Origin of the sequence: Bacillus sp. FJAT-49711 (assembly GCF_018343715.1) — a bacterium.
Lineage (GTDB): Bacteria > Bacillota > Bacilli > Bacillales > Bacillaceae_C > Lederbergia.
This window is the reverse complement of record NZ_JAGYPL010000001.1, coordinates 173,015-288,357: the sequence shown is the minus strand read 5'-3', so window position 1 is coordinate 288,357 and position 115,343 is coordinate 173,015. Positions and strand designations below refer to the sequence as shown.

Genomic DNA, 115,343 nt, shown 5'->3' with positions numbered 1-115,343 from the left:
ATACTGGGTTGTGATCTCCTAAGTGGAATTCAAGATTATTATTAATAGCTACAAATAACGGCATATCATGAATTTGCAAAAGATTAGCTGGAATAAATTGACCTTCCAACTTTAACTTTTTTACATTTACGTTTTTTTCAATTTTATTTTCACGTAATACATTCAGCACAATCGTTTTTAGAAATGGATGAGTAGTATCGTCTGCAAGCATATTAATTAATGAATCCAAATAAGGATGAATATTTTTATCAACAAGACTACCTAATTGGATTGTTTGCTCATATAAGTCATTACTATTAAAAATACCTTGATCTATTGAAAATTCACCTGAAAAATCATGTTCGCTATTTTCAACAACTTTTTTACTTAATTGTAAAAGGGTTAAAAAATGCTCCGCTTTATGTGCTGGCACTTCTTTTTCGTCAAACAGAGCCTCGATTGTATCAATAACGTATTGATGTTCATTTAATTGAATGAGAATCATTAAATATACATCAATGATTTCATAATAATTACCAATACCTTCGCGCAGGACTTCTTCTGCAACTAATCTTGCTTCTGGATAGTCTCCGTTTTCGTATAAAGCTGCTAGAAAAGCTGAATTGATATGAGGATCTGTTTCACTCATTTCCTTTGCCTGACGGAGTAATTGTACAGCTTCATCAAAATTATGCGCTTCTAAACAAGCAATTCCTTTTTCAAAATATCTTTGTTTCAAACCTGGAAATGGTATTATTTTACCTGTATCTTGTTCACCTTGGTCTCGTTTCATGATAGTACCGCCCATCATAAATAATTGAAAATAGTTTAACAAATACAGGAAAAGAAAACAAATTCCTTCTTTTTTTAATTTTTCTATTGACTTTATTTCGCATCCTTCCTATAATGAAAAATGTCTTAATTAATTGTCCCAGTAGCTCAGCAGGATAGAGCAACAGCCTTCTAAGCTGTGGGTCGGGAGTTCGAATCTCTCCTGGGACGTACATAACAAACGCCAAACCTATTGATATTTATATAGGCTTGGCGTTTTTCTTTTATTTCATAACCATCTTATAAATTGTTTATGGGGCCGGATTGATTTTCTAAGAGAATTGATGGTTCCCACTCTTGAAGCTTTATCGCTATATTTTTGGAGCATTATTTCTAGATATTTCATCCTATTGTACTCATCATTATTCAATCGTGAACCACCTTACATATTTTTAAAATTATTGTTAACAATTTTAAAAAGAAGGGGTGAAAATAATGTTAAGTTTTTTGATTAGAATATTATTGTTTTCTTCGTGGTTAACTATTTTTTTTACTTCAAAAAAATCAGTGAAACGATACTTACCCGTTTCCATATTATCCTCTTTACTTACAATGATAATCGTTTTTGTTGGTAGCCATTTTAAGTTTTGGAAAATAAGAGGCGGTAAGAAAGCAGCGATTTCCACCTTACTATCTATCGTTTTGGGTGCCTTCCCGGTTGGGACAATATGGATTTTCAAATATACATATGGAAGGTTTTTGTTATATTTCTTTAGTAATTTTATAGTAAATTTTATCTATGCTTTTCCTATTATTTCACTTTTCAAAAAAGTAAATTTCATCAAATATATGAAATTTTCTCGTATTCACCATTTCATAGTAGCAATGATAATTTCTATTATCTTATACGGTTATCAATCATTTATCGGCAGTTCAAATTTATCAAATAAACATTCATGATTTTTTTTACTCTTGTTTTTAGACTAATTGTAACAACAGGAAAGGAGATATTTCCGTGAATAGGTGAAAGTAGTAAAGTGCACTTCCTTTGATATAATCCATACTGACAAATTATTTTTATATATCTTTTATGGCTCTGAAAGCATTTATACTTGCCGTAAAAGTGCTTTTTGCTTTTGAGGAGAGCAAAAGACTCTTTTAGTCTAATCACATGACCGGAATCCCGAAATTTGACTCCATTTCCGTACTTCTATTTCCATTTATTTTCTTGATTTTCTTGTATTTTGCGATAGATATTTCGAATCATACCCTCTACGTCTCCTGATACGTGGGTTCATCATCGATCGTGATTTATCTTTTCATTCTGGGCAGCTCCAAAGCTTTATCCGTTATCCACTGATTCTTTCTAAGCTTCAAAAACTAGTTCTTCTGATAGATCATCATGCTTAGCAATGAAAGTAGTGGGGCGGGAGTTCGATTTTCTCCTGGGACACAAAAAGAAAATCGCGGATAATTGTTGATCAACATTTATCCGCGATTTTTTAATTAAAAATAGAATTTAATATTGCTTTAGGCTTGCATCCAACTATCAGTTTCGTTCCATCTGAATATCCTTCTTCTCTTTCTTCAAGCTCTTTAATTAATTTTTTTCTTAGAAAAGTGATTTTTTCCTTATTTCTTTCATCATTAATTAAATTATTCAATTCCTTCGGATCCTCTTCAAGATTAAAATATTGCTCTTCACCTGTTTGAGAATACCAAATATATTTTTCTTTTCCATTTACGATAAAATGATGTGATAAATCGCCATATGTATGTTCTCCATGTAAATATTCTCTCCAGTAAGTATCTTTTTCCTTAGCTAAAGGAATCACACTTTTTCCTTCTACTGTTTCAGGAATTTTTATTTCTGCTGCATCGAGTAAGGTTGGCATAATATCTCTAAGTTCAACAACTTTGTCACAAGTGGTACCTTTTTTTATTCCTAAAAGATCACCAGGATCAGAAAGAATGAAAGGTATTTTAGCACTGCCTTCATATGCAAGAGATTTTGCTAAAAAGTTATGGTCTCCAAGAAGTTCACCATGATCCGAAACAAATAAAATGACAGTATTATGATAAAGTTGGTATTCAATTAAGGACTGCATAAATCTACCTACTTGATCATCAATATGAGAAATTAATGCATAATAAGCCGCTCTAGCCCTTTTAAGCCGTTGTTTTGGTATGTTCCTCTTCTTGATGTTGGAAGCAATCCTTCCCCGCTATCTTCGCTATTAGCCCAATTTCCTATAACCGGCTCGTCTATTTCCATATTCATATAATAATCAAAATAAGACTGTGGAGGATCAAAAGGTGGATGAGGTCGGACGAATGACATTTTTAAGAAAAATGGCTTCCCTAGATCACGGCGCCTTAAAAAGTCAATAGATTGAGTGACTACCCAATTTGTCGGGTGGTATTCTTCCGGTAAATGCCATGGACGACTCATGGCCGATGCATTACAATCCAATCCAATATCTGTTAAATCTCTATGCCCGCCAAGACGCTCCCTTAACCATGGCAAATAATCATCGGTCTGTTCAAAAGACTCCTGATACGATGTGTTTTTAAAACGGCTGTGATGTAAATATCCATCGTGAAGTACAACATTATGGAACCCGCATAAATTCCGAGAAGGATAGACATGCATTTTCCCCACACATTGTGTATGGTACCCAGCTTTACTCATTTCCTCAGGAAGCATATGTGGGTAACTCCATGAAACTTGATCCTGATAACCAACCCTTCCGTGTAATTTTTGAGACATTCCCGTTAATACTGCTGCACGTGCTGGAATACAGGTTGGTGTAGCAGAGTAAGCGTTTGTAAATCTTACACCTTCATAAGCCAGCTGATCTAGATTAGGTGTTTCTACAATTGGATGTTGTGCTGCACTCAAACAATCAAACCGCATTTGGTCTACCATAATCATTAAAATATTTGGTTTCATTCTATTCTCCTTATCTCATTTTCTATTATTATAATACTTTTTACCAAAATGGACAAAAGTATGATAGTATTAAATTAATGACATTAAACTAAGGTGATAGATATATGAGTCCAAATTGGAAGTTAATCTTGCAAATCTTTTTGACATTTTTAAAAATAGGACCCATTACTTTCGGTGGTGGTTATGCAATGATTCCAATGATCGAGAGAGAGGTTGTCTCTAAAAAAAAGTGGTTACAAAGCAATGATGTCGCGGATATATTTGCCATTGCAGGCTCAGCTCCGGGAGCAATTGCTATTAATGCAGCTGTATTTATCGGTTATCGCATCGCAAAAATAAAAGGAGCTTTTTCGGCACTTTTAGGAATTCTACTTCCCACCTTTACGATTGTTATAATATTAAGCATTGCCTTTATTTATGTTAGAGGGAATCCAGTTATAGATGCAGCCTTTCAAGGAATTCGTCCTGCCATCGTAGCATTAATAGCCTTTGCGGCTTATAAAATCGGAAAAACCGCTCTTTATGACAAAACAACTATTCTCGCAGCAATCTTAACTCTTGCTGCCTTGTTTTACCTAAATATCCATCCAGCAATTATCATATTAAATGGTCTTGTGACAGGCATTGTTCTCGTAAAAGTAAAAAGTAAATTAGGATTTACGACAAAATTAGAAAAAGAAGAAAAGGTAAAAACTAAGAAAATTTTCCTACCTAAATAACTCCAGGCGGTGACATCATTGATCCTAATAGATTTATTTTTAACATTTTTGAAGATTGGTTTAGTCTCTTTTGGGGGAGGATATGCAATGATTCCCGTTATAGAGGCAGAAGTTGTCAATAAACATGGATGGATGACAACACAGGAATTTACAGATGTAATTGCTGTCGCTAGCATGTCCCCGGGACCAATCGCAACGAATAGTGCTATATTCGTCGGATATAACACAGCGGGATTAGCTGGGGCTATTATTTCTACTTCAGGCTCTGTGCTTCCCTCAATCATTATCATTTTAATAATAGCCATGTTTTTCTATCAATTGCACGAACATAAATTAGTGAAATCAGCTTTTTATGGACTGCGTCCTATCATTACCGGGCTTATTTTATATGCTGCAATTCGGTTTGCAATTTCAAACAACATCATTGGTGCTATTTCAGTTCATACGATCACTCTTTTTGCGATTTTCAGTATATCTCTATTTGCGTTAATTCGACTAAAAATGAATCCAATTCTTGTTATTTTTTTCTCTGGAATTGCTGGTATTATATTCTTTACTTAACCTATTAATTGAAGGTGATACTTTTGCACATGAAAGATTTTCTTGAGGAAGATTCGACAAAATCTCATACTCTTAAAAAATTATATTATCTTATTTATGCGCACGGTCCTATAAGTAAAGCAGATTTACAAATGATGACCAATCTTAGGCATACGACATTGGTCAGAATGATTGACGAACTATTATCAAATCATTTTATTTATGAAAGTGGACGGGGAATATCAAGTGGCGGAAGGCCTCCGGTTTTATATGAAATCGTACACAATCGCGCCTTTCTTATTGGAATTGATCTTTCACGAACTCATACCACGATTGCATTGCTTGATTTAAAATTATCAATGATAGAAAAAGTTTCATTTCCTATGACTCAATCACATTCCCCCGAAATTATCATAGAGAAAATGATTAATACAATAAAACAGTTTATACATATCCATAAATTAAAAAATGATGATTTAATTGGAATTGGCATCGGTTCTGTAGGACCCTTAGATCGGAAACAAGGTATAATCTTAAATCCAGATTCTTTTCCAAGTAGTGGCTGGAATCGAATACCAATCACCCGTACATTAGAAAACGAATTTAATGTAAAGGTTATACTAGAGAACGGAGCAAATACGGCGGCTTTCGGAGAAAACAAATATTTATCTGTTCAAGACCAAGATATTTTATATTGTATAAGTGGTGTTGGATTACGTTGCGGAATGCTTGTCAATGGGCATGCAGTACAAAATAAAACAGGTGTCGCAAGTTCCTTTGGCCATATGATTGTTGATATTGATGGCAGAGAATGTATATGCGGTAAAAAAGGTTGTTTACTTGCATATACTTCTCTTGAATCTATGAAAAAACAAATAAATGAACGAATCTCTGCGGGAGAGAATTCGACATTATTACAATCAGAAAATCTTACTTTTAAACATTTGATTCACGCTGTAGAATTAGGCAATAAAGTAGTTGAAGGCGTTATAATGGATTCCGCTTATTATTACGGAATTGGTGTGGCAAATATGATCAATTTTATGAATCCGGATCATGTTCTGTTCAATGGCCCCCTCATATATGCGTATCCGCCTTATTATGAAAAAATAATAAGGACAGCAAAAAAGTACATGTTTAATGCGTATGAAAATACGGTTTCCTTTAGCAAAGGGGTTTTAAAGGAGGATGCCGTTCCAGTTGGAGCAGCAGCGCTTCTCTTCAACTCATTTTTTTCAGATAACTAATTTTATCACTGGAGGAGAATTTTTATGAAATCCTGCTGTTCCGTATCAAGAGGATCAAATATAAGCGAACTGCAAACTGAGAGTATAGAAAAGGTGAATTCCTCTTTTTCTAAGAAAGATATGGTCCTAATTAAAGGTGGAGAATTTCTGATGGGAACGAATGATTCCGATGGATTTCCAGCGGATGGAGAAGGTCCTATTAGAAAAGTAACAGTTGATTCTTTTTATATGGATAAATACGCAGTTACGAATGAACAGTTTATGCAATTTGTAAATGATACAAATTATATAACCGAGGCGGAACGTTTTGGCTGGTCTTTCGTATTTCATCTTTTCTGTTCAAAAGAAACATTGAAAAATAATCCACAGCGAGTAGCAGGAGTACCATGGTGGGTTGCTGTCAAGGGAGCTTATTGGAAACAACCGGAAGGTCCTGGCTCTAACATTAAGGATCGCTTAAACCACCCAGTCATTCATGTTAGTTGGAATGATGCAATTGCTTTTTGTAATTGGAGTGGAAAACGTCTGCCTACAGAAGCAGAATGGGAATATGCTGCACGCGGTGGATTAGAGCAAAAGAAATACGCATGGGGAGACGACTTAATTGTCAGTGGAAAGCACCAATGCAATATTTGGCAAGGGGAATTCCCAATAAAAAATACGAAACGTGATGGATATATCGGGACATGCCCAGTTAAAACATATCTCCCAAATGGATTTGGACTATACAATGTTGCCGGAAATGTTTGGGAATGGTGTGAAGATTGGTTTAGCCCTAATTATCATAAAAGCGATGTGACGGTTAATCCAACTGGACCAAAAACGGGAACGAATAAATCAGTACGAGGCGGATCTTATTTATGCCATAAATCATATTGCAATCGTTATCGAGTTGCAGCAAGAAGTTCGAATACTCCTGATAGCTCCACAGGAAATATGGGTTTTCGCTGCGTTGCGGATATTTGATTGAATTAATAAGGAGATATGCAAAATTCATGCATATCTCCTTTTTATTATTTATAAATTGTCTTAAGTTGTGTTAATTCTTGATGCTGATCGTCGAAATATTGAATTGTGATGCCTGACTCATCTTTTGTGATGATTGCATACGTTTTTTCGTTGCCGCCGCGAGGAAGTAAAATACTTCCTGGATTCAAATATAATGTTTCATCGATCATTTCCACTCCAAGCAAGTGAGAGTGGCCAAAAAAAACAAAATCGGCTTCAACTTCTTTTGCTCGATAAGAAATCGGTAGTAATGAAGATTTAATTTGGTGCAAATGTCCATGTACAACTAAAACGATAGCCTTATTAAGCCTTAAAATTAGTTCATTAGGTAACTTAGAATCCATATCGCAATTACCTCGTACTACTGAAAACCCTTCAAGAACAGGATCACTAGCAGAAAGCTCTGAATCTCCACAATGAATCATCGCATCGACCTGGCCTGTATATGTAGCTTTCAAATTTTTTAAAATTGCCCTATTCCCATGGCTATCACTAACAGCAAGTAATTTCACCAAGGTCCTCTCCTTTTAAAATAACTCTTCAATAACAGGTTTTAAATTTCGTAAAGCTGCTGCTCGGTGGCTCATCTTATTTTTCTCATTGGATGACATCTCTGCCATTGACTTACCGGAATCTTCTACATAAAATATTGGATCGTAGCCAAATCCATTTTCCCCTTGTCTCTCGTTTAAAATTATACCTTCACATTTTCCATTAACAACAACCGTTTCCATACTTGGTCCCGAAATAGCCAATGCACAGAAAAACCGTGCGGTCCTCTTTTCTTCTGGAACATCCTTCATTTCAAATAAAACCTTATCAATATTTGCTTCATCATTTTTATCTTCCCCTGCATATCTGGCTGAAAAAATGCCTGGTCTGCCATCTAGTTCATCAATAACCAACCCGGAATCGTCTGCGATGACTATCTTCCCCGTCATATTAGATATGGCTTCAGCTTTAATGATTGCATTCTCGTCGAAAGTATTTCCGGTCTCTTCAACATCTGGAGCATGCTGAAGATCAAGCAAAGTTAATATTTCAAAATCTAAAGTTGAAAATAAAGTTTCAAATTCCTTGGCTTTTCCTCTATTTTTCGTAGCAATGATCACTTGCTTTTTCATTTTACTTGACTCCCTGCTTCACTCTTGATTAAAGCCGCGATATCCCCAAGTGCTAATCGCTGGATATTCATAAGTTCTTTCATGCCTGTTTCAGCAACGGCTAACATTTCCTGGAGCTGGGATGAGGTGAAAGTAGCTTCCTCACCGGTACCTTGTAACTCTACAAATTCACCAGAGCCTGTCATAACTATATTCATATCAACCATTGCCGTACTGTCTTCCGCATAATTCAAGTCCAAAATGACACCTTCATCCGCATGAATTCCCACACTTGTAGCCGCCAGATAATCATGAATAGGCAGTTCTGGAAGTTTTTTCTCTATTTTTAATTTATTCAAGGCTATCGCTACGGCAACAAAAGCCCCTGTAATGGAAGCAGTGCGCGTTCCACCGTCAGCCTGTATGACATCACAATCTACCCAAACGGTCCTTTCACCGATTGCATCAAGATTAACAACAGATCGCAGCGCTCTGCCGATGAGACGTTGTATTTCCATTGTCCGACCTGAAACTTTTCCTTTTGAAGACTCACGAATATTCCTAGTCCCAGTTGCTCGTGGCAGCATTGAATACTCGGCGGTGATCCAGCCTTTACCTTCACCACGCATAAATGGCGGCACTCGTTCCTCAATACTCGCTGTACAAATTACTTTTGTGTCTCCTACCGAAATCAATACAGATCCTTCGGGATGTATAAGATAATCAGTTTCAATTTTTATGTTTCTTAGTTGATTAGAACTACGTCCATCTGTTCGCAAAAGAGTTCCTCCTTTTATTACAAAAAAATACGGCTGATGTATATGATACTTTTGAAAAAAATAACAAAAGAGGTGGCTAATTGGCCAACCTCTACTTTTTATTATATAGTATATCAAATTTTCCCTTTTAAAACCTACCTGTGTTAACTTTTTCTGGTCGTGTCACTGGTTCCGTAAGTGCTTCACCTTGTTCATTCATGATATCACTGCTTCCATTTACCATCACTTTCACACTTTTTATGCCAGTTTGTTCAGTTAGTGAAAGTACAATCGAACTTAAAGTTTCATTCGTAATCGTTTTATTTTCACTATTACCAAGTATTGCCTCATTAAAATTAAGTGTGACAACATCATCTTCAATTTTCGGCTCATCCATAAGCTTTACATTATCTACTAATCCTGTTTCGAGTGCTGATAACATTCCAGGGCCTTCAACAAGCTGATTAATGACAGCAGTCACATCATCTTTTTCTTTATTCGATACTCTGCGGGTGACTGGGACATAATAGAAATCCTCACTGACTTGAGTTAAATAATACACTGTAACTGGTCGTGTGTTTGTAATATCGGCAACATTCGTAAATTCAGTATTAATCCCATCTGCTCGAGATAAACCTTCACTGCTGATTGGTGTACCGTTGGCTGGCATTTCCGTTAAAGGATAGCTATTTACTCGAAGCTCAACTTTATCGACACTGTCAAATTGAGTCAATGTCCACGTAATAGCTTGTAATATTCTTTTCTCATCGTCCGGATTATACGTTGTGAATTCTTCGGAAAAATCAACGGTCGCCTTCCCTTCATGTATATCTAAACCAAATTCAGTTCCAGCTGGGAGGACCGTCCGAAAACCATTAGGTAAAATATCAGCTACTTCACCATCTGCAACTAGATACTCAAGAGCTTGTTTTGCAACACTTTCCGTTTTGGGAAGCGGCAATGATTGTGCGACAACGAACCCATTTTTGTCAATCAAGTAAATATCCCTCATCACTACATCTTCTTTTTCCTCCGTGGCCGTCTCTGCATCAGGAGAAGCATCAAGAGCTTCACCTTCTTTTAATTGCGTTACTTCTTTTGGCGGATCAAGACTTTCTTTCTTTTTTCCGATGAGACCGCAGCCGGATAGAAATATACTTACCGCCATTATTGCAGCTGTTGTTAAGGCTAATTTCGCCCTTATTGACATTGAGTAACCCCTCCTAAGACAGTTTGTACATATATACGAGCTATGTCTCAGGAATAGACCGCTTGGCCAAAAGTTTTATTCGATTAAAAAAAGAAGGTGGGAATATGATCCCACCTTCTTTCCTTCGAATCTATTAGTTTACTACGCGTCGAACATGTCCTTTAAATGCATTTTTCCAATACGTATTACTCAATGAATCTACTGATACACCATGAGAACTATTACTATTTAAAAATGTCCCATTGCCTAAATAGATTCCAACATGTCCATTTGTTTTATACGTATTAAAGAAGATTAAATCTCCCCTTTTCATCTCGGAGACACTGACTTTCTTCCCTTGACCAGCTAACACACTCGTAGAACGTCCAATATTTACACCAGCTGAAGAATATGCCCAGTGAACAAAACCTGAACAGTCAAATCTTCTGTTTTTGACATCTATAGCTCCCCAACCATATGAAGATCTCCCCACCATGGTTGACCCTACTTGAATAGCCATTTCTATAGCTGAAGAATTATGACTGACAACTGGTTTAGAAGGAGTGGTTGGAGCTGCTTTTTCTTCTGTTTTCCCTTTTTCTGGAGCAGCTAATTCTTTTCGCTTCTCTGTTTTCCCATTATTTTTAATAGGTTTATCTGCATCCGATTCAACTGTTTTCACTTCTTGAGCTTCTTCAATTGCTCTTCTTCTTTCCTCAGCCTTCGCTTGCTCTATTAAAATAGCTTTTTGATTTTTTAAGTCTTTTAGTTGCCGGCTTGCTTCATTTCGTTGTTCTTCCATAGACGCCAGCATACTATTCTTATCATTGATTTGATATGTAAGTTGGACTTTTAATTCTTCCACTTCTTTTAATTCACTTTGCACTTTATCAAGTTTTGCTTTCAAATCTGTCTCCGACTTTTCAAGCGCAGCTTTGTCTTCTTCCTGTTCTTCCAAGATGTTTTTATCAGCGGAAAAAATAGTATTTAAAATAAAAGCACGATCGACAAAATCTCTGAAGCTTTCGGCATTTAAGAGGACATCCAAATAACTCGTAGCTCCTCCACTAGTCTGAATGCTGCGGGCACGTTTTTTCAAAAGCTCCAAACGCGCTTCCATTCGCTTCTCTAATTCAGTAATATCTTCTTCTAGTTGTTTAGCTTCTTTTTTCGATTTTGATATATCTTTTTTAGTTGCCGCAATCTTCTCATTTGTTTGTTTTACTTGAGCATCTAATTGATTTAGCGTCTCTTTCATTTCTCTTTCTTGCTGTCCTATGGAATTAATTTCTTGCTGCTTTAGCTGTATCTCTTGATCTATATTTTCATCAGCAAAAACTTTTACATTTGGAAAAGAACTAAATAACAAACCAGTACTAAGCACAACTCCAAAAAAAGGAGCTATAAATCTCTTTTTCACTTATCGTTTCCCCCTGTAATCATTAAATATTTTTCTAGTATTGATAGAATAATTATGTAATATAGTTATTTAGTAAAACTTATAATATCTTATGTCTATATAAATTATAGCAACAATTTTCGTCAATTAGACATTACAATCTTCTACCAATATTGTTTCAGAATGATTACAAAATGTGATATAGTTCCTGTTTTTTCACAAAAGATAAAATTTCACCCTGGGATAAACGCCCTAAACTATTACATTACAATTAGTTAAAAAGACATAAATAGATGTTTTACAAACTTTCATATAAAAAAAGCATCCTCTCTATTTATTGATTCATTTTTGTTTTATTAAAAAACTGTTGAATTGGTATAAATAGACCAACCTTTCCATAATCCTTATGCTTCATCGTGGCAAACACGACACCAATTACTTGACCATCTTCATTAAGAACCGGACTTCCACTATTCCCTTTATATACAGGTGCTTGCATCATCACCACCTCATCATCCCAATCTCTCAGTTGCGTGTAGTCAATAATTGTGCCCTCATTTACAATTCCGCTAAAACGAAGAGGGTTGCCAATAAACCGAACCGGTTCATTTTCATAGATTTCTGGATTTTCTGCAAGCTGTAAGTATGGAAGGTTTTTCCCTTTGATTTTTAATAAAGCAAGGTCAACCTCAGGATATGTATCAACAACATCAGCTATAAACATTCCTTCATCTGGAAATGCGATAGTAACCTGAGCATTTCCATCTATTACATGGTAATTGGTTAGTATACTTCCATCACTGGATATTGAAAAACCAGTCCCTTTACTGTCTGTTGTTGTAATCGTAACGACTGATTTTTTATATAATTGGATATCTTTATCTACCGATAATCTTGCAGAAGTTTTTAAAAATTCGATAGCTGGAATTGAATAAATTTCAAAGAAAAACGAGAAAGAACTAAATAAGAAAATAACTGCAATAAGCCAGAACACCCATTTTGGCATAATGCGTTTTGACTGCGGGTTCTCTCTTTCTTGTAAAGCTTTTTCAAGTGCCTCTCGCTGGGCTTCTTTGACAAGCTTATACATTTCCTCATCATCAAGGTCCTCTGTTAAATCGCTATCAACTTCAGTATGTTTATTTTCTTTAAAATCTTCCATATACTACCACCTCCACGTTTGAGAATTGGCTATAAAAAAACAGCTCAACTAGAGAGCTGTTTTAATATATTTCTTTTTCCTGGTTAGCGAGTTTGGCAAATTCAATTTGTAAGTCTTCTGCATTTAGCCAATCACATGCAATTCGCTTAAAGATTTTTCTTGAACCTGTAGTGAAAAAACAATGATTAGGTTTTTCTGGTGAGGTATTTAAAAGATTTTTATAATCTAATATTGTGCTTACTTCTTGAGCTGTCTCTTCGCCAGAACTAATTACTTTTACATCAGGGCCCATTACATTTTCTATGATTGGACCAAGAAGTGGATAATGTGTACACCCGAGAACGAGTGTATCAATACCGCTTCCCACTAATGGTGTCAAAGTCTCTGCTACAACTCTTTTTGCTACGCTGCTTTGATATTCAAAGCTTTCTACAATTGGGACAAATTTAGGGCAAGCTAGCTGGAGCACTTCTACTCGGTGGTTGATCATTTTCAATTCCCGGGCATACGCTTCACTTTTAATTGTTCCAATTGTTCCAAGAATACCTATTTTATTATTTTCCGTTACCTTTAATGCTGCTCTAGAGCCAGGTGCTATAACACCAACAACAGGAATATCAAGCATTTCTTTTAATTCTTCCAATACAACTGCAGTAGCTGTGTTGCAGGCAATAACGAGCATTTTAATATCACGTTTCATTAAAAACCCTGCCATTTGCAAGGTGAATTTCCTGACTTCATCCACAGGGCGCGGGCCATATGGGCACCGTGCTGTATCCCCTACGTAATAAATAATCTCATTTGGCATTTGCCTCATTATTTCTTTTGCGACGGTTAGGCCGCCTACTCCAGAATCTATAACTCCTATTGCCTGTTCCAAATTTCCCGCCTCTTCTAGTAGTTAGGTTTAATCTTTCCGCATTACTTTGTGTAACCGAGATAAATTGTCTTTTAACGTCAATACTTCATCTGCAGTAAAATCATTTAATACATCTTGCAAATATACTTGGCGTTTTTTAATCACTTCATCAATAATTTTTTCGCCTTTATCTAATAAATGTATTCTTACAACCCTACGATCTTTCGGATCTCTTACACGCATGACTAATTCTTTTTTCTCCATTCTATCAATTAAATCGGTAGTCGTGCTACATGCAAGAAACATTTTATTTGATAAATCTCCAATCGTCATGTCGCCCTCTTCAAAAAGCCATTGAAGAGCAACAAACTGAGGTGGAGTAATAGAAAAGTCTGTTAGTAATTCACGGCCCTTTTGTTTAATGATAGCCGAAATGTAACGGAGATCTTTTTCTAACTCCGCAACAATTTTTTCATTATGCTGCAGGAGCTGTTTTTCATCCATCATTATCAGCAACTCCCTATATCCTTTTATTGCATTGTCTCCTTTTTCCGGCAAAATTTCAACATATTTTGCGAATAAGAGCTCATTATTAGATTAAAAAAGAGGCTGCTCACCATGAACGGCCTCATCTTTTTCAAATATTATTGTAAATCAGCTGCAGCATATACTTTCGCATAAGCTTTACCTGACTTTTCAGCTAAAGTTTTGGCAGATTCCACCAGTGGGTCTTTCGTTAATATTTCTTGTGCAACTGGCCCCTTATATCCTATTTGCTGCAAAGCCTTTAAAAAGCCTGCCAAATCAATGACGCCTTCTCCTGGATATAAACGATCATTATCCAATACATCTTCAACAGGGACGTCTTTGGCATCGTTTAAATGGACATGAGTAATTTGCTCTGGACGTAAAGCGGCCAAATCCTCGAGTGTACCACCAATTGTGTACCAATGGTAACTATCCAATAATAAACCAACATTAGACTCACCGATTGCATCAATCCAGTCAAGCGTATCTTGCATGTCCCATATAAAAGGATTCTTCCAAGTTGTTCTTAAATGATGTGGACCTACAAATTCCAATCCTAGGTTAATACCATACTCTTTTAATATTTGCGCGCATAATCTTAAGCGCTTTGTTGCTAAAGCCATAAAATGCGCAGCATTATAATCCGTCGCGGGAAGAACATATGTACAACATCTTGTGCAGCCAAATTCAGCAGCAATTTTTGCATCCTCTAGTAGATTGCTTAACCCTTCTTTAAACTGAGCATCTGATTGTCTCCATTCTAAAGGCAAGCCGATTGAACCAATCATCACATTATGATCTTTCAAAAACGCTTTCGCATTATCCAATCCTTTTTCTTCTGCAAAATTTCGCAATTCTTGTCCAGATGTATCGACTGAACCAAATCCATTTTTAGAAGCTAAAATAATTAGTTCCTCTAAATTTTTCACTTGCCCTAAACCTGCGGTGCTTAAACCTTTAATCATTGCCAAATTCCTCCTCTATTAATCTACCAATATTATATCAAAATTGAACATAAGACCTGACATGGAAACAATGTCAGGTCGCATATGCTTTAGGATACTACCTTATCATCTTCGCCTAATGGACTGTAACCTGCTGCCTTATAGATCATTTCAGTAAGTTTTACAACTTCTTTCGCAAATTGACCCGGAACTAACACTTCATGTTTGCCAAGTATTGCGTCAATGAAGCTTTTATCCTGATTCGTCGTTTGCTCAGGAAGTTGTGGAGTAATTGGTTCTTCTCCTAAGCGGCGAATCGTGATCTTGCCATTATCGTAAAAGATTCCACCATTATCTCCACAGAATACATATGTCTCGTGCCAACATGGAGCAAAACCAACAATATTTAAACCAGCAACTACACCGTTTTCAAAACGAATTGACGTAAATGAATCCAATTCAACGGGTGACTGATGCTTTTGCATGTTGGTTGAAACTTCTACAGGAGAAAGACCTGTCGTCCAAAGAAGGACGTCAACGATATGACTTCCAGAATCCATTAACATCCCCCCTCCTGAAAGGGCAGGATTTTGCCTCCAGCTGCCGACTGTACCTTGTCCCCATTCTTGATAGAGTGAAGCGGTTACAGATGTCAGGTTACCAATTTCCCCATTTGCGATTAGGTCACGGATAAATAAAAATTCAGGTTGAAAATGTCGCTGATACGATACTTGAAGAACTTTTCCCAATTTTTCAGCAGCCTCTATCAATTGCTCTGCTTCTTTTAGTGAACAAGCCATCGGTTTTTCAATTAACACATGGCAGCCGCTATTCATTGCATCCATCGCTTGTTGAAAATGGAGAGTATGCGGTGAACAAATGACTACTGCATCCAACTCTGAATTCACTAGCATTTCCAAGTGATCCGTAAATTCAATTACCCCATCCAATTTGTGCTCTGAGATAATTCTTTCCCTATTTTGTGGACTCGGATCTGTAATCGAAACAATCATCACTTCATCTAATTCTTTAAGTTGTCTAGCATGCCAATGAGCAATACCACCTGTCCCAATCATTCCAACTCGAATTTTTCCCATTTCATCGCATCCTTTTCAAAAAAAGTTATATAATTATTTTAAAAATTTTATACAAACTGGTTCGGATACTTGTATCGTCTTGATTGGTTCTGTTAGTTGACCAGTTTTATCATCAATACGAAATAAAACAATAGAATCAGAGTTTTGATTTGCAGCAAACAAATACTTTCCATTCGGTGATATCGCAAAATTACGTGGTGTCTTTCCATATGTTGATGAATATCCAATTCGTGTTAAAGAACCGTTTTGTTGATTGATTTGGAAAATAGTGATACTATCCTTCCCTCTATTAGAAGCATACAAAAACTTCCCATTCGGATGTATATGTATATCGGCGCCACTATCTTCTTGCAAGTTATTTTCTATTAAAGTTGGAACGGTCTGTTGCGTCGTTAATGTTCCATCTTTTTCAACTGAAAAGACACAAATTGTACAATCAAGTTCATTGATAACATATGCATATGGAAGGAAGGAATGAAAAACAATATGCCTTGGGCCTGCACCTGGATGTACGTTTATTTCCCTATATGCAACAAATGTACGTTTAACTTGATCCAATTTGTATATAAACACTTTATCCAACCCGAGATCTGGTACATAAGCGAACGTATTAGACGAATCCAATATTATTGAATGAGGATGTGACCCTTCCTGTCGATCAGGACGGATACTATTTCCTTTATGTTGAACGATATCATCTAAAGATTTTATATGACCAGCCTTATCGATAGAGAAGCGACAAATGTTTCCTCCACTGTAATTAACTACGTATACATTTTCCCCACCATTTTCCACACTTAAGTGACATGGTGCACCACCGTTCGTAAGCTGTGCACTTAAATAAGATAACGTCCCAGTTTCTTCATCTATTTTATATGAAAAAACCTGGCCGCCTTCTTTTCCATCTGTCATAGCTGTTTCACTAACAGCAAATAAGTGGTTATTCGTTTCGTCAATACTAATAAAAGAGGGATTTTCGATTTCACAGACACTGTCTATATGGGTTATGGATCCATCACTTTCATTAAATGTAAATATATTAATTCCATTTGGGCTTTTATTTGTGTAGGAACCAACATAGACGAACAATTTTTTTCACCCCCATGATAACTTTTTAAAACAAGTAACACTTACTAATTCGATTTATACAGGAAAAGTCCTCTTTTTAGTGAAAGAAATTCACCTTTCAATGTGAATTTCTTTATTTAATATAGCTCGGACCTCTTCCCAAGTAGGAAGACCTTCCCAATCCCCCTCACTTTGAATGACAAGAGCACCTACCATATTAGCTAAACGGATGGATTCTTGGTGGCTGAATCCTTTTAACAATCCAGCTACAAATCCAGCACAAAAGCCGTCTCCCGCTCCAACTGAGTCTATGACTTTCTCAACAGGCATATAAGGGAAGGATGTCACTTCTCCATTTTCAACTAAAAGCGTTTCATCATTTCCTCCCTTTACAACTGAAACTGCTTTTAATTCCTTTAGCTTTGAAAAAATTTCTTCTGAATCATTGATTTCATATAGTTGTTTAAGTTCGTCTAATCCCGGTAAAAAATAATCTGCCTCATTAGCTAATGGTAATAGAACTTCCCTTGCTTCTTCGATTGTCCAAAGCTTTAGTCTAAGATTTGGGTCAAAACATATTTTCACCCCGTGTTTCCTTGCTATTCGGACTGCATCGTATACTGCATTTCGGGCAGATTGGCTTATAGCGCATGTAATACCTGTAATATGTAATATTTTTGCATTCTTAATATAGTCTTCATCTAAATGCTCAGGGCTTAGCTTGCTTGCTGCCGATCCTCTTCTATAATAATAGACCGAAGTTTTCCCCGCGACATTTTCTCGCAGCATAAAGCCAGTCGGGGCCTCATCAGTTAAAACAACTCTCGAAACATCTACTCCTTCCCCTCTTACTCCTTTCAAAATATTTCTTCCAAAAGGATCCTTTCCTAGGCGGCTAAACCAGCCTGCTTCTTGTCCAAGTCGAGTAACAGCAATCGCGAAATTACTCTCTGCTCCTCCAAATGATTTGACAAATTCACTATTGTATTCTATTCCTTTCGTATTCACGGGAGTCATCAAAACCATAGATTCTCCAAATGTAACGACTTCAGGAAATCGCTTGTCCATATTTTTCACCTCTGAATAAGTCATTTATTAAATCTCTTTCCACCAAGCTTTTGCTCTTCTTAAACTTTCTTTTACATCTTCTGTAGGGTCATAATGGTGTGGTTCATGTTCGATTGTAATAGTTCCCTCATAATTGATTTCTTTTAATACAGAAAGAACATCTTTAATATTAACAATTCCATCGCCGAGCGTACATGATTCATGTGCACCAGCCGCTTTAATGTCTTTAAGATGTACATGGACTAGATAGTCCTTCAATTCTCGAAATGCTTTTACGTTATCGTACCCATGCGTGCCAAAAAAGCCTGTATCAACTGCCGCGCCAATCCACGGAGAGAATGGCTCTACCTTGTCTATTACTTCTTGAGGTGTTTTTTCAGGGTGATTTTCTAATCCCACACGGATTCCATATTTTTCTGCTAACGGCATAACGACTGGACCGTTATCCGGATGAAATCCTTGGGCTAAAACAGGTGTACCAATGGCTTTTGAAGTTGCAAAAATTTTCGCGGCTTCCTCTGTTGTAATTCCTGGGGAAGCAAAGCCTGCCGTGTAGGAAGCTACAGTCATATCATATTGTTTTAATATATGTAAGGCTTGTTCAATCATTTCAGGAGTAGCGTAAAGTGGATCTAGATGAGCCACCCATAATTCGATTGCATCAAACCCCATCTCCTTGGCCATCGAGATAATTTCTTCAAATTTTGACGAAAATTGTGGTCCATGAAACGCCTCAAATGTTGCTTGATGGCATTTACCCCAGTCATCGCTATTTTGATAATTTAATTCCTTTGCTACAAAATTTGCAGTCATAAATGCCCATTTCATATTATTTTCCTCCGACCTTAATAATAGACTCTCTACATTCACCGAGTTACATAGTACAAGGTTTTCTTGTTCTATTTTTTGATTTCTCCTCCATATTTAATAGGGGGATGGGATGTTTACTTTTTTATAGGCAAATTGCCCATTCTACAAACAGCATGAGAGCCAGTCACCGATGATTTCCGTTCCAGGCGGACTCTTTCAGGGGGCGTGCGATGAGCCTCCTCAGTCGCTTCGCGCCCTGCGGGGTCTCACCTTATGCTTATCCCCTAGGAGTCGCCGCCTTCCACTCCATTCAACTAAGATATTCTTTCGCTCATTGGAATCAAGTCGGCATCAGTCTACTAAGATGTGGTACATACTTACATCCGCTACTGTGATGTGTCAGCACATTGGCGCTTGGTATGCTCCTCAATAAGAAGTACTGTTCCTCCTTAAAGGTCATAGTCCATCTTCAATGACAAAATATTTTTAAAGGATTTTATCCAAGGGTTTATGGCTTTCAAAACAAAATCTGTTGAAGGTTGACTGTAGCAAAAGTACGAGACTCCTAGTCGGATAAAGACGGACACGTCCTGTAGCTTACGCCGATACTAGGACGTCCTGTCCGTCGCGTTGGATCGGCGAGACCCCACAGGCGTTTACGCCGAGGAGACTCATGGAAATGCGTAAGCGCCTTGACGAGCCCCGACAATCATAAGACAAATTACGCAGTGGGCGGCCTTTTAGCTACGTAGTAATATGACTTATGACCTCGAGAGGCTAGGCGCTGCTGCTAGACAAACCGCCAGCCCCGCGGAAAGCGAGCTACTGTAGCGAAAATCAACCAATAACTATCTTGGTAAGCAACAATGGATACAAATGAACCTTAAAAAAATAAAGATATGATGCTTTTTTGGCATGTCTTTCAGCATATTTTCTCCTCGTAATTCAGAGATTCTATTATAAATTTTTGACGATACCCTTTATATGATCGATTGATTGTCTTGAATAATCATCGAATACACTTGATTCACCACGATGTTCTGACACTATATAAGGATTCGATACAGATGGCAGAAATTCCATACTTACGTAACCAGAATAATTCATATTCTTTAAAAACGACATAATTGGTTCAAAATCAGTTTGTCCTAAACCAGCAGCTTCCCTAGTATTATCAGCAATATGTACATGAACGAGATGCTCTAATATGTTTGTTAAAGCTTCACTCATATTCCGTTCTTCTAAATTCATATGAAAGAAATCGGCCATAATTTTCACATTTTCTGACGCCACCTCTTCAATAAATCGTTTTGCGGTATGCAGATTCGTAACTAAATAAGTTTCATAACGATTAATGGCTTCTATTGCAAGAGTAATATTATGTTGATTGGCGTAATCACCCAATTCTCGAACACTAGCTATCGCATAGTTCCATTCTTCATTTGTTTCGGCCTTCAATTTACCAACATATGTAGGAACAACAATAACAATTCGAGCACCTAATGCTTTTGCCATGTCTATGCATTTTTTAACATAATCGATTGCATTGTTTCTAATTTCTTCGTTCGAAGAGGAAAGATCTCTATCCTCATTGTAAATACCGCATATGGAACTGCACTCCATACCATATTTCTTTAAAAGCTCCTTTGTTTCGTGCACATTTATTAAATCCGGTTCCCCTGCTAACTCCACTCCCTGATATTCATATTTTTTTAATCTTTTAAGACTTTTTTCCAATCTTTCATTACCGAAAATCCATTGGGTTAAGCTGTAATTGAACATTTAGTGAACTCCTTAAAAATAATTACGTGCCTATTTTCTAAAACTCCTATTTATTTCATTTAAAAAAGGAAGGCGGAATTAATCCGCCGCTAATACCTTATCTATAACGCTATTCCAATGAAATCTTCTTTTTTAAATCCTCTCTTTCTATCACTGAATCATGTCGTATATAGTGGCACACATAAGAGCGGCGCCATCTGTCGCTAGTCCGGTTTTTCCCAGAAGAGTGAATGAGTAAATTATGAAAGAACACAATATCCCCTTTTTCCATGATGACAGGGATTTGTTTTGATAAATCCGCCCCTTCTGTTTCATCTGTCCAAGATTCATGCTCACTCGTATCTTTTACTTTACCATGAGGTAGAAGTCCGTCTTTATGACTGCCTGGAATTACCCATAAACATCCATTTTCTTCATCTACATCCTCCATAGCAATCCAGGCTGCTGTTAAAGTATTTGGCTCATTATTGATATAATAATAATCTTGGTGAGCCGCCTGGCCAGGTGAGCCTGGAGACTTATAGAAATACATACTTTGTACTCCTACTGCTTCATCGCCGAGTAGTTGTGCTAATGTCCCACGTACAATAGGAAGCTTCATCAGCTGCAAAGAAAATCCATCGTGAAGATGTGGATTAAAGAGGCGCAGAGAAAAACGATCTTTCTCAGATAAAATTTTTCCAATATGAGGATTTGCCCAGTCCTCTATCTTTTCAGCAGAACGAATAGTGTAAATATAGGAGTTGTAAGCATCAACTAAATCTTGGCTACAACCATTTTTTAGAACTAAATAACCATTTCTCTCGTATTGAGAAACTTGATCTTCAGTAAGTGGAGCTAGACGATTTTCTTTTACAGGTGCTTGCATAAAAAAACCTCCTCTTATTTCAAATTTATTGATGAAATAAATGTGTGCATCTTACTAATCTATATTTCTTACATCTATCCTTTTTCCAACTTTTGCCCACGGTATCTTTCTTTCACTTGGCAATTTCCACTGTTTATAACATTCGATCAATGTATCGCTTAATCCTTCTACCCAAATCACATCCCTATCTTTATCTAATTTGATAAGGTTTTCTGGAAATAATGCAATTTTTGAGACTGATTCATGCATTGCTGCGATTGCTTGTACATGTGGTGTCGCTGCCTCTGGTCCACAATGAATATCTTGACTGCCGTTTACTATTGCCTCAATACAAATGATTAATTTATGCAAATGATCCTTTTCCGGGTCAGGATAAACTTTTTCTGTTCCGTCTTTAAATCGTGCTACCACTTGATTGCCATTCTCACCTTCTGATCTATAAACGTTCGCTTGCTCAAATTCATAGTAAAATTGCGGTCCAAATGAATCTTTAACAGCGTGTGTGGCATAATAAAGAATCTCCACGTCATCTTCTGTTGTCACTTTCACTGCACAAGTATCAAAGCTTTCAATTGGATTAGCTCGATACAATTCCGACGTTACATCTTTTAATCTAGCACTTTCATCTGATGTTGGACCCAATAAATAAAACATATGATGGAGATAATGTGCGGTTGCATTGTTTGCGACACTGTCCAAAATAGGAGCACCATCATCACTATACAATCGTCCCGCCCAATTATTCCGATTGTAGTAGGCAGCGTCGCGCGGCCAATTTACTATCGTTTTAAGTCGCTTAGGTTTTCCAAAAGTCCCCTCCAATATATCCTGTTTCATGTTTTGAACAGATGGACTAAAAGACCAGTTAAACCCTATTGCCACAAATTTCCCAGTATGATTTCTCGTTTCTATTAACTTTTTGGCCTCTTCTATTGATGCACACATTGGTTTTTCACATAGTATGTTACTGCCATTAAGAAGTGCGTAACAAGCTTGTGTTGCATGCAGATGGATAGGAGTTGAAAAGACGGCAAGATCTGCTTTATTATTAGCGTAAAATTCTTCTATCATTGAAAAGATAGGAATGTTCAATTGTTTTATTCTTCCATAATTCCTACTTCTTTCAGGATTAGGATCCACGATTCCCACAATACTGGCATTTAGTTCCACTCCGTCAGCTAGAAACTTGTCAATGTACATATTTCCGTAACCACCGATTCCAACAAGTACAACTTTTACATCATTTTTCATTATTGCTTTTCCACCTCATCAAAATAATTAAGCAAACATTTATGATCAATATTACTTGCGCTCGAATAAAAGAAATTTTCCCCATTTGGTAACTTTAATGTCAGCGGGATATGTTTGGGACCATCAATCTTAATTTTAAATTCATCACCGGCTACCTCCCAATTTATATAAACTAGGCCGTGTGGAGTGGCTGCCGATCCTTTTGCATATGAAAGATTCCCAAGCTGAGGTTGAACCAAAATTCTCCCATATCCAGGTAAATCTGGCTGCACTCCTAGTATTTCAGATGTAAATTCATATAATGGCGCTGCACCCCATGCATGACAATCACTTCTTTCGCCAACGGGATCCTCGACCCAAGTGGTCAAATTTAGCTTTAGCATATTACGCCAAGTATCCCATTGATCAAAGGATTGAAGATACAGTCCCGTTTTAGATAATGCCCGAAAAAGGAAAAATGCCATAGCATAAGAAACTTTGGAAAGTGTATGATCTTTGAGTACTTTTTCCATTACTTCCTTTGCTTTTTCCCCTTCAACTACACCTAAGAGAACACTCCAAATTTGGACATGTTGGCTATATTCTTCAACATTTGGACCATCACGAAATAGCCCCTCTTTTTCGGACCAACAATAAGAAAGAATAGCCTTCTTTAGCTTTTCGGCTCGTTCTCGATATTCCTTTGCAACATCAGGGCGTCCTGTCCATTCATTTAATTCTGCCCCTCTCAGTAAAGCAACCGCATACATTAAATTATAAATAGTCAATGGCCCTTTCGAGACCGCCCCTGGAATTCCATTATGCCACTCTGCTACCCAATCAACAAAATTCCAATATGAACTAGTAAGATTATCAACAAGTCCATCAGTTCCTATCTTTCTATCGAACCAATCCAAGACAGCATCAACCGTTGGCCGGTAACGTTTCACTAAATCAACGTCCCCAAAATACTGATAATGGTCATGCACCATAAGAATCCAGTAAATAGAAAAGCCTGGAATGACCTGGGGCAAAACGGATGGATATCTGCTTTGTAACATGCCCGAAGGCAATAGTGAACTATGGTAATCGAATATCGCTTTACGTGCTAAACGATCATCACCGCTTATAGAATATGTAAATAAAATTTGCAGCCTCGTATCCATTGCATATTGTAATTGCTCATAGTACGGACAATCTTCATATGTTTCATGCATACAACGTTTTAATGTTCGAACACTTACATCCCATAAAGGCGTCATCGTGGCGTCAGAACTTTGAAAATTAGTCTTTACTTCTAAAGGATATCCTGTTTCCCGATATGTAAAAGAATGGATCGTAATTGGTTCATCACTAACTTCGATTTTCAGTCTCACAAAACGAAAAGTTCTCCACCAAAATGGCTCATAAACCTCTAGTGTCTCCGGCGTTCCGTATCCTCCTACGATATATATATCAGAATCGCCTAACAACTTGCTTCCTTCTGATATTTCATCCCTTATCCCTTTTATTCGTCTCCCGGTTTTTGGATCTTCTTTTTCGTAACATTCAGAAGGCAAAATACTAATTTTTGCACCTTTTCCTCCTGAAACCTTAATATTCAAGTAACCAGTTGTCAGCTCGCCCGCATCAAGTTCAACAATAAATTGAGTTCCTTGTGCAATAGTTTTAGTGAAAATGTTTCTTGAAGAAATATCATCTTCCTGAATACGCATGATTTTTGTAAATAATTTTTCCTCTTCATATAAAAAAGGAATCGTTCGTCGCGTTAATTGCCAGGGTGTCAGCAGCCCATGATCTAGTTGGGGTTCAAGAAACGGAACTGCCTCTTTCCAATGATCGTCACTGTATTCAACTAATTCCCATCCATGAGGAAGTTTAGCTCCCTCTACTCTTTCTACTCCACCTAGCCATATAGATGAAATCCATGATTCAGCTTCATAATGAATTGCATGATCTACGAAACATTTCCATTTATTATTTGTATCAAGCGTTTCGGCTATATTTCCACTAGCAGTTTGTAAACTCCCCTCCAAAAGGAAACCGCCTTTTGGTGAATGCCAAATTGATTCCGGACTCGGCTCTGAACTATGAGAGGAATAATGAACGACTTTAGCTGCCAATACATTTTTCCCTAGTTTTAAGTATGGTGAAAGATTAACAGTTTCATAATAATGAGTGCGACTATCCCCTTTTAGAGGCCCAACACAAATGGACTGACCGTTAAGAAATAGACGATATCTGCTGTCAGCACTTACATTAACGACTAATTGACAATTCTTATCCTCTACATGAAACGTTCTTCTAAAATAAACAATTTCATGAACATCAATGGATATATTTTTTGACCAAATCCACTTCGCCAGCCATTTCTTATTTTCTTCCATTTTATACTCTCCCTATTTCATTAAGTAAGAATGATAAAGCATCTTTTTTTGAATACAAATTCATCGCTGATTGCATTTCTTTTCTTTTATCAAAAACCAGTTCTAAATTGGCCATTAATGCTTTTGAAGTAAGCAGTTCTTCTTCTAATGTTACGGAAAAACCTTTTTCCGCAAACAATTTTGCATTTAATATTTGATCGCCTCTACTTTGTTGTAAGGTTAACGGTATGATGATCATTGGTATTTTTAGTGCGAGAAACTCAAAAATAGAGTTTGAACCTCCACGTGTAACCACAATAGTCGTCGCAGCCAAAATATCCGCGAGTTCATCATGTATGTATTCAAATTGCTTATATCCCCGGATGTTATACATATCGTGATCAATATTATTTTTACCGCAAATATGCACCACTTGATATTTCTTTGTCAGTTGCTTGATTACATCGCGAACCGTTTCATTAATTTTTTTTGCACCTAAGCTACCACCCATAATCGTCAAGATCGGGAGATTGCTATTAAAATTAAGATATTCCGTTCCTTTCTTAGCATTTCCTTGAAAAATTTCCCCTCTAATAGGTGATCCAATATATGTTGTTTTATTTTCAGGAAAATATTTTACCGTTTCTTCAAAAGAAGTAAAAATCCTAGTTGCAAATTTTTTCGAAATTTTATTCGCAAGTCCCGGTGTTAAATCACTTTCATGAATAAATATAGGAATTTTTAATAGTCTAGCTGCCACGATAACAGGGACAGAAACAAATCCACCTTTTGAGAAAACAATATGCGGCTTTATCTTTTGCAAGATTTTCTTTGCTTCTAAACATCCTTTAAGCACTCTAAATACATCAATGACATTTTCAAAATTTATATATCTTCTCAACTTTCCACTACTAATAGCATAATAGGGTATATGTATTTTTTCGACTAAGTCCTTTTCAATCCCTTTTTTTGATCCTATATAAAAAATATCCCATTCCTCTTTATGTAATTCCCGAATAATAGCGATATTGGGTGTTACATGTCCAGCTGATCCCCCGCCAGTAAAGACAATTCTCTTTTTTTTCATAAAGCCTCCTGAAAATTACGACGATTTCAACATTATTATATGGTATTTATGTCGTTAGTTGCTAATAATTAAAATATTAATTTTGACTTTAAAAAGGAATTTTAAAAAAATAGTAGAATAATGATAGTAAGTTGATTATTTGATTTTTCATTAAGGAGTGGTCTTTATGTCATATTTATCATTAAGCACTTGGAGCTTGCATCGGAATCTCGGTCCCTTGAACTGGACTATCTGGGACGAAGATCAAAATAAACATTCCATTCGAGCTGAGCCTCAACCTGAAACGATTACTCTTCTTGAGTTGCCAGCAATTCTCTCATCAAAAGGGTATAGGGCAATTGAAATATGCCATTTCAATTTTCCTTCTACTGATTCAGATTACTTAAAAAAACTGAAATCAGCTTGCGAGGAAGCGAATATCATGTTTAATACTTTATTATTAGATTATGGAGATATTACAACTGATGATGAAATCCGAAGACATGCTGATATTAGTTTAATAAAAAATTGGATTGACATAGCGAGTGAATGCGGAGCAAAACAAATTCGGATTATAGCGGGTGATGCTTCCCCAGAAAATGAGGCAGCATTAGTACGTTCATCAGAAGTTTTAAACGATCTTATAAAATACGCTAATAATCTAGGAGTGCGAATTATTACTGAAAATTTTCATTCGCTCACTGCGACCGCGGACAATTGTATTCGATTAGTTAATAATTGTAATGAAGAATTGGGCCTTATCGCTGATTTTGGCAACTTTAAAGGTGAAAATAAATATGAGGAGATAGAAAAGATACTACCTTTTAGCCAATCTGTTCACGCAAAGCCAGATATGGATTCAGATGGTATTCCTGATGAAGAGGAATTCCGTAGATGTTTAGATCAGTTAGTTGCAGCCAACTACAATGGACCGATTAATTTAATATATGACGGTCCTGGAGATATGTGGGAAGGAATTGAGAGAGTTAGAAAAGTAGTAGATTCCTATTTATAAAAACAACGGTCTCATCGATTGGATGAGACCGTTATTTGGCTAATTAATTTCCAGCCATTTTTGCTTTGTTATCTTGCCATTTTTGAGTCTTGAACTCAAGTAATTTATCATAACCTACAGTTTGAGCATCTTTTTCTGCTTGGTCAAGAATTTTTAGAACTTCATCTTCACTCTTCGCATGAAGTGCTTTTGCTCTTGCTTCATCATAAATTTCATTCACACGTTGTTCAGCCATTCCCTCTTCAGATTCTGGAAGTGGAGATAGATTTTGGAATTCCGTTGAATTCAATTGAGTCTTCCAAGTAATGCTCATTTGATATTTAGTTGCCCAGTTTTGTTGATCTTCTGGCAATGTCATTTCATAAGCTGTTTTTGATTTATCAAGAAAAACAGTGTTACCTACCCATTGAAGACTATTCGTAACGTTCATCAATTTATCACGATTTTCAACATCAGTAGTGTATTTTTCTGTAAATACTGGTGCTTCATCTACGCCTTCAACTGCATGAGTTCCATCCCAATACAGACCTTCTGGACCCCAGAATATAGTGCTTTGCCCTTTTGGACCAACCATCCAATCATAGAAAGCGAAGATAGCTTCTGGGTTTTTAGCTGCTTTTGTAATAACATTTACGTTCCAGCCAAGCTGGCTCCATGTTCCTGGAGTGATTTTTTCTTTGTCCAAACCGTCTTTATGGATTGGCCAGATCATTTTAAGCCCTGCATCTGGATCTTCAGCTTTTAATTGAGTATCTGCCAAGTTTGCAGATTCAGTAGGAGAGCTTTCTGCAAATACTGCGAATCTACCAGAAACAATTTTTTCTTTCGATTGTTCAGCTGTTTGAGTCAATGTATCTTGTGAAATTAATCTTTCACTATAAAGCTTATTCATATAAACCATTGCTTCTCTGAATACAGGATCTGTAAAGATAGAAGACAATTTATCGCCATTTGGTACAAAGTGATTGCTCATGAACATATTTGGATGTTCTTCTCCAAATGCAGAATATAGAACGTCAAGTCCGCCACCTTGTCCAGCTTCAAAAGGTACTACATCTGGATATTTTTCTTTAACTTGTTTCAAATAAGCATAAAGATCATCAGTTGTTTCTAGTTTTGGTGAACCTAATTCTTTATAAATTTTTTCATTTACGACATACCCAGAGTTACCATTTGGTTGCATTGTATACCAGTTAGGAATTGCGTAAATATGTCCATCTTCTGCGCGAAGCATGTTAAGAGTTGACTCGCCAACCCATTCCTTGATGTGTGGATATTTTTCAATATATTCATCAAGTGGAACGAGCATATCCGCTTCACGAAGTCTGTCTAAGTCTGCATTACGATCTAACCACATTACATCTGGCAGGTCGTTACCAACGATCATTGTGTTGAATTTTTGTGCAGCATTACCACCAGAACTGATTGCTTTTACATTAACTTTCATGTTTTCTTTAACCCATTTTGATGCTTCATCTTCGCCCCAACTTGGCATTGTATACCAGTCATAGTGGCCATACATTGTATATTCTAGCTCGTCCTCACCAAGAACAAAGCCTTCGCCTTTACTGCCGGAATCTTTAGTTCCACCTTTATCTCCACTGGCACTGTCCTTGCCACAGCCGGACAAAACACCAAATGCCATAAGTAGAGCAACTAAAGATAAAGATAAAACCTTCATCTTGTTTCTCATTTCTTTTTCCCCCTTAAACAATTTATATATATATATTTAAAGCTTGCGCCTTAAACCAAGTTAATTACCCTTTCAAAGAACCAACCAATACCCCTTTAACGAAATACTTTTGAACGAATGGGTATACACAGATGATTGGGATCGTTGCGACCATCATTGTCGCCATCGATAGGGATTTTGTTGAAACTGATTTTAATTTTTGCATATGCGCGGCAGCTGTTGAATCAGCCTGCGCCATTTGCTCCGTCATAATGTTAGAGCTAAGGATTTGCTGCAGCATCGTTTGGATAGGCAATAGTTTTTGATCTGAGATATAGATGCTCGGAGAAAACCAGTCATTCCAATGATAAACAGCTGTAAATAACGATAAGGTTGCGATAACTGGGCCCGATAGCGGCAGGATGATTCGGAAAAACGTTCCCCAATATCCACATCCATCCACTCTCGCGGATTCTTCCAGTCCTGCTGGCAAGCCTTGGAAGAAGGTACGGAAAATGATCATATTCCATACACTTACTAAGCCTGGAATGATCATAACCCAAAATGTATTGAATAATCCTAATCCTCTAATCAATAAGAAGGTAGGAATCAAACCACCACTGAAAAACATCGTGATGACACAGAAAATCATGTAGTAGTCACGGCCAATTAGTTCTTTTCTCGACATCCCATACGCAAAAATAGCTGTAAACATAACGGCTGTCGCCGTTCCGATAATGGTACGAAGAATAGAGATAAAAAATCCGTTTAGGATACGAGAATCCTGGAAGACGATTTCATAATTGTCTAGAGAGAATTCCCTTGGCCAAAAGGTGACTCCGCCTTTCATCGTATCGATTCCGCTGTTAAACGAGATAACTAATGCGTTCCAGAATGGATAAAAGGTGACAAAAGCTAATATTGTAAGCATGATGTAAATGGTAATCGACATGACTCGATCGCCTGTTGTCATTTTTAACATATGGAATCCTCCTTTTCCCCTTTTTTTACCACAAGCTAGATCCTGCTCTTCTTGACAAGAAGTTTGCCAATGTGAGCAAGCCTACACTGATGATGGCTTTAAATAAACCTACAGCAGTTGCATAAGAAAATAGTGAGTGCTGAATACCTCGTCGGTATACGTACGTATCCAAGACATCCGCTACATCCCTCACAACAGGGTTAGAGCCTAAAAGGAGAATATCCTCAAAACCAGCATTCAATAAGTTTCCAATCGCTAAAATCATGAAAATAAGGATGACTGGCAAGATGGAAGGAATCGTAATCAAATACATTTGTTTGAATCGATTTGCACCGTCAAGTGCAGCCGCTTCATAAAGCTGAGTATCAACACCTGCAATAGCGGCCAAATATACAATAGAACCAAAACCAATTTCTTTCCATACATTCGTCGTAACTAAAATCGTCCAAAAATATTGCGGGATGCTTAGGAAACTAATTGGTTCATCAATAGCTCCAATCTTTTCCATAGCAATGTTTAAGCTTCCGTTATCTGTGGATAATAGTGACATGACGAATCCTGACACAATAACCCAAGATATGAAGTGAGGTAAATAACTCACGGTTTGCACAATGCGTTTAAAAAACATATTCCTTATTTCATTCAGCATTAAAGCTAAAATGATCGGTGCCGGAAATCCAATAAAGAATTTCAGAAAACTAATGACAAGCGTATTTCTCATTACTTGTGTAAATTCAGGGGCGTTAAAAAACATATTAAAATGTTTAAAACCAGCCCAAGGACTTTCCGCGATCCCCTTAAAAATGTTGTAATCCTTGAACGCCATAACGATTCCGTACATCGGAATATAGCTAAAGATAAAAATGAAGATTACGGCAGGAATAACCATTAATTGGAGTTCCCACTGATGTGCTAGTCTAAAGAAAATTGATTTCTTTTTTGGCACGATTACGATATCTTTATTTGCAACTGCCTTTTCCATATGCCCCCCCTGTTTCCCTTTGTATTTATTAAAATGGTGAGCTATAAGTTTTAATATATTTTTTCACTGGAAATTTTTATTATCTTATCCATATGATTCATGCTGCACCAATTTATCCCTTATTAAGCGTTATCAAGACTACTGAAATTGGAAGGAGAGAGATAAACCCTCTCCTTGAAAAAATTACTTAGCTAAATATGGCAATTTTTCTTTCAAGTAATTAATGCTAATTTCTATACTTTCTAATGGTGTTTTTCGACTTGCATCTTGCTCTACGATCCACCATTGAACGTTGGCTTCGTCCCCGATATTTAATACTGCTTCAATATCGACTCCACCTGTACCAAGTTCTGCAAAAAACTTTTCATCATCAGTGGTCATATCTTTTAAATGAACTAGTGGTGTTCTATTAGGATATTTCTTTATCCATTCAACCGGATTTTCGCCGGCTCTTGTTAGCCAATATATATCAAATTCTGTTTTTAAATTTTCTGGACTTACATCATCAAAAATACTTTCAAGGGCAGTTCTGCCATCTGATAAACGATCAAGTTCAAAATCATGGTTATGATAGCAAAGCGTTATACCTTCTTGACGGCATTCTTCACCAGCTTTTTCTAAAAACGCAATAAGTTTCTTATAATCTTCTTCACTTCTTTGATCTGGCATCAGGAAAGGGCATACAATATAGCTACTGCCGAGTACTTTTTGTTCTTCGATTACTTTTGCTAAATCGCTTTCTAATGCGTCAAGTGAAACGTGGCTTGATGCGGCTTTAAGACCATATTCATCAAGTAATGCTTTTACTTCTTGCACTTCCAGGCCACCATACCCAGCAAATTCAACACCATCGAAGCCAAGCTCAGCAACTTTTTTTAAAGTACCAGCAAAATCTTGAGCACTTTCTTCACGCAAAGTGTACATTTGAATTGCTACTGGAATCGTTGTCATTTTACATCCCCATTTCGTTTGTTTGTAAAAATGCAGATTTTCTATTCCTGTAAGTCTAGGAATATTAAAAGAAGATTTACTATTTTAAAATACTTATAAACGATAGATATGTAAACTGTATCTCTCCTTTTGTTAATATCTGCATTGATATAGAGTTGAAAAAATTGTCTATTAAACGTTTTCATTTTCCCTACGTTTATTTAAGTTAATCGTTTCAACTGATGTAATTGTATCTCATTTTTTTCTATCTTTCAACACATTTTTGCAGTTTGTTGTCTTTTTTATCAAAATCATTAAGATATACATAGAATTATACAGATATTTCGACATGAATCAACAATTAAAAAATATTTTTTTAAACGATTAACTTTTTTCTTATATTATAGTAAAATAGTGAAAGACATGAAAGCGGTGTCATTCTTGGAGGTGAATTCATGGTAAGTATGAAGGATATTGCTAAAAAAGCGGGGGTCTCAATCGCAACGGTTTCTTACGCATTAAATGCTAGTCCTAAAATACCAGAATCTACACGAAAAAGGATCCTGGAGATTGCAAATGAATTAAATTATGTCCCGAATGCAGCAGCACGATCATTAAAAAAGCAAGAAACGAAAATTATAGGCATCTTTTTTATTCTTGATTATAGCGGTAGTTTTTTTGGGCCAATTTTACAAGGCATCTATGAAACACTTGCAGAAACTGATTATGAGGTAATTGTATGCTACGGTGAAAATTCACATCGCTTTTTGCCGGAACAGGTTATAGATGGTGCTATTATACTAGATGCTGGTTTTTCTAGTGAAGAATTGATAAAGAATGCCAATACGGGACATAAAATAGTCGTCATGGATAGAAAAATAGATCATCCAAATATCAATCAAATTTTACTTGATAATCAAGGTGGAGCTAAATTGGCTATTGACCATTTACTTGCTAAAGGACACAAAAAGATCTATATAGTAAAAGGTCATGCTGATGCTTATGATGCTAATGAACGCCTATTAGCTGTAAGAAAGGCAATTAAACACTATAAAGATATTGAATATGAAGAAATTGAAGGATTTTTTGATAAACAGTCTGGGGAAATCGCTGCGAAAAAAATAATTCAGGAATACAGTGGACCAGCTGCTGTTTTTTGTTTAAATGACATGATGGCTATAGGAATGTATGATTATCTCTCAAATACGAATTATCGTGTAGGTAAACATATTCATATTATAGGGTTTGATCATACCGAGCTATCTCAATATGTTACTCCAAAATTAGCTACGATAGATTATTCCAAGCGTAAATGGGGAGCATTAGCCGCTAGTAATTTATTAAAATTGCTTTCTAATCAAGAAGTTTCAAATGATATAATTCAAGTTTCACTTATTAAAGGCGAATCGGTTCAAAATGCAAAAAATGAAGTATTCACTTAAAAAGATGGACAAGGGAAGTGTTCTAGACCTTGTCCATCTTTTTCTACTACTCTATTCTGTTTGATAAATTTATGAATCTCTTGGCTAAATCAGTCAAACCTTTAAAATTCTTTTTCTCAATCATGTCCTTATTAATAATATTACTTCCAATACCTACTGCAATAACACCATTTTTTAAATAGTCTTGAATATTGCCCACATCTACTCCGCCTGTTGCGATCATCTTCACATCAGATAATGGTGCTTTAATTTCCTTTAAATAGTTTAGACCAAGTTCACCCATTGGAAATAATTTAACTGCTTTTGCTCCCGCTTTTATTGCTTTCATTATTTCCGTGGGGGTCATCACACCGGGAAATATTTCTATCCCTTCCCTGCAAGCCAGCTCGACAACCTCCTCATCTAAATTAGGAGTTACAATATATTGAGCACCTGCATCAATCGCCGAGGAAGCCATTTCTATATTTAATACTGTTCCGGCACCAATAAAAACATCGTCATGCTTAAAGTGGTCCCGCCATTCTTTAATAATCTCTAATGCTCCCTTTGTATTCATCGTAACCTCTATAAAGCGAATGCCTCCTTCAACTAGCGCTTCAGCTATTGGGATGCTGTCCTTTTGATTGATCCCTCTTATAATGACAATTATTTTCTCTTTTTCTAACCTTTTTATTATATTTACTGAATGCTCTACCATTCTGCTACACTACCATCTTGATGACGCCAAACAGGATTTTTCCAATCATGTCCTACTTCTGCCATTTTCCGAACAAACTGCTCATCGATCTCAATTCCAAGACCCGGGCCTTGTGGAATAGCAACATTGCCTTCGCTATATGAAAATACGGAAGCATCCTTTAAATAATCGAGTAAATCATTTCCTTGATTATAATGAATTCCTAAGCTTTGCTCTTGAATAACCGCATTATGTGCTGTGGCATCTACTTGTAAACAGGCTGCTAATGCAATAGGGCCAAGTGGACAATGTGGGGCAACGGCCACATCATAGGCTTCTGCCATAGAAAAGATTTTCTTGCATTCTGTTATTCCACCTGCATGTGAAAGATCTGGTTGAATAATATCTACATATCCATCATGGAATAACGTCTTGAAGTCCCAACGTGAAAACATCCTTTCACCTGTTGCGATTGGAATATTTGTAGAACTAGCAATTTCTTTAAGTGCTTCATTATTTTCAGGCAGTACCGGTTCTTCAATAAACATTGGACGAAAAGGCTCTAATTCTTTTGCCAATATTTTTGCCATTGGTTTATGTACTCGACCATGAAAATCAATTCCAATCCCTAAATAATCGCCAGCAGCTTCACGTACAGCTGCTATTCTTTCAATGGCCTCGTCAATTTTTTGATAGGAATCAATATATTGCAATTCCTCTGTACCATTCATTTTTACAGCTGTAAAACCATTTTCAACAGCTGCTTTTGCAGCCAATCCAACATCAACTGGTCTATCCCCTCCTATCCACGAATAGACTCGAATTGATTCCCGACAAGCTCCTCCCAGTAGTTGATATATAGGAGTTTGCAGAAACTTGCCTTTAATATCCCAAAGAGCCTGATCAATTCCTGCTATTGCACTCATAAGGATTGGACCGCCACGGTAAAATCCTGATCTATACATGACATTCCAATGATCTTCTATTCGCAGGGGGTCTTTCCCGATCAAATAGGCCATTAATTCTTCAACACACGTTTTAACCGTAGCCGCTCTTCCTTCAACGATCGGTTCACCCCAACCTACAATCCCTTCATCCGTTTCGACCTTAAGAAAGAGCCATCTCGGAGGTACTTGAAATAGTTCAAAACTAGTAATCTTCATCTTTTTTCCCCTTTAATCTCAAAGTGTAAAAGAAGAGACGACGACCGAAGCCACTGCCTCCTCTTTATGTAATCTTAGTTAACTTGTAGTTGATCTCATCTAAGCGCTTGGTTTCCGTTGGTGCACCAGCAGTCCATTTTCCTCGGGAGCTCGAGTTTTCCTATATCAATAAAGTTTCTAAATTAAGAAAACCAGTATAAGTATTTAACTTAATAAAATCTTACTCAACTGTAACTTTTTCTTTCTTTGCAAATTCCTGCATATTTTCCCTATAATGCATCCAAATATTTCTCATTGGTGCTTTCCAATCATTCTTTACATCTACATGATTAATTCTGAAAAATGTAGCGTAGCGGATATTTGGTGAAATATTAGGCCCGATGCCATGTGCTAGTTGGTAATGGCATAAAATGATGTCACCTGCTTTTCCTTTTATCTGGATAGGTTCTGGCATATGTATAGGAGGCATACCTTCCAATAATGCTTCAGGACCATGTTCCATAAAATATTGTTCATATTGACGGTGGGTACCTGGCCATACCGTAAAATTACCTGAATCTTCTTCCGGTAAATCACTTAACAATATTCCAACTAATGCAGTGAAATTTTGGATTGTCCCTTCAGGTACACCATTATTTGGTGAATACATTCCATCGATATGTGGGCTTGCTGGAGGAATCGGATCCTCCATTCTTGGAAAGCGCAAAGCAATCTGTGCACCGTTGATCGGATAGGTATATTCCAAGTCAATAACTGAATTTACAAGATCATATACCGGAGTCTTATTGAAAAGGTCAGAGATGACAGAAGTATATTGAATCTCAGGACAATATGATTGAGAACGTAAAATTGCCAGCTTCTCCTTATTCATACCTTCTTCACCAAGCGAGTGGTTAATCGCTTTTTTTACTTCATCCAACATAACTTGCGGAATCACACCTGGAATTACGACAAAACCATTATCAAATAACTCTTTCCTTTGATTATAGGATAACTTCATTTCCCTCACCCCACTTTGTTGTTTGCGCTTTCATTATAGTATAAGCCATAAACTACCGCAATAAAAATTCATCCAATTCAAAAAAGTGAAAACAGAACTTTCTTATTTTTAGTTATTTTTGTTTTTGTCTACCGCCAGATGTCCTGATCCGATAAGTCCTGCGGAATCTCCAAGACTACCAATTGTCACGTTGGGAAGCTCATTATTAGAATAGTGTTTATGGAAGACTTCTCGTATCGGTTCTAAAATAAACTTGCCAGCTGCTGCAGCCCCGCCTCCAATGATAATAACTTCTGGATTTAATAAAAATGTAGCTGTCAAAAGTTTATATGCTAGCGTCTTACCTACATAATCAAATATCCTAAGTGCTGCTTCATCATTTTGTAAACAAGCTAAATATACATCCTTCGAACTGATTGTGCCGTTGGTCAATGTTAAAACGGTTTGTTCTCCAGATTCAATTGCCTCATTCGCTAATCTGCTAATCCCACTTGCAGATGCAATGGTTTCGAGACAGCCTATTTTTCCACAATTACATAGATATGTTGCTTCTGGGACTGGGTCATGTCCTAGTTCTCCAGCATAAAAGTCCGATCCCGTTACCATTTGGCCGTTTATCATCACTCCTGCAGCCATTCCCGTCCCCAAAGTTAAACAAATTAAATTTTGTGATCCCTTACCGCTCCCAGCTAATGCTTCTCCTCTCGTATAAACACGAACATCATTGTCAATAAAAACTGGGACTCCTAATCTCGTTTCCATTTCAGACGCAAAAGGAACATTTTCATATCCTAAATTGACGGCCCTAATGACGGTTCCTGTATTTGGATTCACTTTACCCGGAACTCCCATGCCCACACATTGAATATTATTTTCGTATCCAGTTTTTTCAATAAGTTTACCAATCTCACTTGTTATTAAATCAAAAAATTCTTTCGGATTACTCGTTTTTGCTGGAAAGTCGGGCTTTAATGTTGGAATGCTCACTTTTTCAAGTAATTTCAAATCTTGATTAAATATTCCTATTACTGTATTCGTCCCACCTATATCTACTCCTATGATTCCTTTTTCCATACCCTCGCCCCTTTTCATAAAGTTTAATCCTTCTTATTAAAAAGAATTTTATCATGCCACTGTACTTATGGGCAATTTTACTTCTCTTGATATTTAAATAGGTATGAACGAAAAACTTTACCATAAGATACAAAAAAGACTACAAAAAAAGGACTGATTGAAAAATTGAAAACAATTATTTTTATTGGTTGCAACCAAACTGGGACAAGTAAAGAAGCTTTAACAATCGCAAAAGAAATGGGCTTTTTTATTGTATTACTTACAAACAGAAAAAGTATTGATTTCCAAGATGTTGATCACATGATCTTTATGAAGGATTTATTTAATGAAGAGATGGTTTTATGTGAAATTGGAAGATTAGAAAAACTAGGTAAAAGTTTACACGCATGCTTAAGCTTTATTGACCCATATGTCTCATATGCCGCAAATCTGTCTAGGAAACTAGGTTTATCTCAACTATCTGTAGATTCTCTTGCTATAATGGAAAATAAAATTTCGTTTCGAGAAAAACTTAAAAGTCTTCCATCATCTCCTGCCTATACTTTAATAAACGAATATGATCCACAAGAAATAATCAGCAAGATCCCCTTTCCCATCATCTTAAAAAACCCATACTCTAACGGATCCAAAGATGTCTTCCTTATTAATAGTATGAATAAATTAAAAGAAAGAATTCATATTCTACAAAAAAAATATGGCCCCATTCCTATTTTAGTAGAAGAATACTTATATGGACGACAGTTTTTAATTGAAATCATGGTTTATAACAATGATTTATCTATAGTAGCCGTCATTGAGCAAGAATTAGCTACCAACGATAAATTTATCATTGTTGGATACCATTATCCTGCAGAATTAACAAAAGAGGAAAATAAAACATTACTTGAGTCCACAGAAAGCATTATTAAGCAAATTGGTTTGACAAATGGCTCTTGCCACATAGAAATGAAATATACACATAGCGAGTGGAAACTTATAGAGATTAATCCAAGAATGTCTGGAGGATTTATGAATCGAGTCATTGAAGAAGGAACAGGAATAAATTTAATAAAAGAAATTATTAAATTGAATATGGATAATCCTCCTTCTCTTGTACATTCAAAAAAAGAATATGTATATGCAAAATATTTAACTGTACAAGCAAATGGGACTCTTCTAAAGGTAATTGGTACGGATAAAGCCCTCCAATATATTGGAGTAAAGCATATCCAAATAAAGGCTAATGAAGGAGAAATCTTAACAACACCAAATTCAATGGGAAGTCGGTATGCCTGCGTGATTGCAGTCGGGAGTTCAAATAAGGATGCCAAAAAAAACGCTTTGAATGCTGCAAAAGAAATTAAATTTTATTTGGAGCCACTATAATTTCTTCTTATGAAAATGGGTACATAAGCCAAGTCTATATTCCGATTTCTTTCACACCATCCCATTCTCCTTCAATATTATAATACAAAGGACTATTTGTAAGGAGATGAATCTAATTTGCCTAGTAAAAATAATGTGAAGCATAGTATTTGTAATGTACTTTTGGATTTAAAAAATATGCAGGACTTATTAACAGAATCCTCATCTAAATTCTTAAGCAAAACACTTTCAGATTTAGTAGGTGTAGATACCATCCCTTTCATAATGTATACAAATGGTGATTTGTTTAAACGAATGGGAAGGGATAAAACAAATAATGATGAAACATTTATAACAAGTTATTTTCGTATCGAGTCAATCGATCAAGAAAACAGCCGAACCCACGTTTCCTTACTGCGTCCATTAAATATTCATGGCGAGGATACGCAATTAATGAGTGACCTTATCATGTTAAAAAAAACAGCTGCATCTACCGACATTGATTTATCGCAAATAAATGGTATTCAACCATTAGATATAGATTATTTAAAAAGAAAAATTATCATTGAACCTAAATGGTAGAAAACCCATTTCACCTTAACTTGTTAGGGTGATTTTTTTAATTCTGGCATTAATAACAGCAAAACTAAACGTCTGTCAGTTTCAAATGAAAATGTAAATGAATCTAATATACAAGGAATTTAGAATTGAAAAAGGAGATTATTAAATGACAGTGATAGGAATGTTACATCATCGGGGAGACCCCAAAACGGTTATCAAGTCATATGCCTACGCTGCAGTGGCAAAAGCAGAAGGAGCAAAGTTTTACTATTTTTCACCAGGGAAAGTTAACTTTACTAATAGAACGATTAAAGGACAAGTGTACGAAGATGGGAAGTGGATTGAACGGATTATGCCTTTCCCAGATGTTATATACAATGCGGGAAGTCCAGAAAAACTAGCAAAATCAAAACAAATTATCCAAAAGTTAAAGGAAAACATACCTTTTACAACTCAATCGATTGGGAACAAGTGGAATGTACAAGAAAGATTAAAAGAAGCAAAAGCATTTGCTAATTATCTCATTCCATCCGAAATCATAAAATCAGCTGAAAGCTTTTTCAAATTTACCGCAGCGTTTGAAAAAGTAGTATTTAAGCCTATTGATGGAAGAAAAGGAAAAGGAATTCTATTCATTACGAAAAAAACGAATGGTTTCCATGTGCAGACAGATTCAAATAGTAAATTTTATACAACTCAACAATTAAATAATCTCATAAAAGAAAAAGTTAAAACTAACACTTATATTTTGCAACCATATATATCATCAGTCACTAAGTCTGGGCAAGTATTTGATTTTAGGCTACACGTTCAAAAGAATGGAGAGGGGAAATGGGTAATCACAACCATTTATCCACGAATAGCTCCGATGGGATCCATTATCGCAAATATCAATAATGGAGGATACACGAATTACTTAGACCCATTTTTGGAACAAGAATTTAATGAAGAGGCTTACAATATAAGGCGAACTCTTGAACATTTCTCCCTATCTCTCGCCCAGCATTTAGATGAACTTCAAATGGCACTATATGATGAAGTTATTGATGAAATTGGAATTGATGTTGGTTTAGATAAAAATCAAAAAATATGGATTTACGAAGTGAATTGGCGCCCTGGCTGTCCACCAGCTTTTTACTTAGAGCTAGACGTAGTGATGAACACAATTCGATATGCAATGTACCTAGCAAAAAATCAAAATGCAATTAAAGCACAAATAAGGCAATTAAAAAGGAAAAAGGATGAAGAAAAAATGAAAATTCCTATAATCGCCATTACTGGCAGCGCTGGAAAAACGACATCAAAAGCTTTCCTAGCATCAATATTATCAAAAAAATGGAATGTATTTGAATCGAAGGATTATTGGAATACAACAGAGCATACGAAAAAGCATGCAGATGAAATAAAATCCTCCTCGTATGAAGCAGTAGTTTTAGAGTATGGTATGGCTTACCCAGGAGTTATTACTGAGCATTGTAGAATCATTAAGCCAAATATTAGTATCGTAACAAATATCGGCTTGGCACATGTAGGAAACTTTAATAGTGATATAAGAGGAGTCGCACACGCTAAATCAGAATTAATCCACGGTATGGATCAGCATGGGATATTAGTAGTGAATAAAGATGACGCAAATTCCAGATATTTAGAGACTCAAAGATTCAAAGGGAAAATCCTTACTGTCGGGATTAAATCGGCAGCTAACTATAGAGCATATGATGTAAACTATGCAAAAGAAGGCATGCGATTTAAGATAAAACTAAAAGGGCAAGTATTGCAGCTCTTTATTCCTATTTTAGGAGAACACCATGTCTATAACGCTCTTAATGCAATTGCCGTTGCTGACCACCTAGGATTCTCACCAATGGATATAAAAGCAGGCTTGCTCTTTAAAAAGCCACCAAGAAGGTTGACAATTTATAATTGTAAAAACAATATTACCGTAATTGATGATACTGTCCATTCTCATCCACAAGGTGTCCGGGCTGCAATTGATGTTCTTTCTAATATTGGAAAGCGAAGAAACATTGCTATTATCGGACAAATGAGGGAGTTAGGTGATTTAAGGGAAGCAGAGTATCGCAAAGTAGGAGATTATGTAACGAGCAAGAAGATAGACTATTTAATCACATATGGCTTTAGAACTGAGGAAATAGGCAACCAGGCGAAAGCAAAAGGGTTTCCTCCTCAAAATGTGTATCATTTTACGGATAAAGACAAATTACACGACCTACTGTTAAAAATCGTTAGGCAAGACGATACAATTTTAGTAAAAGGAGCTAGCAAAACAAACATGTTTGAAACGGTTAAGTTTTTAGATCAAACATATGGGTGATTGGAGAAAAGCATAAATGAGGACACCATAATGAAATGGTGTCCTTTAGATTACTCTCTTTCCTCTTTTAAATGAAATGTAATTTCACCTGCTGCCTTTTTTGCATTTCTTTTTGCCTCTTCCTTATTACTTCCTGTAGCGATCACATATGCATACCGATGTCCTAAAGACAATGGAGGCGTTAGTTTAGTACCTTTTTTCGGCTTGATATATACTTCCACAACTCCGGTCGATTTCTGTGCTCTTCCCCGCCCTGTTACTTTTTCTAAAATACCTTTTTTCGTTACGATCACATATTGTGTATATACATGTTTTTTTTCCCTTGGCTCCACCGAAGGAGTTTCTCCCAAAAATAATTTGAGTGTCTCTTCTACTAGACTAAACCCGTATGCAGCCATGATCATATTGTTCATTGCGCCACCTGATATTCTCGGATTGATTTCAATCAACTTCAATCCATTTCCCGTACTTCGTAGTTCAAGATGAAGGACTCCATTTTTAATGTTAAACTTCGAAATAATTGAATTTAGCACTCTTTCTATCCCTGCTTTTAAATAAATGGGAACATCGACTAGTACTCCATATCCCATTATGATAAATCTTCGCCCCCTAATAATATCCTGTTCGATAATTCCTGCAATCATGACGTTGTTATTATGAACTATTACTTCAACTAAGTACTGTTTTCCTTCAATATATTCTTCAACAATCATCACTTCCCCAGGATTTTTCACTTGCAAGTTTATTGTCTCTCTTTTCAAATCCTCCTTATTTGCTGCGTAGATTACATCTTTTGAACCCGTAGATTTAGGAAACTTAATAATTACAGGAAAAGCCACTTTCTTACTTACTGCATCAATAGATTCGCCAGGCTTAATGATAAAAAACTTCGGTGTATAAGAGTAATTTTCTAAAAAAGATCTCGTTTCTTCCTTGTTTTCCATTATCTTTATAGCCCTTGATGATGAATAATTTTTACAAAATTCGTCGCAAAGAAGGGAAGCGATATGAACAGTAGAATCTAAAAAACTTGCAATTGTATGAATTTCATATCCTTTATGCTTCAATTTATTTATTTCATTTTTCATTTGAAAATAACTGCCTGTATCAACAAAAACCATTTCATGAACATCAGTATATTCTTTCCTTTGCTGAATTTGCTTCTCATTTTTCGTAAAAAGTACGGTAAAGTATCCTAATCTTTCTGCAGCCTTAATAGCTTCCCTACTTGAACCAGATTTATTTGTACCAATAAAGATGATTGTTCTCAAACTGCCCACTCCCTAAGTATGCTTCAATAATAATGAACTCGATATATATTTATGAATCCAACCATTTTATGTATGGTTACCTATCATAAGAGGATAATTAATATGCAAATTAGTCATTTTAAGCATTTATTAAGAGAAAAAATTACGAAGGATATTCATACAAGCAAGTACAGGAATGAATCATATTATAGTTAACATGAAAGGAGTGTAAATACCAAAATGAAACCCCTTGCGGTCGGTCAAATTAGAACTATCCTTTCTGGGAAATTGCTTCACGGGTCAGACGAAGTAATCGTTCTTCATGGTGCCTATCGGCTTAAACAAATTAATAAGAAACATACCATTTATTTTTCTAATAAACGGATTGTCGATTTCAATCGTCTGAAAGATTTTTTTCCTTTAATAGTTGTAACAAATTCGAAGCTAGGGAAAAAAATACAGTTAGAAGGCATTACAGTAATTGAAGTAGATGACGTAGATAAGGCATATTGGAAATTTGTTCATTTCTATCGCAATCTCTTTAAATTGCCTGTTATCGCAATTACTGGAACTTCAGGAAAAACAACCACGAAAGAAATGATTAAACATATACTATCCTTTGATAAAAAAATCACAGGAACGGGTATGACAAGTAATTCCCGTACCGCTCATTTACAATATCTTTTAAGTATTGATGATGATACAGAAGCCGCTGTATTTGAAACAGCTGTCGGCTCTCCAGGTGATGTATTGAATGCTTGCAATTACTTTAAGCCTTCAATCGGAATCATTACAAATATTGGCGCACATCATTTAGATAAATGCAAATCTCCGGAAGGATATATAAAGGCAAAAGGTGAAATGGCTGCTGCACTTGATCAAAATGGTGTGTTAATACTTAATGAAGAAGATGAAAATAGCAAAAAAATAGATTTGAAAAATTTCCAAGGTCGAATAATCAAAGTTGGAAAAGGAGATCCAAGTCATTATAAAGCTGATAATATTAAATATAGTACAGATGGAATGGAATTTACGTTGGTATATAAACAACATGAATATCCAATATTTGTCCCTGGATTTGGAGACCACCAAGTATATAATGCTCTTTTCGCCATAGCTGCAGTCAATGAAGTTGGGATTGATCCTTCAAAAGCGGCTCACTATCTTCAATCATTTCGCAAATTTAATAAGCAGCTTCAAATATTGGATGGATTAAACGGTTCTACCATAATAGATGATACTTGGAGCATTACTACCACTTCATTGGAAGCTGCCTTAAAAGTATTAGATAAAATTGGAAAAGGGAAAAAAAAGATAGCTATAATTGGAACAATTACCGATGTAGGATCTTGGGGGTTTGTTATTCATGAGCAAGCTGGTGAAATAGTAACAAATCATAACATCGATGTACTGATTACAATAGGAATGCATGCAAAAATTATAGGAGACCATGCTATAAAATGTGGTTTTAAGTCAAAGGTTTTTTCATTTAATAATAGTATCTTAGTATTAAATCTATTAAGAAAAATTGTAGATAAAAATACAATCATACTCATTAAAGGCGATATGTATAGTCAAACAATTATAGAACTTGCGGGTAAAATAAGGGTTAAGCAAACTGCCAAACATGGAGCTTCCACTATGGACAAACACAAGGATGAATAACTATACCCCTTATATAATTAGACTCTCAGTGCTTATGCTGAGAGTTTCTTAAATTATCGTCTCGTTCTATTTGCCAAAATATCCAAGAAATTAATCGTGCAGCCGAATAGCTTATTATATGAAAGTGTAAGGAGCTGAAAACGTTGAATGCCAGTAGAGGAAGGTTAGGTGTATATAATATATTGCATTCTGAAAAAGCTTTAAGAGATCATCTATTTGAAACAGATCTCCTCTCGCAAAATTCATTATTCACGTATTTGAAAAAATATACATCCGTTGAAATTAGACCATCCTTTGGCCCTGGAACAATAACGATACAAAGAGAAAAAAATACATTTTCAATACATTCCCTGTCATATATTAATAAAGATTTGTCGAAAGAAGAGATGTATGAATACTTAAAATCAAATACGATGGACCAAAAATATTATATTATCCAGCCTAAAAAACTATCAGCATATTTCTTCCGAAGTCCTTTTCAATATTATGTAACAATCCATCGTGAGTCCGCAGATTCAGATTGGCGATATATTTCAAAAACAGAAAAGTACAGATCTCTATTTGGAAGCTTTTTCAATTTATATTTTCTCCGAAAAATTGAACATCTTTCCTTACTTACTGCTAAAAAGCTAGGGAAGTATTTCCCGGACTGCCATACTTTCGTTGTTGAAATTTTATACGATTTAAAAGGGAAAGTATGGATTCGCGATGTAATATTCCATTATTCAATAAGCAAATGGAACCAGCATAATGTACTTTCTATGATTCAAACCCCTCATCCTCTCATCCCAGCAACTGATGTATTAACTCGAGCTACATTTTACGATTATTTAAAAGAATTCAAGCAAGTAATCTTAAAACCGTGTAATGGTCAAGAAGGAAAAGGAATTGTTAAAGTTACCTCCACCAATCATATATTATTTGAAATCCACAGCGGACGGAATAAATTAATGAAGGATTCCATTGAAGAAACATATGAATATTTACAGCATCATTTTTTTCAATACAAATACTATTTAATTCAAGAAAAATTATCACTAGCAACGATTAATGAATGTCCTTTTGATGTCAGAGTAATAGCTCAAAAGGTTGATTCAGAATGGAAAATCACAGGGAAAATCGTAAAAGTTGCAGCAATAGATTATTTTATTACTAATGCAGCGAGTATGCTGTTGCCATTAAATGAAGCAATCGACGAATCTAGTATTCCGCATATACCTTCTTACGAAATTGAAAAAAAAATAGACGAAATCTGTATCAGCGCTTCAAAACGTCTGGAAATAAACAACAAAGAAATTTCAATTATAGGATTTGATATCGCTATAACAGATCAAGGAAAGATATTGATTATTGAAGGAAACTTTGTTCCAGATTTATCAATGTTTTATAGACTTGAAGACAAAACCATGTATAGAAATATATATAAAAATAAACAGAAATAAAGAGGCGATTGTATGAGATTTGCAATGAGCAAATGGGATCAACATGTATTGCTAACTCAAAATCCACTTACTGCCGACAAAGTTCCGAAAACAGTATTATACAGTAAACAAAATCTTATTAATTTCATTAAGAAATACGGTAATGTTTTTGTAAAACATGATACTAGCGGTCAAGGAAGAGCCATATTTAAGATTTATAAAAATAAGAATGGTGACTATTGCATTAATGGTTATACAATTCAAGGGAAGTCATTAAAAAGATGTATTGCAAATTTAAATGAACTTCACTCAGTATTGCACCCATTTGCGAAATTCAAGAGAGAGAGTGGTAGATATATCATTCAAGAAGAGATTCAAAGTACCACACTCAATAATGAACCATTTTGTATAAGAGTCCATGTTCAAAATATTAAAGGTCAATGGATTGTCGGCGGCATGTTCGGAAAAATAGGGAAAAACATTGCAGCAAGAAACGGAATTGTCAACTCATATCGTGATGCCCAAGTAATGACAGTTGATGAATTGTTAATCGATTATTGGAATATGGATGAGGATGGAAAAAACCAAACCATCGACCGTTTGCAGCAAGATGCCCTTTCAGTTGCTAACCTATTTGCATCCATTTACCCAAGAAGGGAATATGGAATCGATTTTGGTTTAACCAAAAATGGAAAACCGATGATTTTTGAAGTAAACACGACTCCTGGAATCGACACTTTTGCTGGTATTGCCGATAATAGCATTTGGAAACAAATCGTGGAGAATCGTAAACGTGCCAAATGAGAATAGCGCTCAATTTTTCATAATACCTATACCGCATTAAAGAAGTTTTCATAGTATATTTTGTAGAAAGGAGGAGTATTTTTGCAACCTCTGTTAGTAAAAAATATACGCAAGTTACTCCAAGGGGAATTAATTTGTGGCTCAGAAAATTGGAAGGTGAGCAACGCAATTTATTATAACCGACATGACCTTACTAGGAGACACACTTTGATGTTTCTGAATAGGAATGACAGTGTAAACTGGAATGAAATAAATAAAAAATCACCTTCCTTAGTGATTTCCGACAAAACTGCTTCGGAATTAAAAAAAGCACTCCCAGGAACAACTGTCATTCAAGTCAGAAGCCTTGTCCAGTCGTATTGGAAATTCCTTGATTATTATCGTAACCTATTTAATATTCCAGTCATTACAATAACAGGCACGTGTGGAAAAACGACGACTAAAGATATGATTAGACATATGTTAAGTAAGAAACTTAATGTTCAAGCTTCTGAAAGTAGCAAAAATGAACCACGCCGCTCCCTCCCTTATTTAACAGGGATAGACAATACAACTGAAGCAGCTGTTTTTGAACACGGGTTAGGAAATTCGGGGAATATTAAACATCAGTGTATGATTTACCAGCCAACCATTGGAATCATTACAACAATTGGAGTCCATCATTTGGACGGTACGAAAAGTCCAGAAGGATATATTAGAGCAAAAGCAGAGATCGTAGATGGGATCAGAAAAGGTGGTACATTGATTTTAAATGCAGATGATGAAAATATAAAAAAAATATCATTACAATCCTTCAAAGGAAAGATTCTTTATTTCGGCCGTAGTATAAAATCGGATTTCCGTGCCTCCCAGATAAATTATGGACATAATGGGATGAATTTTGTTCTTCATCATGAAAAAAAATCATATAAAGCATTTGTCCCTGGATTTGGAGAACATCAAGTATTCAATGCGCTTGCCGCACTCGCTGCCATAAGTGAAGTGGGGATGAATCTTGAAGAAGCTATCGAGCGTTTAGCTACATTTAAGAATATGACTAGGCACTTGGAGTTCTCAAAAGGTTATGGTGGAAGTACCATTATCGATGATACTTGGACGAATAATCCCACATCCGTGGAAGCAGCTTTAAAAGTTCTTGACGAAATTGGTAAAGGGAAAAATGTTATTCTACTACTAGGTGATATTAATAGATTAGGAACTTATGAAAAAAAGTATCATCGGGAGATTGGCAGTAGCATTGCAAATAGAAAGGTTCACACTTTAATTACAATTGGAAGAAAAGCAGAAGAAATTGCAAGACAAGTTATTCGTGAAAAGCCAAATGCGAATGTCTATATGTTTAAAGACATTCGAGGAGTAAAAGAAGTGGTAACCCCGATACTTAATAGTGATGCTATTCTTCTAATTAAAGGTCCGATGTCAAGCAGATCAATGATTGATTTTGCAAATAGTTTAAAACGTGGAAATTAAATAAAGAAGCATTTGTTGAATAACAACAAATGCTTCTTTATTTTAAAGTGCACGGCGTGCAGTTACATAATTTTTAACAGCCCATGTAGAGCTCAAACTATCTTTTACAACTTGTCCATTCGTTGATAACGCAATGTATTGGTTGCCGCCAATATAAATACCAGTTTGTGTAACAGTTGTCCTTTTATTATTAGTTGAAAAGTAAATAAGATCGCCTTTTTGCAGATTTGCTTTTTGAACTGCTTTTCCAACCTGGGCTTGTTGACTAGCTAATTTACTTTTTAGATCTATCCCAAATTGTTTAAATACATAGTACGTAAACCCTGCACCGGTAAATGTTAATGTATTTTCGTTGTAACTATAACCGAATTTAGCTTTTCCTATAAGACTCGAAGCGAAATTTACAATCTTATCAGCTTGAGCAGTATTAACGGTTTGCGAAGGAGTTACTGTTTGTGAAGGAGACACCACTTTTTCAGTGAAAACACGTTTTGCTGTAATATAATGAGTCTTGTAATAATCTACGAAAAGAACTCTAGTCTGAATTCCAGAAGAACTCGGTATAATGATGCGATGGTCGCCTGCGTAAATTGCGATCATACTTGGATTTTTCGAACCAGGTACACTATTAAAGAAAACTAAATCACCTTTCTTTAAATTTGCTTTTGATACTGTAGTTCCTTTATTCATTAGTTGCTTAATGTCTGTTGTTCCAAGATTTACGCCATTATTTTTATAAACATAATTTACAAACCCTGGGCCAGTAAATCTCTTTGTCTGTTCATTATTTGTGCTGCCCATTGTTACCTTGTTTATTAAATTAAATGATTGTGAAACGATATTATCCCCTTTTGTTGCTGGATTTGCAGATAATAAACTTGGCAGTACTCTTCTTGCGGATACATAATTTTCAGTATAATACGGTTTGCTATTTAAATCTGAAATAACTATGTTTTGAGTAGGATCTGCCATATGAATAATTTTATTGTCACCAATATACATCCCTACGTGATCTGGGTCCGTACCCGTCTTTTTACTTTTGAAGAAAACAAGATCGCCTTTTTCTAATTGACTTCTTGGTACGTAGTATCCCTGCTGCAGCATATAATCCTCATTGTATGTAGCAAGGTCTACACCATTTTGTTTAAATACATAATCTAAGAACGTCGCACATGAGAATTTATATGGATAAGTAGATTTATATTCTTTTGTACTATAAGTGGCTTTACCTATTAAACTTTTGGCTGTTTTGATCAATTGATTTGCCTTTGCTTCTACTGCTGATTGGTTATTAAAAGTGTTTACAGTTGCAGCTGACACAGTATCTGGTTGTATTGTTGGTAATGCCAATGTGCTGAATCCTAGTGTGAGCGTTAAAGTAGTCGAAATCAATGCTTTTTTCATAAGTAGCCTCCTGCTGTTCTTTAATTTCCCTTGCAAAATGAATTCTATCATATCAAGCGATTGTAAATAGTGGAAAAACCTTACAACAGCTTGTATAATAGTCCCTCAGCCCTAGTGACTATTGACTTTCAAAGATATCTTTACAGTTTAGTAACGGCTGTTACTAAAAATTAATAATCAATATAATAAATCTTCAAAGCCTCTATTCTATTGACTTTGAAGATTTATTGCATTTTATTGCTTATTGAAAAAAATTTTTCATTATTTAATACCGGGCTTGTCCATTATTTTGTTAAGGGATATTAAGCAACAGTTTAAGGCTAACAAAACCGGCTCCCAAATGGAGAGCCGGTTTTGCTTTTATAACTTTAATTCTCCCATGCGCAAGAGTTCCACGACAGCTTGGGATCGGCCCTTTACTCCGAGCTTTTGCATGGCGTTGGATATATGGTTTCGAACTGTTTTTTCACTAATAAATAAGTCTTTTGCTATCTCTTTAGTCGTTTTATCTTGAACTAACAGTTCGAAGACTTCTCTTTCTCTTTTTGTAAGCAGCGGTTTGTGTGTGAATTCATTCTCCTTCAACTATTGTAACCCTCCTTGCCTTCGCCAGCTTTAAACCGCGGGGATGGGTATTTTTTGATTGTCACCATATCATATGTGAAGCAAATAATGTGAGTGACATCATGAAGGCAAGAAATAGCGAAATAGGCGAAAAAAACATCCATTTTTTATAGAAAACATAATGGACGTCCGAAGTATTGTAAACATACAGGTGATTAATCATGTTTTTCATTTATTCATGCCTATTCCATATAATGCAAATGTTATGATGTGGTGCTGAAAAATAAACAAGGATCACCCTAAAAAGGGTAATCCCAAATATTTTAATCTACCATATGATCGCTTCCAAAGAAGTTCTTAAACATTTGAATGTTAGTAGCACGGTTCATAGCCGCAATGGATGTAGTAAGAGGAATTCCCTTTGGACAAACTTCCACACAGTTTTGTGAATTCCCACATTGGGATATGCCACCTTCGTCCATTAACGCCTCAAGTCGTTCGTCTTTATTCATTGCTCCTGTCGGATGAGCATTATATAAACGGACGAGAGAAAGAAATGCAGGTCCGATAAAGTTTGTTTTGCTATTTACATTCGGACATGCCTCCAAACAAACTCCGCATGTCATACACTTTGATAATTCGTATGCCCACTGACGTCTCCGTTCAGGCATCCTTGGTCCAGGACCAAGATCATACGTCCCGTCAATCGGAATCCATGCTTTAATTCTCTTCAATGAATCAAACATCCTGCTTCGATCAATGACAAGGTCACGTACAACAGGAAATGTATTCATCGGTGCTAAACGAATCGGTTGCTCAAGCTTATCAATAAGTGCTGTACATGATTGGCGTGGCTGACCATTGATCACCATGGAGCAAGCTCCGCATACCTCTTCCAAACAGTTCATGTCCCAAGTAACGGGAGATGTTTTTTTCCCATCCGCATTGACTGGATTTCGTCTTATCTCCATTAATGCCGATATTACATTCATATTTGGTCGATAATCCAATACAAATTTTTCCTCATAAGGTTGTGATTCAGGATTATCTTGACGAGTTATGATAAAAGTGACTTTTTTATTTTCACTCATCATTATTTCACTTCTTTCTGTTTTGAATAGTCGCGTTTACGAGGTTTAATGAGAGAAACATCCACATCCTCATAGCTAAATTCAGGAGTATTTGTACTTGCATTGTATTTTGCCATTGTTGTCTTAAGAAATTCTTCATCATTACGCTCTGGATAGTCAGGTTTGTAATGTGCTCCTCGACTTTCGTTACGGTTTAATGCACCAATCGTAATGACACGGGAAAGTTGAAGCATATTCCAAAGTTGCCTTGTAAACAGTGCCCCTTGATTGCTCCAATTAGTTGTATCGTTAATATTAATATTTTTCCATCGTTCCATTAATTCAAGAATTTTATTGTCTGTTTCTTGCAATTTATCGTTGTAGCGAACAACTGTAACATTGTTGGTCATCCATTCTCCTAGCTCTTTATGAAGGACGTAAGCATTTTCTGTACCATTCATGGACAAAATATTTGCATACTTTTCTTGCTCGTGTTTAGCTGCACCTTCATATAAAGAAGATGAAAAAGCATCAGAGCTTTTTTCCAACCCTTTAATATACTTAACCGCTTCCGGACCAGCTACCATTCCACCATATACTGCTGATAACAGGGAATTAGCACCGAGACGGTTTGCTCCGTGTTGTGAATAATCACATTCTCCTGCAGCAAATAAACCTTCAATATTCGTATGTTGCTCATAATCCACCCAAAGACCACCCATTGAATAGTGAACGGCAGGGAAAATTTTCATCGGTACTTTATGTGGATCTTCTCCAGTAAATTTCTCATATATTTCAATAATACCACCGAGCTTTACATCTAATTCGTGTGAATCTTTATGAGAAAGGTCAAGATATACCATGTTTTCGCCATTAATTCCAAGCTTCATATCTACGCAGACATGGAAAATTTCTCGTGTTGCAATATCACGAGGAACAAGGTTACCATATGCAGGATACTTTTCTTCTAAGAAATACCATGGCTTACCGTCTTTATATGTCCAAATTCGTCCACCTTCACCACGTGCAGACTCACTCATTAAACGAAGCTTATCATCACCAGGGATTGCGGTTGGATGAATTTGTATAAATTCAGCATTTGCATATGCAGCTCCTTGCTGGTATACAATAGATGCCGCTGAACCTGTATTGATCACAGAGTTTGTTGATTTACCAAAAATAATTCCAGGTCCTCCTGTTGCCATAATAACAGCATCTGCAGGGAAAGATTGGATTTCCATTGAAGTCATGTTTTGAGCAACAATACCACGACAAATTCCTGCGTCGTCTTGAATAATTCCCAAAAAGTCCCAGCCTTCATATTTATTTACGAGGCCTGCAACTTCATGGCGCCTAACCTGCTCGTCCAACGCATATAACAATTGCTGGCCAGTTGTTGCCCCAGCAAATGCCGTACGATGATGCTGAGTCCCACCGAAACGACGGAAATCCAGCAAACCTTCTGGTGTTCGGTTAAACATGACACCCATTCTATCGAATAAGTTAATGATCCCAGGAGCTGCTTCACACATTGCTTTAACAGGAGGTTGGTTGGCTAAAAAGTCTCCGCCATAAACCGTATCATCAAAATGGATTAACGGAGAGTCCCCTTCTCCTTTTGTATTTACTGCACCATTAATTCCACCCTGTGCACATACTGAGTGAGATCGTTTTACTGGTACAAGTGAGAATAAATCTACTTGACTTCCTTCTTCTGCTATTTTTATAGTTGCCATCAAGCCGGCTAATCCACCACCGACCACGATGATCTTTCCATTACTCATCTTATGACTCACTCCTTCTCACCATTGATTTTCTTTCAGCCTAATTATCCTACGAAAAGATCCGGAAAAGCGAATGCTAACGCCGCGCGAATACCGATTACAGAAATAACTACAAATAACACACCCATTACCCATGACGAAATTCGTTGAGATGAAGGTGATTGTGTAATTCCCCATCTAACGAGAAACGACCATAACCCATTGGATAGATGGAATGTAGCTGAAAGAATACCAATAAAGTATAAAATCAGTGCAACTGGATTAGATAAAATATTTGCCATCATATCAAAATTTACTTCTACATCAAAAAACGCTTTCTGAATCCGAGTTTCCCACACGTGCCAAGCGATAAATGCCAATAAAATAACCCCTGTGATCCGCTGGATCGTGAACATCCAATTACGGAAAAAGCTAAGTTTTGTAGGATTATTGTTTGCCGTAAACGCAATATAAAGCCCAAGAATTCCATGAAAAAGAATTGGTATGTAAATAACTGCGAATTCTAGGAAAATAACAAATGGAAGACTTCCCATAAATCCTGATGCTTTATTAAATGCTTCCTCACCACGCGTAGCGAAATGGTTGACAATTAAATGCTGCACTACAAAAATACCTACTGGGATCACTCCCAACAAGGAATGCAGCCTACGCCAAAAAAACTCATTTTTACCTGCCACAATTTACCCCCCTTAGTAGTTAAGACTCTGTGCTGCAGACGAAGTGTGTTCGAAATGACTGCATGTCAAACAACACAAAATGTATTATAACAATTATGTGACATATCCATTCTACTCCCGACATTAGGAAGCGTCAAGGCAACGGTTTCACCTTTTTAATACTCCAAAATAATATGTTTTCATAAATTTATTCTACCCTAATGCTAAATACTTTTTCAAAAGCGCCTCTTTTTGTATATAATAGGTCATACAGAAAGAGGGGATTTTAGTGCAATCATCATTGGAACAAGGACTTCTTAATTCACCTGAATCAGATACTCAAATGGATATTCCTGTATTCGGATATGAATTACTTCGGGATATATTGATTCCCGGAATTCTTGGCAAGGATACTCATGAAATCTCTTATTGGGCAGGTAAACACATAGCCCGCAAATTTCCATTGCTTTCTACTGAAGAAATTAGTTCCTTTTTTCAAGAAGCATCTTGGGGGGAACTGAAGCTCGTTGAAGAAAACAAAAACGAGATGAAGTTAGAGCTTAATGGAAAATTAGTGGATAGAAGAATCCAAATGAATGCCGAGCCTTGCTTTACTTTAGAAGCCGGATTTATAGCTGAACAAATTCAAAATCAAAAACAATTTTTGTGTGAAGCATATGCGGAATTAAATAAAAAGAAAAACCTTGTTTTTATTACAGTACGTTGGGACCGCAAAGATCCGATCAAATAATTTGAGCTGTTCAATCTTGTTAAGATTGAACAGCCTTTTTATGTTATTGCACGTTTTCTACTGCTTCTCCTAAATGATAAGCTTCATGAAGAGTCACTGCAGCCTCTTTCATCTTATCTTCGTTGATGACAACTGACACTTTAATTTCAGATGTACTTACCATTTTAATTTGAATATTTTTGTCTGCAAGAACTTGGAACATTTTAGCTGCAACCCCAGGATTCGAAATCATTCCTGATCCAACAATGGAAACCTTGGCAAGACCTGCTTCATATTCAATGCTATCAAATCCAATTTTGTCTTTTTGATTTTCAAGTACTTGCACAGCTGCTTGGCGATCTTTATTTTTTATTGAAAAAGATAAATTCGTTTTATTTCCATCTGTCTGACTTTGTATAATGATGTCTACATCAATTTGATTGTTGGCCAGTTCCGAAAAAACAGCAGATAATCCTGTCATTTCATTTTTTAAGCCGAAAATCGTTAATCTTGTCATATCTTTTTCAAATGCTACTCCTCTTACTACGAGGCTATTTTCCATTGATACTTCCTCCTCGATGATCGTTCCTTCTTCATTTTCTGTGCTTGATCTAACTTCAAGCGGGACCCGGTGATTTTTTGCAAATTCAACTGCACGTGGATGTAGAACTCCAGCCCCTAGATTCGCAAGTTCAAGCATTTCATCATATGAAATAGATGGAAGTTTTCTTGCTTGCGGGACATATCGAGGATCGGATGTGAATACGCCCGTTACATCTGTACAAATGAGGCAACGCTCTGCCTCTAATGCTGCTGCTAAAGCTACAGCAGTTGTATCGGAGCCTCCTCTACCTAATGTAGTAATTTCTCCATCCTCAGTAACCCCTTGAAAACCTGCAGCTACTATGATTTTTCCTTCATTTAATTTTTCTTTAATATGATCGGTTTTCACATCAACAATACGTGCATTGGAATGAATCTTTTCAGTAACAATTCCAGCTTGCCAACCAGTAAAGGATACAGCGGGAGTCCCCATTTCCGTTAAAGCCATAGACAAAAGAGATATTGAAACTTGTTCTCCAGTAGCCAAAAGCATATCCATTTCACGTTTGGCAGGATTATCTGTAATTTGACTTGCCAGTCCAAGAAGCTGGTCAGTCGTTTTTCCCATAGCAGAAACTACGACTACAACGTCTTTGCCTCCTTTTTTCAGCGAATGAATTCTTTGCGCAGCATTTTTAATTTTATCAGTAGTGCTCAGTGATGAGCCTCCAAACTTGATGACTATTAAGCCCATTATTCTGCCATCCCTCCAATATTAATAAAAAAAGCAATGAGCATTTATACTCATTGCTTGTGAAACGCACATTAACATGATCACAACATGAGATAGCTCTCCAAAAGGATTTAAAATCCATTTTGACAATCCTACATTTCTTAAACGCAGGACCAGCGGAATAGAAAAAGGGCTCCTTTTCCACTTCGGCAAACTAACCCTTTCAAAACCATTCATTGAAGCCCTTCTTCTCATGATTTTTACTATTGAAAGTTTGCAACCTCTATCGAAATTATGAAATTGAAACAATTATACCATCGAGTTGTATTATACTCAATAGCTATTTGTCCAATTGATCCTTTAATCCTTCAGCAATATGTTTTGGTATTCCCAAATTAATAATCTCTTCAACAGTCGCTTCCTTCATTTTTTTCAAAGATCCAAAATGCCGCAGTAATGCCTTTTTACGAACAGGGCCGATTCCTTGTATTTCATCAAGTGCTGATTGAAAAGCTGATTTCCCGCGTAATTGTCTATGAAAAGTTATGGCAAATCGGTGAACTTCATCTTGTATTCTTTGCAGCAAATAAAATTCCTGGCTATTTCGTTCCAATGGAACAATTTCAAGTGGATCACCAAATAATAATTGTGAAGTTCGATGTTTTTCATCCTTTGCTAACCCTGCAACTGGTACATGCAAATTTAGTTCGTTTTCTAAAATATCCTTTGCTGCATCGATTTGACCCTTTCCTCCATCAATAATAATCAGATCAGGCAACGGGAGATTTTCACGCAATACTCTCATATATCTCCTTCTTACAACTTCACGCATCGATTCATAATCATCCGGTCCTTTTACGGTTTTGATCTTATATTTCCGGTACTCTTTCTTATCGGGTTTCCCGTCGACAAACACTACAAGAGCTGAAACTGGGTCTGTGCCTTGAATATTAGAATTATCAAATGCTTCGATTCGGTAAGGCGTGTATATTTGCATTGCCTCCCCTAATCTATCTACCGCATGTATTGTTCTCTCTTCATCTCTTTCTATAAGAGCAAATTTTTCTTTCAACGCTATTTGAGCATTTTTAGTAGCCAATTTAACAAGCTCTTTTTTTTGTCCTTTTTTCGGCTGAACGACTCTAACCTCTAATAATTGCTCCGCCAATGCTTGATTGGCAGATTCAGGTATAAGGATTTCTTTCGGTTTAAAATGGTTCGTTTGAGAATAAAACTGACCAAGAAAGGTTAGAAATTCTTCTTCATGCTCACTGTAAACAGGAAAAAGTGAAACATCTCTTTCAATTAATTTACCTTGACGAATAAAAAATACTTGTACACACATCCAGCCTTTATCTAATGCAAATCCAAATACATCCCTGTCTGTAAAATCGGATGACATCATTATTTGCTTTTCCATTGTAGTCTCTATATGGGTAATTTGATCACGAAATTCTTTAGCCCTTTCAAACTCCAGGCTTTCAGCTGCCTCTAACATTTTTTTCTGCAAATCATTTTTTATTGATGCAAATCCCCCATTTAAAAATTTCGTTATTTCATCTGTCATTTGTTTGTATGTCTCTGCGGCAACTTCATTAACACACGGTGCTAGACATTGTCCTAGATGGTAATATAGGCAAACTCGATCGGGAAGGGTTTGACATTTTCTAAGAGGGTAGAGGCGGTCAAGAAGCTTTTTAGTTTCATTTGCTGCCTGTGCATTCGGATATGGGCCAAAGTATTTTCCTTTATCCTTTTTTACCTTCCGAGTAATGATCAGTCGTGGATGTCTTTCATTCGTTAATTTAATATATGGATAGCTCTTATCATCCTTGAGCATAATATTGTATTTTGGACTATGCTTTTTAATCAAATTCATTTCTAAAATTAGTGCTTCAATATTAGAACCAGTCACAATATATTCAAAGTCCTCAATTTCATTTACAAGCCGCTGTGTTTTCGTATCATGTGTACCGGAAAAATAGGAACGCACCCTATTTTTTAAAATTTTTGCCTTACCTATATAAATAATTGTATCTTGGCGATCTTTCATCACATAACACCCCGGCTGATCGGGCAATATCTCCAATTTATGTTTTATTATCTCGTTCATAAAAATCACCTCAATCTATCACAAAAGCATATATCTTATTATATAGAAAAAAATCCGAGCCATAAAGCTCGGATTTTGCATTCCTTATTTCTTATAGATGTTTATTCACCAATTCTGCTAGTGCCTCTTTTGGTTGGAAACCTACAGTTTTATCAACAAGCTCACCGTTTTTGAGGACGACCAATGTTGGAATACTCATAATACCGAATTTACTTGCAGTTTCTTGGTTATCATCAACGTCTACTTTAACGATTTTTGCCTTTTCACCAAGTTCTGCATCGAGTTCCTCCAAAACAGGAGCAATCATTTTACATGGACCACACCAAGGTGCCCAAAAGTCCACTAATACGACGCCTTCACTTGTTTCAGTGGAAAAGCTTTCATCAGTTGCGTGCATAATTGCCATATTTCATACCTCCTTATTGATACATTCCTAACATAGCGCAAGTATACCATCATCCATTAGAACACGCTAATCATTTGCTCAATTTGGAGAGCCTGCTTTCATTCTACGAAATTCCTCAGTTAAGAGTGGAACCACTTCAAAAAGATCACCAACAATGCCATAATCAGCTACATTAAAGATATTTGCCTCAGGGTCCTTATTAATGGCAACAATAACTTTAGAATTGGACATGCCAGCTAAATGTTGAATAGCTCCTGAAATTCCACATGCAATGTACAAATCTGGTGTCACTACCTTGCCAGTTTGCCCTATTTGCAGAGAATAATCACAATAGTCCGCATCACATGCACCTCGAGATGCACCAACAGCCCCCCCAAGAACATTAGCTAATTCTTGAAGCGGTTCGAACCCTTCAGCACTTTTTACTCCGCGACCACCAGCAATAATGACTTTCGCCTCTGATAAGTCAACACCTTCGCTTGTCTTCTTAACTACTTCTTTAATAATTGTTCGTAAATCCTTTATTTCAACCGACATGGATTGAATTTCTCCTGTTTTGTTTTCATCTTTTCTTAATGAATCAATATTATTTGGACGTATTGTAATAAAAACAATACCATCGATTATTTTTTTCTTTTCGAATGCTTTTCCAGAATAGATGGGTCTTGTAAAAATATTATCATCATCTTTTACTTCAATGGCAGTAACGTCTGAAATAAGGCCAATGTTTAGTTTGCTGGCAATTTTAGGAGAAAGATCTTTCCCGAGGGCTGTGTGTCCGAATACAATCCCTTCAGGATTTTCCTCGTCAATAATTGAAAGGAGAGCCTGGGAATAACCATCCGAAGTGTAATGTTTCAACTTCTCATCCTCAACAGTTAAAACACGATCTGCTCCATATTGAATCATTTCTTCCCCAAGATTTCCGATGTGATCTCCGACTAAAACAGCAACAACTTCTCCGCCATTTGCAATTTGTTTACCGGCTGTAATCGCTTCAAATGATACGTTTCTTAAAGAACCTTCTCGCAGTTCACCTAGTACGAGCACTTTTTTCGCCATGCTTATTCCCTCCTTATACTATTCTTTTTAACAAGCCTGCAAGTTCCTTCACTTGCGTTTCAATATCACCTTCCAATATTCTCCCAGCATCCTTTGCAGGTGGGAGAAATATTTCAATCGTTTCTGTCTTTGCCTCAACATCTTCTTCCTCTAAATCCAAATCATCAAGTTCAAGTTCTTCCAATGGTTTCTTTCGGGCTTTCATAATTCCCGGAAGAGAAGGATAGCGCGGATCATTTAAACCTTGCTGTGCTGTAACCAGCAAAGGTAAAGATGTTTCAATAATTTCAGAATCACCTTCTACATCTTTAGTCAGCAATACCTTATCTCCACTAATTTCTAACTCCGTAATAGTCGTAACATGTGGAATTCCTAGTATATCTGCAACTCTAGGACCTATTTGGCCGGAGCCGCCATCAATTGCAACATTTCCAGCTAGAATTAAATCTACCTCTTTATCTTTTAAATATTCTCCGATAATAGTAGATATCGTATACTGATCGCTTTCATCAATATCATCTTCAATATTGATTAATACTGCTTTATCTGCACCCATTGCCAAAGCAGTTCTAAGTTGCTTTTCCGCATCTTCTCCACCTACTGTAACAACTGTTACCTCCCCGCCGTGTTCATCGCGGACTTGAATAGCTTCTTCTATAGCATATTCATCATAAGGATTAATAATAAATTCAGCACCATCTTCATTAATTTTACCGCCGGAAATAGAAATCTTTTCTTCTGTATCAAAAGTTCTTTTCATGATTACAAAAATATTCATTGAACAAACCTCCTGGGAATCTAATAGAGTCTATGCATTCACTGAGTCCGATGGTCAAATTTTCTTGTCACACTTTTTATATCTCTTCTTACATTTAAAAAGGGGATATTTTCTTATATTCGTAGAATTATTTGTTTCTTATTTATGCAAAACAAATCAAATCCTATTTTTCTATCTAAATTAGGAAGCAACAATGGTTTTCAATATTGTTGATTGGAGCGGAAAACCGCTGCGGGTATGGACAGAGAGTTCCCACAAGCGCTTACGCCGAGGAAGCCCCTTACCCCTCCCACGGAAAGCGATGCGCCTAGAAAGCAAATTAACAAACTAGTATAAGGAATTCTACTTTAAATGTACTTTTTCACTGTCATTATTATTCCTAGAGTCTATTTTATTCAATCACTTGCCTGTAAATTTAGGTTGACGTTTATCAAGAAAGGCACGAATTCCTTCTTTGCTATCCTCTGAATCAAATACGAAACCGAATGCTTTAGCTTCTTGCCTTACCCCTTTATAAAACTCATCATCCTTATTATATTGAAGTAATTCAATCGCAGCTTTTAATGCGATGGGACTCTTAGCTGCAATTTTACGCACCATATCTTTTGCTTTGTTTACAAGCTGCTCCTCAGGGAACGCAAGATTAGCTAAGCCCCATCTCACAGCATCAATCCCCGATAACGGATCACTTGTAAATAGCATTTCAGCAGCTTTAGCTGTTCCCACTAATCGCGGGAGCCGCTGAGTACCAGCAAATCCAGGAATCAAACCTAACTGTAATTCAGGTAAACCGAGCTTCGCATTTTCACTAACAATCCTAATATGACAAGCCATTGCAAGTTCGAGTCCACCGCCTAAAGCAGCCCCATGGATCGCTGCAATAATTGGCTTTGGAAAGTTTTCTATTTTTTCAAAGACTTCTTGCCCATTTACTGCAAGTTTTGAAAATTCCTCTCCATTCGCAATACGGGTAAACTCTTTTATATCAGCACCTGCAGAAAAAAACCGACCTTCACCATGAAGTAAAATTGCCCGTACTTCCGCATCTTGCTCCAATTGATCAAGCAAACTGCCAATATCTAGAATCAATTCGGATGATAGCGCATTTGCAGGTGGCCGATTAATCGTAATAATGGCGGCATTTCCATCTTTTTCAAAAGATAAGTATGACATTTCTTTTCACTCCTTGACCATTTTATCTTGTCGCACATCCATGTAAAAGTAGACTATGAACAGAAGGCGCAAGCGAAACTAAATCATATTTTTGATCATTAATGACCCAAGTTGTGACGGTTTCGTCCATCGTTCCAAATATCATTTGTCGTGCAAGACGTATATCCATACTCTTATCAAATTCGCCTCGTTCTTGTCCAAAGCGTAAAATATCATCAACGACATGCAAATACTCTTTTAAAACTTCATTAATTTTCATTCTAAGCTCTTTGTTTGACTGTCTTAACTCTAGTTGAGTTACAATAGCTAAGTTTCTATCTTTCGAAAGGATCATAAAATGGTTTTCGATCATGACTAATAATTTCTCTGCTGCCATTTCTTTTCCTGCAATAACTTCTTTCATTTTTTCGACGAAGTAACCCATTCTTTCGCGGAAAACGGATATTAATATATCTTCTTTATTCTCAAAATAAAGGTAGATTGTACCATCCGCTACTCCAGCTTGCTTCGCAATTTTTGAAACTTGTGATTGATGATAGCCATTTTCAGCAATGACAATTACTGCTGCATCAATTATTTGTTTATACTTCGGTTTATTTCTTTTCATCAAGTTCACCTACTTACTGCTCATCACAACATATTCAGAGCTTCATTGCTTAAAATGAATGATTGTTCATTCATATCTCTATGATAAAGACTGTTTTTTTTTATGTCAAGTATCCTCAACAAAGAAAAGCACAAGCACCTTGCTTATCAATGGACAAAATGTGGTCCGTTGGTTTTTCCACAATACACGTGGCGATTTTTAGTCAACATATGTTCTTCGGCGTTTGACGTGCCATAACACGCTAAGCCTTTAGAACAAATTGATGTTGACTAAGCAAGCTATAAGAACAAAAAATTTACTAGTTATTAGGCGCCGTAGCTGGACAGCAAAATCCAAAAAAGAGCCGCTTCGGCTCATAATTTCCATTTTATTAACCGAGTTTTTCATCATGATGCAATTTATTTCTTTCTTCATCCACCAAAACGCGGCGCAGTATTTTACCAACAGCGGTTTTAGGCAATTCTTTACGAAATTCATAGATTCTTGGTACTTTGTAAGCCGCCAAATATTTTCGTGCATATTCATCAAGTTCTTCCTCCGTTGCTTTCGCCCCTTCCTTTAACACAATATATGCCTTTACGGTTTCACCACGATAAGCATCAGGTACTCCAGCAACAACTAATTCTTGAATGGCTGGATGCTCATAAAGGACTTCTTCAATTTCCCTTGGATATATATTAAAGCCTCCAGCGATTATCATATCTTTCTTTCTATCCACTACATAGAAAAAACCTTCCTCATCCATATAACCCATATCCCCCGTTAATAACCACCCATCCTTAAAGGTAGCAGCGGTATCTTCTGGCCTGTTCCAATACCCTTTCATAATTTGGGGACCTTTAACTGCAATTTCGCCTATTTCACGCGGCTGAGCGGGTTCTCCTGTTTCAGCGGAAATGATCACTGCCTCTGTGTCTGGCCATGGAACTCCGATACTGCCTTTCACCCTTTTCTGTCCATAAATAAAATTAGCATGTGTGACTGGAGATGATTCTGTTAATCCATATCCTTCAACTAGCTTGCCTCCAGTAACTTCCTCAAATTTTTGCTGGACTTCTACAGGAAGTGGTGCGGATCCACTTAAACACGATTCAATGGAGGAAAGATCATACTTGTGAAGATCAGGATGGTTTAATATACCTATATATATGGTTGGGGCACCTGGAAAAATGGTTGGACGTTGTTTGTGAATTGTTTTCAGCGTAGTATCAACGTCGAATTTTGGCAGGAGAAGCATTTTATATCCTTGCATGACCGCCAAAATTAATACTGTTGTCATACCATATACATGGAAGAAAGGTAATAATCCTAGAATGGTTTCTTCTCCTTTTTTCGCTTCATAAAGCCAAGCATCACAGGCAGTAGCGTTTGCAATCAAGTTTTTGTGAGTGAGCATGACTCCTTTCGGATACCCTGTTGTTCCCCCTGTATATTGAAGGAGAGCTAAATCATTATCATAGTCAAACTCATATTCATAATAAGTAGGATTAGCCTCTGCCATAATATTTTTAAATAAATGTTGATTTCCTTCATGTTTTACATTGACAACAATCCCGGTATTTCTTTTTTGAATAAACGGATAGATAATATTTTTAGGAAAAGGCAAATAGTCCTTGATAGCGGTTACAATTATATTTTCAAGCTTTGTATTTTTCATTACTTTCGAAATACGTGGATATAGAATATCTAGTGAAATAATCGCTTTTGCCCTAGAATCTTTCATTTGATACTCAAGTTCCCTCTCTGTATAAAGAGGATTCGTTTGTACAACCACTCCTCCTGCATACAAAACACCATAATAACTAATAACAGCTTGTGGACAATTTGGAAGCATTATAGCAACACGATCTCCTTTTTCAATGCCAATGCCACGAAGATAATTAGACATCTTTAAAGCACAATCATATATCTCCTTGAAGGTCATTTCCTTACCCATAAAATGGACGGCCGTTTTATCGGGATACGATTTTGCTGCTTCTGTTAAATAAGATTGGACAGTTTTCGGTTCATATTCTAACGTTGTTGGTATTGATTCAGGATACAGTTTCAACCATGGCTTCTTTTCCATACAATCCCCCCTCGTTTTAATGAACAGTTTGAAAATTATAACATCTCCCCTACATTATATGATAAGAATATCCTTCATTCAATTTTTTCATGAAGGAATAATACTTTCTTTATATAATTATAGATATAGGAATCAAAATATATATGTTAAAGGTGATTAAAATGAAAATTGGGATGATTGGGATAGGAGATATCGCAAAGAAAGCTTACTTACCTATATTAACGCAAAAGAAAGGGGTTGAACTCCATGTTTATACGCGTAATGAAAAAACGTTGGCCGATATTGCCGCTACATATCGAATAAATCATACTTATCAACAGATTGATGCGTTATTGGCAAGTGGCATCAAAGCAGCATTTATTCATAGTACAACTGAATCCCATGAAGCAATTATTGATCAACTATTGGATAACGGAATCCACGTATATGTCGATAAACCCATCACTTATTTTGCTGAGTCCTCAAATAGACTTATTGAAAAAGCAAAAATAAAAGGACTTATTCTCAAGGTTGGTTTTAATCGCAGATATGCGCCCTCATACAAAAAGCTAAAAGAGTTACCGAGCCCAAATATGATCATCATGCAGAAAAATCGTGGACATCATCCTGCAGATACAAGAACTTTTATTTTTGATGATTTTATTCATGTTATTGATACTTTACTCGAATTATTACCTTATACGGTTGAAGATGTTATTATTCGTGGAAAACAGCATGGCGGAATGCTTCATCACGTATCCTTGCAACTTGAATCACGGGAAGGAACGGCGATTGGAATTATGAATCGCGATGCTGGAACTACAGAAGAAATGGTGGAGGTAATGAGCTCAGATGAGACGCGAAAAGTAATAAATGTTAGTAATATTACTTCACATAAAGACAAGAAAGTCCTTGACTATGGAAGTGATGACTGGCAGCCTACACTCGAAAAAAGAGGCTTCCACCATATCATTGCTCATTTTTTAGAACTAGTTCGAAATGAGGGTCAACCATACAATGGATATGAAAGTGATATAGAGTCACATATACTCGCCGAAAAAATTGTTCAACATTTTAAGAAATGACAAAAGAGGGGGGATATTTAGAAGGTCACTTACTCTTAAACTGAGTTGTTGATTTGCGCTCCAGGCCCTTCGCTTTCCGCGGGCGGTACGGGGAGCCTCCTCGGCGCTTGGCGCGCCTGTGGGGTCTCCCCTGTTTCGTACTCCCGCAGGAGTCTCAGGGCCTTCCGCTCCAATCAACAGTCTTAATAAACTTGTATCAGCTTCTGACATAGTTAGATAAAAAAGGGATATTGGCGCTCATTATTTGTGGGGATTTGAGCAACTGAATTCGAAGCAACAAGGTCATCCTAAAATCAAATTTCAAAGAAGTCTTCACAGTACCTTATCTATTCCACTTTCTTATACACAATCTCAAGGATCCAACATACTAAACTGATTCAAATAAGGTGTTAAGTAAGTCGGTTACCTTATACGGTTTCTAAGGTCCCAGTATCCACAGGACGTGTCCATCTTTAGCCGATTAGGAGTCGCAGTCTTCCGCTCCAATCAATGGGCAACTACTAAAAATCGACTAAAACTTCCTACATACCACAGCACTCGTTTTAATACTATAATTAGACAGCAAAAAAGGTAAAACCCCCTTATTATTATAACTGGATCTCTTCATAGGTACAAACAGGGGAAAAATATATCAAATTGCATCTTAAAAAATATCAAATTTAATTACAATTAGCACTGCAATTTACAGTGCTTTTATTTTTCATATTAAGAGGTTTTTTATATTTTGTGTTAAACTTAATATTAAGGTGGAATATTCAGTTAACAGACCAAATAGGTATAAAAAGGGGAGGGTCATATGAAAAAATATTGTTTTTCTTGGCTATAGGTTTAATCCTTGCAACTATTCTGTGTTTTGTTCTTGGTTACTACAATTATGGCGCTTGGTTTAGTGGTATTTTGATGCTTATCGGCGGAATGGCAGCGAGATATTCCTCATTTAAAAAACAAGAGTACATTTATAACAGACAGCGTGAGAATCGCATTAAATATTAGATGAGTATAAGTATTTGTTTCTGATATTCCCATTATTCCAAGACTTTGACTGAATGATTGGTATGGGAAATGGTATTCGAATTGGTATGCTAAATTGCCTATGTATTAACTACCTTACAACATTCATTGTAAGAAGTGGGAAATAGTTGTTATTTATATGACTAAAAATGGGTATTTTTATAGAAAAACATTGATATATCAATAAAAAAAAGAGCTAAAATCATTGCGATTTTAAGCTCTTATTTTAGTGTTATAAGGCTGTTTGTACTTCTAACCGGAACCAGTTATTATTATTAAGGAATTTTACCTTTTTAAATTTAGCCTAAGTAAAGGAATCTGTTGATTGGAGTGGAAGGGGCGAAGACTCCTGCGGGAGTACGGGGCAGGGGAGACCCCACAGGCGCCTAAGGCGCCGAGGAGGCTTCCCGGCACGCCCGCGGAAAGCGAAGCCGCCTGTAACGGAAATCAACAGCTAAGTTTAACATATTACTAAATTTAAGGGGCTTCTTCATTAGCCTTATCTTTAGTAGCCCCTCTTTTCATTTAAACATTTATTAAATAAATAATTCCTACAAGAATAAAAACACCGCATAAAACAAGCAGCACTTTTGCAAGTTTTTCCACAAGATTCTACTCCTTGTCTAGCATACGCCTAGCAACTTTAGCACAAGGCGCCTTCCGCTTTTCTTTTTATGGGATTCCCGCGCCAATGACATAGGAAAGTCCAACTGAAATAACGAGTGAAATAAAACCTACGGCACGGTTATCATTTGCAATTTCTTCATCAATTTTAAATTTCGGGGTTAAAAATTCAAAAATAAAATACCCTGTCAATAAAAGAAAGAAACCAAATATCCCCCAACCGATCATGACAAAAAGAGTGTCATGATGAAGGATTGAATGCCTAAAAACATTGGCTATTCCAAAAATCTTTCCTCCTGTGGCCATTGCAACAGAAATATTTCCTTTTTTAATTTCTTCCCAATTTTTATATTTCGTGACTAATTCAAAAATAAACAGAAATAAAACAATGCATAAGACAGTTACACTATAATATCCTGCTGTCTGAATATAAGCACTTTCCCAAAAAGAGTCCATCTACTTTCCCCCTTTGTTTTTGGGAGGGGTAATGTAATGATTACTTAAATTCTACTATCGTTACACCGCTTCCACCCTCACCCGCTTCACCTAATCTTATACGTTTAACAGCGCGATGATGTTTCAAATATTCTGTAACTCCCGAACGAAGCGCACCAGTACCTTTCCCGTGGATAATTGATACACGAGGGTAGTTCGCCAATAATGCATCATCAATATATTTTTCTACCATTAAAAGTGCATTTTCATAACGTTCCCCACGCAGATCTAATTCCAACTTCACATGGAAATCTCTTCCTTTTACAGTTGCAAGCGGCTTTGTTTCCTTTTTTTCTTCCCCTTTAATGAATACTAAGTCTTTCTCTTGTACCTTCATTTTTAAAATCCCGATTTGAACTTGCCATTCATCTTGGCCAATTTTCTCTATAAGATGACCTTTTTGACCAAATGTTGTTACGTTTACTTCATCACCTGCTTGAAACTCACGCTTTTGCTTATTCCTTTTTATGTTTTCGTTGTCTTTATCCAATTTCGGTAAGGCTGCATCTAACTTTCTTCGAGCTTCTATCAATTCATGTTCTTTAATTTGTGCTCCGCCTTCAAGCCTCATTTGACGAAGTTCGGACATTACTTCTTCCGCTTCGGCCTTTGCTTTTTCAATCACTTTTCCAGCATTCGCTTCCGCATCATCATACATTTTTTGCTTGCTATCATAAAATTCTATCATTTGCTGCTGAAGATCATGAAATAGTTTTTCGGCGTTTCTTAAATAATCATGCGCTTCTTCATAGTCATGCTCCGCTTCTCTCCGACTTTTTTCAAGTGAGGCAATCATATTTTCAACTTCATTACTTTCCGTATCTATCATCGAGCGGGCAGATGAAATAACCGATTCTGAAAGTCCAAGCCTTTTAGAAATCTCGAAGGCATTACTCCTCCCAGGAACCCCAATTAATAGCCTATAAGTTGGACGTAATGTTTCTACATCAAACTCTACGCTTGCATTTATAACTCCTGTTCTATTATAACCATATGCTTTTAGTTCAGGATAATGGGTTGTTGCAATCACGTGGCTTCCACGATTGTACACTTCATCCAATATGGAAATAGCAAGTGCAGCACCTTCCTGTGGGTCCGTTCCTGCTCCAAGCTCATCAAATAGAACAAGACTTTCATGGTCTACCTTCTTTAAAATATCAACTATGTTTACCATATGAGATGAAAAAGTACTTAAGGATTGTTCTATCGATTGTTCATCACCAATATCTGCAAAAACTTCTTTAAAAACAGCAATTTCAGACCCTTCAGAAACAGGGATTTGTAGTCCAGCCTGTCCCATAAGCGTTAATAAACCAACTGTTTTCAATGTAATGGTTTTTCCGCCTGTATTCGGGCCAGTGATGACCATAGATGTATATTCATCACCAAGAGTAATATCATTAGCAACCGCCTCCTCGATGGGCAGCAAAGGATGACGAGCTTTTAACAAGCGGATACTTCCTTTTTGGTTGATCGATGGCTTCGTTGCTTTCATATCTTTTCCAAAACGCGCTTTCGCAAAGATAAAATCAAGCTCTGCCAAAATACCAACTAAATGATTTAAATCTTCAGCTGATTCTGCTGTTTTAGCCGAAAGTTCTGCAAGAATGCGATTTATCTCTTGCTTTTCTTTTAACTGCAATTCCCTTAAAGCGTTGTTTAAATCAACGATAACTTGCGGTTCGATAAAAAGTGTTTGACCAGAGGAAGATTGGTCATGGACAATCCCGCCATAATGGGCTCGATATTCCTGTTTAACGGGAATGACGTACCGTTCATTTCTAATCGTAATGATCGAATCGGATAACATTTTTTGAGCATTCCGATTTCGTATTAAGCCTTCTAACCTTTCTCTAATTTTCCCTTCACTTCTTCTTGTTTGTTGTCTAATGCTTCTCAATGCTTCACTTGCAGAGTCGAGAACTTCCCCGCTCTCATCAATTGCATTTTTTATTTGCTTTTCAAGCTCAGTCAACAATACAATTTGATCAGCTTTATTTTCCAATATTGGGATGTCCACTTCATTTTCAAGCAAGCCTTCAATGAATCGCTTCATTGAACGCCCGGCATAAATCGTGCTTGCTGTCTGCATGAGCTCAACGGCATTTAAAATGCCGCCAATTTCCGCTCTTTTCACATGAGGTTTAATATTATGAATTCCACTCAGTGGCGCATGCCCCTTTAATCTAAGTACATGAGCAGCCTCATCCGTTTCATTTTGCATCTCTACGACTTCATCCAATATTGTCGATGGTATTAAACTTTTTATTTTTTCAGCGCCTAATACTGAAGAAGCATATTCCTCCAATTGAACAAGGATTTTATTAAATTCAAGGGTTTTTAGTATTTTTGAATTCATATTTAAAACTCCATCCCTAATCATTTCTCTTTAAAAAGTGCAGCAATTCATCTTTCTCCATCGCATTGATGACTGATGTACTTTTCACCCAGCCTTTTTTTGCTGCTGAAACACCGATCTCCATAAAATCTAGACTCTGAATATTATGAGCATCCGTATTAATGGCAATCTTTACACCAGCTTCAATTGCTTTTTTTATATATTCAGCACTTAAATCAAGTCTTTCTGGATTAGCATTCAGTTCAAGTGCCGTATTCGTCTCTTTTGCCAGTTTAATTAATAAGTTAATATCGACATCGTATCCGTTACGCCTTCCAATGATCCGACCAGTTGGGTGAGCTATCATATCAACATGGGGATTTTGAAAAGCATTATTAAGCCGCTCCATAATCTTCTCTCGTGACTGCGAAAAACTGGAATGAATAGAAGCGATGACAAAATCGAGTTCTGCCAATACATCATCCGAGTAATTTAAACTCCCATCTGGAAGGATATCCATTTCAATACCGGATAAAATGAGGATATCATCATATTTTTCATTTAATGCTCTAATCTCTTCATTTTGCTGTTTAATCCGTTCAACAGACAGACCATTAGCCACCCGCAAAAATTCCGAATGATCGGTGATTGCCATATACTTATAACCTTTTTTCCTGCACGCCTCTACCATTTCCTCTAAAGAATAAGCTCCATCTGACCATGTTGTATGCATATGAAGATCCCCTTTAATATCCTCTAAGCTGATCAAATCAGTATGAGCGTTGTAGCTTTCGATTTCCTTTCCATCTTCCCTTATTTCAGGAGGAATAAAAGGCAAGTCAAAGTGGTGGAAAAAATCACGTTCACTTTTAAACGTTAAAACTTCACCTGTTTCTACATTTTCCACACCGTACTCGCTGATTTTCTCTCCTCTTTCTTTTGCAAGCTGACGCATTCTTACATTATGATCTTTTGAACCTGTAAAATGGTGTAAAGCTGTAGCATATTCTTTTTCTGCTACTATTCTAAAATCAATGGAAACTTCGTATTTTCCATTCATTACAATGGTCACTTTTGTATCACCAGATGCTGTTGCTTCCTTTATTCCATCCAGCTTAAGTATTTGTTCCTTAATTGCAGCGGGGGAATTTGTAGCAATAATAAAATCAAGGTCTTTAATAGTTTCTCTAGTCCGCCGTAAACTTCCTGCTCTAGAAAAAGCAACAATTTCGTTTATCTTCTTAAGATGATTTTCAATATGCACTGCAAGAGGTAACATATAAGCAATCGGCAGGCGGCTTGGTTGGGACCCGAATTGAGCTAAGGAAGCTAAAATGTTTTCCTGCGTTTTTTTTCCAAATCCTTTTAAACCTGCAACACGATTAGACTCACATGCTTCTTTTAAGGAATGGATGTCTTCCACGCCAAGTTCCTGATATAATTTAGAAATTTTCTTTCCGCCAAGTCCTGGCAATTGCAGTAAGGGAATGAGTCCTTTAGGAACTTCTTCCTTCAGCTCTTGTAATACAGAAGAAGACCCTTCTTGTATAAATTCCTCAATAACTGCACTAGTTCCTTTCCCGATACCAGGGATTTCTGTAAAACTTGTTATTTCGGATAGGCTCCGATCATCTGTTTCCAATGCGCCAGCTGCTTTCCTAAAGGCTGCGGTTTTGAACGGATTTTCCCCTTTAAGTTCCATATATATCGCAATTTGTTCTAATAAACGTATGATATCTTTTTTATTTATTTTCATTGTTTTCACCAGCCGTTCTGATATTTCTCCTTTACATCACATAATAACAAAAGAGGCCGCCCTATAAAAGTTTAGACCCCTTTATATAAAAGGGATCCCACTCTCCTTCGGGACAGCCACTTATTATTGAATATAATCAAGCCACCATTTTTGAACTTCTTCTGAGAAATACGGAGTATTTTTTAATATTGCATCCGCTATAGTTGAATCCATCAAGGCAGTTTGAATCATTGCAATCGGAACTAGTGCGGCAATGTATAAAAGAATGAATATTAATAAATACATTTCTATTAAACCGAGGATGCCCCCTGCCCAAATATTAATTGCCTTAATGATCGGAAGACTGGCAACAATATCCAGTGCAGATCCAATGATCCCTAAAACAATTCGTACAGCAAAGAAGATAATGGCGAAGGCGATGACGCGGTAAAAAGCTGTATCAAAACTTACCCCGTCGAGCAACATTTTAATCGTATCATTACCGCCCAAATTCGGATACGGAATCCAAAGCTTAAGCAGCGGAGCAAGATCCTCATAATATTTGTACGCTATAATCAATGAAACTATAAATCCTATCATATGTATGAGTTGGAGGATAAAGCCTCTCCTTAATCCAATTAGAAAGCCAAAAACAAGAATAACCACTAAAATAAGGTCTAGCATAAAAAGTTCAGTCCTTTAAATGTTTAAATTCTTCTACTAATTTTTCATATTTTTCTTGTAGTTTAATATATTCATGAATGGTATTGACGGCTGTCAATACTGCAAGTGAGCCTGTATTAAGATTAGGATTTACTGAATTAATTTCACGCATTTTTTTATCAACAATAGCTGCCACTTGCTGCATATGCTCTGTCGTTTCAGTTCCGGAAATGGTATACTGTTGACCATAAATCATGACCATGGCCCGAATCTTTTCATTTTCCGTCAAACCATTAGCCCCCAATCGATTGAATCCTATTACATATCATAACATGAATGAAAATAGATGGGAATATATTGTCTAAATATGCCAGACTGGAAAATAGGAAGGATATTAAGATCGTGTGCAGTTATATAAAGCGTAAATTATGAAAGGAAGTGTTTTTTTGGCGAATATAGTTATTCAAGCGACAACAGCTACTATTAAAAGTATGGAATCATTTTACGAAAAAAATAAAACAAATAAAACTCCACCTGGAGCTATTTTTACAGCAAAAAAAAATGGCTGCACAATTACTGCCTATCGTTCTGGCAAAGTAATGTTTCAAGGAACTGGAAATGAAGAGGAAGCAAAACAATGGGGTCAGTCCAGCAAACAATTAACTAAGCCAGCTCAAACAAAAACTTCAGGGACACCTCTTCCGCCGAATATATCATCATTGTCTGCAATCGGCTCCGATGAGGTTGGAAAAGGCGATTATTTTGGACCCATGACTGTTGTTGCAGCATTTGTAAAAAATGATCAGATGTTACTCTTAAAGGAACTGGGAGTAAAAGACTCAAAGAATTTAACGGATTCACAGATCACAAAAATTGCCAAAGATTTACTTACTTTTCTTCCTTATAGCCTATTAACATTATCAAATGAAAAATATAATAAATTGCAGTCTTCTGGAATGACCCAAGGTAAAATTACTGCTCTTCTCCATAACCAGGCCTTAAATCATTTACTAAAAAAAATTGAACCCGAGAAGCCTGAGGCCATTCTTATTGATCAATTTGCAGAGGCACCAATATATTTCCGTCATCTCCAAGGTCAGAAAGAAATCTTAAGGGAGAATGTTTATTTTAGTACAAAAGCCGAAAGCATTCACCTATCAGTTGCCGCTGCTTCCATATTAGCACGTTATGCTTTTTTAAAAGCATTTGACGAATTAAGTAAAAAAGCTGGTTTCACATTAACAAAAGGAGCAGGTTCTAAAGTAGATCAAGATGCGGCAAGATTGATTAAGACAAAGGGAATATCTGCACTACATCAATTTGCAAAGAGTCATTTTGCGAACACAAGCAAAGCTAAGAAAATTGCTGGTTTGTATTAATTGAGTGGAAGAATCTCCAATTCCACTCATTTTTTTTATTTCGGAATACTTTCAGCCTGCATTTACACCATAATCCTAGCACATTAATCTATTTTTCATATCAAATGATATAAGCCCTCTCTTTAATAAGAAGGATTGAATATATTAAACAGAAATCTATTTTATTAAAGGAGATGGATAATTTGGGAGTTTCGTGCCACGATGAGTTGTGTAGAGCACTCAATCAATTTCGGGGGGAATTCGTTTCTATCCACACACAGTCCGGGGACGTTATTGAAGGTGAACTTCAAGAGGTTACATTCGATTGCTTAGTAAAAGTAATTGAATCTGTTTTAGTTTCACCTTTTGAAGAACGCAGACTGACTGTAATCCGTTGCAGAGATATAGAGTCTTTTTCAGTAAACTTACCAGAATAGGTAAATATATAGGAGAAAAATATATATGGTAAATTTATATTTTTTCTCCTTTTTTTTGTTTAAGGAAGGCGATAATTAATGGAAATCTTGCTAATAACCGCAAACGGATCAGGAATATATCCTTATATAGAAAACTCTATAGAAAATGCCTTTAGACAACTCAGTGTTAGGGTTAACAAAATTAACCAAACTTACAACCAGGAAACAGTGGAGTTCATAAACTCACTAAATCCTGATTTAGTAATGACACTAGTAGGATATAAAACAGATAAAAAATTGATTGAATATCTTCAATCAAAAGGATTCCTACTTGCCGTTTGGCTCACAGAAGATCCTTTTTACATGGATTATTCCCTTAAAATATTGAATGATTTTAATATTATATTCACTGTAGATTATGGTGCATATGTGTTTTATAAAAAAGAATATCCTATAAAAAAAGTTTTTCATCTGCCTTTAGGAACTGATCCTGCAATTTATCATCCTCTTAATGAAATCGACAATGCTTATGACTTATGTCTTGTTGGCTATCCCTACCCGGAAAGAGTTGAGTTAGTAGACTATATTCTAAAAAAAACACAATACACGATTATTCTAGCAGGACCTTTATGGAAGAGACATTTACAAACAAAACATTATAAAAAGCGGCTCAAAATCATTAATAAATGGATAAACCCTACGAAAGTAAATGAATTGTTTAACTTATCCAAAATAATTCTTAACCCTCATCGCTCTTATCATTTCAATAAAAATAAAAATAGTTTAGGCATAAAAAATATAAGCGTTAATAACCGGACATTTGATATTGCCGCATGCGGAGCATTTCAACTTATATCAAATCAAGCTGATATCCATTTACATTTCGCTTTACCAACAGAGATTATATCTTTTTCTAATAAAGAAAGTTGTGTTAATCTAGTCGATTATTATATGGCAGATGAAGAAAGAAGAAAAGAAATTAGTAAGAAAGCTTATTCTACAGTGTTAGAGAATCATACTTTCTTAAGGCGAAATCAAAATATTATAGATATTATAAGATATTGCAAATAGGCGGGGAGTGGAGTATGAATATAGATTCATTAGTTTTATGTATCATTATTTCCATTATGTTTTTTGTTTTAATTAAGGAATGGTTATTGCCAGAGTTAGCTGTTTTCCTCGCACTAGCTGCTATAATTCTACTCGGAATATTGGAGCCTGGCGAGGCATTGATTGGATTTTCGAATTCCGGGGTCCATACAGTTGCTCTGCTATTAATCATCGCTGCCACTGTATCGAAAACAGGAATATTAGGGGAAATTTTCGAAAAAATTTTAGGGAAAAATAAATCAATGCCACTCGTACTGTTTCGATTAATGCTTCCCGTCAGCTCATTATCGGCATTTATGAATAATACACCCATAGTGACAATGTTAATCCCAACTATTCAACATTGGGCGATTACTAATCATATAAGGCCTTCAAAATTATTGATTCCCCTATCTTATGCAACAATATTAGGTGGGACCATTACATTAATTGGTACATCGACAAACTTAATTGTGCAAGGTTTTTTAATAGAAAGAGGGATAGATGAATTTCACTTATTCGATTTCAGTATTTTTGGTATACCAATCGCTTTGGCGGGGATTTTGTACATGGTTGTCGTCGGCCACTATGCATTGCCTAATCGAAAGGATAATACGGAAAGTTTCACAGATGAAAAACGCAACTATTTATTTGAATTTATAGTAGATAAAACTTCTAAATTAGTCGGAAAAACAATAGAAGAAGCACAACTCCGGCACTTACAAGAAATATTCCTCGTACAAATTATTCGTAATGACAGAATGATCGTTCCCGCACCGAATGATTATATCATTCAGGCAGAAGACACACTTGTATTTTCTGGAAGTAGATATGCTTTCCAGCAAATCCTTCAAATTAATGGTCTTACACTCAGTAAAGATAGCAGCCCCACTTTAAATAATGGAACTCTTTATGAAGTCGTCATTTCCAATCGTTCTCCACTTCTATATAAAAAAATAAAAGAAAGTAACTTTCGTTCTAAATATAACGCAGCTATCGTCGCAGTTAAGCGAAAAAATAAACAAATCACTTCGGGAATCGGCAATATTATTCTGAAACGAGGAGATAGTTTAATATTATTAGCCAACCATGATTTTTCTAATTCGTGGGGAGATTCAGTAGACTTTCACCTTGTGTCTCCAATAAAGATGGTTAAAAGAAGTACAACTTTTGAAAAAGTTATGATCATTGGAATATTAACAGGTTTTATCTTAACGTCTATATTTCAATTATTATCGATCTTCCAGCTTTGTTTATTGGCTACCTCACTAATTCTGTTAACTAGAACACTTAGTATATCTGATGCAAAAAAAGCAATTAGCTGGGATGTAATCATATTGATGGGATGTTCAATAGGAATTGGTGAAGCTATTGAAAAAACAGGTTTAGCAATTAGCGTTGCTTCCTTTTTAACTAAACTACAGCCTCATTTAGGAATAGTAGGAATTATTATTGCTTTCTATTTCATTACAATGATAATGACTGAGGTTCTCAATAATTTAGCTACTGCGGCTTTTATGTTCCCTATTGGATTTTCGATTGCTCAACAGATTAATGTAGAACCCATCATGTTTGCTATGCTTACAGCAATTGCCGCATCTTGCAGCTTTCTTACTCCTATTGGATATCAAACGAATTTACTTGTATATGGGCCAGGAGGATATAAATTTACAGATTATATAAAAGTTGGACTCCCTCTTAGTTTTATATGTATGTCAATCACTATATTTATTGCCTGTTTAAAGTGGTTGTAGTATCGAAAAGGAGAGTAGATATGAAAAAAAAAGATGGTAATCGTAATATTAAATGGCATGATTCAACCATTAGTAAAGAGGATCGGCAGCTATTACACGGTCATAAAAGCATGATAATTTGGTTTACCGGTCTTTCCGGATCGGGAAAATCCACAATTGCTAATTCACTTCAGTATATCTTATATAAAAAAGGAATTAGTGTTTATTTACTGGATGGGGATAATCTTCGTTATGGTATTAATAAAAATCTAAGTTTTTCGGAAGAGGATCGAAGAGAAAATATAAGAAGAACGGCAGAAATCGGAAAACTATTTGTTGATGCAGGAATTGTTGTTATAGCTGCATTAATATCCCCTTACGAAAATGAAAGACAACATGCAAGGTCCTTATTCAATAAGACTGAGTTTGTGGAAGTATTCGTAAATTGTCCAATAGAGGTATGTAAAAAACGTGACCCAAAAGGACTCTATGAAAAAGTAAAAAGCGGGGAAATCAAAGGATTTACAGGAATTGATCAAACATATGAAGAACCCAAAAAACCCGATATCACTGTGTATACGGATAAACAATCTATTGAGGAGTGTACAAAAATGATCATTGACTATTTGATTGAAAAGCTTGAACAATAACTAATTAGAAAGGAAAAATCACATGATGTTAAGCAAACCACACGGTGGTAAATTGATAAATCAAATCGAGCTACAATGTGATATATCTGACATTCACAACGAAATTGAAATCGATTCAATGGCTTTGTCTGACTTAGAACTAATTGCCAATGGTGCCTTCAGTCCTTTAACAGGTTTTATGAAAAGGGAAGACTATGATTCAGTAGTTTCTAATATGCGTTTAGCAAACGGAATATTGTGGAGTATTCCCATTACTCTACCTATCACGAGAAATAAGGCTCATACATTAAACATTGGGGAAAGAGTAAAATTGTCATACGAAAACACCACTTATGGAGTAATGGAAATTCAAGATATATACAAACCAAACAAAAGCGAAGAAGCAAAAGAAGTATTTCAAACAACGGATCTTTCCCATCCTGGTGTTAAGAAGCTTTTTAACCGCCCGGATATTTATGTAGGAGGTCCCATTCATCTGATTAAAATTCCTCCAAAAACTAAAAACTTCATTCCTTACTTTAAAACTCCGGTAGAAACGAGAAAGGAATTTACAAAAAGAAATTGGCGTACAGTTGTAGGATTTCAAACAAGAAATCCTATTCATCGGGCACATGAATATATTCAAAAAACAGCGTTGGAAATAGTGGATGGATTGTTTCTTAATCCTTTAGTTGGTGAAACGAAAGCAGATGATATTCCTGCCAATATTCGCATGAAGAGTTATAAAGTATTAATAGAAAACTATTATCCAAGAGAAAATGTTTACTTATCGGTATTTCCAGCCACAATGAGATATGCTGGCCCGAGAGAAGCTATCTTCCACGCGCTCGTTAGAAAAAATTATGGCTGTACTCACTTCATTGTTGGAAGGGACCATGCAGGAGTTGGAGATTATTATGGCACATATGAAGCCCAACAAATATTTTCCAGATTTGCTCCAAATGAAATTGGGATTATAATTCTCCCTTTCGAGCATAGCTTTTATTGTAAAAAATGCGCGAATATGGCATCAACGAAAACCTGCCCACATTCTGCTAACGATCATTTAATTCTTTCCGGAACAAAAGTTAGAGAAATGTTGAGGAATGGAATAAAGCCTCCAAAGGAATTCAGTAGACCCGAAGTTGTTCAAATATTAATAGACGGACTAAAAACATAATAAAAAAGAGGTTGGGACATAACTAAAACAATCAAACCTAAAGACAAACAGTGATCTAACTTAGCGGAGGTAATATACGAAGACTCCTGTGGGAGGAAGGCATAGGTGAGACCCCGCAGCTCGGGACGAGCAAGGAGGCTCGCCAGCCGCCCACGGAAAGCGAAATATATTTCCGGAGCGGGTATATACACTAAACCACCTATTGTTCGGATTTATCTTTGTCGGAAATAGTTATGTCCTGGTCTTTTTCTCTATTTTCGCGTTAAAACCTAGTTGTTGGCAGTGTCTTTTCTTAAATTCACTGCCATTAACGCAAGGCCCATTTCGTTTTCAACCTTCGATTTCCCTCGAACGAAAAATCGGGTGAAACGCAAATTCGCCTTCAAGAATCCAAAAACTGGTTCTACGTCAATTTTTCGCTGACGATAGATGGAACCTGTTTTTTCATCTGAAAGCTTCGTTCTTACATATTCTTTTTGTTGTTCCCATTTTTCGTTTACCATTAGCTTTCTTACATGATGAACGAAATGGGCATCCTGAACAGTCTTCGCATTCGTAAACTTTAAATTCACGCTTGAAGCCAGCTTTATCTGTGTGGACAGAGTGATATTTAAATAGGAGACGTTGCTGATTCGGGCATGTATACACATCATTTTCTTCATCATACTGCCAGTTTGCTGAATTGAACTTGTTCTGTTTGTATTTCTTCTTTTGTTCTTTTATGTACATTCCATATGAAATTAAAGCTTCCCGTTTCCGGTTCGATAGAATGTCATCATAGTTCTGTTAGCAGTTCCTCATAAAGTTGCTTTGATTTCTCTACGGATTTCTTCTAAGCGAATGTAAATTTATTCGCATTCGCTTCAATCTTTGTGCCATCAATAAAAGTCGCTTCTTGATCAATCATATTTTCTTGCACAAGCTGACAGCGGACTTGGACGAAACATTGGCGAATTAAATCTTTCACTTCTGATTGAACACGGAATCGATTGATTGTGCGATAGATAGGATCATACCCTTGAGACAGCCACATCATTCGGATACTGTCTTTCAATAGGGCTTCAATTTTACGCCCTGATAAGACAGATTGCGTGTAGCCGCATAAGATAATTTTAAGCATCATGCGTGGATGATAAGTAGGACACCCTTCATTTCGAAGAATTGGTTCGAACGCTTCAAGAGGAATGCTTTCAGCCAAATGATGGATATGGAAGGCGATATCATTATTTTGTAGTTTCACTTCTAAATATAAAGGCAAAACTAATGGGTTCATGTTATAATTTTTAAACATAAGGACCCTTCTTTCCGATAAGATTTTGTGTGGTAACTTTATTTTATCAGAAGTGGTCCTTATTTTTATTCAAAATATAATCAAAGCCGGTAAATTTTTACTCGTCGTAAAATTTCACCGGCTTTATCATTTCATAGGAGGGTTTTGTCCCAGCCTCTTTCATTCTTTATGATAGTTGACTCAATTTTTCTTCAAATAATTTTATCGCATAATCATACAACTCAATATCTAAATTGACATTTTTTTCGATTCTCTGAATAATTTCCGGAGACAACTCTTCTTTCTTTGGTCGGTTAGGTGTAACATTAATGTTCTTGTAATTAAGATTTTTCATATTGCAAACTCTTTCCAGTATCGATAATGATTCTTCAAAACGCTCACTAATACCAACAACGGAAAAGTGATTTTTCAAATGATCTTTTGCCATGTTTAAATCAAGAGTGCCCCCAGCAGCAAATCGGGTTTGCCAATTAATGGTTTGTGGTTCTTTCTCGAGAAAATATTCAATACCTTTATTATAATATTTTTCATACATCGGAGTACCTTTTTCTCTTAATACAAAGTAATATAATGAAATCACCCTATCAACAGGATCTCTAAGCATAGTGATATAGCTATATGGTCCATTTAAGAATTGATGCAAACCAAAATAATTATGGCCTATAATAAATTTTAATTTGTTTCTTTCATTTTCTGGAAGAGTTTTAAATATGTTGACCTGTTCATTTGTGTATGTTCTAATTAGTTGGTCTTTAGGATAATTTTTTTCAATTATCGTTCTTAATGTTCTCCCTGCTGTTTTGGGAATATGCATAAAGATAATTTGTTCATTTTCCAAACTGTCCTCACCCTTGTTCATCGTTTTTTTCTCTCATTTATTGATTTGAGGTTCGTGAGGAACCTTTTTAAAACCTAATTGATTTTGTAACAAGGTATTCCTCTAATAAATCAGTTGATCTTTTATAATTAAATTGTTTAATTGTTTCAATTCCATTTTTGGCAATTTGCATACGATAAACATCGTCTTTTGCTAGGCGTATGATATGTTCTGCCAACTTCTTTGGATTCTTAATTGGTGAGAGTAATGCAGTATGATTATGCTTTGCAAAATCTTCTACTCCACCATTTTTAGTAGAAATTAATGCACATCCACAAGCCATTGCTTCACTCGATGGTAATCCCCATCCTTCAATCCAGCTTGGACATAAATACATGGAAGAGCCATTATAAATCTCCTCAACAAGTTGTTTTTGAGTTGGATTACGTATATATTGAATACCTTTAGGAATTGCTCTATTTCTCTTTGGTACGCCAAAGCACACTACTTCCAATTCGGGTATTTCTTTTTTCGCTAATAAAATTGCCTTTAGGCCATCCATCGCTCCTTTAATTTCATTATTTGAAAATAACATCGCTATTTTATTTGGCCGTTTTCCAATTGGTGTCGTAATTCGAAATTTCTCGTGATCTATCGCATTAGGAATATACTTTAAGTCTGTTGCTCCCATCTTTTCACCAATCTTATGGAGCCATCTAGATACGACAATTTTGTTCATAGGATAATGCCATGTTTGATTGACTAATTTCTCAGGTCCATCCCAAATTTCATAGCTTTGAATCAGATAAAACTTTGCTCCTTTTGCTGGTGAATATTGATTAACATAATCTGCAGTATACCAAGCAGTCGCTATAATTGAATCAGCATCAGGGATATTCTCTTCACCTAAATATGGAACATATTCCATCTTTACTCTCGCATCAATCTTTTGCCAATGTACTGGGGGTGGAGGGGGCAGTGTTGACCCAGCCTTCATATTATTTCCATATGCAGAATGAACAAGATAAGCAGGGTGGATGGCAGTCACTTCATGACCTCGTGCTACCAATTCATTCGCATATTCATAAACAATCCTTAACCCTCCTATTGGTTTATTTGGATAACATGGAAGGATAAATGTTATTTTCATAAGAAAACCACCTTTATTATTTCGAACACTGCATATTCCATTGAATACAAATTAGAGCTAATCAAAGCATTTTGCTGCATTAATAACCTTTTTTCTGAATCATCAATTACACTTTTAATGGCGTTAAAGCACTCAGGATATGATCGGGTATCTACAAGCAATCCGTTTCTTTCATGTTTAATAAAATCCTTACCTACACCATTTTTCGGAAGAACGGGCAGTGCACCTTTAGACATGGCCTCTAAAGCGTTTAATCCAATAGGTTGATATTTTGATAAATCAATCCAAATGTCTATTTTTTTTGTTGGAAATTTATTTTCCTGCAATATAAACCAATTTATTTTTGATGGATATGATTTTGATATATTTGTTATTACTTTTTGCTGGATGGAGATGTTGTCATTTGAAGAGATAACGGCTATGTTTAGTTCAGGGGTGATTGTATTAACTGGAATCTTTTGCTGTTTAGCAGAGATAGCCACGCTAGAAGAAATGAGTGAACAAGATTTTCCGACATACGTTTTAAATAATGTTTGATTAATCTTACTTTTTGTAAAGAATACTCCATCAAAGTTTTGATAAGTTTTAAGAGCCTCCTTGTATTCAGGTGATCCTTTAGAGTAATATAAAGGTTCAAATTTTAATATATAACATGTGATATTTAATTGATCTTGAATATGATCGCTTAACCATTTTAAAGCATCTACTGATGTTGCAATGATCTTATCTGATTTTGTTAACACATTTTGATTTGCTCTATTCATTATTTGCAAAGTAAAATGATTCTTTTTACAGTATTTTTCGAGTTCTTTTTGGTTTTCTTTGAGTGTGAGGATAGTGACATCTAATCCCATTTTTTTCATCATATCTGCTTCTTGGATAATGTTTTTTATTGTTTCATCGAGGTCACTCTCCGAAACGATAAAAGTTATTTTTTTACCTTTCCATCTATTTTGGACCTTTTGATAAATTATTTTTTGATCAATTACTAACTTAAACCAATTTCTTATATGCGATAGATAATTGTTATGCAAACATTTTTGTACACTTTCTTGTAAATAGTCCTCCCCATATTTTTTTATTAGTTGATTCCTGGCATTTTTGGTTAGATTTTGTCTTCTTGCATTCGAGTAACTGCGAGATTGTTTATGATAAACATATACATCATCTGCTACTGCAAGTTGCCAGCCACGGTCTTTTGCACGACTACAGTAATCGTCTTCCTCGCCATACCCTTTTCCAAAGTTATCTTCATCAAAATAGCCAATATCATTTATAACCGAGCGTTTGATTAACAAACAAAACCCATTAATAAAAGGAAGTCTAGGATAATATTTAAAGGACTTTTCATAGATTATATGTCCCATTTCAGCTAATGTGAGTCCTTCAGGCAGCCTATTTTCAGCCCAATCCCCGTTTTCACTTAATGCAGGAATCGACTGCCATGATGCAGTATTTGATAATGGTCCGACAATACCTATTTGACTGTCCGATTCGGCACATATCATCATTCTTTCTAACCAATGTGAAGTAACCTCTGTATCGCTATTTAATAATACGACATAATTGCTTGTTGATTTCCGTAATCCCTGATTTGCAGCAAATGTATATCCTTTTGCTTTTATATTTGTTATTAAAGTTACTTTTTTATTTTCTGAAAACCTTTCTAAATACTTCGTTGTTTCTTCGCTGCTGCCATCATTAACGAGGATTAAGGAATAGGGAATATTCGTATTTATTAATACTGATTGTAAACAATCTTTTACTTCTTCAAGAGCATTATGAATACATATAATAATGTCTACTTTACACGCTTCGTAATTTGATACTCCTTCCACAAGTCAATTATCCACCTTTCATTTTTTATCGATTTTCTGTTGTCCAATTAAAACCAATCGATGGATCATTCCAAGGAATTCGCTTCTCATCTGGACTGCTGGAATTATACGATTTAGTTGTAAAATAAATAATCGTAACTGGTTTTTCACCTAAGACTCGATAACCGTGGGCAACTCCTTTAGGAATGACTAATACAATCGGATTTTCTTCCCCCATATAATAAACATCTGTCTGATCTTTTGTTTTTGAATCAGTTCTTAAATCATACAAAACTACTTGAGCGTTGCCAGATGGAAAAAACCAAACATCCTCTTGATGTTCGTGATAGTGAAATGCTTTAATGACCCCTGGATAACTCATAGACATGGACGCTTGACCAAAATGTTCAAGGAGATTTTCATCATCCCTGACCAGCTCCATAAAAAAACCTCGATCATCACAATATTTAACTAATTTTTTTATCTTCACTCCTTCAATCATTCGCGGACTCCTTTCTTAAAAATGCAATTAAAGCATCCTCCCATTTCCTTGGAGGGGTAATATTAAGACTCTTAATTTTATCATTTGCCAATACTGAATAATTCGGTCTTTTCGCTAAGGCACCGTATTCATCTGTTGAGCAGGGTATCACTAAATTTTGATTTTTTCCCATTTCTTTGTAAATACTTTGTGCAAATTGAAACCAACTGCACTCTCCAGAATTAGTTACATGATATATCCCATCTGGTTTATCTAATAAAGCTTTTATAACTTCCACTAAATCTACAGTATACGTTGGACTTCCAATTTGATCATAAACTACCTTTACCATTTTCTCTTCTTTAGCCAATTGAGACATTGTTTTTACAAAGTTTTTTCCTTCATGTCCATAAAGCCATGAAGTACGGATTATTGTACAATCTGGCTTTATAATTTGTACCATTAGCTCTCCAGCATACTTGCTTAATCCATAAATGGATAACGGATCAGTTGAATCACTTTCAATAAAGGGAGCTCCCTTTTTCCCATTAAAAACATAATCCGTGCTTATATAAAACATTCTAGCTCCCACTTCTTTAGCGGAAAGCGCAACGTGTGCCGCTCCTAATGCATTAACAAGCAGTGCATTTTTAATATTACTCTCACAATCATCTACAGCTGTATAAGCTGCTGCATGGATAATAATATCTGGCTTCTCTTTTTGTATACATAGCATGACATCTTGTAAGTTAGTAATATCTAGTGAACTTTTGCCGTAGCCCTTTACTACATGGTTCCTCTGGAATTGATTTACTACTTCTCTGCCTAACTGTCCATTTGCTCCTGTAACAAGAAATTTCATCTAATCACCTTGTTTCATTTTTATACCATTTAATTGTTTCTTTAATCCCTTCTTCGAATGATGTCATTGGTTTCCATCCTATTTTTGAATGGATATAATCGTAATTCATTGCATAACGCCGATCGTGCCCTTTTCTATCAGGAACATAACGAATTAATTCTTCTGATTTTCCTAATAAAGTTAAAATATATGAAATTACTTCTTTATTCGTTTTTTCAGCAGTTCCTCCTATATTAAATATTTCACCCGAACTGCCATGTTCTAGGACTAAATGTATCGCCCTGCAATGATCTTCTACATATAACCAATCTCTAATATTTTTTCCGTCACCATATAAAGTAATTTCTTTATTTTGAAGTGCTTGAGTAATCACCTTAGGAATAAGCTTCTCAGGATGCTGATGCGGTCCATAATTATTACTACAACGTGTAATGATAACAGGTATTTGGTAAGTCTTAAAATAGGAGCGAACGAGTAAATCAGCGGAAGCCTTACTTGCTGAGTATGGGTTGTTCGGAGCAATATGGGAGTTCTCTGTAAATGGTGAATCAAATTCATTTAATGAGCCGTAAACCTCATCTGTTGAAATTTGGATCATCTTCTCTGCTTTTTCATTTAATACATAGTTTAATAGGTTTAATGTCCCTTTAATATTTGTATGAATAAACGGATCTGGATTTATAATACTTCTATCAACATGTGTTTCGGCAGCAAAGTTAATAATGGCCATATATTTAGTATCAAAGACAGTCTCAAGTTCATTTTCATTTGCAATATCAACATGAAAGAATCGATATCTATTACTAGCATTCAATTTTTCCATATTATGTGAACTTGCTGCATACGTTAATTTGTCTACATTCGTAATATGATAATCCGTGTTCTTAAGCAAATAATTAATAAAATTTGATCCAATAAAACCTGCTCCGCCAGTGACTAAAAGTTCTTTATTCACAATCATTCACCTCTACTTTGTTTCTTTATCAAAGAAATGTTTATTTGCCTCAAATAAAGATTTATGTGTACCAGCGTCTTGCCACCACCCTTTCAAAATATTGTATTTCAGCTCATTCCTACAAATATAAAGATTATTTAGATCTGTAATTTCTAATTCTCCTCGACTGGATGGCTGCAATGTTTCAATTAAATCAAAAACATTTTTATCATAAAAATATATTCCAGTGACACAAAATGTCGAAACAGGATTTTTCGGTTTTTCGGTAATAGAAATAATAGAATGATTCGATTCATTAAGCATTGCAATACCATATCTTTCAGGGTCCTTCACATCTTTTAGTAAAACTTTCGCCCCTTTTTTTTCGCCTTTATATTCCTCTACATATGGTTTTAAATCATCATCGAACAAATTATCCCCTAATAAAACGATAAATTTATCGTCTATAAAATCTTTAGCACATTTTATTGCATTAGCAATCCCACCGCCACTTTCCTTTTGAACTGCAAAAGATAGTCTAGCTTGTAAATCCTTACCATTACCAAAAACTGTTTTAAACTCATTAACATCCTCTTCATTTGTGATAATTAGAATATCCTCTATCCCCGCTCTTACCAACGATATTATTGGCCAATAGATCATAGGATGGGAGCCTACTGGTAGCAAATGCTTATTGATAATCTTTGTAAATGGCTCTAATCTTGTTCCTTTACCACCGGCAAGTATTACTCCTTTCATAAGCACATTCCTTTCATAAAAACGATGTCTTATATAAATATGTCGAGTTTTCCGTAAAGGAAGGGCTTAAAATCTATCTTTTGAAAATATTCATTTATCCCTGTATAACAACCATTTGCATATATATGAATGAAAAAAATGCCCTGTTATTGGGCATCATTCGATTTCATTTCTACTTTTATAAAGCGATCATCATTTTCTGTAGGCTTTCCCCTACCATCTGTATTATTTGTAATAAAATACAAGAATTCATTTTCTATGAAAACATCTCGGATACGTCCGTATCCTTCAGTTAATAGACTTGTTTTCTTTAGGTTAAGATCATAGACTCTAACGCCCTCACCTCTTAATGAAGAAATAAATATTTTTCCATAATGATAAGAAATTCCGCTCGGTGCCCACGTATGTTCACTTGTATGAAAAATTGGCGATTTCATTCCCGCTTTCTGTTCATCACCTTGTATATCAGGCCATCCGTAATTTTCTCCCTTAGTTATCATATTGATTTCATCATGAGCATTTTGACCATGCTCGGTTGCGTACAACTGCCCATTTTCAGACCAAGTGAGTCCTTGTGGATTGCGATGGCCATATGAGTAAATAGGAGAGCCTTTAAATGGATTATCTTCAGGAAGCGAACCATCAAACTCTAACCTTAATATTTTTCCCGATAAACTTTTAGTATCTTGTGCAGCTTCAGGAACAGCAGCATCTCCCACGGTTATGTATAGTTTCTGATCAAGGCCAATTTTGATTCTGCCTCCATTATGAATTTGTGCACCTGGTATTTTTTCTAGCAGAACGTCTTTTTCCTTCCATGCTCTACTTTCTTTTACTATTCGAATGACACGGTTCCATACTTTTCCATCCTCTTCATATGTATGGTAAGCAAAAGCTTCTAAATCTGTGTTAGGAATGAGCTCAATGCCTAAAAAACCTCCTTCTCCACCAGTAAAAAGAGGTTTTCGTAAATTGATAGGCAATCGTTGTGTTTTTCCCGTTTGTTCATGAATAGATGTAATTGTTCCATGTCTCTCACTAATATAAAAAGTATCATCCATTTTCGTGATGGACCATGGTACTTTCAATTTTTCCGCAAGCTGTAATCCTTTTTGATTTCCCACTACAGGCTGTTCCTTTTCTTTAGGCGACAAATCGATGCTGTCCTCATTTTCAGAACATCCTGCCAAAAATAAAAGCATGAAAAAAGTCCACAAACTAAGACAAGAAAGACACTTCCGAAAGGATCTCATGATTTTCACTCACTTCCTCTAGTTTAAGTAAAATCTTATCTAAATCCTTATCATATAAATCAAGCTGGTAAAGATCCCATAAATACTTGTATAACTCCTCGATCGAGTTCATTTGTGTTTTAGTTAAAATGATATCGCCACTCGAAGCAGTTTTTAACTCTTGGAATGATAAAAGAACCTGATCTAAAATAATTTCTGTTTTTGTTTCTTGGTCCTTCCAATAATCAAATGTAATCGCCATCGTTTTTAATTCTATATAGCTTGAATATACACGTTCAATTCCACCAAGAAGATGATCAAGCTGAGCTTCGGAAATTGTGTTGTTCTCCCTAATATCATTAATTGGAACTTTTTTATATAGATCTTGTACGCCCATCCGAATTCCATTTATGTAACTTGTGACCCTTTCAGGGCGAAATTCTACAGATGTAGATTTTTGATAGATCGTCATTATTCCTATCGCGAGAATAAAACCGATTAAGTATAATAATAAGCGTTTTTTCTTCATGTTTTCCGTCCTCTAGTAGTTATTTTACTAATAATTGTATAGAATTTACGCTTCAATGTTAAGTGCAATGCAAAAACGCGAGCATGTGGCTCGCGTTTTTCATTTTTTCTAGCTTCAGGCGATTTCGTTTTTATTTGGCTTGCTCAATCGCCTATCGACAAGCGAACTTCCTGTCCTTCTCCCTACGATAAGTCAACATCGACTTGTTCTGTCTAGCTGCAGACGCAAGCCCATCAAGGTCATAAACTAGCGGCAATAAAGTCAAAGCGCAGACTTTTTTGCCTCAGAGCTTTGCTTGTCGAGGCTGATCGGGCGCCTTCCGCTTTTTCAACCTCGTCGTGTTTCCTTAATCTCAGTCGAAGGCTATGAAGTTCATACGTCGATGAACAGGCGCCTCCGCTTTTCTATTTAACCTCTTAATTCGGCACTGGCTTTTTCCTTTAGTTCAGCAAGCACTTTGTTATGTGCCTTTACAACTTCTTCATCCGTTAAGGTTCTTTCAGGATCAGAATAGGTTAAGGAGAATGCGATTGATTTTTTGCCTTTTTCCATATGTTCTCCTTCATATAAGTCAAACACATGGACAGATGTTAATAGCTTTCTACCAGCTTCCTTAATAATCGACGCTAGTGTACCGGAACTTACTTCCTTATCCACAACTAAAGCGATATCCCTAGTAATGGAAGGGAAGCGCGGAATTGGAACGTAAGCAAGCGGTGGCAGTTCATAATTAAATAATGGACCGGCCTTAATTTCAAAAACGTACGTGTTTTTTAAGTCTAGTGATTTTTGTACGTTAGGATGGACTTGACCAACAAAGCCAATCACATCACCAGATAATACTATTTCAGCTGTTCTTCCTGGATGCATACCATCTAACTCTGCTCTTTGCCATTCTATATTTGCTGAAACTCCTAGTTTGGTAAATAAACCTTCCAAAATCCCTTTTGCTACGTAGAAATCTACTGGTTTTTTTTCTCCTTGCCATTCATTTTCCACCCAAAGACCAGTGATGGCACCGGCAATATGTTCACGTTCATCAGGTTGAACATCCCCGCCATTACTTAAAAAGACTGATCCAATTTCATACAAGGCAATAGAATCATGTTGACGAGCTAGGTTATAAGAGACAGATTCTAAAAGCTGTGGAATAATGCTTAGTCTTAGCTTGCTCCGTTCCTCACTCATTGGCATTGCGAGCTTTACAGGTTCACGTTTTTCAATCGCAAAACTTGTTGCTTTTTCCTCGCTCGTCAATGAATACGTAATAGCTTGGTATAATCCAGCCCCTTCAAGAAATCCTTTCGCTGCTCTCCTTCTTTCTTGCACCATACTTAATCCACCCGGTAAGGAAGCACCTTTTGGCAAAGTTTTAGGAATATGATCATATCCGTAAAGACGAGCTACTTCTTCTATTAAATCTTCTTCAATCGTGATATCTCCACGCCGTGTCGGAACAGTAACGATAAAAGTATCATTTTCAACCATAACTTCGAACTTTAGACGATTAAAAATTTCTGTGACGCCTTCTTTACCCATATCTGTTCCAAGTACACGATTTATTTTTTCTAATGAAATCGAAACGACTGCTGGCTCGATTCGTAAATGATTAGCTTCAATCATTCCTTCGAGCACTTCACCATCTGCCAGCTCCGCAATAAGCTGAGCTGCTCTTTCAGCCGCCGGGCGAACCCTTTCTGGATCTACACCTTTTTCATAGCGGCTGCTCGCTTCACTACGTAATCCGTGTTGCTTTGATGTATTTCGAATCGACTGACCAGTAAAATAGGCGGATTCAAGTAGAATCGTTGTCGTATCATTGCCAACCTCAGAGTTTGCTCCCCCCATAACCCCAGCAAGAGCAACAGGTTCTGTACCGTTTGTAATAACAAGCTGTTCAGAAGTTAAAATTCGTTCTGCACCATCAAGAGTGACGACTTTTTCCCCTTCGTTTGCCAGACGTACAACCACTTCTTTTGAACCAAACCGGTCATAGTCAAATGCGTGGAGCGGCTGTCCGTATTCAAGTAAAATATAGTTCGTAACATCGACTACATTATTATGCGGTCTAATTCCAGCTGACATGAGTCGTGTTTCCAACCATAAAGGGGAAGGGCCAATTTTAACATTTTTAATTATTTTTGCTGTGTATAATGGATTTTCTTCTTTCGCATCAATGCTAACTGATATATAGTCTTCTGCTTTTTCGCTTGATGCTTTAGTCGTGATTTCAGGTAATTTAACTTCTTGGTTTAAAATAGCGGCCGTTTCATAAGCTACTCCTATCATACTAAGGGCATCTGCACGATTTGGAGTTAAATCAAGCTCCAATATTTCATCATCCAAATTTAAAAGCTGTAAAGCATCCGAACCTACTTCCGTGTTCTCAGGAAATACATAAATGCCTTCAGCAAACTCTTTTGCCACTAGCTTTCCTTCAATACCCAGCTCCTGAAGCGAACAAATCATTCCATTCGATTCTTCACCACGAAGCTTTGCTTTTTTAATTTTAAAGTTGCCTGGCAGGATCGCCCCTACCTTTGCAACAGCAACCTTTTGTCCTTTAGCCACATTTGGTGCGCCGCAAATGATTTGAACGGGTGCATCGTCGCCAATATCAACAAGACATTTATTTAGTTTATCTGCCTCTGGATGTTTTTCACATTCAAGGACGTGGCCAACAACTACTTCCTTCAACCCAGCACTTAATTGTTCTACTCCATCTACTTCTATACCGCTTCTTGTAATTTTTTCTGCTAACTCACGCGCTGTTACATTGCCAAGATCAACATAATCTTGCAGCCATTTATATGAAACAAGCATATATTTTCCCTCCCACTCTTATTCCTGCACCGCAAATTGTTGTAAAAACCGAATGTCATTCGTATAGAAATGGCGAATATCATCTACACCATATTTCAACATCGCAATTCGTTCTGGGCCCATACCGAATGCAAATCCAGTATATTTTTTTGAATCAAAGCCTGCCATTTCAAGAACGTTTGGATGTACCATACCTGCTCCGAGTATTTCAATCCAACCGGTTTGCTTACATACACGGCAGCCATCTCCCCCACATATTTTACAAGAAATGTCCATTTCAACAGACGGTTCAGTGAATGGGAAGAAACTTGGGCGCAAACGAATTTCGCGGTCATCGCCGAACATTCTTTTTGCAAATACTTCAAGTGTTCCTTTTAAATCTCCCATCGTAATATTTTCATCAACTACTAACCCTTCGATTTGAGTAAATTGATGTGAATGTGTCGCATCATCATTATCACGACGATACACCTTTCCAGGGCAAATAATTTTTACTGGACCTGTGCCTTCATGCTTTTTCATCGTGCGCGCCTGAACAGGTGATGTATGAGTGCGCAGCAAAATCTCTTCTGTAATATAAAAAGAATCTTGCATATCTCTTGCAGGATGGCCCTTTGGTAAATTTAAGGCCTCAAAATTATAATAATCTTTTTCTACTTCAGGACCTTCCGCCACTTTATAGCCCATACCAATGAAAAGATCTTCTATTTCTTCAATAATCTTTGTAAGGGGATGACGGCTGCCAGTTTTAACAGGTCTTCCAGGAAGAGTTATATCAATTGTTTCTGCTTCCAACTGCTTACGAACTGCTGCTGCTTCTAAATCTTGTTGTTTCTTCTCAATTTCAGTTGTTATCTTTTCTCTTACAACATTGACGAGAGCACCCATTTTTGGACGTTCTTCTGCGGATAATTTTCCCATTCCCCGTAAAACTTCTGTAATTGGACCCTTTTTTCCTAAGTAGGCAACCCGAACTTCATTCAATGCTTTTAAATCATGGGAGTCATTAATTTTTGCCAATGCTTCTGATTCTAATTGTTTTAGCTTTTCTTCCACTAAAATTTCCTCCTTCGGTTTTTTTAATACAAAAGCTCTTTCCTCCAGCATTGTGCTAATTAATATAAATTCAACAATGCGAACTCGTATCTGGTCTCAAAATGAATCATTCAACTGAGAAAAGAGCTGGCACCTTCTTAAGAAGCGTAAAGCTTTTACACAAACAACAAATAAAAGGAAAACAGAAAATACAAAAAAGCCCCAATCCCAAAAAGGGACGAGGCTTTGGTCGCGGTACCACCCTTATAAACATTTTACTGTTCACTTCATTGTCATAACGGCATTTGCCGGGGTATCTTTACGTATTAAACGGTCCCGATACCGACTCAGGAGGCGAACTTCACCTAGATTCCGCTGAAAATGCTCACAGTCAAGGCATCTTCTTCCTGATAGCTTTCTCTTAGTTACTTTTCTCCATCACAGTCATTATCATTATTTAGATATACACAACATTATAGAGGTTATAAACAGCAATTTCAAATCTATTTTTGCAAATGATATAAAAGAATGCCGGCAGCAACGGCCACATTCAGAGACTCACTGTTCCCATAGATTGGAATATAAAGATTTTGATCGGTATTTTCTAATATAGTAGGATCCACCCCCGCACCTTCATTTCCAACGATTAAAGCGAAGGAATCAGTTGGCGGAACTTCCTTATAGGTTACCGCACCTTCCAATGCTGTTCCATAGACAGGAATTAATGAAGCTTTAAAAGTTTCTATCCATGTATGCAAATTACCTGTAATAATAGGCAAATGAAAGTGGCTGCCTTGCGCAGATCTAATGACCTTAGGATTATATATATCCCCAGATCCTTCTCCCATTATGACAACATCAATTCCTGCTGCATCTGCTGTACGAATCATCGTCCCAATATTGCCAGGATCTTGAACCCCGTCAAGCAACAAAAATCTTTTATGTTTTGTCAAATCGATGATAGATTCTTTTTTGCAGCAAACTGCAAATACTCCTTGTGGTGTTTTCGTTGCTGAAATAATTTTACTAATATCAGCTGTAATCGTTGTTACAGAGGGGATTCCTTTTAACAACCATGAGTCGGGAGCTTGGACGTTTTCTTGGAGAATCAGTTCCAACACATCATTTGTTTTCAATGCCTCATCAATTAGATGCTCACCTTCTATGATGTATTTCCCTGTCAGATCTCTATCCTTTTTTGATAAAAGTTTTTTCCATTCTTTTACACGTGAATTTTTTGCCGATTGAATATATTCCATCCAGTCATGTCCTTTCCGTTCATTCTTTATTCTATTATACATATTCCTCGGAATTTGCGAAAAACTAAGATGAACATACATAGAAAGGAGTTTGATGTCCATGGATTTAAATTTACGAAATGCCATTATTCACAATGTTTCCGGCAATGACCAATCACAATTGAGGGACACGATTGTAGATGCAATCCAACGCGGTGAAGAAAAAATGCTTCCTGGTTTAGGAGTACTGTTCGAAGTTATTTGGCAAAACGCGGATGACCAAGAAAAGAACATGATGCTGGAAACTTTAGAACAGGGCTTAAAATAAAAAGCAGCGCATGATTTTTCATGCGCTCTTTTTTTGGTTTAATATTCAAATAGTATTTATCTTTCAGCTATTGATTTTTTAAGGATATTAAATATTTCATTACTTTTTCAGAATCAGTAAAAAGTAGATATTCCAACTTTTTGGCGACTACTTCACTGATTTCCTCAAATAATGAACACATATTGAAAAGACTGTTCCATATGACTTCGTAATCTGCATTTGCATATGTTGAAATATATTTCTCCCACATATTTTTATCAACATATCGTTCAAGCCATTTTCCATCTTTCCCAGTGTTAACGGTAAACGAGTGTTCACTTCCAATATACCAATCGAGCATGAGCACAAGCATATTACGGACTGGACCTTCCATCATTGCTTTAGCATAAGGAAGCTCCATACGTTTTAAACCTTTTGAAACATATGTCGCCACCCACCAAAACTCGTTTTGGCAATCCAAAAACTCTTGTGAAGTCGGTTTTTTAGTAATGTAGTCGGATTCATCAGGCCTAGGTAATATTGGCAAAAGTTGATCTTTATCCAATAGCACAACGCTTAGACTATCAAATTTTGATTGATTATTAATCTCTTCTATCGGGAGTAATGTTAAATCAATTCGATTTCCATCTACAAATTGCATTAAATAACTAAATCCCGGCCAATTTGAGGGAAAAAGCTCCATGCCATCCGGCATCTGCATAATGATTCTGTCTCCGAATACATTTACCCAGTTGTGATCAGCCAAAAAGGAATCATATTCTCTCACGTAAAAAACGATATCATAATCTTGATAACGATCTTTTTTAACATTTGGATTTACTCTTGAGCCATTCATCATAGCTGCTCTAATTCGCTCATCAGTTTTAACAATCGAAAGAATGAGCGACATCATTTCTTTTTCTGTTCGCATACGCGTCCCTCCATTTTAAAATTCTTCATATTTTGCTTTTAACCGAGGAGGGGCACGTGCTTGGTTTATTCGTTATAACTTGTTAAATTGTTTTTTCATCATTTCCTCCTTATTCAAATGTAATTTTATCTACAGTTTTGCGATCCAAACGCTTTATAACCTCCGTAATAAGTTTAACCGCATTTTCAAAGTCATCACGATGAAGAATTCCTGCATGAGTATGAATATAGCGAGTGGCAATCGTAATGGCTAATGACGGTGCTCCCTCATTAGCCAAATGAATGGAACCTGCATCCGTTCCACCACCTGGAATGGCATCAAATTGATAAGGGATTCCGAGCTCATCCGCCGTCTTTGTTACAAGCTCACGCAGTCCTTTATGAGACACCATAGAGGCATCATATAATATAATTTGCGGACCGTCTCCCATCTTACCCATCGCTTCTTTTTCACTCACTCCCGGAGTATCTCCAGCAATACCTACATCAACCGCAATAGAAATGTCAGGCTGTACTTTATTTCCAGCCGTCTTCGCACCTCTAAGACCGACTTCTTCTTGTACTGTTGCTACTCCGTAAACGACATTTGGATGGTTTTCATCTTTTAAATTTTTCAAAACATCGATGGCAATTGCACATCCGATCCGATTATCCCACGCTTTTGCAAGCAGATGTTTTTCATTATTCATTACCGTAAATTCAAAATATGGAACAGCCATGTCTCCGGGACGAACTCCCCATTCCAATGCTTCTTCACGGCTTGAAGCGCCGATATCAATAAACATATCCTTAATCTCAACTGGTTTTTTACGTGCCTCTGGAGATAAAATATGAGGAGGTTTTGAACCGATCACTCCCGTTATATCCCCTTTTGTTGTAACAATTGTCACCCTTTGTGCGAGCATTACTTGAGACCACCAGCCACCAACTGTTTGGAAACGTAAAAATCCGTTCTTATCAATTTGAGTGATCATAAAGCCGACTTCATCTAAATGACCTGCTATCATTATTTTAGGGCCATTTGCATCACCGGCCTTTTTAGCAATAATACTCCCTAGACCATCAGTTTCGATTTCATCCGCATATGGCGCGATATATTTTTTCATTACTTCCCGGGGTTCATACTCATTTCCTGGAATCCCCTTTGCATCCGTTAATTCCTTTAACATTGTTAATGTTTCATCTAATTTTTCCATTTTGCAACCTCCATATTATTAAAATTATTAATACCCCTCTTGCTGTCTTTTGTAGTTCACTTCATTTTTTGCTTTATACGCATTATGAACATCATCAATCGAAAAACCTAAAGACTGTCCTAATATAAAATATTGACGCAATAATTCTTCATAGCTGTCAAATGTTCTTTTTTCCCTTAGATTATCGACGAGGGAATATATTTTTAGAAAGCTTCTGACTAAATCTTCATTCCCTTCCGATGAAACAATTGAAAATGGCTCATTGGAAAATCCGAGCTCCAGTCCAATTGAAAGTATAAAATGAACACCGTCAACAAATTCTTCTAATATGACATGACTTTCTGAAGCAGGTTTTTTACTCCAAAATTTGAAGCATCTTGTTTCATTCGCGAGTTCACCGATTTCAACGAGCAGAGCTAATAATTTCTCTTCCAATAACTGATTATTTTCTAGGCCGTGTTCGTTCTCTATGTATTTATCTAACTGAGCTTGCATGGTAAACATTTCTTCTAACGTCATAATTTAATCCCTCCAAAAAAATTATAGCAGAAATTGAAACCTTTTCACTCTTTAAACGTATACGTGTTTAAGATTACTGGATTGGAGGCCTCTTCATGATTTACGTGCTGAGACTCGTGATTTTTGCATTTATTATTTATCTCATTTATAAAACTGTCAAGTTTATAATCGATCCGAAGAGAAAACTTGAAAGTGCCCATGAACAAAAAAAGTATTTTTTCTATGATAATCCTGAAAATATTAGAAAAAACTTCCTGGTCACGTATAATGGTGTCATGTTTGAGGGCGAAAAATATTTAGGAACGACAGATCGCTCTTTTGAAGTTGTATCGATTTTCATATGGCCACATAATGCCGATCTGTTAAAAGGCCTGTCCTATGAGGATTTTGTCTATATTGAAAATGAGGTTAAACTGAGATATCCAGATAGCGAAATAGACTGGAAAAGTCCAATTAAGGAATTGTTAGCGAAAAAGAAATCCTAATGAAAACCCCTGTTTAGCAGGGGTTTTTGCCTTGTTTAGGATGATTAAAAAAGTCCTCCCAGGAAACTGTAGCGATTTTTTCACGGAGAATGTAAAAGAGGAGAAAAAGTGAACATATAATGATCACCGCTATCGTCGGGGTAAAATGGGTGATGAATTCACCAAAGACTGTATAAAAAAAAGCAAGCGGTAAATTTGTTGCAAATGCACCTTTCATAAAACCTTTAAAATCAGGTCTTCTCTCTAGCAAACATAAATTGAGTAGATGATAATGAAAAAAAGGAATGAGTCTTAACACCGCAATTTGCCCTACCGTCATTTTTGTGTAGCGTCCAAACCATTTATATTTAATCATCATTAATTTTGCATGCGTTCCAGGCATTTTTCTTATACAAAAATAAAATAAAGCGGATAGAAGGAGTAATCCTGCCATGGAATACACGGTTCCTAGGAAACTTCCGAATAAAATTCCCCCTGCCATACAAAGGATGACAACAGGAATAAACAAAAATTGCCTGAGAACGTGAAAAAAGATAAACATGAAAGGTGCGAGAATTCCGGTCCCCTCCATAAATGCAAGCATGATCAATAACTGTTCCTCCACCATGATCACCTGCTTTCTTACCACTATTTTATTTTCGCTGCTCGTCTGTTATGACACGATGCTAAATAAGTAAACATAAATCAATATATCTATGATGGCTAAAATCGGAAAGCCGTATTTAAACTGAAAATGCTTAGTTTTATGACGATACGCCTTCATGCCAACAAACGCCCCTGGTGCTCCCCCAATAAGAGCTACAATCCATAGACTTTTTTCACTAATTCTCCTTTGTTTATGTATTGCACGGTTCTTATCACTTTTCATTATTTGTACTCCAAAAACATTAATAATAATGAAATACCAAATTAATAAAAATCTCATATCTTCACACCCTTTTATAATATGGTCTCAGCCATTGATTCTTAAAGAAGCCTTAGTTCGAATTTACATTAGATTTAAGGCAATATCTAGTCCATATCGGTATTTAATCATGATTGAGATAAGAATTCTGGCTGGAGTAAGTGTTTCTCAGAATTTTTATTGTCGGGTGGAGAGTATGAAGATTCTTGAAATCTCGGATATATCACACTTTTTGACGTAGATACGGAACTTTGGACAGAAAACAGGGAAAAACCGAAATGGTGTCCTCAGTTAGAGAAACTGAGGACAGAAAACAGTAAAAATCCATAATGGTGTCCTCAGTTAAAGGAACTGAGGACAGTATACTGTCAAAATCCATAATGGTGTCCTCAGTTAGTGAAACTGAGGACAGAAAACAGTCAAAATTCAAAATGGTGTCCTTAGTTAGAGCAACTTTGGACGAAAAACGATGAAAAAGCAAAATGGAGTTCTATGGTCAATCGATCAGACGCGAAATCTCCATATTTCAAATCAAATCAAATTCAACTCCACATTGACAATCCTTCCAATTTTAAACCAGAATCGAGTAGGAGGGAGTGATTAACCCCCGACCTCTCACACCACCGTACATACCGTTCGGTATACGGCGGTTCAACTAAGATTGGTGACGCAAAGTTTCGTAACGAGATAATAGACTTTTGAGCCCTTGGGAATTCCAGTAGGAGTTTCCAAGGGTTCTGTGTAGTATCGGACTTTTGGAGATTCTCCAATAACTTCTACGTGAGTTTCCCCATTCATAAGCCTTTCCTTTCGGAACGCCAAGTCTAATGAGGTTCCTCACCTTCGTGCTTGGTTTCTTCCAATTCTTCCACATACACATCCGAAGTCTTCTTCTAATCCATGAATCAAACTCCCTGAATACACTTGGCGTATCTGCCAGGGCGAAGTATCCGCACCATCCCATTAGATATTGGTTTAGTTTCTCTATTCGATATTCCATGGGATAAGGTTTCTTTCTTGAGGTAATTTCTCGGATTTTATTCTTCATCCGTTTCACGCTTTCTTTGGCAATCCGAACTTTGGGTTCTTTATGAAAGGTAAAACTGAATCCAAGAAATTTCCTCTTCCAAGGACGGTCTACAGCTGACTTTTTCAAATTAACTTTCAGCTTAAGCTTTCCTTCTATAAACAAGGTGATGGAATCCATCACCCGGTTTCCTGCTTTCATTGTTTTCACATAGATATTAGCATCATCGGCGTATCGTACAAATTTGTGACCTCTTTCCTCTAACTTCTTGTCAAATTCGTCAAGGACAATGTTAGAGAGTAAAGGACTGAGAGGTCCTCCTTGTGGAGTTCCTTCCTCACTGGTTGTCACAATGCCATTTATCATGATTCCCGATTCTAGATATTTACGGATTAACTTAAGCAGGCGTTTATCTTCGATTCGTTTCGCTAGTGTCCCCATTAATTTGTCATGGTTTACTCTGTCGAAGAACTTCTCCAAGTCGATATCAACCACCCAACGATAACCTTCCTGTATATAACCTTTTGCTTTCCTAACCGCATCATGGGCGCTTCGACCTGGTCGAAATCCATAACTATGGTCTGAGAACATCGGGTCATATATAGTCGTTAAAACTTGGGCAATTGCTTGTTGAATGAGACGGTCTGTTACGGTAGGGATACCTAATAATCGCACCCCACCGTCAGGTTTCGGGATTTCGACCCTGCGGACGGGTTGCGGTGTATAGGTACCCTCAAGAAGTTCCATTTTCATGGATTCCCAGTGTTTCTTGATATGCTCTCGTAGGTTTTGTACGGACATCCCATCCACACCATGACTTCCTTTATTTCGTTCCACCCTTTTCAGGGCGGAAAGGAGGTTTTCCCGTGACAGTATTCGTTCCATTAACATTGGTTACGCCTCTTTCCGTGAACAACGATTCCACTTATGCCAGTTCTGCTCCACCATCTTGAAGTCCCCCATGGGATTCACCATATCCTCCTTCAAGCATGCCTTATCGGTTATCTGTGTTCATCGCAGGTTACTGAATGCCAAGATGTTGCTCTCTCTTAATTGTTCAGCCCTTCCCATTCTTCTCGAGTTCGAATGGTACTATGGCCTCTGCTGACTTCTGATTGTTCAGCTATCCATCACTGGATAGGTTACCAAGTGAACTTGGCGTTCCAATCAGACCTCCCCAGGTAAGAACGTAGTCTTTCCCTCCACCTATCTGCTTCATTTACTACATACAACCTTCGGCAGAAAGGGCTTTGTTCTGTACTGCAAACTCACCCAATCGTAAATAGCCTAATATGAAGTTCGTGTTCCTCAGACCGGAGGTTTGCCGCTCGCTTCCTTCAGATTCCACGTCACCGTGGACACCCTTGCGTTAAGCTAACTGCTACTTCTGCCTTCGCAGTTCGGGACTTGCACCCTATAGACTACGCCCATGCTGGGCGCACAGCAAAAAACCATCCTCCAACTTGGAGAATGGCTTATGAAAAGATTTATAGAGCAGCTTTCGCTTTGCTTGCTAGTTCAGCAAATGCTTGTTCATCAGATACTGCAAGATCTGCAAGCATTTTGCGGTTTACTTCGATGCCTGCTACTTTCAAGCCATGCATTAAGCGGCTATAAGAAAGACCGTTCATGCGTGCTGCAGCGTTAATACGTGTAATCCATAGTTTACGGAAATCACGCTTTTTGTTGCGGCGATCGCGGTAAGCGTACATATATGATTTCATTACTTGTTGGTTTGCTACTTTAAATAATCTATGTTTGGAACCATAATATCCTTTTGCTAACTTTAATACCTTTTTACGACGTCTGCGGGTAACTGTTCCGCCTTTTACACGTGGCATATTATTTCCCTCCTATTAAATCTTAATAATTACTTCACATTGTCAAGCATATGGCGGATACGGCGGAAATCACCTTTTGATACCATTGCAGCTTTACGAAGTTTACGTTTTTGTTTCGTTGTTTTATTTGCAAACATATGGCTCGTATATGCATGAGAGCGTTTCAGTTTACCAGAACCTGTTCTTTTGAAACGTTTTGCAGAGCCACGGTGGGTCTTCATTTTTGGCATAGAGTTTTCCTCCTCAAAACATTACTTTTCGATTTTTGGTGCTAACACTAAGAACATGCTTCGACCGTCCATTTTTGGCTTCGATTCGACTGTCGCTACATCGCTGCATTCGTCAGCGAAACGATTCAATACACGTTGTCCAATTTCTTTATGTGTAATCGCACGACCTCTAAAACGGATAGACGCCTTTACTTTATCGCCCTTCTCCAAGAATTTTCGGCCATTACGAAGCTTCGTATTAAAATCATGTTCATCAATTGTAGGACTCAAACGAACTTCCTTCACGTTGATCACTTTTTGATTTTTACGTGCTTCTTTATCCTTTTTCTGCTGTTCAAAACGGAATTTTCCGTAGTCCATAATACGGGCTACAGGAGGTTTTGCGTTTGGAGCAACAAGAACAAGGTCAAGATTTACACGAGCAGCGATTTCAAGTGCTTCATTGCGGGATTTCACACCCAGCTGTTCACCATTATGGTCGACGAGACGAAGTTCACGGGCACGAATGCCTTCATTTACCAACATATCTTTGCTAATAATTAGCCACCTCCAAGGTTTTTTCAAAGAATACGATGTTTGTTTCTAAATGCTGCCCAAAAATGAGCATTAAAAAAGCACGGGCACAAAGCAACCCGCACTGTATTCACGCACAAATAATTGTTTTTGAATAACAATATACCATTAACCTGTCAACAGCATGAGATGGTGCGTCAATCAGGCGAGAAGCGGGCAGCTCCTTCTTCTACAAACGTATTCAGTTCACCTTAGTTACTTTACCATAAACATAGATTTTAGTCAATGATGATGAATCCATATAATCAACGTATTTCATCATAACAAATGCCTTTTCATATTGCAATGTTTTTTTGAAAATGTTTAAAAAGACTGTAGAGGGAAAAACTTTTAATAATACGTTTAACGGAGGCTATAGAATGAAAAAATATTTTTCTTCCCTACTAGGAATCACGCTCATGATTGGTCTTGCCGCTTGCTCAAACGATCCTTCTGTAGATAATAATCCGAAAGAGCAAGTAATCCCCACTGAAACAAGTGAAAATGCTAATACACCGGATGATAAAAGTAAGGACAATAGCGGAAATAAATCAGTTGGAACTGTAGCTGATGACCAGGATGCTGCAAAAAAAATGCAGGAGCTTAATTTCACCAAATTTGACTTAGATGTTGACTACGAAAACGACCAAGACTTTGATATTGATTTTGAACAAGGTAATGGAAACGGGGATTACGAAGCTAAAATAGAAGATACAATAAATGACAGAAGACTTAAAGCAATGGAAGCTTTTAATACAATATACACCCAATTAAAGGACTTAGGAATTGACGCAAATACTCCAAAAGATGAAGTTATTCAAAAGGTGCTTGAAAGATTTAATCTAGGTGATAATTATCATTCATTTGAATTAGAATACACTTTTAAAGATGGTACAAAAATGGAGATAAATGATAATAAGTAATAGGAAAAGCACCTTCTCAATAGCGGAAGGTGCTTTGTTTTTTATATGTTTACTTCATCTTTTAATTTTTCTAAAAAATGGTTAAACGGAATTGTTTCAGATTTCTGTTCTCCGTATTTCCTTACATTTACGGAATTACTTTCAATTTCATTGTCCCCGACAACGAGCATATAAGGAATTTTTTGCATTTGAGCTTCTCTTATTTTGTAACCAATTTTTTCATCACGCTTATCTAATTCAACACGGAAGCCCGAAGCTTTCAATTGATCTACGACTTGCTTCGCATAGTCAAAGTGAACATCAGGTGAAACGGGGATGACCTGCACTTGGACTGGTGCCAGCCATGTTGGGAACGCCCCTTTATACTCTTCAATTAAAAAGGCAACAAAACGTTCCATTGTTGATACAACTCCGCGATGGATGACTACAGGGCGATGTTGCTTCCCGTCTTCTCCTACATAAGTTAAATCGAATTTTTCAGGAAGAAGGAAATCAAGCTGAACAGTAGAAAGAGTTTCTTCTTTTCCTAAAGCTGTTTTCACTTGAACATCGAGTTTTGGACCGTAAAAAGCTGCTTCTCCTTCTGCTTCAAAATAATCGACGCCAAGATCATCCATTGCTTCTTTTAACATTGCTTGCGCCTTATTCCACATCTCGTCATCATCGAAATATTTCTCTTTATCCTCAGGATCACGATAAGAGAGACGGAATGAATAATCATTTATATCAAAATCTTTATAAACTTCATTAACGAGTTGGACGACACGGATGAATTCATCCTTAATTTGGTCTGGTCGAACAAATATGTGAGCATCATTCAATGTCATTCCACGTACGCGCTGCAGCCCTGATAGTGCACCAGACATTTCATAACGATGCATAGTACCTAGCTCAGCTATTCGAATTGGCAGTTCACGATAACTATGAATGTCATTTTTATACACCATCATATGATGTGGACAGTTCATCGGGCGTAATACAAGCTGTTCATTATCCATATCCATGACCGGGAACATATCTTCACGATAATGATCCCAGTGGCCACTAGTTTTATAAAGCTCAACACTTCCCATTATTGGAGTATAAACATGGTCGTATCCAAGGGCCACTTCTTTATCAACAATATAACGTTCAATAATTCTACGTATTGTTGCACCTTTTGGCAACCAAAGGGGCAACCCTTGGCCAACCTTTTGGGAGTTCGTAAATAAACTTAGTTCTTTCCCAAGCTTACGATGATCCCTTTCCTTTGCTTCTTCCAGCATTTTCAAATGGTGTTTAAGATCTTCCTTTTTGAAAAAGGCTGTTCCATATATACGCTGCAGCATTTTATTATTACTGTCACCGCGCCAATAGGCTCCGGCAATACTTAACAATTTAAATTCTTTAATTTTGCCTGTAGACGGTACATGAACACCGCGACAAAGGTCAGCAAAATCACCTTGCTCGTAAATTGTTACTTTTTCGTCCGCTGGAATTGCGTCAATCAATTCCTGCTTGTATTCATCGTGAGCAAACTTTTGCTTAGCTTCGTCACGGGATACCTCTTCTCGAACGATCTCAATGTTCTCATTAATAATCTTTTTCATTTCTTTTTCAATAATAGGCAAATCTTCTGGTGTAATAGAATGGTCTAAATCCATATCATAATAAAATCCATTTTCAATGACTGGTCCAACTCCAAGCTTTACATCAGGAAATAATCTTTTTACAGCTTGTGCCATTAAATGAGCAGTACTATGACGCAATATTTCAAGTGCTTCATCACTTTCAGGTGTAATAATTTCAATTGAACCATCTTGATTAATCGCTGTTTTGAGATCTATCAATTGTCCATTTATTTTACCTGCCAATGCTTTTTTTCGTAAGCCCGGACTAATGGAAGCTGCAATGTCTTCTGTTGTCGTAGTATTAGAAAACTCCTTTATTGTTCCGTCTGGGAAAGTAATTTTTACTTGTTCTGACATGACACTACACTCCTTTTTTGATTAAATAAAATATAAAAAAACCCGCCCCTGGAAAGGGACGAGTTTTATACACGTGGTTCCACCCTAATTTTCACTATGCAAAAAGACACAATGACTTTGGATTGATCATAACGGAGTCTTCCGCCAATCAATACTACACGCCTGCAGCGGATTCATGATTGGAGTTCAAAGGTGGTAAGCATTTGGTTCGTGTTGGAAAGTTCGCAGCTATTCTTTCCTCTCTGGAAACCGTAACAAAATACTCTTGTCCTCATCAATACTTATAAATGTTAAGATTATGTACGCTATTATAGCCGTTTTGAAATACAAAATCAAGTATCTGAATAAGCTTTTAGCAAAGTATTTAAATGGGCTGCGGATAGGATCGATAATCGTTCCTCAAATATATTTTTCAATGTTCTTATAAGAGGCTGATCTTCTTCATCCGTATATAAATATATTTTTTTAGGAGCCATTGATAAAAGCGGTGCAATAACAGATGAATCTACATATACAGGATGGTTAGAAAGCAATCGACGATCCAAGATCTCCTTGATTTCATTCTTTCCCATTTCTTTTAACCTTTCATTGAAAAATAGAATAGGCTTTTCCAGCAGTACATGAACGATATCTTGCTTAGGACTTCGATTTTTCAAATAATCCCTTAACATATTTACAAATATTTGGTATTCTTGTTCCATTTTATATTCATCTATAGCTACATTTAAATATGCTAATACGTGTTCAAAATACTTTTTTAAACGAAAGCGTAAAAAGGAGTCAAATAAAACTGCTCCGTTATAATCCAATAAATCCGTAACAGCTTCTCGAATTAAATCTTCTTCATCCAATTTTCCGACTAACGAAATTAACTCTACCCGCTCACCCGTAATCATTTGATTAATGATGTTCAAAATTTCAATTCGTTCGTCTTCAATTTCATACTTATATGTGTCGCGCAATACATTGTTCACCCACTCATCTCTTTTAACATCTTGGATAAATTGAATGAAAGATTGAATGTAATTCTCTTTTTTGATAAACAAATGGTGAAAAGAATATATAAATTGACTTTGCCTTTCCGTAAAGGAGTCCGGCAAGCCATTAGCAGATAAAAAAGCTTTAAAACGTATGGCATCGTGAATGGATTTGAACATTAACTCCAAGCCTGCTCCCCCTTTATTCCTGCATTGTTACATATATATGAGAACAAGCTCGGACTAGACCTGATATTATGATCAAGCAACAAAAAAACACTTGCAATAATATGCAAGTGCTTAAGCATGTCTTCTATTTGGTCCGTCCAACCTTACGGGTGCAGCGAGATATTTTATCCTTTCCATAATTCTTGCTGCTTTCATTTTTTCCTCTTCCCCTCTTTGGGAATAAGTTAAATGGTGCTCGAGTCCATCTAAATCAAAATTAGAAGAGAAAAAGGTAGGAAGCTGTTCATGCATCCTAAATTGCAAAATCGAGCCGAGAATTTCATCCCTTGTCCAGCTTGACATTGCCTCCGCTCCTATATCATCAAGCATAAGAATTTTAGCGCTTTTTACTGCCTCCAATTTCTCATTAAGCGTTTGATCGCCTAATGATTGTTTCATCTCGCGCAAAAATTCAGGAACATATACAATCAATGTTGAAATTTCTTTTTCAGCTAATTGATTGGCGATCGCTCCTAGTAAATAAGACTTGCCAACGCCAAAGCTGCCATGTAAATACAACCCTTTCTGCATTCCCTTTCCAGGTTCGTAAGAAGAAGCAAACTTCTCAGCATATTCAAAAGCATCGATTCGTCCTGGGCTATTTAAAGAGAATTCAGCAAAGGATGCTTTAAGAATTTCTTTCGGTACATAAATACTATTTATTAGTCTTTCCGTATTTCTTCGTTCATCGTGAATCACTTTTGTAGGGCAAGGACGATAATATAATCCTATTGTCTCCCGTTCGATGACAATTTCAGGTTCGTAACCAGGCATCATATTGCAACATTTTTCCAAACTAGAACAATTTGAACAATTTTTTGTTTGCGAAGCATACTCATAAAGCTTCATCATGTTTTTCTCAATCATGTCATCTGTAAGCTGATTGCGGTTTTCTTCAAGAAACGCTATTACCTCGGGATTTTGCAATACTTCTATTTTCATATCATCATATCTTTGTCTGAAACTTGGTGATTGTGAAAGTCTCCTTATCGTGCCATCAATTCTCTCCACCTTTTTCACCTCCTTTATTTTGGTACTTTCTTTGAATGGCTTCTAACCTGCGACGCTTTTCTTCCAATTCTTCTGTTTGAATTTCAGTAACTTTCTGTGCAGTGTCATCTTGAGATACAAACCAATCTGGCAGTTTCTCTGTTCGGATAGGTTTATTTCTCCTTTGTGTTGTTTCCTTCTTGCCACTCGCCCATTCTTGGTATTGTTTATGCTCATTCTTCGCTAATTCCATAGCTGATTTAACGGTCTTTATTTTTTTCCTTGACCAATGAGAGGCTATTTTCTCTAAATAACTTTTAGAAAGCTTCATATCCGTTTTCAGCATGACATAATGAATAAGCACATTCGTAACTCCTGGCTGTAGTTTTTGTTGAAACATTACATCTTCTACAGCTTGAAGATCAGATCTTGCAGGTTCTCCACCATCAGAGAGATCAATTAAAAGCTGTCTCGGGGAAACTGTTTCCAAATAGGAAATGAGCTTATCCTCTTTTGATTCTTGCTTTCCCTCAGTTTTACGTTGGATAAATGGTTGTATTTTATCAATTAATTGAGGTAAACGAGCCTCATTTTCCATCTGATACCAATCACGGGCATTTTTTCGAAGATCATCAACATTTATTTTTTGATCAGCCGTAAGGCTTTGCAGGACGATGTTTTTCATATCTATTGCGTTGATGGAATAAAGAAAGGACAATTTAGCGATTGCTTCCTTAATGGCAGAAGTAAATAATTTCCGGGGCACCATCACCTCTGACAAGCCTACAAAAAAAAGATCAAAATCAAAATGACTTACATCTATAGTAATTGGTTGTGATTTTTGCCTATGAAAATATTTTTCTCCATCTTCTGGGATGCTAGCCATATGACCTTCACTATGCGCTAAAGTATTTGCCCCCAATGAGGAAAATACATCCTGAAAGCCCCTCGTGACTTCATTAAAATTCGCCATATCCAAGTTTTTGTCCGTGAAGGATTTTTTTAATTTCAAAAAATGTGTTTGGCCTAATTTTTGAAACAAATAAATATTTAGCATTCCATCCGTAAAAAATTGCTCAGCAGAAAGCGGGGTCTGAAGTTCGTATATAAAAGCTCGTTGATTGTTATTTGTTTTAGAATAAGTTTTCAATAAACCGATGCCTTCAAGTTTTAATCTTGCATGATATATTTCTTCTAAGTTAAGATCAAATATATTCATTAAATGATAATGATTCCATTCTTCCGACAAGGTTCTGCCTTCATCGGCCATGTCGGCTAACGTATTATATAATGTTGTGCAAATGGGGCCAATAAGAGGCTGATATAATAGCGTAATGATTTTTTTATCGTGATGATGCAAAATACCATTCATGGAAATGGTAAATGAATCTATCGGCTGAACCTCGTTCCAATACTGCTTCATTCCATACACACTTTCATCAAGGCTATTTTCGCAAATTTTTTGAGCATGCTAAATAGCCTGTATTAATATTCTTTAGGGGCATCTTTTATTATTAGATTTTTTCAAAAAAATGTATCAATTTAAGAATTTACAAGATTTAGAAAAGAACCTTTAATCTTTTTTAATTAGATCCTTTAATTCATCTAAAAATACGTTCAAATCTTTAAATTGACGATATACAGAAGCAAATCTCACATATGCAACCTCATCAATTTTGGCTAATTTATCCATCACCATTTCACCGATTATTTCTGATTTCACTTCAGCTTGTCCAAGGTTTCGCAAATCTCTTTCAATATCATGGGTAATTTTTTCAAGCTGCTCTAATGAAACTGGCCGCTTTTCACAAGCACGAATTAGGCCACGTAAAATTTTATCTCTACTAAACTCTTCACGAATTCCTTCTTTTTTAACTACGATAAGAGGTGTTTCCTCGACTCTCTCAAATGTCGTGAAACGATATGAGCATTTTTCACATTCTCGCCTTCTTCGTATGGATCTTATTTCATCAGCTGGTCTTGAATCGACTACTCGCGTGCCATTGTGTTGGCAAGACGGGCATTTCATGCTATCAGCTCCGATCAATGTGCTCTTAATTGTCCAGCTCTGACGCCAATCGACTAAAAAATCTCTGCTCTTCTCACTTCGATAAACATGGCGTCGATGCTTTTTGTATATTATAACGTTTTTTGTCATAATAAAAAAGGAGTGTATATAGTTTCCATACACCCTTTAATAATTTAGACTTTTTACTACGGAGTTAAATTCCAGTTAACAATCAAATCATTTAATTGCCTTTCCGTATTTTCAATTGTTCCATTATTATTTATAATAGCATCCGCAAGATTTACTTTTTCCTGAATAGGGAGTTGGGAACTAATCCTCGCCTTTGCTTCTTCCTCAGTTAATCCGTTTCGATTTAGCAACCTTTGCAGCTGTATGTGTGGATCAACAAATACAACGATTACCTTTTCCACTAAATAAGTGAGATTACTTTCATATAAAAGGGGGATATCATATATAATTGTGTTCTTTCCTTTATCTAATGCTTGTATTTTCCAATCATTCAAACATTCTCTAACTGCTGGATGGACAATGCTGTTTAACGTTTTCCGTTTTTCATCATCATTGAAAATAATAGATCCTAATTTAGCGCGATTAATCATCTTATCTTCATTTAAAATATTTTTGCCGAATACTTCGATGATTTGCCCATATGCCTTTTGACCAGGCTCAACGACTACTCTGGAAGCAAGATCTGCATCAAGAATAGTGAATCCACGCTTTTTCAACATATTGGAGACAGTACTTTTACCGCTAGCAATGCCTCCGGTAAGTCCGATCATTTTAGTCATAAGCGACCTCTTTCATAATTTTAATATTCCTATTAGTATTAACAGGATCCCTGGGATAAAAGCAAATTTCTGCACCCAATTTAAGTGGGAGAAAATACGTCCCAGCTGCAATCCTCCTAAAAGAAATATACAACTCATTAAAGCTGCTATTCCAGAAAGTAGAACAGGGGAAAATCCAAGCATCGCTGCACCAATACCCGCTCCAAACGCATCTAATGATAAAGCAGTTCCAAGAATGAGCGCTTCAAGACCAGTGATTGTTCCTGAACCATCAAAATCTGCTCTTGTCGGCTTTTTTAATATATTGATTACGATTCCTAACGACTTGATTTCCCAATTAAGAACAATCTTTTCGTGTACTAAAGCAGTTTCCTTTTCACTTTTAAAAAACTGATATACGACCCAAGCACCAATCAAAATCAATATGGAACCGCCAATGCGGCTTGCAATCATAGGAGTGAGCATATTTGAAATCAGCTGGCCGCCGAACATCGCAAGACCTAAAGAAACTGCCGTACAAGATGCAATGATTAAAATTGATTTTATAGGAATCTTCATTTTTCTGAGTCCATACGCAAGACCAGTACTAAAGCTATCTAAACTAATAGCCATCGCAAGCAATATAAGTGAAAACGAAAAATCCATCTTGAAGCCCCTTCCCCGCCTGATGTCGATAACCCAGTATATGAGGAAGGCTAGTTGATTGTTCAAAAGCTGAAATTTTGTTCCTTTTCCAATTATTAACTATTTTTTTGGCAATTTGGACAGAAGTGTGTCCCCCTGCCTGCTACTTTCGTTTTTTGCACTACGGAACCGCAGCGGTAGCACTCCTGCTCTTTCCTGCCGTACACCTTCAATTCATTTTGATATGTTCCACTTTGCCCATGGGAGTTCATATATGTGTTGACAGAGCTTCCACCGGCATTTATGGATTCCTTTAATGTAGCGGCAGCTTGTTCCCTCAATGTCAATATTTCCTGATTGGTCAATGTTTTTGACTTTCGTTCAGGATGAATGCCCGACCTGAATAACACTTCATCTACATATATATTTCCAAGGCCCGTTACAATTGATTGATCTAGTAAAACAGCTTTTATAACTCTTTCCGTTTTCATCAGTTTTTCTTTGAAATACTCTAATGTAAAATCATCGGAGAAAGGTTCAGGTCCGAGATTTGAAAGTGGTGGAACTGTCCATTCCGAACCTTTTGCAAATAAATGCATCGTTCCAAATTTCCGAACGTCGCGATATCTTAACTCTTCCCCGTTGGAAAAACGAAAGATCACATGTGTATGTTTTTCGACAGGATCTTCATTTTTGTGCAAGCTATAGTTTCCTTCCATTCTTAAATGGGAAACAAGAGCATAATCGTCTAATAGAAAAACTAAAAACTTTCCTTTTCTATTAACGTCGAGAATTGTTTGTCCTTTTAACGCATCTTGAAATTGCTCATATTGTTCAGGACTTTTTATTATTTTTGGCCAGCTTACTGCAACTTCTACTATTTTATTTCCTGCTACAAGCTCTACAAGTGACCTTCTGACTACTTCTACTTCAGGTAATTCAGGCATACTATCAACTCTTTTCTTGCTTGATTCTATGATGATTACTTCGCATCAAACCATGTTGGCCCATATGAATATTCAACTTTAAGCGGGACTGATAATGGAAGAGCATTTTCCATTACATCAGGCACGATTTGTATTAGCTTTTCAACTTCGTCTTTTGGAGTCTCGAAAATTAACTCGTCATGAACCTGAAGCAACAGGCGAGTTTTTAGTCCTTCCGATTTCAATCTTTCGGCCATATCAATCATCGCTTTTTTAATAATATCAGCTGCACTGCCTTGAATTGGCGTATTCATGGCTGTTCTTTCAGCAAAGCTTCGTAAATTAAAGTTACGGCTTGTGATTTCAGGGATATATCTTCTTCTATGCAATAGCGTTGACACATACCCTTCTTCTCTTGCCTCCACAATGATGTCATCCATAAAATTTTTAACACCTGGGAAACTCTCCAAATAGCGTTCGATGAACTTCCCAGCTTCTTTCCGTGTAATGCCCAAGTTTTGCGATAAGCCATAATCACTAATCCCATAAACAATTCCGAAATTAACTGCCTTTGCCTGCCTCCTCATATTACTATCCACTTCTTCTTCATCAACATGGAATACATCCATGGCCGTTTTTGTATGAATGTCCATATTATGCGTAAAAGCAGATTTTAAATTATCATCTTGAGCTATCTCAGCAAGTACTCTAAGTTCAATTTGAGAGTAATCCGCCGCAAATATCACCCAATCTTCCTCCGAAGGAATAAAGGCTTGTCTAATTTTCCGCCCTTCTTCAAGACGAATTGGGATGTTTTGCAAGTTCGGATCGATGGAACTTAGTCTGCCTGTCGCAGCAAGGACTTGGTTAAAACGTGTATGAACCTTATTAGTGTCTTTGTGTACAACTTTCAATAATCCTTCTATATAAGTTGACTGTAATTTCCCTAACTGTCTATATGTTAGTATTTCTTTAATGATTTCGTGTTCATGTTCTAATTTCTCCAATACATCCGCGGAGGTTGAAAAACCTGTTTTTGTTTTCTTTATTGCTGGAAGGCCAAGCTTTTCAAATAAAATAACCCCTAATTGTTTTGGTGAGTTAATATTAAAGTTTTCGCCAGCAAGTTCATAAATTTTTGATTCAATTTCTGCTAATCTTTCAGCAAGCTCTATTTTCATATTTTCTAGCCTGCTAACATCTACTTTTACGCCGGTAAATTCCATTTCCGCAAGTACGAGTGACAGCGGAAGTTCAAGATCATAAAATAATTCTGTTTGCTCATTTTGATTCAGTTCTTTTAAGCAAGGCTCCGTTAATGCTCCGATGCCAATTGCCTTTCGTACAAGATGTTCAGCAAGTGCATCCCCTTCTGCCGCTTTTTTCTTCGCACCTTTACCGTATACAGCTTCGTCTGTTTTTACGTTCGTATAGTTATGGCGCTTTGCGACACCTGCAAAATCCTCTGTTGACTCGGTAGGATTAAGCAAGTAGGAGGCGAGCAATAAATCAAAATCGATCCCTTTTAAATCGATTCCTTTTCTCTTTAATGCTACGATAGAAAGCTTTGCATCATATACACGCTTTTTCTTTCCTTCATCTTCTGCCCATTTTTTAAATACCTCTGAACTTAACGCTTTTTCAACAGGCAAATAAAAATCGCCTTTTTCATTAGAAAGTGCAAATCCAATGATTTCACCCGAAAAGTAATTATCATCTAAAATCTCCACATAAAAGGAATTTTCATCAGCAAATAAATCATCTGTAATCGTTTCTACTGTTTCGAACGTAATATCCTTCACTTCTTCTAATACAGAATCTTCAGCACCATCGATTTTATCAAGCAACGAATTAAAGCCTAATTCTTTAAAAATGGTGCTTAGTTTAGTTGGATCATAGCCTTCAAATAAAAGCTCATCAACCGTAATTTCAACCGGCGCTTCTTTCGTAATAGTGGCAAGCTCTTTACTCATGATTGCCTGATCTTTAAATTCTTCTAGTCTTTCCTTTAATTTATTGCCGCTTACTTTATCAATATTATTCAGTAAGTTTTCAAGTGTATTGAATTGAACAAGCAGTTTAATGGCCGTTTTCTCACCGACACCCGGAACTCCAGGGATATTGTCGGACTGGTCCCCCATTAAGCCTTTCATATCAATGATTTGATCAGCAGAAAGGCTGTACTTTTCCTTAATATATTCAGGAGTATAACTTTCAATTTCCGTAATCCCTTTTCGGGTAATACTGACAGTGATTTTATCCGTGTTTAATTGTGTTAAGTCTTTATCTCCCGAAATAACTTGAACATCGAAGCCTTCTTTCTCGGCCTGTGTCGCAAGTGTCCCAATAATATCATCCGCTTCATAATTTTCAAGTTCGTAACGTTTAATACCGTATGCGTCAAGAAGCTCCCTCAAAAATGGAAACTGCTCCGAAAGCTCCGGCGGTGTTTTTTGCCTTCCGCCCTTGTATTCTTTAAAAGTAGAGTGACGGAAAGTTGTTTTCCCAGCATCAAATGCAACAAGAATATGAGTAGGCTTTTCTTCCTCCAGCACTTTCATCAGCATTGTCGTAAATCCATAAACGGCGTTCGTATGTATTCCCTTGTCATTATTAAGAAGCGGCAGTGCAAAAAAAGCCCGATATGCAATACTATTCCCATCAATCAACATCAATTTCTTCTTCATTAAAAAGCCTCCTTATGGAGCAGACTCGTCCAAATTATTCTATATGTTATTTTAGCATGTACGAGTGGGAATGTGAAAACAAACAGGTGAAGGCTGGTGTAACTTATTCCCGGCTACTACTGGTCGTTAGCTCTAATTTACTAGCTGTCTGCCCGTATTACCCGATGTCATCCTGGCTGTCGACGTGGGTTTACGGGCCGTTGATGCGAGTTTACGGGCCGTCGACGTGAGTTTACCGGCCGTCGACGTGGGTTTACGGGCCGTCGATGCGAGTTTACCGGCCATCGTCGCGGTTTACGGGCCGTCGATGCGAGTTTACCGGCCATCGTCGCGGTTTACTAGCCGTCGACACGAGTTTACTGGCCGTCGACGTGGGTTTACTGGCCGTCGATGCGAGTTTACGGGCCGTCGACATGGGTTTACCGGCCATCGTCGCGGTTTACGGGCCGTCGATGCGAGTTTACCGGCCATCGTCGCGGTTTACTAGCCGTCAATTTTTGTGGTTCCTGGCCATTCAAACACGTACCGATCGTTATCCCTAATATAATTCTCACTGCCTTTGTTTCATTATCTATTCCGGTCGTTTTGACTATTTTATGACAATAATCTTTTTTGCAAATCATTCAATGATAAGAAATATACTCTATTTCTATAATTCCCTTCAAATGAAAGATTTAATGAGCGGAGTAATTTTGAGGAAATTGAATTTGAGGGCAATTGAAGGAAGTCCCTACATTGTTGGTTAGTAATCTTTTTACCATTCAGTAAAAAATAATCAATTAACGCATGTATATACGCATCAGTATTTTCTATACCACACTTAGTACATTGCCATTTTCTTTGCAATCTTGCGGTGGTCAAACTTTGACAACCCTCACAATATATTCCTTGTAAAATTTCATCCTTAGTTATATTAAACTGCTCGAGAACGTTGGGTAAAGCCGGGGTATGCAACTTATGCAAGATTCTAGATAATTTCTGCAACTCCTTTTTATCAAATATTTCTTTATGATGTTTCCCGCTAAAATGCTCTGTTTTTTGTAAAATGGCCGGGTTACGAATAACCTTTTCAAAAGCGGTACGGTAATTAGAGTTAATTTCGATTTTGGAGGAGGGATTAGTGACAACGACAAAAGAGGTATTTGGAAGGCTTTTATTAAAGTGCTTTTTTAATAAGTTGCCTAGGTGATATTGTTGATTTTGTACTTGCACGATTGGATCTGAAAAAGTCTCTTCTATTTCATCCAAAGTTCTGATAAGCTGATTAAAATCGAAATATAAATGTCCCGATATATTTTTCCCTTCATAAATAATGAAAAATGATGGAGTTATTAAAAGAATGTCAATTTGAAAATAAGCATTTTCTGAGAGTGGCAAACGAAGGTCTTGAAAAATGAGGAAGTTCCTTTGTGGTAACTGCGCTAAGTAATAATCCATTGACTGTTCTCCACGATAACCTGCATAACATTTGCTTAATTCTTCCTGTAGGAGCCCTCTTTTGGAGTGGAGTAGAGGAAGACGTCTTAATAAGGCTTCCAAAATAAGAATTTTAATAGGTATTTCTCTATGTTTCTTAATCATTGTATCACCTCTGTTTTTATCTTGATTACTGTTTTCAACATATCTTTGGAAATCCCTCCTTCTTAGACAAATTTTATAAAAAATATCGTTAATGTATAATATTCTATTGTTTCTGATGTCGTGGAAGTCGGACTCTATTAAAAAGAAACGATTTTATAGATGGTGAGATGCATTTTATCAGTTTCCCCGCTGCCATTTCAGGCTTACTGGCCGTCGTTCCGTGGTTACTAGCCGTCGTCGTAGATTTACTGGCCATCGATGTATGTTTACTGGCCATCGACATATGCTTACTAGCCATCGCCCCGGATTTACTAGCCTTCAATGTATGTTTACTAGCC

105 protein-coding genes, 1 tRNA gene, 1 pseudogene, 1 riboswitch and 2 other annotated features (2 of these 110 running past the window's edge) are annotated in these 115,343 nt (G+C 36.5%); of the genes and pseudogenes, 25 read left to right on the top strand and 82 right to left on the bottom strand.

The genetic code is table 11. The features are described 5' to 3' along the window. Window positions 1-772 carry the 5' portion of a tetratricopeptide repeat protein gene (locus KHA96_RS01450; protein WP_213127521.1) on the bottom strand. The gene continues 239 nt to the left of window position 1, outside the view, so the window shows 772 of its 1,011 coding nt (coding positions 1-772); it begins with the start codon at window positions 770-772; its stop codon lies beyond the left edge, outside the window. 135 nt (window positions 773-907) lie between these two features. Between KHA96_RS01450 and KHA96_RS01445 the strand changes: the two genes are divergently transcribed. Next, window positions 908-981 (top strand) — tRNA-Arg (locus KHA96_RS01445). 242 nt (window positions 982-1,223) lie between these two features. Here KHA96_RS01445 and KHA96_RS01440 read toward each other — a convergent pair. The 3 genes from KHA96_RS01440 to KHA96_RS23330 form a co-directional block, all read right to left on the bottom strand. Continuing rightward, a complete protein-coding gene (locus KHA96_RS01440; protein WP_213127520.1) occupies window positions 1,224-1,436 on the bottom strand; it encodes a hypothetical protein in 213 nt (70 codons plus the stop codon). 816 nt (window positions 1,437-2,252) lie between these two features. Further along, on the bottom strand, window positions 2,253-2,882 hold the full coding sequence (locus KHA96_RS23335; protein ID WP_349305705.1) for a sulfatase/phosphatase domain-containing protein: 630 nt from the start codon (window positions 2,880-2,882) through the stop codon (window positions 2,253-2,255). A gap of 8 nt (window positions 2,883-2,890) precedes the next feature. After that, the gene (locus KHA96_RS23330; RefSeq protein ID WP_349305638.1) at window positions 2,891-3,703 is read right to left on the bottom strand and encodes a sulfatase-like hydrolase/transferase; all 813 of its coding nucleotides are present in this window, start codon (window positions 3,701-3,703) and stop codon (window positions 2,891-2,893) included. 104 nt (window positions 3,704-3,807) lie between these two features. On the opposite strand from KHA96_RS23330, the gene KHA96_RS01430 reads away from it, so the two are divergent. The 4 genes from KHA96_RS01430 to KHA96_RS01415 are packed head-to-tail and all read left to right on the top strand — an operon-like array spanning window position 3,808 to window position 7,175. Continuing rightward, the gene (locus KHA96_RS01430; protein WP_213127519.1) at window positions 3,808-4,422 is read left to right on the top strand and encodes a chromate transporter; all 615 of its coding nucleotides are present in this window, start codon (window positions 3,808-3,810) and stop codon (window positions 4,420-4,422) included. Between the two features lie 9 nt (window positions 4,423-4,431). Next, window positions 4,432-4,983 (top strand): chromate transporter, encoded by a 552-nt coding sequence (locus tag KHA96_RS01425; protein WP_349305637.1) that lies wholly within the window; start codon window positions 4,432-4,434, stop codon window positions 4,981-4,983. 29 nt (window positions 4,984-5,012) lie between these two features. After that, window positions 5,013-6,209 (top strand): ROK family transcriptional regulator, encoded by a 1,197-nt coding sequence (locus KHA96_RS01420; RefSeq protein WP_213127517.1) that lies wholly within the window; start codon window positions 5,013-5,015, stop codon window positions 6,207-6,209. A gap of 24 nt (window positions 6,210-6,233) precedes the next feature. Then, window positions 6,234-7,175 (top strand): formylglycine-generating enzyme family protein, encoded by a 942-nt coding sequence (locus KHA96_RS01415; RefSeq protein WP_213127516.1) that lies wholly within the window; start codon window positions 6,234-6,236, stop codon window positions 7,173-7,175. Between the two features lie 47 nt (window positions 7,176-7,222). Here KHA96_RS01415 and KHA96_RS01410 read toward each other — a convergent pair whose 3' ends face one another. The 18 genes from KHA96_RS01410 to KHA96_RS01325 all read right to left on the bottom strand — a co-directional run bounded on the left by KHA96_RS01410 (window position 7,223) and on the right by KHA96_RS01325 (window position 26,535). Then, window positions 7,223-7,729 carry a metallophosphoesterase gene (locus KHA96_RS01410; RefSeq protein WP_213127515.1) on the bottom strand — a complete coding sequence of 169 codons (507 nt, stop codon included), beginning with the start codon at window positions 7,727-7,729 and terminating at the stop codon, window positions 7,223-7,225. A 15-nt stretch (window positions 7,730-7,744) separates the two neighbouring features. Next, window positions 7,745-8,341, bottom strand: coding sequence for an XTP/dITP diphosphatase (locus KHA96_RS01405; protein WP_213127514.1), 597 nt, complete (start codon window positions 8,339-8,341; stop codon window positions 7,745-7,747). Beyond that, window positions 8,338-9,099: a ribonuclease PH gene (gene rph / locus KHA96_RS01400; protein ID WP_213127513.1), complete on the bottom strand. Its 762-nt coding sequence runs from the start codon at window positions 9,097-9,099 to the stop codon at window positions 8,338-8,340. Before rph ends, KHA96_RS01405 begins: the two co-directional genes overlap by 4 nt. A 127-nt stretch (window positions 9,100-9,226) precedes the next feature. Then, window positions 9,227-10,288 (bottom strand): GerMN domain-containing protein, encoded by a 1,062-nt coding sequence (locus tag KHA96_RS01395; RefSeq protein WP_213127512.1) that lies wholly within the window; start codon window positions 10,286-10,288, stop codon window positions 9,227-9,229. Between the two features lie 133 nt (window positions 10,289-10,421). After that, window positions 10,422-11,687 carry a coiled-coil domain-containing protein gene (locus tag KHA96_RS23325; protein ID WP_213127511.1) on the bottom strand — a complete coding sequence of 422 codons (1,266 nt, stop codon included), beginning with the start codon at window positions 11,685-11,687 and terminating at the stop codon, window positions 10,422-10,424. 313 nt (window positions 11,688-12,000) lie between these two features. Continuing rightward, the gene (locus KHA96_RS01385; RefSeq protein ID WP_213127510.1) at window positions 12,001-12,828 is read right to left on the bottom strand and encodes a S1C family serine protease; all 828 of its coding nucleotides are present in this window, start codon (window positions 12,826-12,828) and stop codon (window positions 12,001-12,003) included. A gap of 61 nt (window positions 12,829-12,889) precedes the next feature. Continuing rightward, on the bottom strand, window positions 12,890-13,708 hold the full coding sequence (gene racE, locus KHA96_RS01380) for a glutamate racemase (protein WP_213127509.1): 819 nt from the start codon (window positions 13,706-13,708) through the stop codon (window positions 12,890-12,892). A gap of 27 nt (window positions 13,709-13,735) precedes the next feature. Next, window positions 13,736-14,191, bottom strand: a complete 456-nt coding sequence (locus KHA96_RS01375; RefSeq protein ID WP_481748215.1) for a MarR family winged helix-turn-helix transcriptional regulator — start codon at window positions 14,189-14,191, stop codon at window positions 13,736-13,738. A 140-nt stretch (window positions 14,192-14,331) separates the two neighbouring features. Then, window positions 14,332-15,180, bottom strand: a complete 849-nt coding sequence (locus KHA96_RS01370) for a sugar phosphate isomerase/epimerase family protein (RefSeq protein WP_213127507.1) — start codon at window positions 15,178-15,180, stop codon at window positions 14,332-14,334. Between the two features lie 89 nt (window positions 15,181-15,269). Continuing rightward, a complete protein-coding gene (locus KHA96_RS01365) occupies window positions 15,270-16,256 on the bottom strand; it encodes a Gfo/Idh/MocA family protein (RefSeq protein ID WP_213127506.1) in 987 nt (328 codons plus the stop codon). Window positions 16,257-16,289: 33 nt separating this feature from the next. Next, a complete protein-coding gene (locus KHA96_RS01360; protein WP_213127505.1) occupies window positions 16,290-17,345 on the bottom strand; it encodes a lactonase family protein in 1,056 nt (351 codons plus the stop codon). A 90-nt stretch (window positions 17,346-17,435) separates the two neighbouring features. Beyond that, window positions 17,436-18,416: a sugar kinase gene (locus KHA96_RS01355; protein ID WP_213127504.1), complete on the bottom strand. Its 981-nt coding sequence runs from the start codon at window positions 18,414-18,416 to the stop codon at window positions 17,436-17,438. Between the two features lie 3 nt (window positions 18,417-18,419). Then, the gene (locus KHA96_RS01350; protein ID WP_213127503.1) at window positions 18,420-19,220 is read right to left on the bottom strand and encodes a sugar phosphate isomerase/epimerase family protein; all 801 of its coding nucleotides are present in this window, start codon (window positions 19,218-19,220) and stop codon (window positions 18,420-18,422) included. Between the two features lie 939 nt (window positions 19,221-20,159). Beyond that, window positions 20,160-20,984 carry a sugar phosphate isomerase/epimerase family protein gene (locus tag KHA96_RS01345; RefSeq protein ID WP_213127502.1) on the bottom strand — a complete coding sequence of 275 codons (825 nt, stop codon included), beginning with the start codon at window positions 20,982-20,984 and terminating at the stop codon, window positions 20,160-20,162. Between the two features lie 109 nt (window positions 20,985-21,093). Beyond that, window positions 21,094-21,852: a phytanoyl-CoA dioxygenase family protein gene (locus KHA96_RS01340; RefSeq protein ID WP_213127501.1), complete on the bottom strand. Its 759-nt coding sequence runs from the start codon at window positions 21,850-21,852 to the stop codon at window positions 21,094-21,096. A gap of 54 nt (window positions 21,853-21,906) precedes the next feature. Then, window positions 21,907-23,103, bottom strand: a complete 1,197-nt coding sequence (locus tag KHA96_RS01335) for a Gfo/Idh/MocA family protein (RefSeq protein WP_213127500.1) — start codon at window positions 23,101-23,103, stop codon at window positions 21,907-21,909. After that, on the bottom strand, window positions 23,103-25,469 hold the full coding sequence (locus KHA96_RS01330) for an alpha-L-rhamnosidase-related protein (RefSeq protein WP_213127499.1): 2,367 nt from the start codon (window positions 25,467-25,469) through the stop codon (window positions 23,103-23,105). The genes KHA96_RS01335 and KHA96_RS01330 overlap by 1 nt, the downstream gene beginning before the upstream one ends. A gap of 1 nt (window position 25,470) precedes the next feature. Next, window positions 25,471-26,535, bottom strand: coding sequence for an undecaprenyldiphospho-muramoylpentapeptide beta-N-acetylglucosaminyltransferase (locus KHA96_RS01325; RefSeq protein ID WP_213127498.1), 1,065 nt, complete (start codon window positions 26,533-26,535; stop codon window positions 25,471-25,473). A gap of 166 nt (window positions 26,536-26,701) precedes the next feature. On the opposite strand from KHA96_RS01325, the gene KHA96_RS01320 reads away from it, so the two are divergent. Continuing rightward, on the top strand, window positions 26,702-27,529 hold the full coding sequence (locus KHA96_RS01320) for a sugar phosphate isomerase/epimerase family protein (RefSeq protein WP_213127497.1): 828 nt from the start codon (window positions 26,702-26,704) through the stop codon (window positions 27,527-27,529). Window positions 27,530-27,572: 43 nt separating this feature from the next. On the opposite strand, the gene KHA96_RS01315 is transcribed toward KHA96_RS01320, so the two are convergent. From KHA96_RS01315 to KHA96_RS01300, 4 genes are all read right to left on the bottom strand, one after another. Further along, complete coding sequence (locus KHA96_RS01315) at window positions 27,573-29,222, bottom strand: extracellular solute-binding protein (protein ID WP_213127496.1); 1,650 nt, start codon at window positions 29,220-29,222, stop codon at window positions 27,573-27,575. 64 nt (window positions 29,223-29,286) lie between these two features. Next, the gene (locus KHA96_RS01310; RefSeq protein WP_213127495.1) at window positions 29,287-30,183 is read right to left on the bottom strand and encodes a carbohydrate ABC transporter permease; all 897 of its coding nucleotides are present in this window, start codon (window positions 30,181-30,183) and stop codon (window positions 29,287-29,289) included. Between the two features lie 25 nt (window positions 30,184-30,208). After that, window positions 30,209-31,072, bottom strand: a complete 864-nt coding sequence (locus tag KHA96_RS01305) for an ABC transporter permease (protein WP_249315329.1) — start codon at window positions 31,070-31,072, stop codon at window positions 30,209-30,211. Between the two features lie 276 nt (window positions 31,073-31,348). After that, window positions 31,349-32,116 (bottom strand): sugar phosphate isomerase/epimerase family protein, encoded by a 768-nt coding sequence (locus KHA96_RS01300; protein ID WP_213127493.1) that lies wholly within the window; start codon window positions 32,114-32,116, stop codon window positions 31,349-31,351. A 434-nt stretch (window positions 32,117-32,550) separates the two neighbouring features. Between KHA96_RS01300 and KHA96_RS01295 the strand changes: the two genes are divergently transcribed. Continuing rightward, window positions 32,551-33,537, top strand: coding sequence for a LacI family DNA-binding transcriptional regulator (locus KHA96_RS01295; RefSeq protein ID WP_213127492.1), 987 nt, complete (start codon window positions 32,551-32,553; stop codon window positions 33,535-33,537). Between the two features lie 46 nt (window positions 33,538-33,583). On the opposite strand, the gene KHA96_RS01290 is transcribed toward KHA96_RS01295, so the two are convergent. The 4 genes from KHA96_RS01290 to KHA96_RS01275 form a co-directional block, all read right to left on the bottom strand. Further along, window positions 33,584-34,234: a bifunctional 4-hydroxy-2-oxoglutarate aldolase/2-dehydro-3-deoxy-phosphogluconate aldolase gene (locus KHA96_RS01290; protein ID WP_213127491.1), complete on the bottom strand. Its 651-nt coding sequence runs from the start codon at window positions 34,232-34,234 to the stop codon at window positions 33,584-33,586. Then, window positions 34,228-35,376: a galactonate dehydratase gene (gene dgoD / locus KHA96_RS01285; protein ID WP_213127490.1), complete on the bottom strand. Its 1,149-nt coding sequence runs from the start codon at window positions 35,374-35,376 to the stop codon at window positions 34,228-34,230. Before dgoD ends, KHA96_RS01290 begins: the two co-directional genes overlap by 7 nt. Before the next feature lie 220 nt (window positions 35,377-35,596). Continuing rightward, window positions 35,597-36,376 (bottom strand): phytanoyl-CoA dioxygenase family protein, encoded by a 780-nt coding sequence (locus KHA96_RS01280; protein WP_213127489.1) that lies wholly within the window; start codon window positions 36,374-36,376, stop codon window positions 35,597-35,599. 108 nt (window positions 36,377-36,484) lie between these two features. Beyond that, window positions 36,485-37,450: an ROK family protein gene (locus KHA96_RS01275; protein WP_213127488.1), complete on the bottom strand. Its 966-nt coding sequence runs from the start codon at window positions 37,448-37,450 to the stop codon at window positions 36,485-36,487. A gap of 165 nt (window positions 37,451-37,615) precedes the next feature. On the opposite strand from KHA96_RS01275, the gene KHA96_RS01270 reads away from it, so the two are divergent. From KHA96_RS01270 to KHA96_RS01260, 3 genes are all read left to right on the top strand, one after another. Then, window positions 37,616-38,815 carry an ATP-grasp domain-containing protein gene (locus KHA96_RS01270; protein ID WP_213127487.1) on the top strand — a complete coding sequence of 400 codons (1,200 nt, stop codon included), beginning with the start codon at window positions 37,616-37,618 and terminating at the stop codon, window positions 38,813-38,815. A 117-nt stretch (window positions 38,816-38,932) separates the two neighbouring features. Next, complete coding sequence (locus tag KHA96_RS01265) at window positions 38,933-39,376, top strand: CotY/CotZ family spore coat protein (RefSeq protein WP_213127486.1); 444 nt, start codon at window positions 38,933-38,935, stop codon at window positions 39,374-39,376. A 145-nt stretch (window positions 39,377-39,521) separates the two neighbouring features. Further along, complete coding sequence (locus tag KHA96_RS01260; protein WP_213127485.1) at window positions 39,522-41,690, top strand: YheC/YheD family protein; 2,169 nt, start codon at window positions 39,522-39,524, stop codon at window positions 41,688-41,690. A 50-nt stretch (window positions 41,691-41,740) separates the two neighbouring features. On the opposite strand, the gene KHA96_RS01255 is transcribed toward KHA96_RS01260, so the two are convergent. Continuing rightward, window positions 41,741-42,961 (bottom strand): ATP-grasp domain-containing protein, encoded by a 1,221-nt coding sequence (locus KHA96_RS01255; protein WP_249315203.1) that lies wholly within the window; start codon window positions 42,959-42,961, stop codon window positions 41,741-41,743. 219 nt (window positions 42,962-43,180) lie between these two features. Between KHA96_RS01255 and KHA96_RS01250 the strand changes: the two genes are divergently transcribed. From KHA96_RS01250 to KHA96_RS01235, 4 genes are all read left to right on the top strand, one after another. Beyond that, on the top strand, window positions 43,181-44,605 hold the full coding sequence (locus KHA96_RS01250) for a Mur ligase family protein (protein WP_213127483.1): 1,425 nt from the start codon (window positions 43,181-43,183) through the stop codon (window positions 44,603-44,605). A gap of 143 nt (window positions 44,606-44,748) precedes the next feature. Then, the gene (locus KHA96_RS01245; RefSeq protein WP_213127482.1) at window positions 44,749-46,047 is read left to right on the top strand and encodes a YheC/YheD family protein; all 1,299 of its coding nucleotides are present in this window, start codon (window positions 44,749-44,751) and stop codon (window positions 46,045-46,047) included. Window positions 46,048-46,059: 12 nt separating this feature from the next. Continuing rightward, entirely contained in the window at window positions 46,060-46,830 is a 771-nt protein-coding gene (locus KHA96_RS01240) for a YheC/YheD family protein (RefSeq protein WP_213127481.1), read from the top strand. A 210-nt stretch (window positions 46,831-47,040) separates the two neighbouring features. Next, window positions 47,041-48,300, top strand: coding sequence for a Mur ligase family protein (locus KHA96_RS01235; RefSeq protein WP_249315201.1), 1,260 nt, complete (start codon window positions 47,041-47,043; stop codon window positions 48,298-48,300). A 42-nt stretch (window positions 48,301-48,342) separates the two neighbouring features. Here the strand turns inward: KHA96_RS01235 and KHA96_RS01230 are convergent, their stop codons facing one another. The 5 genes from KHA96_RS01230 to KHA96_RS01210 form a co-directional block, all read right to left on the bottom strand. Further along, complete coding sequence (locus tag KHA96_RS01230; RefSeq protein WP_213127479.1) at window positions 48,343-49,704, bottom strand: C40 family peptidase; 1,362 nt, start codon at window positions 49,702-49,704, stop codon at window positions 48,343-48,345. A gap of 360 nt (window positions 49,705-50,064) precedes the next feature. Further along, a complete protein-coding gene (locus KHA96_RS01225; protein ID WP_213097590.1) occupies window positions 50,065-50,289 on the bottom strand; it encodes a helix-turn-helix domain-containing protein in 225 nt (74 codons plus the stop codon). A 302-nt stretch (window positions 50,290-50,591) separates the two neighbouring features. Further along, a complete protein-coding gene (gene sdhB, locus KHA96_RS01220) occupies window positions 50,592-51,359 on the bottom strand; it encodes a succinate dehydrogenase iron-sulfur subunit (RefSeq protein ID WP_213127478.1) in 768 nt (255 codons plus the stop codon). Window positions 51,360-51,361: 2 nt separating this feature from the next. Continuing rightward, on the bottom strand, window positions 51,362-53,122 hold the full coding sequence (gene sdhA, locus KHA96_RS01215; protein ID WP_213127477.1) for a succinate dehydrogenase flavoprotein subunit: 1,761 nt from the start codon (window positions 53,120-53,122) through the stop codon (window positions 51,362-51,364). 44 nt (window positions 53,123-53,166) lie between these two features. After that, complete coding sequence (locus KHA96_RS01210) at window positions 53,167-53,799, bottom strand: succinate dehydrogenase cytochrome b558 subunit (RefSeq protein WP_213127476.1); 633 nt, start codon at window positions 53,797-53,799, stop codon at window positions 53,167-53,169. Between the two features lie 268 nt (window positions 53,800-54,067). On the opposite strand from KHA96_RS01210, the gene KHA96_RS01205 reads away from it, so the two are divergent. Further along, complete coding sequence (locus KHA96_RS01205; RefSeq protein WP_481748198.1) at window positions 54,068-54,529, top strand: YslB family protein; 462 nt, start codon at window positions 54,068-54,070, stop codon at window positions 54,527-54,529. Window positions 54,530-54,572: 43 nt separating this feature from the next. Here the strand turns inward: KHA96_RS01205 and KHA96_RS01200 are convergent, their stop codons facing one another. The 8 genes from KHA96_RS01200 to KHA96_RS01165 form a co-directional block, all read right to left on the bottom strand. Then, the gene (locus KHA96_RS01200; RefSeq protein ID WP_213127475.1) at window positions 54,573-55,805 is read right to left on the bottom strand and encodes an aspartate kinase; all 1,233 of its coding nucleotides are present in this window, start codon (window positions 55,803-55,805) and stop codon (window positions 54,573-54,575) included. A gap of 85 nt (window positions 55,806-55,890) precedes the next feature. After that, window positions 55,891-56,078: riboswitch (Lysine riboswitch) on the bottom strand. A 46-nt stretch (window positions 56,079-56,124) separates the two neighbouring features. Further along, window positions 56,125-57,897, bottom strand: coding sequence for an excinuclease ABC subunit UvrC (uvrC, locus tag KHA96_RS01195; protein ID WP_213127474.1), 1,773 nt, complete (start codon window positions 57,895-57,897; stop codon window positions 56,125-56,127). A gap of 91 nt (window positions 57,898-57,988) precedes the next feature. After that, window positions 57,989-58,303, bottom strand: coding sequence for a thioredoxin (gene trxA, locus KHA96_RS01190; protein ID WP_213127473.1), 315 nt, complete (start codon window positions 58,301-58,303; stop codon window positions 57,989-57,991). Between the two features lie 78 nt (window positions 58,304-58,381). Next, window positions 58,382-59,365: an electron transfer flavoprotein subunit alpha/FixB family protein gene (locus KHA96_RS01185; RefSeq protein ID WP_213127472.1), complete on the bottom strand. Its 984-nt coding sequence runs from the start codon at window positions 59,363-59,365 to the stop codon at window positions 58,382-58,384. Between the two features lie 13 nt (window positions 59,366-59,378). Then, window positions 59,379-60,143, bottom strand: a complete 765-nt coding sequence (locus tag KHA96_RS01180; RefSeq protein WP_213127471.1) for an electron transfer flavoprotein subunit beta/FixA family protein — start codon at window positions 60,141-60,143, stop codon at window positions 59,379-59,381. A gap of 399 nt (window positions 60,144-60,542) precedes the next feature. Beyond that, window positions 60,543-61,316 carry an enoyl-CoA hydratase gene (locus KHA96_RS01175; RefSeq protein ID WP_213127470.1) on the bottom strand — a complete coding sequence of 258 codons (774 nt, stop codon included), beginning with the start codon at window positions 61,314-61,316 and terminating at the stop codon, window positions 60,543-60,545. A gap of 22 nt (window positions 61,317-61,338) precedes the next feature. Beyond that, a complete protein-coding gene (locus KHA96_RS01170; protein WP_213127469.1) occupies window positions 61,339-61,923 on the bottom strand; it encodes a TetR/AcrR family transcriptional regulator in 585 nt (194 codons plus the stop codon). Window positions 61,924-62,293: 370 nt separating this feature from the next. Then, window positions 62,294-63,991: an AMP-binding protein gene (locus tag KHA96_RS01165; RefSeq protein WP_213127468.1), complete on the bottom strand. Its 1,698-nt coding sequence runs from the start codon at window positions 63,989-63,991 to the stop codon at window positions 62,294-62,296. A 143-nt stretch (window positions 63,992-64,134) separates the two neighbouring features. Here KHA96_RS01165 and KHA96_RS01160 point away from each other — a divergent pair, with 143 nt between their 5' ends. Then, window positions 64,135-65,055: a Gfo/Idh/MocA family protein gene (locus tag KHA96_RS01160; RefSeq protein WP_249315199.1), complete on the top strand. Its 921-nt coding sequence runs from the start codon at window positions 64,135-64,137 to the stop codon at window positions 65,053-65,055. A gap of 1,683 nt (window positions 65,056-66,738) precedes the next feature. On the opposite strand, the gene KHA96_RS01155 is transcribed toward KHA96_RS01160, so the two are convergent. From KHA96_RS01155 to zapA, 5 genes are all read right to left on the bottom strand, one after another. Next, on the bottom strand, window positions 66,739-67,146 hold the full coding sequence (locus KHA96_RS01155; RefSeq protein WP_213127467.1) for a DUF350 domain-containing protein: 408 nt from the start codon (window positions 67,144-67,146) through the stop codon (window positions 66,739-66,741). A 40-nt stretch (window positions 67,147-67,186) separates the two neighbouring features. Next, the gene (locus tag KHA96_RS01150) at window positions 67,187-69,544 is read right to left on the bottom strand and encodes an endonuclease MutS2 (RefSeq protein WP_213127466.1); all 2,358 of its coding nucleotides are present in this window, start codon (window positions 69,542-69,544) and stop codon (window positions 67,187-67,189) included. Between the two features lie 16 nt (window positions 69,545-69,560). Further along, window positions 69,561-71,279 (bottom strand): DNA polymerase/3'-5' exonuclease PolX, encoded by a 1,719-nt coding sequence (gene polX, locus KHA96_RS01145; protein ID WP_213127465.1) that lies wholly within the window; start codon window positions 71,277-71,279, stop codon window positions 69,561-69,563. A 123-nt stretch (window positions 71,280-71,402) separates the two neighbouring features. Next, complete coding sequence (locus KHA96_RS01140; RefSeq protein ID WP_213127464.1) at window positions 71,403-71,942, bottom strand: CvpA family protein; 540 nt, start codon at window positions 71,940-71,942, stop codon at window positions 71,403-71,405. A gap of 7 nt (window positions 71,943-71,949) precedes the next feature. Then, window positions 71,950-72,210 carry a cell division protein ZapA gene (gene zapA, locus KHA96_RS01135; protein ID WP_213127463.1) on the bottom strand — a complete coding sequence of 87 codons (261 nt, stop codon included), beginning with the start codon at window positions 72,208-72,210 and terminating at the stop codon, window positions 71,950-71,952. 157 nt (window positions 72,211-72,367) lie between these two features. On the opposite strand from zapA, the gene rnhC reads away from it, so the two are divergent. The 6 genes from rnhC (at window position 72,368) to sat (ending at window position 78,326) form a co-directional block, all read left to right on the top strand. Next, complete coding sequence (gene rnhC / locus KHA96_RS01130) at window positions 72,368-73,300, top strand: ribonuclease HIII (RefSeq protein WP_213127462.1); 933 nt, start codon at window positions 72,368-72,370, stop codon at window positions 73,298-73,300. A gap of 182 nt (window positions 73,301-73,482) precedes the next feature. Beyond that, a complete protein-coding gene (locus KHA96_RS01125; RefSeq protein ID WP_213127461.1) occupies window positions 73,483-73,716 on the top strand; it encodes a hypothetical protein in 234 nt (77 codons plus the stop codon). Between the two features lie 78 nt (window positions 73,717-73,794). Next, entirely contained in the window at window positions 73,795-74,766 is a 972-nt protein-coding gene (locus tag KHA96_RS01120; RefSeq protein WP_213127460.1) for a CgeB family protein, read from the top strand. 14 nt (window positions 74,767-74,780) lie between these two features. Then, window positions 74,781-76,538, top strand: a complete 1,758-nt coding sequence (locus KHA96_RS01115; protein ID WP_213127459.1) for an SLC13 family permease — start codon at window positions 74,781-74,783, stop codon at window positions 76,536-76,538. Between the two features lie 20 nt (window positions 76,539-76,558). Continuing rightward, a complete protein-coding gene (gene cysC, locus KHA96_RS01110) occupies window positions 76,559-77,167 on the top strand; it encodes an adenylyl-sulfate kinase (protein WP_213127458.1) in 609 nt (202 codons plus the stop codon). 22 nt (window positions 77,168-77,189) lie between these two features. After that, entirely contained in the window at window positions 77,190-78,326 is a 1,137-nt protein-coding gene (sat, locus tag KHA96_RS01105) for a sulfate adenylyltransferase (protein WP_213127457.1), read from the top strand. A 272-nt stretch (window positions 78,327-78,598) separates the two neighbouring features. Here the strand turns inward: sat and KHA96_RS01100 are convergent. From KHA96_RS01100 to KHA96_RS01040, 13 genes and pseudogenes are all read right to left on the bottom strand, one after another. Beyond that, window positions 78,599-79,617: pseudogene (locus KHA96_RS01100) on the bottom strand (transposase); the annotation flags it as partial. A gap of 166 nt (window positions 79,618-79,783) precedes the next feature. After that, the gene (locus KHA96_RS01095; RefSeq protein ID WP_213127456.1) at window positions 79,784-80,455 is read right to left on the bottom strand and encodes a sulfotransferase family 2 domain-containing protein; all 672 of its coding nucleotides are present in this window, start codon (window positions 80,453-80,455) and stop codon (window positions 79,784-79,786) included. Between the two features lie 67 nt (window positions 80,456-80,522). Continuing rightward, window positions 80,523-81,584, bottom strand: a complete 1,062-nt coding sequence (locus KHA96_RS01090; protein ID WP_213127455.1) for a glycosyltransferase family 4 protein — start codon at window positions 81,582-81,584, stop codon at window positions 80,523-80,525. After that, on the bottom strand, window positions 81,581-83,422 hold the full coding sequence (locus KHA96_RS23320; RefSeq protein ID WP_213127454.1) for a glycosyltransferase: 1,842 nt from the start codon (window positions 83,420-83,422) through the stop codon (window positions 81,581-81,583). The genes KHA96_RS01090 and KHA96_RS23320 overlap by 4 nt, the downstream gene beginning before the upstream one ends. A 25-nt stretch (window positions 83,423-83,447) precedes the next feature. Further along, window positions 83,448-83,903 carry a dTDP-4-dehydrorhamnose 3,5-epimerase family protein gene (locus KHA96_RS01080; RefSeq protein WP_213127453.1) on the bottom strand — a complete coding sequence of 152 codons (456 nt, stop codon included), beginning with the start codon at window positions 83,901-83,903 and terminating at the stop codon, window positions 83,448-83,450. Further along, window positions 83,896-84,744: a dTDP-4-dehydrorhamnose reductase gene (gene rfbD / locus KHA96_RS01075; RefSeq protein WP_213127452.1), complete on the bottom strand. Its 849-nt coding sequence runs from the start codon at window positions 84,742-84,744 to the stop codon at window positions 83,896-83,898. The genes KHA96_RS01080 and rfbD overlap by 8 nt, the downstream gene beginning before the upstream one ends. Window positions 84,745-84,748: 4 nt before the next feature. After that, window positions 84,749-85,699, bottom strand: coding sequence for a dTDP-glucose 4,6-dehydratase (rfbB, locus tag KHA96_RS01070; protein WP_213127451.1), 951 nt, complete (start codon window positions 85,697-85,699; stop codon window positions 84,749-84,751). Window positions 85,700-85,711: 12 nt separating this feature from the next. Next, entirely contained in the window at window positions 85,712-86,437 is a 726-nt protein-coding gene (locus KHA96_RS01065) for a sugar phosphate nucleotidyltransferase (RefSeq protein ID WP_213127450.1), read from the bottom strand. 146 nt (window positions 86,438-86,583) lie between these two features. After that, window positions 86,584-87,639, bottom strand: a complete 1,056-nt coding sequence (locus tag KHA96_RS01060) for a PQQ-dependent sugar dehydrogenase (RefSeq protein WP_249315197.1) — start codon at window positions 87,637-87,639, stop codon at window positions 86,584-86,586. A gap of 16 nt (window positions 87,640-87,655) precedes the next feature. After that, the gene (locus KHA96_RS01055) at window positions 87,656-88,198 is read right to left on the bottom strand and encodes a hypothetical protein (protein WP_213127448.1); all 543 of its coding nucleotides are present in this window, start codon (window positions 88,196-88,198) and stop codon (window positions 87,656-87,658) included. Window positions 88,199-88,606: 408 nt separating this feature from the next. Continuing rightward, entirely contained in the window at window positions 88,607-91,021 is a 2,415-nt protein-coding gene (gene pheT / locus KHA96_RS01050) for a phenylalanine--tRNA ligase subunit beta (RefSeq protein ID WP_213127447.1), read from the bottom strand. Window positions 91,022-91,039: 18 nt separating this feature from the next. Beyond that, window positions 91,040-92,077: a phenylalanine--tRNA ligase subunit alpha gene (gene pheS / locus KHA96_RS01045; protein WP_213127446.1), complete on the bottom strand. Its 1,038-nt coding sequence runs from the start codon at window positions 92,075-92,077 to the stop codon at window positions 91,040-91,042. A 210-nt stretch (window positions 92,078-92,287) separates the two neighbouring features. Then, window positions 92,288-92,507, bottom strand: a binding site (T-box leader). 52 nt (window positions 92,508-92,559) lie between these two features. After that, complete coding sequence (locus KHA96_RS01040) at window positions 92,560-93,315, bottom strand: TrmH family RNA methyltransferase (RefSeq protein ID WP_213128639.1); 756 nt, start codon at window positions 93,313-93,315, stop codon at window positions 92,560-92,562. A gap of 100 nt (window positions 93,316-93,415) precedes the next feature. Here KHA96_RS01040 and sspI point away from each other — a divergent pair, with 100 nt between their 5' ends. Next, window positions 93,416-93,622 carry a small acid-soluble spore protein SspI gene (gene sspI, locus KHA96_RS01035; RefSeq protein WP_213127445.1) on the top strand — a complete coding sequence of 69 codons (207 nt, stop codon included), beginning with the start codon at window positions 93,416-93,418 and terminating at the stop codon, window positions 93,620-93,622. Window positions 93,623-93,689: 67 nt separating this feature from the next. Here sspI and KHA96_RS01030 read toward each other — a convergent pair whose 3' ends face one another. The 3 genes from KHA96_RS01030 to KHA96_RS01020 all read right to left on the bottom strand — a co-directional run bounded on the left by KHA96_RS01030 (window position 93,690) and on the right by KHA96_RS01020 (window position 96,246). Continuing rightward, complete coding sequence (locus tag KHA96_RS01030) at window positions 93,690-94,532, bottom strand: aminoglycoside 6-adenylyltransferase (RefSeq protein WP_213127444.1); 843 nt, start codon at window positions 94,530-94,532, stop codon at window positions 93,690-93,692. Between the two features lie 109 nt (window positions 94,533-94,641). Further along, entirely contained in the window at window positions 94,642-95,727 is a 1,086-nt protein-coding gene (locus tag KHA96_RS01025) for a M42 family metallopeptidase (protein ID WP_213127443.1), read from the bottom strand. 27 nt (window positions 95,728-95,754) lie between these two features. After that, window positions 95,755-96,246: a dUTP diphosphatase gene (locus KHA96_RS01020; protein WP_213127442.1), complete on the bottom strand. Its 492-nt coding sequence runs from the start codon at window positions 96,244-96,246 to the stop codon at window positions 95,755-95,757. A 95-nt stretch (window positions 96,247-96,341) separates the two neighbouring features. Between KHA96_RS01020 and KHA96_RS01015 the strand changes: the two genes are divergently transcribed. Further along, window positions 96,342-96,731 carry a sigma-w pathway protein ysdB gene (locus KHA96_RS01015; RefSeq protein ID WP_213127441.1) on the top strand — a complete coding sequence of 130 codons (390 nt, stop codon included), beginning with the start codon at window positions 96,342-96,344 and terminating at the stop codon, window positions 96,729-96,731. Window positions 96,732-96,744: 13 nt separating this feature from the next. On the opposite strand, the gene KHA96_RS01010 is transcribed toward KHA96_RS01015, so the two are convergent. The 6 genes from KHA96_RS01010 to infC form a co-directional block, all read right to left on the bottom strand. Then, complete coding sequence (locus KHA96_RS01010; RefSeq protein WP_249315193.1) at window positions 96,745-97,338, bottom strand: TVP38/TMEM64 family protein; 594 nt, start codon at window positions 97,336-97,338, stop codon at window positions 96,745-96,747. A gap of 45 nt (window positions 97,339-97,383) precedes the next feature. Further along, the gene (locus KHA96_RS01005; protein WP_213127440.1) at window positions 97,384-97,656 is read right to left on the bottom strand and encodes a DUF1294 domain-containing protein; all 273 of its coding nucleotides are present in this window, start codon (window positions 97,654-97,656) and stop codon (window positions 97,384-97,386) included. Window positions 97,657-98,290: 634 nt separating this feature from the next. Next, window positions 98,291-99,553, bottom strand: coding sequence for a group II intron reverse transcriptase/maturase (ltrA, locus tag KHA96_RS01000; protein WP_213127439.1), 1,263 nt, complete (start codon window positions 99,551-99,553; stop codon window positions 98,291-98,293). A 596-nt stretch (window positions 99,554-100,149) separates the two neighbouring features. Then, window positions 100,150-100,503 carry a 50S ribosomal protein L20 gene (gene rplT, locus KHA96_RS00995; RefSeq protein ID WP_213127438.1) on the bottom strand — a complete coding sequence of 118 codons (354 nt, stop codon included), beginning with the start codon at window positions 100,501-100,503 and terminating at the stop codon, window positions 100,150-100,152. Between the two features lie 29 nt (window positions 100,504-100,532). Beyond that, window positions 100,533-100,733, bottom strand: coding sequence for a 50S ribosomal protein L35 (rpmI, locus tag KHA96_RS00990; protein WP_213127437.1), 201 nt, complete (start codon window positions 100,731-100,733; stop codon window positions 100,533-100,535). Window positions 100,734-100,754: 21 nt separating this feature from the next. Continuing rightward, window positions 100,755-101,273, bottom strand: a complete 519-nt coding sequence (gene infC, locus KHA96_RS00985; protein ID WP_213128637.1) for a translation initiation factor IF-3 — start codon at window positions 101,271-101,273, stop codon at window positions 100,755-100,757. A 392-nt stretch (window positions 101,274-101,665) separates the two neighbouring features. Here infC and KHA96_RS00980 point away from each other — a divergent pair, with 392 nt between their 5' ends. Next, entirely contained in the window at window positions 101,666-102,208 is a 543-nt protein-coding gene (locus KHA96_RS00980) for a YusW family protein (RefSeq protein ID WP_213127436.1), read from the top strand. Between the two features lie 41 nt (window positions 102,209-102,249). Here the strand turns inward: KHA96_RS00980 and thrS are convergent, their stop codons facing one another. The 11 genes from thrS to KHA96_RS00925 form a co-directional block, all read right to left on the bottom strand. After that, window positions 102,250-104,175 (bottom strand): threonine--tRNA ligase, encoded by a 1,926-nt coding sequence (gene thrS / locus KHA96_RS00975; RefSeq protein ID WP_213127435.1) that lies wholly within the window; start codon window positions 104,173-104,175, stop codon window positions 102,250-102,252. 51 nt (window positions 104,176-104,226) lie between these two features. Next, window positions 104,227-104,462 (bottom strand) — a binding site (T-box leader). Between the two features lie 45 nt (window positions 104,463-104,507). Continuing rightward, entirely contained in the window at window positions 104,508-105,332 is an 825-nt protein-coding gene (locus KHA96_RS00970) for a putative sporulation protein YtxC (protein ID WP_249315325.1), read from the bottom strand. 120 nt (window positions 105,333-105,452) lie between these two features. Further along, the gene (gene dnaI / locus KHA96_RS00965) at window positions 105,453-106,391 is read right to left on the bottom strand and encodes a primosomal protein DnaI (protein ID WP_213127433.1); all 939 of its coding nucleotides are present in this window, start codon (window positions 106,389-106,391) and stop codon (window positions 105,453-105,455) included. Further along, the gene (locus KHA96_RS00960) at window positions 106,378-107,793 is read right to left on the bottom strand and encodes a replication initiation and membrane attachment family protein (RefSeq protein WP_213127432.1); all 1,416 of its coding nucleotides are present in this window, start codon (window positions 107,791-107,793) and stop codon (window positions 106,378-106,380) included. The genes dnaI and KHA96_RS00960 overlap by 14 nt, the downstream gene beginning before the upstream one ends. Before the next feature lie 150 nt (window positions 107,794-107,943). Then, on the bottom strand, window positions 107,944-108,399 hold the full coding sequence (gene nrdR / locus KHA96_RS00955; RefSeq protein ID WP_213128636.1) for a transcriptional regulator NrdR: 456 nt from the start codon (window positions 108,397-108,399) through the stop codon (window positions 107,944-107,946). 185 nt (window positions 108,400-108,584) lie between these two features. Then, on the bottom strand, window positions 108,585-109,187 hold the full coding sequence (gene coaE, locus KHA96_RS00950; RefSeq protein ID WP_213127431.1) for a dephospho-CoA kinase: 603 nt from the start codon (window positions 109,185-109,187) through the stop codon (window positions 108,585-108,587). A gap of 12 nt (window positions 109,188-109,199) precedes the next feature. Continuing rightward, window positions 109,200-109,832 (bottom strand): sporulation membrane protein YtaF, encoded by a 633-nt coding sequence (gene ytaF, locus KHA96_RS00945; RefSeq protein WP_213127430.1) that lies wholly within the window; start codon window positions 109,830-109,832, stop codon window positions 109,200-109,202. A gap of 95 nt (window positions 109,833-109,927) precedes the next feature. Further along, window positions 109,928-110,758 carry a DNA-formamidopyrimidine glycosylase gene (gene mutM / locus KHA96_RS00940; RefSeq protein ID WP_213127429.1) on the bottom strand — a complete coding sequence of 277 codons (831 nt, stop codon included), beginning with the start codon at window positions 110,756-110,758 and terminating at the stop codon, window positions 109,928-109,930. A gap of 35 nt (window positions 110,759-110,793) precedes the next feature. Further along, window positions 110,794-113,424: a DNA polymerase I gene (polA, locus tag KHA96_RS00935; RefSeq protein ID WP_213127428.1), complete on the bottom strand. Its 2,631-nt coding sequence runs from the start codon at window positions 113,422-113,424 to the stop codon at window positions 110,794-110,796. 594 nt (window positions 113,425-114,018) lie between these two features. After that, window positions 114,019-115,005 (bottom strand): nuclease-related domain-containing protein, encoded by a 987-nt coding sequence (locus KHA96_RS00930; protein WP_213127427.1) that lies wholly within the window; start codon window positions 115,003-115,005, stop codon window positions 114,019-114,021. Between the two features lie 103 nt (window positions 115,006-115,108). Next, window positions 115,109-115,343, bottom strand: the 3' portion of a protein-coding gene (locus KHA96_RS00925) for a hypothetical protein (protein ID WP_213127426.1). The gene runs 20 nt beyond the window's last position; the window shows 235 of its 255 coding nt (coding positions 21-255); its start codon lies beyond the right edge, outside the window; its stop codon occupies window positions 115,109-115,111.

Bases quoted from the DNA above. Each gene is read 5' to 3' on its own strand.
- ltrA (WP_213127439.1), bottom strand. From the start codon at position 99,553: ATGTTAATGGAACGAATACTGTCACGGGAAAACCTCCTTTCCGCCCTG.
- rfbD (WP_213127452.1), bottom strand. From the start codon at position 84,744: ATGAAATTTCTTGTTACAGGAGCAAATGGACAGTTAGGCAGAGAAGTA.
- KHA96_RS01370 (WP_213127507.1), bottom strand. From the start codon at position 15,180: ATGATTAAAGGTTTAAGCACCGCAGGTTTAGGGCAAGTGAAAAATTTA.
- KHA96_RS01340 (WP_213127501.1), bottom strand. From the start codon at position 21,852: ATGCAAGCACCTGTAAAAGAAAATCGTCTAGCTCCACTTACTGAAGAT.
- polX (WP_213127465.1), bottom strand. From the start codon at position 71,279: ATGAAAATAAATAAAAAAGATATCATACGTTTATTAGAACAAATTGCG.
- cysC (WP_213127458.1), top strand. From the start codon at position 76,559: ATGAAAAAAAAAGATGGTAATCGTAATATTAAATGGCATGATTCAACC.
- KHA96_RS23330 (WP_349305638.1), bottom strand. From the start codon at position 3,703: ATGAAACCAAATATTTTAATGATTATGGTAGACCAAATGCGGTTTGAT.
- pheT (WP_213127447.1), bottom strand. From the start codon at position 91,021: ATGCTTGTTTCATATAAATGGCTGCAAGATTATGTTGATCTTGGCAAT.
- KHA96_RS01320 (WP_213127497.1), top strand. From the start codon at position 26,702: ATGTCATATTTATCATTAAGCACTTGGAGCTTGCATCGGAATCTCGGT.
- KHA96_RS01355 (WP_213127504.1), bottom strand. From the start codon at position 18,416: ATGACTTATTCAGAGGTGAAAAATATGGACAAGCGATTTCCTGAAGTC.
- KHA96_RS01325 (WP_213127498.1), bottom strand. From the start codon at position 26,535: ATGAAAAAAAAGAGAATTGTCTTTACTGGCGGGGGATCAGCTGGACAT.
- KHA96_RS01395 (WP_213127512.1), bottom strand. From the start codon at position 10,288: ATGTCAATAAGGGCGAAATTAGCCTTAACAACAGCTGCAATAATGGCG.
- polA (WP_213127428.1), bottom strand. From the start codon at position 113,424: ATGAAGAAGAAATTGATGTTGATTGATGGGAATAGTATTGCATATCGG.
- KHA96_RS01065 (WP_213127450.1), bottom strand. From the start codon at position 86,437: ATGAAAGGAGTAATACTTGCCGGTGGTAAAGGAACAAGATTAGAGCCA.
- KHA96_RS01305 (WP_249315329.1), bottom strand. From the start codon at position 31,072: ATGGTTATTCCTGCCGTAATCTTCATTTTTATCTTTAGCTATATTCCG.
- KHA96_RS01055 (WP_213127448.1), bottom strand. From the start codon at position 88,198: ATGAAGAAAAAACGCTTATTATTATACTTAATCGGTTTTATTCTCGCG.
- KHA96_RS01180 (WP_213127471.1), bottom strand. From the start codon at position 60,143: ATGAATATTTTTGTAATCATGAAAAGAACTTTTGATACAGAAGAAAAG.
- mutM (WP_213127429.1), bottom strand. From the start codon at position 110,758: ATGCCTGAATTACCTGAAGTAGAAGTAGTCAGAAGGTCACTTGTAGAG.
- KHA96_RS01290 (WP_213127491.1), bottom strand. From the start codon at position 34,234: ATGGTAGAGCATTCAGTAAATATAATAAAAAGGTTAGAAAAAGAGAAA.
- KHA96_RS01250 (WP_213127483.1), top strand. From the start codon at position 43,181: ATGAAACCCCTTGCGGTCGGTCAAATTAGAACTATCCTTTCTGGGAAA.
- KHA96_RS01120 (WP_213127460.1), top strand. From the start codon at position 73,795: ATGGAAATCTTGCTAATAACCGCAAACGGATCAGGAATATATCCTTAT.
- KHA96_RS01365 (WP_213127506.1), bottom strand. From the start codon at position 16,256: ATGGGAAAAATTCGAGTTGGAATGATTGGGACAGGTGGTATTGCTCAT.
- KHA96_RS01430 (WP_213127519.1), top strand. From the start codon at position 3,808: ATGAGTCCAAATTGGAAGTTAATCTTGCAAATCTTTTTGACATTTTTA.
- KHA96_RS01020 (WP_213127442.1), bottom strand. From the start codon at position 96,246: ATGACGTTAGAAGAAATGTTTACCATGCAAGCTCAGTTAGATAAATAC.
- KHA96_RS01175 (WP_213127470.1), bottom strand. From the start codon at position 61,316: ATGTCATACTTATCTTTTGAAAAAGATGGAAATGCCGCCATTATTACG.
- KHA96_RS01025 (WP_213127443.1), bottom strand. From the start codon at position 95,727: ATGGAAAAATTAGATGAAACATTAACAATGTTAAAGGAATTAACGGAT.
- KHA96_RS01415 (WP_213127516.1), top strand. From the start codon at position 6,234: ATGAAATCCTGCTGTTCCGTATCAAGAGGATCAAATATAAGCGAACTG.
- KHA96_RS01140 (WP_213127464.1), bottom strand. From the start codon at position 71,942: ATGCTAGACCTTATTTTAGTGGTTATTCTTGTTTTTGGCTTTCTAATT.
- KHA96_RS00960 (WP_213127432.1), bottom strand. From the start codon at position 107,793: ATGAAGCAGTATTGGAACGAGGTTCAGCCGATAGATTCATTTACCATT.
- KHA96_RS00930 (WP_213127427.1), bottom strand. From the start codon at position 115,005: ATGATTAAGAAACATAGAGAAATACCTATTAAAATTCTTATTTTGGAA.
- KHA96_RS01385 (WP_213127510.1), bottom strand. From the start codon at position 12,828: ATGGAAGATTTTAAAGAAAATAAACATACTGAAGTTGATAGCGATTTA.
- KHA96_RS01080 (WP_213127453.1), bottom strand. From the start codon at position 83,903: ATGATTGAAGGAGTGAAGATAAAAAAATTAGTTAAATATTGTGATGAT.
- coaE (WP_213127431.1), bottom strand. From the start codon at position 109,187: ATGACTAAAATGATCGGACTTACCGGAGGCATTGCTAGCGGTAAAAGT.
- KHA96_RS01185 (WP_213127472.1), bottom strand. From the start codon at position 59,365: ATGGCGAAAAAAGTGCTCGTACTAGGTGAACTGCGAGAAGGTTCTTTA.
- KHA96_RS00980 (WP_213127436.1), top strand. From the start codon at position 101,666: ATGAAAAAATATTTTTCTTCCCTACTAGGAATCACGCTCATGATTGGT.
- KHA96_RS01300 (WP_213127493.1), bottom strand. From the start codon at position 32,116: ATGACAACGATTCCAGTAGCAATTCAAATGTACACTTTGCGTGAAGAA.
- KHA96_RS01375 (WP_481748215.1), bottom strand. From the start codon at position 14,191: ATGGATGAAAAACAGCTCCTGCAGCATAATGAAAAAATTGTTGCGGAG.
- KHA96_RS01280 (WP_213127489.1), bottom strand. From the start codon at position 36,376: ATGAAGTTATCCTATAATCAAAGGAAAGAGTTATTTGATAATGGTTTT.
- KHA96_RS01030 (WP_213127444.1), bottom strand. From the start codon at position 94,532: ATGCGAACAGAAAAAGAAATGATGTCGCTCATTCTTTCGATTGTTAAA.
- KHA96_RS01310 (WP_213127495.1), bottom strand. From the start codon at position 30,183: ATGTTAAAAATGACAACAGGCGATCGAGTCATGTCGATTACCATTTAC.
- KHA96_RS01115 (WP_213127459.1), top strand. From the start codon at position 74,781: ATGAATATAGATTCATTAGTTTTATGTATCATTATTTCCATTATGTTT.
- sspI (WP_213127445.1), top strand. From the start codon at position 93,416: ATGGATTTAAATTTACGAAATGCCATTATTCACAATGTTTCCGGCAAT.
- KHA96_RS01230 (WP_213127479.1), bottom strand. From the start codon at position 49,704: ATGAAAAAAGCATTGATTTCGACTACTTTAACGCTCACACTAGGATTC.
- KHA96_RS01315 (WP_213127496.1), bottom strand. From the start codon at position 29,222: ATGAGAAACAAGATGAAGGTTTTATCTTTATCTTTAGTTGCTCTACTT.
- KHA96_RS01260 (WP_213127485.1), top strand. From the start codon at position 39,522: ATGACAGTGATAGGAATGTTACATCATCGGGGAGACCCCAAAACGGTT.
- KHA96_RS01420 (WP_213127517.1), top strand. From the start codon at position 5,013: ATGAAAGATTTTCTTGAGGAAGATTCGACAAAATCTCATACTCTTAAA.
- KHA96_RS01200 (WP_213127475.1), bottom strand. From the start codon at position 55,805: ATGGGCTTAATAGTCATCAAGTTTGGAGGCTCATCACTGAGCACTACT.
- KHA96_RS01350 (WP_213127503.1), bottom strand. From the start codon at position 19,220: ATGAAATGGGCATTTATGACTGCAAATTTTGTAGCAAAGGAATTAAAT.
- KHA96_RS01015 (WP_213127441.1), top strand. From the start codon at position 96,342: ATGATTTACGTGCTGAGACTCGTGATTTTTGCATTTATTATTTATCTC.
- KHA96_RS01155 (WP_213127467.1), bottom strand. From the start codon at position 67,146: ATGGACTCTTTTTGGGAAAGTGCTTATATTCAGACAGCAGGATATTAT.
- KHA96_RS01165 (WP_213127468.1), bottom strand. From the start codon at position 63,991: ATGGAAAAGAAGCCATGGTTGAAACTGTATCCTGAATCAATACCAACA.
- KHA96_RS01005 (WP_213127440.1), bottom strand. From the start codon at position 97,656: ATGAGATTTTTATTAATTTGGTATTTCATTATTATTAATGTTTTTGGA.
- uvrC (WP_213127474.1), bottom strand. From the start codon at position 57,897: ATGAACGAGATAATAAAACATAAATTGGAGATATTGCCCGATCAGCCG.
- KHA96_RS01235 (WP_249315201.1), top strand. From the start codon at position 47,041: ATGTTTCTGAATAGGAATGACAGTGTAAACTGGAATGAAATAAATAAA.
- nrdR (WP_213128636.1), bottom strand. From the start codon at position 108,399: ATGAAATGCCCGTCTTGCCAACACAATGGCACGCGAGTAGTCGATTCA.
- KHA96_RS01240 (WP_213127481.1), top strand. From the start codon at position 46,060: ATGAGATTTGCAATGAGCAAATGGGATCAACATGTATTGCTAACTCAA.
- sdhB (WP_213127478.1), bottom strand. From the start codon at position 51,359: ATGAGTGAAAATAAAAAAGTCACTTTTATCATAACTCGTCAAGATAAT.
- sat (WP_213127457.1), top strand. From the start codon at position 77,190: ATGATGTTAAGCAAACCACACGGTGGTAAATTGATAAATCAAATCGAG.
- rplT (WP_213127438.1), bottom strand. From the start codon at position 100,503: ATGCCACGTGTAAAAGGCGGAACAGTTACCCGCAGACGTCGTAAAAAG.
- KHA96_RS00970 (WP_249315325.1), bottom strand. From the start codon at position 105,332: ATGTTCAAATCCATTCACGATGCCATACGTTTTAAAGCTTTTTTATCT.
- KHA96_RS01275 (WP_213127488.1), bottom strand. From the start codon at position 37,450: ATGGAAAAAGGAATCATAGGAGTAGATATAGGTGGGACGAATACAGTA.
- KHA96_RS01010 (WP_249315193.1), bottom strand. From the start codon at position 97,338: ATGGTGGAGGAACAGTTATTGATCATGCTTGCATTTATGGAGGGGACC.
- dgoD (WP_213127490.1), bottom strand. From the start codon at position 35,376: ATGAAGATTACTAGTTTTGAACTATTTCAAGTACCTCCGAGATGGCTC.
- trxA (WP_213127473.1), bottom strand. From the start codon at position 58,303: ATGGCAATTATGCACGCAACTGATGAAAGCTTTTCCACTGAAACAAGT.
- KHA96_RS01295 (WP_213127492.1), top strand. From the start codon at position 32,551: ATGGTAAGTATGAAGGATATTGCTAAAAAAGCGGGGGTCTCAATCGCA.
- KHA96_RS01345 (WP_213127502.1), bottom strand. From the start codon at position 20,984: ATGTTCAATTACAGCTTAACCCAATGGATTTTCGGTAATGAAAGATTG.
- ytaF (WP_213127430.1), bottom strand. From the start codon at position 109,832: ATGGATTTTTCGTTTTCACTTATATTGCTTGCGATGGCTATTAGTTTA.
- KHA96_RS01040 (WP_213128639.1), bottom strand. From the start codon at position 93,315: ATGGAATATATTCAATCGGCAAAAAATTCACGTGTAAAAGAATGGAAA.
- sdhA (WP_213127477.1), bottom strand. From the start codon at position 53,122: ATGAGTAATGGAAAGATCATCGTGGTCGGTGGTGGATTAGCCGGCTTG.
- KHA96_RS01405 (WP_213127514.1), bottom strand. From the start codon at position 8,341: ATGAAAAAGCAAGTGATCATTGCTACGAAAAATAGAGGAAAAGCCAAG.
- thrS (WP_213127435.1), bottom strand. From the start codon at position 104,175: ATGTCAGAACAAGTAAAAATTACTTTCCCAGACGGAACAATAAAGGAG.
- KHA96_RS01060 (WP_249315197.1), bottom strand. From the start codon at position 87,639: ATGCTTTTATTTTTGGCAGGATGTTCTGAAAATGAGGACAGCATCGAT.
- KHA96_RS01170 (WP_213127469.1), bottom strand. From the start codon at position 61,923: ATGAAAAGAAATAAACCGAAGTATAAACAAATAATTGATGCAGCAGTA.
- KHA96_RS01335 (WP_213127500.1), bottom strand. From the start codon at position 23,103: ATGAAAAATGATGTAAAAGTTGTACTTGTTGGAATCGGTGGTTACGGA.
- KHA96_RS01090 (WP_213127455.1), bottom strand. From the start codon at position 81,584: ATGAAAATAACATTTATCCTTCCATGTTATCCAAATAAACCAATAGGA.
- KHA96_RS01330 (WP_213127499.1), bottom strand. From the start codon at position 25,469: ATGGAAGAAAATAAGAAATGGCTGGCGAAGTGGATTTGGTCAAAAAAT.
- rpmI (WP_213127437.1), bottom strand. From the start codon at position 100,733: ATGCCAAAAATGAAGACCCACCGTGGCTCTGCAAAACGTTTCAAAAGA.
- KHA96_RS01150 (WP_213127466.1), bottom strand. From the start codon at position 69,544: ATGAATTCAAAAATACTAAAAACCCTTGAATTTAATAAAATCCTTGTT.
- KHA96_RS01160 (WP_249315199.1), top strand. From the start codon at position 64,135: ATGTTAAAGGTGATTAAAATGAAAATTGGGATGATTGGGATAGGAGAT.